Origin of the sequence: Rurimicrobium arvi, assembly GCF_039540495.1 — a bacterium.
Taxonomy (GTDB): domain Bacteria; phylum Bacteroidota; class Bacteroidia; order Chitinophagales; family Chitinophagaceae; genus Rurimicrobium; species Rurimicrobium arvi.
In genome coordinates this window covers 57672-173014 of the sequence record NZ_BAABEZ010000022.1, presented here as the reverse complement: position 1 = coordinate 173014, position 115343 = coordinate 57672, and the positions used below count along the sequence as shown (strand labels likewise).

The following is a 115343-nucleotide window of genomic DNA, read 5'->3' as shown; positions in this document are numbered from 1 at the left end:
GTGCAAATGTGGACTGGGTCCGCATCGGAATGGGTAGCGATAACCGCATCGGTAAGCGATTCCTGTTCCCCGGTGTAGGATATGGCGGAAGCTGTTTCCCTAAGGATGTGCAGGCGCTTGCGCACACAGCAGAAGAGTATGCCTATGATTTCAAAATACTGAAGTCGGTTATGAAGGTGAACGATATGCAGAAGCTGATCCTCGGAAAGAAGATCAAAGCGCATTTCGGCGACCTTAAGGGTAAGACATTTGCAATATGGGGACTCGCTTTCAAGCCGGAAACCGACGATATCCGCGAAGCGCCGTCCCTGTACCTGATCGAAACATTGCTTTCAGAAGGTGCCCGGGTAAAAGCATTCGATCCGGAAGCGATGGATAATGTGAGAGCAATCTTCGGAGACCGCGTGCAATTCGTAGATAATCAGTACGACGCACTGGATAATGCTGATGCGCTCGCTATCGTAACGGAATGGAGCGAATTCCGCAATCCCGATTTCGAAAAAATGAAAAGCAGCCTGAAACAGCCGTTGATTTTTGACGGCCGTAATGTGTATGCGCTTGAAAAAATGCAGGAACTTGGCTTTCATTATGAAAGCATGGGTCGTAAAACGATCGCTTAGTTGCTTCCCTCAATTTAAAACTGATTCAACATTTATATGTCAAAGAAAAGAGTATTGGTAACAGGAGCAGCAGGGTTTCTCGGCTCCCACCTCTGCGACCGCTTCCTGGCCGAAGGATATGAAGTTATTGGTATGGACAACCTGCTCACAGGTAATCTGCGCAATATCGAACACCTCTTTCCCGAAAAAGATTTCACCTTTTACAACCACGATGTAACCAAATTCGTGCACGTACCGGGTAAAATCGATTACATCATGCATTTCGCCTCTCCGGCCAGTCCGATCGACTACCTGAAAATGCCGATCCAGACACTGAAGGTGGGTGCTCTGGGTACGCATAATCTGCTGGGCCTTGCAAAAGCAAAAGGTGCACGAATCCTCGTAGCTTCCACATCAGAAGTGTATGGCGATCCGCTGGTGCACCCGCAGGTGGAAGAATACTGGGGCAATGTCAATCCGATCGGTCCGCGCGGTGTATACGACGAAGCAAAGCGCTTTATGGAAAGCATCACCATGGCCTACCATAAATTCCACGGCGTGGAAACACGCATTGTACGTATCTTTAATACATATGGTCCGCGTATGCGACTCGATGACGGTCGTGCGCTGCCTACATTCATGAATCAGGCTTTGCAGGGCAAAGACATCACCGTATTCGGAGACGGATCACAAACACGTTCTTTCTGCTATGTAAGCGATCTGGTCGACGGCATTTACCGCCTCCTGCACTCTGATTATGCTTACCCCGTAAACGTAGGCAACCCGCAGGAGATCACACTGAAAGAATTTGCCGAAGAAGTGCTGAAACTCACAGGCGCTTCGGTAAAAATAGTATACGAACCATTGCCACAGGACGATCCGAAACAACGCAAACCGGATATCACCAAAGCCCGCGAAATGCTGGGCTGGGAACCGAAAGTGGAACGTGAAGAAGGCCTTAAAGCCACCTGGGAATATTTCCGGAAAGTATTCTAAAATATTACAGTACCTGTTTTGAAAGCATCCGTTTCCGCGGATGCTTTTTTTATACCTGAAAATAAGCACTTATTTTTTCGACTAAAGTCTGTAAATGAAATAGTTTGGCTGACTTATTTAAAGCAGACATCAAAGCATGAGCCAGGATCTTAAGTCACTATTTCAATTCACCAGGCGGGAAAAGCGGGGACTTATTACCTTACTGAGTATAGTCACAATTTTACTGCTGTCGGGCAGATGGTACAACGCATTACATGAAGCCGGAGACCCGTTCCTGCTTTCAGGGGATCTCGCAAAAAAATGGAAAGCTTATAACCAGGACAATCAACAAAGCATTGTGCACCAAAGCTGGCACCCGGACGATGCAGCCCACCCCTTTCCGTTCGATCCGAACACGCTGGATAGTCCGGGCTTCATTAAGCTGGGACTGGATGCGGGAACTACCGGCCGGCTTATGAACTGGCGCCGCAAGGGCAAAGTCTTCTACAACGCGGAAGAGTTCGGACAATTGTATGGGCTCTCGCCAGATCTGTGGACACAATTACGCCCGTTTGTACGGGTTGCGGCAAAACGAAACAATGACCACTTCCGCTCATACGAACAGACGCCTTTACCGGCGGAACTGGATCTGAATACGGTCGATTCAGCCACGCTTGTCCGCATAGACGGCATCGGACCCTTCCTCGCTCATAAGATTATTGCCCAACGCACAGCTTTGGGCTCTTACCTTTCCAATCTGCAGCTTTCAGAGGTGCACCGTTTCCCGGATTCAGTGCTCCGGCAACTCAGGCGGCAGCTGGTTGTACGCAGCAATACGGTAAAAAAGATACGGCTGAACGATGCCGGCGAGGCTGAACTGGCCAGACATCCTTATATCGGCGCACAAATGGCGAAAAACATCATTTTGCTGCGCGGAGGATTAACTAAATATGAAAAAATAGAGCAGCTGCGGCAGGTGCCTTTGATGAATGAAGAAAAATATCGTAAAATTGCACCCTATTGCATAATTGAATAAGTCGCATGAACTTCTCTCCTACAGAAACACAGGCACAAATCGCGGATATGGTACGCGATTTTGCACAAAAACATATTAAACCCAAAATGATGGAATGGGATGAAACCCAGCACTTCCCGGTGGATGTGTTCCGCAAAATGGGTGAGCTCGGCCTCATGGGTGTATTGGTGCCTCAGGAATACGGAGGATCCGGACTCAGTTACTTTGAATACGTTACCGTAGTAAGCGAGATCGCTAAAGTCTGCAGTTCCATAGGCTTATCCACAGCAGCACATAATTCGCTCTGTACCGGGCATATCCTGTATTTCGGAAACGACGAGCAAAAGAAGAAATATCTGCCTAAACTGGCTTCCGGCGAATGGATCGGAGCATGGGGACTCACAGAAGCAAATACCGGAAGCGATTCAGGTAACATGCAATGTGTGGCCACACGCGACGGTGATGACTGGATCATTAACGGTACCAAGAACTGGATCACGCACGGTATCAGCGGTGAAGTGGCAGTAGTGCTCTGCCGCACGGGTGAACCGAGAGCGAAAAACAACAGTACTGCGTTCATCATCGAGCGTGGTACCCCCGGCTTTTCCGGCGGTAAAAAAGAAAACAAACTCGGCATGCGTGCCAGCGAAACCGCAGAACTGATCTTCGACAATTGCCGTATTTCCGATGCACAACGTCTGGGAAATGTGGGCGAAGGTTTTAAGCAGGCAATGAAGATCCTCGACGGTGGCCGTATCTCTATTGCAGCGCTGTCCCTCGGTATCGCGAAAGGCGCTTATGAAGCTGCCGTAAAATATGCTAAAGAACGCCATCAGTTCGATCAGCCGATCGCAAACTTCCAGGCGATCTCTTTCAAGCTGGCAGAAATGGCTACAAAGATAGAAGTAGCTGAGCAACTGATCCTGCAGGCTGCTGATCTGAAAAACAAACATCTGCCGATGACCAAAGAATCGGCTATGGCGAAATATTACGCTTCAGAAGTTTGTGTACAAGTCGCTACCGACGCCGTACAGATATTCGGAGGATACGGTTATACCAAAGACTTCCCGGTTGAGAAATTCTACCGCGATTCAAAATTGTGTACCATTGGTGAAGGAACATCTGAGATCCAGAAACTCGTGATCTCCCGCTCTATCCTTTCCTAGATTGTTTGGTATTTTTATAAAAGCGACTGTGGCAAACAGTCGCTTTTTTTTATTCCAGAAATGCATTGCGTTGTATTAGCGGGCAATCGATGACATAAAAAAGGACCGCCGCAGCAGTCCTTAAAATTGAAAAGTGTAAAAACCCCGGACTACCAGGTACTGGTTGCCGTCTTGGTATATTGGTCCCAGGGCGTGGTTTTATAATGATTCTCAGCGATGTATTTAAGGATCGGTTCGATCGCTTTCACATCCTGGTATCCCGGAATCAGTTGCGGATTCTGGAAGTTTTCCTCCATAATCACGGTGGTGGGATAAGACAACTGACCTCTCAGCAATTGTATGGCAAATTGGTTTGTCCTGCCTTCCAGCCCATACGCCGAACCCATAAAATGAACACTGTCTGTTTGTTCAGCGTTGAACTTAACAGCATAATAGTGCTCATTGATGTATTTGATCACATTGGGATTCGAAAAAGTTTTCTGATCCATTACCTTACACCATCCGCACCAGGGAGTGTACACATCGATATATACCTTGCGCGGGGCCACCTTCATTTTCTTCTGAACTTCATCCAGGCTGATCCAGTTGATCTCCTTATCAGAAACAGCACCGGCAGAGGCTGCCGCTGCATGCGTACCGGTTGAAGACTTAGCTCCGGATTGCTTGTGTTTCTGCGCCTGTGCAGAAAATGAAAACGCAGCAATGGCGAGGGTTATGCCAATAAGTTTTTTCATAAAAATCAATATTTCAGCAACGAATTTACAACTATTTACGTGTAGCTTTGTTGGCTGACGGTAAATAAAAAGTAAAAATGAAACTGGTCGTGGCGGTCTCCGGAGCAAGCGGATCTATCTATGCAAAAGTGCTGTTGGATAGTTTACAAAGGATACAAAAAGCAACGGATGAGATCTATGTTGTCTGGAGCGACAATGCTAAAGATGTATGGCTGCAGGAACTGGGCGATTCCACTCACCAGGATTATGCATTCCCGGTACGCGGGAAAAACGATTTTTATGCTCCGTTCGCGTCCGGCAGTGCAGGTTTTGATGCATTGATCATCTGTCCCTGCAGTATGGGCACCATGGCGCGTATTGCCACCGGCATCAGCAACGACCTGATCACAAGAACTGCAGACGTTATGCTCAAGGAAAGAAAAAAACTCGTTTGCGTGGTGCGTGAAACTCCATACAACCTGATCCAGTTGCGCAATATGACCACCCTCACTGAAGCCGGCGGTATTATCTGCCCGGCAAGCCCTTCCTTCTATTCCCGGCCGGAAACAATGGAACAGCTTGCAGCAACCGTTACAGACAGGGCTTTGCACCTCGCGGGTATACCCGTTCCCTCCTACCGTTGGGGAACCGAACCAAAAGCTTAATTCTACTAATCGCTACACAGGCATGAATCAACTTTTTCAAGACTTCTCCGAAAGCAATCTGAACGAATGGAAACAAAGACTCGCAAAAGATCTGAAAGGTATCAGTTTTGAAGACCTTTCGGCAACCGACCGTAACGGTATCACGATTGCTCCTTTTTACACGGCGGAGAATGGAACACAAAAAGACACGCGCTTCTTCGCGAGTGAATGGAATATCTGCAGCAGGATTATCGTAACCGACGCTACTCAGGCCAATAAAACGGCATTGAAAGAACTCGCGGGCGGGGCAAATGCTTTGTGTTTTGTTATCCGCGATCAGGTGGATTACACGCTTCTGCTGAAAGACATTGACTGGCAGATCATCCATATCCGGTTTGAATACACCGGCAATAATGAAGCCGGCGAAAATGAACTGAAACAACTGCCGTCCGCAGATCTGAGTCGTGCCACTTTCGTGTACGACCCGATAGGCAAAGGCATATCTACAGGAATCACTTCCGAACCAGACGGCGAACAGCTTGCAGCTATCGTAGCTCATACGGGCAGCATTACCGTATGTGGAACCGTGTACCAGAATGCCGGTCTGAACAGCAGTACCGAACTTTCATACCTGCTCGCACACGTGAACGAATACCTGAATCTGTTGCACCGGCACGATGCATTGAAGCATATAAAACAGGTGAACGTCAGCCTGGCCTGCGGCACCAATTTCTTCGAGGAAATTGCCAAAATGCGTGCACTGCGTTCCTTACTGGAAAGCCTCGCAGCGGAATACGGAATAGAGGCAGCGATATACCTGCATGCAGAAACCTCAGACATGTACCGTTCTCCGTTCGACGCATACAGCAATATGCTGCGCGACACGATAGCGGGCATGGCGGCTGTATTAGGTGGCTGCAGCGCGCTTAGCATACATGGCTTCGATCAGAACAGCGAAACACAATCCGCTGAGTTATCCGCAAGAATGAGCCGCAACCAGCAATTGATCTTTAAAGAAGAATCTTACCTGAATCAGGTGGCGGATATATCAGCCGGATCTTTTTACCTGGACGAACTCACAGAAATCCTTGCAGATAAAGCCTGGACATTATTTCACGATCAGGAGCAACAAGGCGGATTTTTAGCTGCGCTGAAAGACGGAAGTATTGCAGCAACGGTGCACACACAACAAAGCGGATTACTCAATGAGTATAAGGAAGGTCGCAGGGTATTGATCGGAGTGAACAAATACCCTAATCCCGACGACAAACCGCATCCTGTTCCTGCCACAGCAGGCAACGGTCTGTTCCCGCTTCTCAATATTCCGCAAGCATTGATGCAATCATGACACAATTGTTAACCACTGAGCGTATGCATTTGCGCGTTTTCGAAAAAGAAGCGTACTATGCACTTGTCAATAGCCACAGCGACGAAGAGCTGATGGTACTGCTTGGGTTTGACGAACCATCGCAGCTGGAACTGGAGAAAAGGAAAGTGCGCGAAGGGATGTGCACGTACCGGACATCTGTTAGCATCTTTCATATGCTGCATAAAGACTCAGGGGCCTTTATCGGCTCTATGGCGTTTCACAACTGGTATCCCGAACACCGCCGGGCGGAAATCGGTTATATAACACGCCCCGAATGGCGCAGGCAGGGACTGATGCGTGAGGCGCTGGCCACTACCATTCCTTACGGCTTCGAAGTATTGAATCTGAACCGTATGGAAGCAGTTATTGCACCCTACAATATCGCTTCGCAGGCACTTGTAAAAGCGTGGAATTTCCGCCAGGAAGGCCATATGAAAGAGCATTATATGGTGAACGGACAACTGGAAGACTCGCTGTTGTTCGCACTGACCCGCAGCGAATACGATCAATTATTATTAAACAAAGCACAATCTTGATCCAGGATGAATCACATCAGAAAAAACTTACCCGGAAAAAGAACGATAAAAGATAAGGCAGCACCTCAGTATACGGAGACGCATACCGCCACTGCTGAAGGCATCGGCATTAAGAAAGTTTATGCTTCCGGCGACCTGAAAGACAAAAAGCAATTGCATTTTGCAGCGGGCATCGCGCCGTTCCTCCGGGGTCCTTACTCCAGCATGTATGTACAGAAACCATGGACCATCCGTCAGTATGCGGGCTTCAGTACGGCAGAGGAAAGCAATGCGTTTTACCGCCGGAATCTGGCTGCAGGACAAAAAGGTCTCTCGGTGGCATTTGACCTGGCAACGCATCGCGGTTACGACAGTGATCACGAACGTGTGGTCGGAGACGTGGGGAAAGCAGGTGTGGCCATCGATTCGATACTGGACATGAAGATCCTGTTCGATCAGATACCGCTTGATGAGATGAGCGTTTCGATGACAATGAACGGAGCTGTATTGCCCGTGCTTGCATTTTACATTGTCGCGGCGGAAGAACAGGGTGTTGCAATGGAACAGCTCAGCGGTACCATTCAGAACGATATCCTCAAGGAATTTATGGTGCGCAACACCTATATCTATCCCCCGGAGCATTCCATGCGGATCATTGCGGACATATTCTCGTTCACGTCGAAGCACATGCCGAAGTTCAACTCCATCTCCATCAGCGGCTATCACATGCAGGAGGCCGGAGCCACTGCAGACATTGAACTGGCATATACGCTCGCTGATGGCGTGGAATATATACGTGCGGGTCTGAAAGCAGGCCTGTCCGTAGACGATTTTGCCCCGCGCCTTTCGTTTTTCTGGGCCATAGGCATGAACCATTTTATGGAAATCGCCAAGATGCGCGCAGGACGTATGCTCTGGGCAAAACTGGTAAAACAGTTCCAGCCGGCTAAAGAAAAAAGCATGGCGCTGCGCACACACTGCCAGACCAGCGGATGGAGCCTCACAGAACAGGACCCGTTCAATAATGTGGCGCGAACGGCAATAGAAGCACTTGCCGCCGCTATGGGACACACGCAGAGTCTGCACACGAACGCACTCGATGAAGCGATAGCGTTGCCTACAGATTTCAGCGCGCGCATTGCACGCAATACACAGATCATTCTCCAGCAGGAAACGGATATCTGCCGTACCGTGGACCCGTGGGGCGGATCTTACTATGTCGAGTACCTGACCGAACAGCTGGCACAAAAAGCGTGGACACTCCTGGAAGAAGTGGAATCGCTCGGCGGTATGGCCAAAGCAATTGAAACCGGTATCCCGAAAATGCGGATCGAAGAAGCGGCAGCCCGTAAGCAGGCGCGCATCGACGGCGGGAAAGATATCATTGTAGGTGTGAACGCCTACACAACAGACGAGCAATCGGATATTGAAATCCTCGACGTGGATAATGCCCGCGTACGGAAACAACAGATCGAACGGCTCGGACAATTACGCCGGGAGAGAGACAATGACAAAGTACAGGCCGCGCTGCAGGCACTTACGGAAGCAGCGCGTAACGGCACCGGTAACTTACTGGCATTGAGCATAGAGGCGGCACGACTGCGTGCCAGCCTCGGTGAAATATCTTATGCACTCGAACAGGTATTCGGTCGTTACCAGGCGCGTATCCGTTCCATCGCGGGTGTATACTCAAAAGAAATAGAAATGGATGAATATTTTGTTGAAGCGCGCAAGCTTGCAGATGAATTTGCGGAACTGGACGGGCGCCGGCCGCGCATCATGATTGCGAAAATGGGCCAGGACGGACACGATCGCGGTGCCAAGGTTATCGCCACCAGCTTTGCCGACCTCGGATTCGACGTGGATATCGGTCCGCTGTTCCAGACACCGGCGGAAGCTGCCAGGCAGGCCGTGGAGAATGATGTGCATATACTCGGCATTTCCAGCCTTGCCGCAGGCCACAAAACACTGGTACCCCAGGTAATTGAGGAACTGAAGCATTACGGTCGTGAAGACATCATGGTTGTGGCCGGCGGTGTGATACCGCGTCAGGATTACGACTTCCTGTTTGCGTCCGGTGTGTCCTTTGTATTCGGTCCCGGAACCATCGTAGCAAAAAGCGCGATCGAAATCCTTAAAAAGCTGAAAGCCCGATATTGCTGATACGGGACCGGGAGACCGGCTAAGCTATAAAAGCAGAAAAGCGCGTGCATCATAGTTGCACGCGCTTTTTATATATCGGGTAATTTTGTTGCCGCCTACATCGAAGCCAGGGTCACCTTAAAGGTCGACCCTACCCCGGGTTTGGATTGTACGTCGATCTGACCTTTCAGTTTCATCAGCGCACCTTTCATATTGAATAAGCCAAAACCAAAGCCCTGATTTTCCGTATCGGAACGGTAATGCAGATCGAAGATCTTTCCGAATACAGCTTCTTCCATTCCGATACCATTATCCTCGACAGTGATCGTTGCGAGTCCGCTTTTCACCTCGATAGCCAGCTTCACGCGCTTGTTCGCCTCGTCTTTGCGCTGGTATTTAAATGCGTTGGAGAGCAGGTTGTTGATGATGAGCTTTATCGACACCACATCACTTTTAAACGGCTCGGTTTGCACCACCTCTGTTTCATAAGCGATCTTATTGGCGCCTGCAAAAACGGAGTAAATATTTTTCGTTTCTTCGGCCAGCGTCTCAAAAGTGATATTCGAAACAGTCACCTGACCTTTGTGATGATTGTAGTATTCATGCATCGCAATGATATACTCATCCAGCTGCTTCAGTGACTTCCGCATGAGTCCCAGCAGATCGCGCACGTCTTCGATACGATCGGCCTGCTCCAGATAATCGATTGCGGTAAGAATACCCGCAATAGGACCACGGATATCGTGGCTTACACTATAGGCAAATTTATCCAGCTCTTTATACGCAGATTTCAGCTCCTGCATATTGATCTCCATCATGGAATAGGCATGATAGTATTTTACCGCCTCTTCAACAGTCTGATAGATTTCTTCTTCTTTCCAGGGCTTTTTGAGATAGCGGAATACCTGGCTCATATTGATCGCATTGACCACAGCCTCCATATCCGCAAAACCGGTAAGCAATACCCTTACCGGCAACGGGAACATGGTTTTGATCTGTTCCAGCAGCTCTACCCCCGTAATTCCGGGCATCTTCTGATCACAGAATATAACCTTCATATCCGGATTGTTCATCAGGATATTGATCGCCTCCGACACATCCGACGCTACAAACACGTTGTAATGCATGCGGAATGCTGCCTTAAAGCTGATCAGGTTATTCTGCTCGTCGTCTATATACAAAACTTTGATCTTCATAATTCATCAGTTTTCTTGACTTTTTATCTCATGAATAATTGGCAATTTAATCAAGAAAGACGTACCCTGCCCTAACTGAGACACTAAAGTTATTGTTCCGTTGTGTTTTTTTATTGTATTGTACACGATAGACATGCCCAGACCCGTTCCTTCTCCCACTTCCTTGGTTGTGAAGAATGGTTCGTAAATCTTTCTCTGCGTTTCTTCGGTCATACCGCTACCGTTGTCCATAAATTCGACCGTAATGTAGTCTGGAAATGCTCTTGTTTTAATCGTAATAAGCCCCGTGCTCTTATCTCCGTGATACTGTTTTACTGCATGAATGGCATTTGTAATGATATTCAGGAACACCTGATTCAGCTTCCCGGGATAACATTCTATCATCGGGAGGTCTTTAGCGAAATCTTTTTTCACTTCGATACGGCCATTCAGCTGATTATTTACGATAACCAGAGACGAATCGATTCCTTCATTGATATCTGCACGCTTCAGATCATTTTCATCCACCCGCGAGAATATCCGTAGTCCTTTCACGATCTCAGCGGTACGTGAGGAACCTTCATGAATACCGTTCAGCAGATGCGATATCTCGATCTTCAGGTAATCGTAATCCATATCCTCCTTAAACTCGTCGATCCTTCGCTTTTTCTCCTCCGCGCTCACGCTGTTGTCCATACAAAGCTGCTCCACAAAGTTGATCGTATCGAACACCATGTCCACATCGCGCTTCAGCGGACCTACATTGCTCGTTACAAAGTTGATCGGGTTATTGATCTCATGGGCGATACCGGCTGTGAGCTGACCAAGTGAGGCCATTTTCTCTGCTTCCACCAGTTGCGACTGGGCTTGTTTCAGGTTATCCAGGGTGTCTGCCAGGTCATTGTTGGTAGCTTTCAGTTCAAGCGTACGTTCGTTCACCTTTTCTTCGAGCACCACATTCTGCAGGCGCACAATGCGCTCGTTCTCCATAGAAGCCTCGAGTGCCTCCTGCTGCGATTGTTCCTTTTCGCGTTTCAGGATATTGATGCTGTTTGCAAGACCGAAAGACAGCAAAGCCATTTCCACCGCGCTGGCTCCCTGCATCACGTTGCTCGTCATCACGTTGTACGGAAGCATACCATAGTCCTTCAAAAGGAAGATGATAGAACCGACAAGCAATACCGACCAGGCTGCAAAGAAGTAGCGCGCCGACTCAAACCCTTTCACCATGAGCATAAACGAAATGCCCAGCACGATGAAAGAGAAGAGCGTGGTGCCCATCTGCATGATCTGGAAGCCCGTCTGCACGCGGCCGGCCAGTGTAGTTGCAATACCCAGGATAAAAAACACATTCAGCACCAACAATAGTTTTCCCGATTTGGGAGCATTCTTCTGAACATCCAGGAACCTTCGCGTAAATGCCAGCGCAGCCAGGCAACTCATACATGCAAAAAGAACAACACTTTTCAGCTGGAAAGAAGATGCCGACGGCCATAGGTATTTATAGGTGTATCCTTTAATGCCGATCTGGGTGAGCCCCGTAAACAGCACATACAACACATAATACAGGTAGCTTTTGTCTTTAACCGAGAAAAACAGGAACAGGTTGTAAAAGATCATGATAAGGATCACCCCCAGATAAGCTCCCAGCACCAGATCCTCCTGGCTCAGGTTCTGCCAGAGCGTTGTAGGTACATTGATGGATAATGGAACGATAATCTGTTCGGAGCTTTTAACACGCAGGTAATAAGTAAGTGTGCGCCCCTGCGGAATATCCAGAGTAAAGATGTAATTCGGATTTTTATAGCGTCTTGCATTGAACGGAAAAACTTCTCCCATGAACACGCTTTTATAACCAGTGTCCTGCGGTACAAATAATTCCACTTCGTCGAGAATCGGATAGGCGATATTCAGCAGAAAGCGCGTTTGTGAACTCCGATTGGTCACTTCAAACCGCATCCACACGGAGTACGGCGTTAGCCCGAAGTTCGGGATGTCTTTATCATTTCTGATAAACTCAGGGGAACGCAGTACGTCTTCTATCGATAATTCTCTTTCCGCATGCAGCACTCCGAGATTCTTCCCGATCACATACCGGTCGGTCTGATCCGTAAGAATGTTTTGGCCGAAAGAAGCAACAGAGCAAAAAAGAAAAGTAACAAGGAACGCTAATCTGAACACCGGCTATTTGATTGAAGAAACTACAAGTATATTAATGGAGCATGCAAAGTAGGCGTTTTCATCGGCCTTTTTTAATGTATCGACAAAAATAGCATGCTCGTTTTCAGCCAGATGACCTTTTTCGAGCATCTCTTTTAAAATCAGCTCGATCCACAGATAATCATTGGCTTCCTTCAGGGTTCTCAATGTAAACGGAAACACCTCGGTCTTAATATTTCGGAACTCCGAATGCACGAGGTAACCGGTAAGCTTACGCGCGGCGAAGCCATTGTTGATTTTAACTTTGGTAAGGTAGTGCAGCAGCTTTTCCTGTACCGCCACATCTCCCTGGTAAAATACAAGGCTTGCCCAATCTGTCTCCACGAACACGGCAGACTGCCCCGCTTTCAGTACTCTCCGCATTTCATCCACCACGCCCTGCGGGTCTTTGAGGTGCTGCACCAGTCGTTCTGCGCGTATGCCGTTGATGCTATCCGCCTCAAACGGAATCTGAGTGGCTTCCGAACATACAAACGTTACGTTCTGTCCATTAGCTGCAGCACGACCTTTATCCAGCAATGCATCATCATGGTCCACGCCCACTACCTGTACATTGTTTCCGAGCATGGCGGATAAGCCGATCACATCCAAACCAGTTCCGCAACCGAGGTCGATCACCGTTCCGTCTTTCACTTCAGCAAAGGGCTTGTAGGAATACTCTTTCAACCCTTTCAGAAAAGCTCCGGTATCTTCGAGGTATACGGCATTATAGTGTTTCTGAGACATAAAATTTTTTCTGCTAAAAAATATTCAGGTTTTTGTAATTCACATCGTTCTCAATCCGGGTTTTCTTAAGGTTAGTGATCACCTCGTTCAGATCCCAGGTATCGAGATTTTCTATCTGTAATGCGTAATCAATTTCAATTGTTTTTTTGCGCAGCTCTTCCTGACGGTACTGATTCAGATTTTTGCGCAGGGTCATGATCGCCTCGCGGTCCTCTTCACTCGCCTTGCTCAACTCGTTGATATCATCGAGCAGCATCGTCGTAGCTACCAGATCCAGTTTCGGGTAATAGAATGTACCATTGTTCCCGATCCTGAGATCGATACGGTATCCCACGCTTTCCGCCAGCTTTACCGTATAGGGCGCACACAGCGCAAATAGAGATGCCAATCCTATCTGGGAAGAAATTGCTACGGCCGCGCGGGTAAGGAATATGCTGCCGATTCCGTAACCGGCAATTTCCCTGGAGTTCCATAAACCGCATATTTCGCCGGTGCCGTATTGAGCGTAACGCCACACGAGGTCAAATACCCCGGCATCCATCATACCGGTTGCCTCCTCGATAGGCAGCGGCTGCGTACCGCCGGATACATGAATACGCGCACCGCCATAAACCTTTGAACGGTCCAGCGATTCCACGATCAGCACGAAGGCAGCGGGATTGCGCGTCCATTCGTCTTTTGAAGAGGTGACTTTTGTAACTCCGATGCTCGTAAGTACATGTTCATGTCCTTCGAGAAACAGCTTGCAAGAAGCCGGGTCGTCTATAGCCCGGAAAGCCCGCAGGCGCACAATAGGATTACCGGTATCTTGGTTAATGTCCATTGATTGTATAAAAACATTTAACGGCGTTGGTCAAAATTGTTTTGTCTGACACCATGATCTGTCCCTGCAAGTGTAGTAGTGATGTATAGAAAGGACAAGCTACAAAAAATTTTCAGTTATGCAACATGCCTGCGGTGAAATAATGGTGAATTCTCTTGTAATACCGCTAAAATTCAAAAAAGACTGTCCTTCCCTGAGGAAAGACAGTCTTTTTCCGAATACTCTTTTTGTAGCTACATTCTGGATTTCAGCGCAGCGATATCGTCAATACGTTTTTGTGCGATACGCATCGCAGCTGCCTGATTATGAATATTTTCTGCTTCAGCCAATGCGAAAATATCCAGCGTACGGTCGTAGATTTTTTCCACCGCACTGTTTACTTTTCCGATATTATAACCATCCAGTTCCGCACTTACGTTGATCACACCACCCGCATTGATCAGAAAGTCAGGAGCATATACAATTCCTTTCTTCACCAATGCCGGACCATGTACATTCTCGTCGGCGAGCTGGTTGTTTGCAGCTCCTGCAACGATCGCACACTTCATTGCAGCGATGCTCGCATCGTTCAGCGTGGCACCAAGCGCACAGGGTGCATAAATATCGATATCCAGGTCAAAAATGCCTGCATTATCAACGATTTCGATTGCAGGATACTTGTCTTTAGCGGATTTCAGCTTGTTCTGATCGATGTCGGAAACCATTACTTTCGCTCCCTCATTCACCAGGTGACCGATCAGGTACTGGCCCACATGACCGGCTCCCTGTACCAATACTTTCTTACCGCTCAGGCTGTCGTTGCCATATACCTTTTTGGCAGCAGCCTTCATACCCACATACACACCTTTCGCTGTGAATGGAGAAGGATCGCCGCTTCCGCCGGAGTATTCCGGAACACCGGTTACAGAACTGGTTTCCATGGCAATGTATTCCATGTCGGATGTATTTGTATTTACGTCCTCTGCAGTGATGTATTTACCGTTCAGGCTGTTTACGAAACGGCCGTAACGACGCCACAACGCTTCAGACTTCATAGACGGGTTCGCAATGATTACTGCTTTACCGCCTCCGATGTTCAAACCGCTGATCGCGTTCTTATAGGTCATTCCACGACTCAGGCGCAGTGCGTCGATGAGCGCGTCTTCATTACTTTCGTAACTCCAGAGACGCGTCCCCCCCAGCGCAGGTCCGAGGGTTGTGTTGTGAATGGCAATAATAGCATTCAGGCCGCTGCGTGCGTCGTGGCAAAACACCACCTGCTCGTGCCCCATTTGCTGCACCTTGTCGAAGATAGATTCCATAATAGGTTTTGTTTATTGAATAAAATCGGGTGCGAAAATACACTAATTAAGCAAATTGTACGCACTAGCGGATCGTGTATCCCTCAGGTATTGAAAACGGGTACTTTTGTTCGGCATCGATCACAATATTCGACAGGTTCATATCCACCAGTAATCCTTCACCTTTATTGATGATGTTGAACTTGCGGTCCTGTGCGATCCTGAGATTTCCGAACAGTCCGAAATTGTGCAATTGCTGTGTGAGCGAGCGGTTCAGCGAATCGTTGCTCACAAGCTGACTGCGTTGCACGGTGGAATCCGACTTCAGCACATCCAGTTGTTCAATGTAGGACAACTGCGTTTGGCGGAGCTCCCAGCGATCGCCGCTGTCTGCCACTGAATTAAGCTGCCCTTTGCTGAGCACAGGATTACCGAGCAGCATATTCTGTAAAGAATAGAAGTCCACACCTTCCGGCAGGATCGAGCTTGCCTTTGAGATAGGTCCGATATATGCGGTGTTTTCCAGGAACGAAACGGCTTTAAAGCTATCCGGTGTGATCACCGCACGCGCTACCTGGATCAACCCTCCCCCCGCAGATACGGATATCCAGATAATGCTGTCCTGCTTCATACGGATGTTTGCGACGAAATCGAGTGATTTATCCCCTCCTTCGTAGTGCATTTTTGCCTTTGCAGCAAAAGTCGTCACATTGACCCGGGGTGCCACCACAGGCTTCATAGAGTCCAGCAGGCGCACATTCACCATAGCCGAATCCGTCACTGCAGCCTGCTTGATACCGGCGGCAAGCGAATCGAGCCTGCGCGTTTCTACAGCCGCTTTTTCTTTCTGTTTTTTCCCTCTTTTGTGTCGTATCAATTTACACGAATCTGCCGTGAGCACAACCAATGCCAGGGCACACAACTTTACGATACTCTTAATCATTCGTCTTCCTGTTCTTTATTTTTTGTTGTAACTGAGTATTGGCAGGATCTTTCTCAGAAGCCTTCTGCCAGTTTTGAAGGGCTTTGTCGATTTGGTTCATTTTAAAGTAAGCATCTCCGAGATGCTCATACAAGGTGGCGTCTGCGTTTGCACCCTCCTTTTCCACCGCTTTACCGATCAGCTCCGCCGCCTTTTCATATTTCCCCTGCTGGTAAAAAATCCAGCCATACGTATCCAGGAATGTCGGTTCGTCCGGGCGCAGCAGCAGCGATTTTGCCGAAAAACGCTCCGCATCTTCCAGCCGCGTTTTCCGTACAGACAGGTAATACGCATAGTTGTTCAGCACGGTTGCATTGTCCGGCGTGAGCTCCAGCGCCTTATCAAAATTCTTGTCCGCATCTGCGTAAGCCTTGTCTGAATGGTACACATCTGCCAGCGATGCATACATCTCTGCAAGCAATACTTTATTGTCCTCCGGCTGAAAATCAATTGCAGTTGTAATAGCCTTCGCCGCCTTATCGTACGCTCCTTTATTGGAATAGCCGATACCATTCAGGTAATACACCACGGCCGATGCGGGAAATAAAGTAAGCGCCGCATTACTGTAACTGATCAGGGAATCGGCATCTTCCTTCCCGGTCATACCGAACATCACCTGCTGCCAGGTATTCAGATTGGTGGAGTCAAGGCGCAGCGACTGCTTATAGGATCCGAGCGCCTCACGATTCAATCCCTGCATGCTCAGCAAATCGCCCATCACGCCATGCAGCAATGCATTATTCGGATGCAGCGCGAGCACTTTCCGGACGATTTCCACAGAATGTTTCCGGAGACTCGTATCGCCCTCCACATCCTGCAGGTACGAAACAAGCAGCTTTGTCTGTGTCTCTTCATCCAGGTCTTTATTCACGATCGCACGATCCGCGTACTCCAGGTATTTAGGCGTGTTGTCTTTTCTTTTGTAGTAAGCGGCAAATCCGAGTTCCACCGTAATGTCTCCGGGAAACAGTCGTTCTGCTTCTTTCAGTGTTTGCAGCGACTCTTCATCGTGCTTATTGCTCAGGTACATTTCTGCGAGCAATGTGTAATATTTGGCATCGTGCGGATTGGCGCTGATCATCCGCCGGATCGTCTGCGCCGACTGCTCTACCTTATTTTCTTTCAGGTAAATCTGGTTGATCTGCATCAGCACGTCATCGTCGTAGCCCCGCTGGTCAAGCAGCAATTCCAGCTCATCAATAGCCTTTTTATACTGATTGGAACGCTCATAAAACAGCGACGCTTTCAGCAGATAATCTTCATTAGGTGAATATTGCCTTCCCAGTCGTGAAAAAACAGCAGCAGCTTCGGCAAACTTACGGCTGTCTGCCAGCAGATTGCCATACAGTTCTTTATACCACTTATTGGAAGAATCCAGTTCTATCGCATGCCGGATATTCTGAATACCCTTCTCCTTTTCATTATTTTTGGCATTGATGCGCGCCAGCTCATAATAGGTAGCAGCCTCCCTGGGTTCTGCTTCCGCAAAACGCAGAAATAAGGCCTCTGCCTCTTTCGTATTGCCGAGAATATTTTCTTTTACCGCATCGGAAAAAATACGCCCTGCATTTGCATGCGGACTCTGGGCCGTATCGAAGGGCGCTATCTCCGCCAGTTGTGCATAGCCGGTAAATGATACCCCTGAAAAACCAATAAGAAATGTAAGTACCCTTACCTTGCTGATCATATGTGCGTTGAAAAATCTCCGAGACTTAATTCATCGGACTTGTTGGTGTAAGATACACTTTTACCCAACATACTTTTCTCAATACAAGCATTTTTAACAACACTGTCGCACTGGATAATGCTGTTGCTGACGATCGACTTTTCAATAACGGTATTAGCTTCCACAGAGGCATAAGGACCTACCACAGAGTTAACGATCCGTACGTTCGGACCGATATAGCAAGGTTCGATGATACTGCTGTTCTCGATGCGGGCGCTGGCGTCGATGAGGTTCTCCTTATTGCGTTTGAGCTCCAGGATACGCTCATTGGTGTACAGCGTTGCATCCTTGTTGCCGCAATCCAGCCATTCGGAGACCTGGTCGGTATAGAACTTCATACCGTTTTGCAGCATATGCTCCATAGCATCGGTGATCTGGTATTCACCTTTCATTTTGATATCATTATCGATCAGACGTTGCAGCTCCTTACGCAGGTTTTCTCCGTCACGGAAATAATACACACCGATGATGGCGAGGTCTGAAACGAAACTCTGCGGCTTTTCCACGAAAGCTTCGATCTCACCGTTATCCTTCAGCTTCACAACACCGAATGCAGACGGGTCATCTACCTTTTGCGTCCAGATGATCGCATCACGGCTGGTATCGATGCTGAATGTGGCATCGAACAAAGTATCTGCAAAAGCAATGAATACGTTGCCTTTCAGTGATTCGGCAGCACACAGGATCGCGTGAGCCGTTCCGAGCGGGGTCTCCTGGTAGCAGATACGCCCTTTGGCGCCCAGCTTGCTGGCGGTATTTAACAGTTGCGCCTCTACCTCTTTACCGAAAGACGGTCCGATGATAAAAGCAATCTCTTCCACTTTTTCACTTCCGGTGGCCACGATGTCCTCCACGAGGCGCTGTACAATAGGTTTTCCGGCTACGGGAATCAAAGGCTTGGCTGTGGTAAGCGTATGCGGGCGCATGCGCTTGCCCATGCCGGCCATTGGTATAATTATGTTCATAAAGTCGTTTTAAAGGGTGGGCAAAGGTATTAAGCCAAATTCATTTTTTATCCTTTTACTTGCTTTATCTCTATTAACTTTGCGACCATGTCCAAAAAAGCAATGCTCATCATTATGGATGGCTGGGGTAAAGGTGCTGACCCTAAGGCAGATGCCATTCTCGACGCTCATCCGGAATTTGTCAACTCACTATATAATTTATACCCGAATAGCGAACTGATCACCTGTGGAGAAGCGGTAGGATTGCCCGACGGACAAATGGGCAACTCTGAAGTAGGTCACCTGAATCTGGGAGCTGGCCGCATTGTATATCAGGAGTTACAACGGGTAAATGTGGCGATCCGCAATGGCTTGCTGGAGCAAAATGCAACATTGCAGACCGCTTTTTCTATCGCAAAGGAAAATAAAAGCACCCTTCATTTCATCGGACTGGTAAGCGATGGCGGCGTGCACGCGCATATCCGCCATCTCGAAGCGCTTTGCGAATATGCGCAAAATGCCGGAGTTGCCGACTTCGCAGTTCATGCATTCACCGACGGAAGGGATTGCGATCCCAAAAGCGGACTGGGTTTCATTACGGAAATCCAATCCTGCCTTGCACGTACCGGTGGGAAACTCGCAAGTATCACCGGCCGCTATTATGCAATGGATCGCGATAAGCGCTGGGAACGGGTAAAAATGGCTTATGACGCACTCGTCAACGGCATCGGCGCATACAGCACCAATGCTGCAGCCTCAATTGCAGCGTCCTACGACAACGGCGTTACAGATGAGTTCATCCATCCGATCGTTATGACGGATGCATCGGGCAAACCGGTGGCCACCATCCGGAACGGAGACGTGGTTATCTGTTTCAACTTCCGTACCGATCGCTGCCGCGAGATCACCGAAGTGCTGACACAGGAGCATTTTCCCGACCACGGCATGCACAAACTGGATCTGCATTATGTAACGATGACCGAGTACGATAAAACATATAAGGACATACAGGTGATCTTTCACAACGACAACCTCGATAATACAATCGGACAGGTGCTTGCAGAGCAGGGTAAAAAACAGATAAGAATTGCCGAAACCGAGAAGTACCCGCACGTTACCTTCTTCTTCTCCGGTGGCCGTGAAGCCGTATTCGAAGGCGAGACGCGCATCATGCGGGATTCGCCGAAAGATGTACCCACTTACGATCTGAAACCGGAAATGAGCGCGTATGCATTGAAAGATGCGATCATTCCGGAACTCAATGCACAGAGCGCAGACTTTATCTGTATGAACTTTGCGAACGCAGACATGGTGGGCCATACCGGCGTATGGAGCGCGGTGGTAAAAGCTGTGAAAACGGTGGACGACTGTGTATCGCAGATCGTACCGTTGGCGCTGCAAAACGGCTATGCGGTATTCCTCACCGCCGACCATGGCAATTCTGACCATATGGTTAATGAAGACGGAAGCCCGAACACGCAGCATTCGCTCAATCCTGTTCCGCTTTTCCTGATCAGCAAAGACTATAAAGGAAAACTGCGCAGCGGAAAGCTCGGAGATATCGCTCCTACGATCCTGCACTATATGGGTCTGCCGATCCCGCACCAGATGACAGGCGAGATCCTGATCGACTGATATTGATTTACTGATTTCCGGCCGGGAAGATCTCCGCTATGAGCGCCTGATACTTCCCGGCTATTATTTTGCGGCGAAGACTCAGTTTAGGCGTTATTTCTCCGCCGTTCACCGTCCACGGATTCCCCAGGAGCCGGTAACGCTTAATCTGCTCGTGCGGCCCCAGGTGTGCATTCACCGCCTGTACATGTGCCGCGATCGTTTTTTTCACCAGCTCATTTTCCTCAAAGCCTTCCACGGGCCAGGGAATATTTTCTTTCACAAAAAGATCGCGGAAATAGTCTGCAGAGACGACAATGAGCGCCGAGGCAAACTTCTGCCCCTCCCCGATCACCATTACCTGCTCGATATATTTACTTTCTTTCAACCGGTTCTCTATCGCCACAGGAGCGATGTATTTCCCGGCGCTGTTCTTGAAAATCTCTTTTTTACGGTCGGTTATTTTGAGGAAACGCCCATCCACCAGGGTGCCCACATCTCCCGTATGCAGCCATCCTGCAGCGTCGATTGCTTCCCTTGTGGCAGCTTCATCTTTGTAATAGCCCAGCATCACACTCGGTCCGCGGAACAATATTTCCCCGTCCTCCGGGTCGATACGCACTTCCGAATTTTCCACCACGATCCCTACTGTTCCGAAGTGCCGGTCCTGCTGTTCCCAGCGGTTTACCGCAATCACCACGCAGGATTCGGTCATTCCATACCCCTGCAGCAGCGGAAGTCCGGCGCAGGTAAATATGCGTTCCAGCCTGGGGTTCAGCGCAGCACCTCCGCTCACGATGGCTTCCATCTTTCCGCCCACAGCCGCTCTCCACTTACGGAAAACAAGCCGGTCGGCAAGCTTACGCTGTATTTCATAGAGCGGTCCGTTTGCGCCATTCAGCTCATAACGGGCCGCAAGATCCAGGCTCCAGTCAAAGATCTTCTTCTTCAGTCCATGCAGTTGTTCGCCTGCATTCATGATCTTTTCAAGCACCCGCTCCAGCACCCGCGGTACGGCAACAAATATCTGCGGTTGGATTTCCTTAGCATTCTCACCGATTGTTTCCACAGATTCTGAATAAAAAATACGCACGCCGTGGAAGAGATATAGTGTGTTCAGGAAACGCTCGTAGATATGATTCAGGGGCAGGAAGCTCAGTGCACGCCAGCTGGTGCGGAACGGTGCAATATCCTTGCACGCTTCCAGGTTGCTTAAGATATTCCGGTGCGACAGCATCACTCCCTTAGGATTACCTGTGGTGCCGGAAGTGTACAGTAGCGTAAACATATCGTCCGGTAGTACCCCGTTTCTGAGCACCGCTATTTGGTCCGGATCATATGCGGCTTTACCCTGTTCCAGGAATGCAGCAAACGAAATGGTTCCCGGCACATCCGAAAAGCATACGATATCCCTGAGGTAGCGCAGGGAAGTCTGTACACTGCGCACTTTCTGCACCACCGACTGATCCGATGTAAACAGGATACGGATTTCGGAATGATTCAGGATGTAAACCAGATCGTCGGCCCCGATAGTAGGATAAATCGGTACGTTCGGCATACCCAGCTGCTGGCTTCCGTAGTCCACAAAATTCCATTCAGGAAGATTGGCCGACATAATTCCGACCTTGTCGCCCGTCCTGTATCCATTCGCGAGCAAGGCGGAGCTTACATACTGCACCTGCTGGTAAAAGGATTCGAGGCTCACCGGCACCCACTGCTTATTGCGTTTCGCGTTCAGAATGTCCTGCCCGGGGGCATATTCCTTTAAATGATCCAGTATGTCAAAAACGCGGGTAGGCACCATAAATATCCGGGAGTGTTATTCTTTCTGTTTTACAACGCGACGGCTGCCGATAAAGGTTCCGTCCAAACGGTAAAGATAAAAGAGATACACCCCATCAGCCAAAGATTTTATGTCTACGCGCGTGGCGCCGGCAGATTGCTGCAATAGTCTTCCCTGTATATCAAATACTTTGATTTGCACGGGCGCTGCGGCATTCACCGAAACCAAGCCGGTTGAAGGGTTCGGAAATAATTCGATGTCGGTATCGGCAATTGTGAATTCATCCACAAAAAGTCCGGTCTCCACCAATGAATCCGACACAGCCACACATCCGTTGGAATCCGTTACCTGCACGTAGTAGGTACCATTCATTTTCATTTCGTAAGAGGATCCGCCGCTGCCGACGGGTGTTCCGTTATTGTACCACTGGTAAGCGGCATAACCGTTTGCCACGCTGAGCATCACACCAAAGCGCGACAATACGGGTCGCGCCGGTTTTGTACCGATGATTGTCACACGCAAAGAATCGTATCGGCCACCGCCGCAGGAGGGCGCATACGGGCGCCAGGTTTGAGCCCGTACTGTATCGTGTATGAAGATCCTGTTCGCTTTTCCCTCACTGTCGTTGAATACGGTGCTCACGGGCCATTTCCAGAATTCATGACCTGCAGCCAATACACTTACATCCAGCCATTCGTCCTGGCAGGCATACAGCGTATCGCCGTCGTAATAAGACTTACCACGTACGCGCAGCGCCGGTTGGAATGCATGGCTCTGCACATACGGAAGCTCTGTTTTGTCGAACAGGTAGGCATAACTGATGTAGGCACTGTCGCCCGATTTGAGCGTACCGATATTGAAGACCAGGCCCATACCTACATCATAGAAAAGCGAATCACCCAGTGTATATTCGATCAGGGAAGTGTCGATGAGTTGGTTGTAGAAAGAATCGAGGCTCTGCACACCTACCAGCGAGGAACGTAAAAAATACGGCCTGGCCCGGCAATCGCGCGTGAACAAACCGAGGTAGCTGCGATAATCATGCCCCGTTGCCGAAACAAGCGCCAGGTGCTGCGGATCCGGAATATTGTGTTCCAGTTTCTGGATAGTGGCATAACCGCCGCCACCTACCTGCTCATATTCATTGTCGGGATCCACCGTACGTTGGTAGTACACCTTACGCAGGTCGGAAACTCCTTTATTGATCAGCTTTATATTGAAGGTTAAAAAAAGCCGGTTGGTGTCAAAGATCATTTCCTTTTCGATGTAGAGATCATTCATCCTACCCGACCAATGCACAATGATATCGGTACCGGACTGGCTGTAATCGCTGATGCTGCCGGTAAGGCCGAAACTCATATAGTTATCTCCCCGCGAACGCATCGCACGGCCCGTGAATCCGTTCACCTCCACATCCCATCCCTCATGCGGCACACCCGGCATGATATAATCGCCGATCCATTTAGGCTTGCCCACGCTCCAGCCATCCCTGGCGAAATCCACCACAAGACCGAGCTCCGCCGGACTTACACCGGCAACAAGACTGTGAAAATTAGAAGGTGCTGTAATACCCGAACCCAGCGTTCCGTTGGGCGCGATACCGCACTCCGCGTACTTCCCCTTCAGGAAAGCATTGCCGGACAATAGCTGCGCAGGCGCCCGCAAAAAGGTGCACAACAACAGCCAGGACAGCAGGACGGTTGTTTTCATTGATAGTTTGTTTAGTTGTAGAGGTACCACAATATATGATATTTTTCCGAAAATGTCCGGCCTGTGCCGGTAAACAACCTTGTTACTGGATTTTGCAATAACTTAGGCGGACTAAACCAAACATCCTTGAGCAACTTCGCACGCTTCAGACAACAATTGTTCCGCCCTACCGATGCGACCTCCGTTCAACTGTTCCTCCGGCTATTCGGTGTGGTCGTGATATTGCAGGCCATCAGTTTTACCAATGCCGGATATATAGCGCAGGGTATTCTCGCGCCGCGTTTCCTGTTTCAGTACGATTTCTTTTCTTTTATCCGGCCGCTTCCTGAAGATGCAATGAAATTCTTGCTGTTGCTGATGTCTGCGTCGGGACTGATGCTGGTATTGCAGAAAGGCGTCCGTGCAGCGCTGATCACCTTTACCCTGTCTTTCGGTTACTTTTTCCTGCTGGAAAAATCTTACTATAATAATCACTTTTACCTGTTCCTGCTGATTGCGTTCATATACCTGTTCTGCCGTCCGCGCAGGGACGCCAATGGCAAACAATACATTCCTTACTGGATGCTGCTGTTATTACAGGTGCAGATCGTGATCGTTTATTTCTACGGAGGCCTGGTAAAGCTGAACCCCGACTGGCTGATGCGGCAGCAGCCCATGCGCATTTTGCTGCAGGATTCCAGCCAGAACGCTTTGCTTCCGGACCTCAGCCGCAGTGACTTTGCTTTGTACCTGCTTACGTATGGCGGGTTGGCTTTCGACCTGCTCATCGGTTTTGCATTGTGGTCGAAAAAATACCGCAAGCCGGCAATGATCACGGCAATCGCTTTCAACTTCAGCAACCTTACAATTTTCAACTTCGGAGATAACGGAGACATCGGTGGTTTTCCGGTATTCATGATCTTTACCCTGATCCTTTTCCTGGACCCGGAATTTGTAGCGACAAAATGGAACGCGCTTACGGGGAACAAAAAGGCCACGGCACCGGCCATGCCCCCTTCTTTTGATACAGAGCGCCCGCTAACGCTTACTTTACTTGCGGTATATATGAGCTTTCAGCTGCTGTTTCCGCTGCGGCACCTGTTGTTCCCCGGCAACACCAACTGGACCACTTTTGCCTCCCGGTTTGCCTGGCGCATGAAATCCCATTCGAGTCAGGGTACTGTGCGTGTATTCGTACGCGGAAAAACCGGAGAGCCGTTACAGGAGATCAATATCGGAAACCTGATCAATTCCATGCAGCGTTTTTACATGACGGAAAACCCGGTGATGATGTGGCAGTTTGCGCAATATCTCGGGCGAGAACTGAACGACCGGGGTAATGCACATCCTGAGGTGTACGTACATTCCATGCTTTCTTTGAACGGACGCCCGGCGCAGCCTTTAGTGGATTCTACCGTAAATATGCTCTCGCTGGAACACAACCCGTTTGCCCCGGACAAATGGATATTGCCGCTGAAAGATTAAAGTGGTCGGGCTCTTTAACGGATTGAGATCGGAAAGATCCCATTAATATTCATACCGGACGCCCTCAAACGGGCGGCACATTCCAATCAAAACACAGGAATCAGCCCGGAACATCAGATAAGAGATATCTCCCGTTCCGGAAAACCTGCCGCTCTGCGCGGGAAACAATCCGGCGTTCCGGCAAGCCTGCCGCAGGGGTGCGGGAAGGTTTCCGGTGGTCCGGCAGAGTCGCCGCAGGGGTGCGGCAGGCATTTTAGTGTTCCGGCAAGCTTCCTGCAGGGCTGCGGCAAACAATCCGGTGCTTCAGCAAGCCTGCCGCAGGGGTACGGGAAGGTTTCCGGCGTTCCGGCAGGGTCGCCGCAAAAAAAAGCAGGAAACTCTTTCGGAGTTTCCTGCTGATCATTACAGAGGTATTTAAATCACTACCACACTTTAGCGCGAACGCTGTCGGCACGGTACATTTTATCGCCTGGCTTGATATTGAAAGCGGCATAGAACTCAGGCATATTGCTCAGAGGACCATTACAACGCCATTTTGCAGGTGAGTGCGGATCGGTTTTGATCATCAGAGCAGCCTGCTCATCGCGGGTTTCCGTACGCCAAACCTGTGCCCAGCTCAGGAAGAAACGCTGATCCGGTGTAAAACCTTCGATCTTTTCATTGCCTTTACCCTGAGCTGTTTTCTTGAACGCCTCGTAAGCGATCGCCAATCCGCCAAGGTCGGCCAGGTTCTCACCCAGCGTCAGCTGACCGTTTACATGAACGGAATCCAGTACTGTGTAAGCGTCGAACTGACGAACCACCACCGCTGTTTTCTCTTTGAATTTTTTCTCATCTTCCGGCAACCACCAGTTTTTCAGGTTCCCTTCGGCATCATACTGTGCACCCTGATCGTCAAATCCGTGTGTCATTTCATGTCCGATCACACCACCGATACCGCCATAGTTAACCGCATCGTCCGCTTCGTCTGAGAAGAAAGGATATTGAAGGATACCGGCAGGGAAAACGATTTCGTTGAAAGCAGGATTGTAATAGGCATTCACCGTAGGAGGTGTCATACCCCACTCGGTACGGTCTACCGGTTTGCCGAGTTTATTGATATTGTAGTTGTATTCGAACGTGGAAGAAGCGATCGCATTTTTCACGTAATCGTTCGGAACGATTTCCAGGGAAGAATAATCTTTCCATTTGTCAGGATAGCCGATTTTCTTCACAAACGTATTCAGTTTGCCCAGAGCCTTTTTCTTGGTCTCTTCGCTCATCCAGTCGAGACGCTGGATACGGTCGGCATAGGTTTGCTGCAGGTTGTTCACCAGGTCCAGCATACGTTTTTTCGCTTCAGGTTTGAATGTTTTGTCTACATACATTCTGCCCAGCATTTCACCTACCGCACCGTCAACAACGGTCAGTACGCGTTTCCAGCGTGGTTTTTGCTCTTTCTGACCACTTACCGCCATTCCGTAGAATTCGAAACGCGCTTTGTCGAAATTGCTGCTCAGGAAAGCGGCCATTCCATTAACAAGGTGGAATTTCAGGTACAATTTCCAGGTTTCCACCGGCGTCGCTTTCAGCTGTTTGCCTACTTCTGCAAAGAATGCAGGCTGGCCTACGATGAGGCTGTCCTGACCCTGCACTTTCAACTGGGCGAAAATATTTTTCCAGTCGAGGTTCGGCGTCATTTTAGAGAACGTAGCGAGGTCGTATTTGTGATACACTTTATATGGGTCACGCATGTCCACACGCTTCATGGATACTTTTGCCAGCTTCGTTTCGAAATCGTAAACAGCCTGCATGTTCTTCAAAGCGCTTGCTTCGTCGTTACCCAGCAGTCCGAACAGTTTCTTTACATAAGCTTTGTACGCATCGCGGATTGCCACCGTGCGCATATCGTTCTCGAAATAGTAATCGCGGTCAGGCATACCCAACCCGGCCTGGAACACCTGGCAGATTTCCTGTGTTACATTTTTATCGTCTGGAGCCACATAAAAAGCAAAAACAGAACCGATTCCTTCGGTATGCTGTTTCAGCAGCTCGGCCAGTACCTGCTCCTGGTTAGTGGCAGCATCGATACGATCCAGCCAGGGTTTCAACGGAGCAATACCTGCTTTATCGATACCTGCGGAATCCATACCCGACTGGAAAAAAGAACCGACCATCTGCTCGGCACTGCCTTTTGCAGCATCTTTCTTCCCGGCGGCCTCTTTCAGCAATCCGTGGAGGATGTCGTAGTTATTATTGATGAGGATATTGAAACTGCCCCAACGCGTTTCAGATGCCGGGATCGGGTTTTTCTTAAACCATGCACCGTTTGCATAATTATAGAAGTCTTCAGCCGGGTTGATGGTTGAATCCATATTCGCGGGATCCAAAGCCTTGAATTGGGACGCTTTGCCGGCACTACTTCCGGACTTCGAGTCGACGCAGGCCGCCATAGTGCACATACCAGCGATCGCCAGTAAGGATTGTTTTACGTTCATAACAATATAACTATATTTTAAGACACAAATGTAATTGGAAAACGAATAGGTGCAGCCCCCCGTTTCGGGGGATTTTTCCAATAAAAAACTCCGGTGCAGGACCGGAGTTGTTTGTTACTGTTTTTAAAAGCCTAGTGCTTCACAAAAGAACCGGAAGCATATTGATGCTGTCCGTCTTTAGATCCGACTACATAAATGTAGCTGCCTGCCGCATAACGCGACACAGATAGTGTTGCGGTCTCTTTGAAAGGAACGCGCGCCACTTCCTGGCCATTTACCGAGTATACGCTCACGGAAAGTTCTTCGCTCATATCAGCAGTAATGCGCAGTTCGTCCTGTACCGGATTCGGGAATACTTTGATTGCCGGGTTGTTGAAGATCGGTGTTTCGATACCTGCGGGATCAGATAATGTTACGTCATCGATCCACATAGTGGTGCCGGCAACCGGTTTGCTTTTGTTGGTCGGTACAAATGAAACGACAATGCGGTCGGGAACCGTGGTGGCGTCTTTATAGGTAATCGCCACATCCACTTTCGTAAAACCGGTATTGGAAGGTATGTCTACATAGCCTGAACCGATCGTGGAGTCTGCACCCCCGGCACCGATTCCGGATTTGATTGCGGAGAGGTTCATCCTCGCCACGTCTGACGATCCTGCAGACGTGAGCTTCACCCAGGCATGTCCAAAAAGAACACGGGAGGTAACGGGTGTTCCGCCGGGATATTTGAACTGGTATTTTCCGGCCATGATATCTGCCAGGTTGAACGTAATGTTGCTATTCGCCAGCACCGAAGGAAGCGTGTCCGTAGCATTCGTGATCAGCACCGCGGAAGAACTTCCCCCGTGATACACGGTTGTGGACTGGCTGCAGCGCGCAACAAAACTGGACGGAGCTCCTGTAAGCAAATAATATGCCTTAATGAGCGAGTCCGATGAAAACCAGTTTGCAGGACGGGCCAATGTGGTTCCGGAGGACGTATAGCTTACCCAGGATTCCATGTTCCCGTTAACTACCGTTTGTGCGGATACCGACCCGTACAGAGCGCATCCGGCGATAAGTGTAATGATTCTCTTCATTTGGAAATAATTAATCTGCAGCAAGAATACAGGATAGTTTTCATCTGTCAAAATAACTTTTTCGGCCTGCCGATTAACGTACAATATATCTATCTTTGGCTGAACCATTTACCTACTTGTTTTGGATTTTTTTCCTTTTTCCGCTCCGCTTACCATTCTTAACGCTGCAGCAGTGCAGGCGGCACCGAGTTCGTCTCAGATAACGATATTGCTGATCATCATCACGCTGCTGCTGTTACTGACCGCTATCTCCGCGGGAGCTGAAACTGCTTTCTTTTCACTGAAGGCAAAGGACATCAATGAACTGATGAGTAAGGATAACAGTGCGTCCAGGCAGGCTATCCGCTTACTGGATCAGCCGCAGCGGCTGCTCGCCACTATATTGGTCACCAACAATTTCCTGAACATCTCTATTGTCATCACCACCAATCTGCTGGTGAATAACCTGTTTCACGACCTGAGTCCGGTCTCCTTGTTCTTCGTGCAGGTGGTTGCCGTCACTTTCCTGCTGGTATTATTCGGCGAGGTACTGCCGAAAGTTTATGCCACACAAAACAATATGCAGATGGCCCTGTTTGCGGCACCGGTGCTCAGCATCCTGTCCCGCGTACTGAAACCGGTAAGCAGTGTCTTTGTGAACTCTTCGAAATATATTGAAACCCGCATCGGTACGCGCCGGTCCAATTACAGTCAGGAAGAATTTGAACAGGCTATTGAGCTGACGGTAGGTCCTTCGGCCACCACTGAAGAAGTAAATATTTTTAAAGGCATCCTGAAATTCGGGAATATTACCGCCAAGCAGATCATGCGCACACGTATGGATGTGAGCGGTATCCCGGAGCAATTCGACTTTAACGCGGTGAAGAAATACGCGATCGAAATGGGCTACAGCCGATTGCCCGTGTACCGCGAGAACCTCGACCAGATATCCGGGATGATCAACACAAAAGACTTTTTGCTGTTCGAGACAAATGCCGGCAGCGACTGGCATACCCTGATCCGCCCGGCGTATTTTATCCATGAAGGCAAACTGATAGAAGACCTGCTGAAAGAGTTTCAGCAAAAGCGCATCCACTTTGCGATTGTGGTGGACGAATTTGGCGGCACAAGCGGTATCGTGACGCTGGAAGATATTATGGAGGAGATCATCGGCGACATCAAAGATGAATTTGATGAAGAGGAACTCAATTACCGCAAACTCGACGATCACAATTTCATCTTTGACGGTAAAGCGTCTATCAATGATGTGGCCAGGTATGCGAATATACCCTTCGACGATTGGGAAGATATACGCGGCGACAGCGATTCATTGGCCGGACTCGTATTGGAGATCTCCGGGCGTTTCCCGAAAACCGGGGATGTGATACGTAAGAAAAACTACAGTTTTGCGATACTGGAAATGGACAAAATGCGCATCACCAAAATCAAGCTGACCATTCTTCCGGCGGAAGAACAGGCATCTTAAAGCAAATGGCAGTTATAGCGGAACCGCCTCCAGTTTGGCCATACGCTCTCTGATCGTATCCGGGAGATTGTCTACCGAGCTCATATAACGCTTCACTTCAGCAAGCGTCACCCTGAGTCCTGAATAAGGATGCGTCAGCAGGTTCGTCAGCGCACTATTGGATTGCCGGCAGGCGAGTTCGGCGGCGGCACGTTGTTCGCGCGCCCTCAGTAAACTTCCGTAGAAAGCCTGGAGCTCGCTCAGCGCAAGATCATTTTTGCCCTGGTAATTATGCTCGGATGATACCAGCTGGATCAGTGCCGCAAAGGCAACAGTCTTGTCTGAATAAACGGTCCGGTACACTTCATCCGGTAAAAGCTCCCCGGCGCTCGCTCCGTTCAGCGCATACTGATCGCGCAGGGAACGGATAATGCTTACCGCTCTGCGTCCCTGCTCCGGTACACTCCAGCAAGCCTCCAGTAAATTGCCTATCCGGGAGCCCATAATGCCCAGACGTTTTTCAAGCATGCGCAACTGATGGTCCGCCTCTTTCAGCGTGAGCGTATGCCGGGTGCAGGCGCCCCACAACTGCATCACTTCATCACGGAAATCCATAAGGCGGACAAGCGTGATCCGCTGGTCCATGAGCTGGCGCCCGTAGTGCCGGTATCCGAGACAAATGGAAACCAATGTTTTTAATACATTTATATTCTTCCGTAAAGCCTGCTCATTCATAATATCCAATGCTCTTCCAGTGAAAAAAAACACGCGTGGTGTTACAACCTGATGCAGGAAATTGCAAGAATGATGCCAGAAACACCATTTTTGAACATAAAAAAAATGAATTTCTTTCACTTAATATAAAACAAAGAAAAACACATATTCAATTTCTCTAACAAATTAATAATGCGGATACCTGCGCCCAAAGCCACGCTGCAAGCCTTCCTATACCGATGATCTGCTTCCGGCAATTGGAATACAGGCACCCGCTAAGCCAGAAAAGAGCTGTTATCCGGCGCAAAAGCGTTACTTTTGCCGCCAAATCAGGAATGTACAATGGCAGGATTTACTGTGGCAATCGTAGGACGCCCGAACGTGGGCAAATCGACGCTCTTCAACCGCTTGCTCGAACAAAGAAAAGCAATCGTTGATGACTTCAGCGGCGTAACCCGCGATCGCCAATATGGTGTGGCGGAATGGTGCGGCAAAACATTTAATGTGATCGATACGGGAGGATTCGTTTCCCGCAGCGAAGATGTTTTTGAAAAAGAAATACGCAAACAGGTGCTTATTGCATTGGATGAAGCCGATGTGATCCTGTTTGTATGCGATACCGCCACCGGCATCACCACACTGGATGATGAAATGGCTGACGTACTGCGCCGCAGTCCCAAGCCGGTATTACTGGTGGTAAACAAGGTGGATAATGCCGCCCGGCTGCTGGAAGCAAACGAATTCTATGCACTCGGTTTTGATAAGGTATTTTTCGTCTCTTCCATTTCCGGAAGCGGCACCGGTGAACTGCTCGACGAGGTAGTGGCCCAGATGCCCGAAGATGTGGAAATGGCGACTACCAACGTAAAACGTACGATCAAGAGAGAAAAGACCCGCAGCGACGAGGAACTGGAAAAAGAGTGGGAAGAGGACGAAGACGATCTGTACAACAGCGATTTCGACAATATCGATGAGGAAAATGAGGTGATCGAGCAGGACGAATTCGTTCCGAAGATCGCGATCATCGGTCAGCCGAACGCCGGCAAGTCTACCCTGCTGAACGCCTTTACCGGTCAGGAGCGGACAATCGTGAGCAATATCCCGGGAACCACGCGTGACAGCATTCACACCCATTACAAACTATTCGGCAAGGAGTTTATCCTGATCGACACAGCCGGTCTGCGCCGCAAAAAGAATGTGCACGAAGACCTCGAATTTTATTCGGTGATCCGTGCGATCCGTGCGATGGACGAAGCGGATGTCTGCCTGCTTGTAATAGATGCGTTGAATGGTATCACGATGCAGGACATCAATATCTTCAGCCTGGCCGCCCGTAAAGGAAAAGGTATTCTTATTCTCGTCAATAAATGGGATGCGTTCGAAAAAGAAACGAATACGGCCCGCGACTACGAGAAAAAGATCAAGGAAAAAATGGCCCCTTTCAACGATGTTCCCATCGTGTTTATCTCGGCCAAAGACAAGCTGCGTATTTTCCAGGCGATGGAAAAGACCATCGAAGTGCACGACAATATGAAACGTCGTATACAAACTTCAAAACTGAACGAGTACCTGCTTAAAGAAATACAGAAATTCCCGCCGCCCATGACGCGCGGTCATAACGTAAGCATCAAATTCGTAAGACAGCTTCCTACAAAGGCCCCGTCTTTCGCATGCTACGCCAATTATCCGGAAGCGCTGAGCAACGGATACCGCAACTTTATTGAGAACAAGATCCGCGAACAATATAATTTTTCGGGTGTGCCGCTGCGCATTTACTTCCGTAAAAAATAAGCTGTTGGTACTGATCATTTCAAAAAAAACGGAACCTGTGAAAAGCAAAACCCTGAAGAAGAATAAGGTGAACATCATCACCCTCGGATGTTCGAAAAACCTTGTAGACAGTGAGGTGCTGAGCGGTCAGCTTGCAGCAAACGATATTCCTGTTGTGCACGAAAGCAGCAAAAAAGACCACAATATCGTTGTGGTGAATACCTGCGGCTTTATCGACAAAGCAAAAGAAGAAAGTATCAACACGATCCTCGAACAGCTGGAACTTAAGGAAAGAGGCAAACTGGATAAAGTGTATGTTACGGGCTGTCTGTCCGAGCGTTACCGCGGTGATCTGGCAAAAGAGATCAATGATGTGGATGCGTGGTTCGGCACCATGGAATTGCCGCTGATCCTGAAAGAACTGCAGGCCGATTATAAGGCCGAATTGCTCGGAGAGCGCATGCTGGCAACTCCCAAACATTATGCATACCTGAAAATATCCGAAGGCTGCAACAGAACCTGTTCGTTCTGTGCAATACCGCTGATGCGCGGCGGACACGTAAGCAAGACAATCGAGGAAGTGGTGAATGAGGCGAAAGGCCTGGTGAAAATGGGCGTGAAAGAGATCATGCTGATTGCGCAGGAGCTTACTTATTACGGTCTCGATATTTACAAAAAGAGAGCCCTGGCCGACCTGCTCAAGCATCTGAGCGATGTGCCGGGTCTGCATTGGATACGCCTCCATTACGCCTACCCTTCCAAATTTCCGATGGAAGTACTGGACGTAATGCGCGAGCGCGAAAATATCTGCAACTATCTGGATATGCCGCTGCAGCATGTTACGGATCGTATGCTCAAAGCAATGAAGCGGCAGATGGACAAACAGGAAATGACGGATCTGCTGGACGCCGTACGCGATCGTCTGCCGGGCATCTGTCTCCGTACAACGCTTATTGCCGGATTCCCCGGGGAAACCAGGGATGATGTGGAGGAACTGAAGGCTTTCCTTGAGCAGCAGCGTTTCGACCGCGTGGGTGTATTCACCTATTCGCACGAAGAAAATACCAGCGCCCACGATCTCGAAGACAATGTACCCGCAGAGGAAAAAGAAGCGCGTGCACAGGAGATCATGGAACTGCAACAGGAAATCTCTTACGAAAAGAACCAGGAACGGATCGGTCAGACCCTGAAAGTACTGGTAGATAAAAAGGAAAGCGGTCGCTACCTCGGACGTACCGAATTCGACAGCGTGGATGTGGACAACGAAGTGATCATCAATACCGACCGGCCGCTGAAACCGGGAGAATTTGTACACGTAAAAATTGAAAAGGCTTACGACTTCGACCTGGAAGGAAGCCTGGTAACCGTATCCTAAAAGAAACAATTATGCATAAACAGGCGCTTATAACAGGACTCATATGTGCAGGGCTCGGCGTGGTGATCGGGGCATTTGCGGCTCACGGTCTGAAGCCGCGCATGGACCTCGTGCAACAGCAAACCTTTGAAACCGGCGTACGCTATCAGATGTATCATTCCTTTGCGCTGATAGCGCTGGCATTAATAGGTGCGCACTTCCCCGGTGAGAAGATCCATTGGGCTTTTATCTGTTTCACACTGGGCATCATTTGTTTCAGCGGCTCGCTGTATGCGTTGGCATTGCTGAAAATGAACGGGAAAGTGGGGCTTGGAGGAATCGGCATTATCACCCCGATAGGCGGACTGTTTTTTATCCTCGGATGGCTGTTCACACTCCTGTCTGTTCTGCAGCAAAAAAACGCTTAACGCATACTACCATTGTTTCGCATATTACCTTTTCTCACCCGTAACGGGGTTCACAAATTCCTGCAGCTGCTGTTGCTGATATGCCTTTCCGGCGTACAGAGAGGTCAGTTTGCGCTTCCGGCAGAGCTACGTGTTTGCGCACGGAATATCTATCGCCATAAGGGTGATCCGCGGCAAACGCTGCAACAAAAATATTTCCCGGCCACGACGGAAAACCTGTCAGCTGAAGAAGCGTCCGAGTTTGAGCCCGGAACTTCTTTTACCGGTCCGGGTACATCTGCGCAATCAGGAAAATATTCCGTCCCGCCACAGGCACTGATTTATGTTTCTTCATCCGGCAGCCTTACCACCAGGCGGTATCTGCTGTACGGACACCTGCTGATCTAGTTTACGATCCATAAGACTTTAAAGCTGTCGTGATCCGGGTACACCATCCGGCACACACGCACCTATCTGCTGAAACGGCAACGCCGTACAGTTTCTTTTGATCGTTTTCTTTTAAACTTAATTATGAAAAATACTTTTCTGCTGATCTGCCTGCTGGCAGGTACATTCAGCTTATCCGCACAGAATTTCAAAGACGGTAAATTATTCCTTAACGAGGACGGCAGCCGTTACCTCAAGATCACGCTCAATAACCAGATCTGGATGCGCTACAACCAGAACAACCCGGGAAGTACCGTAAATGGCGAACCAAGAAACAATACCGCCGACGTCGGTATCCGCCGTTCCCGTATGCAATTGTTCGGGCCTGTCGCGTACAGAAGCTTCTTTTATGTGCAGATCGGTATCAACAACTTCAATGCGCTGTCCGACCGTAAGGCGGGCTTCTTCCTGCACGATGCGGTGGTGGATTACGAGTTCATTCCGCGCGCGCTGTCGATCGGTGGCGGACTCGGCGGCTGGTCGGGTGTTTCACGCTTCGCATCTTCATCCACATCGAGTGTGATGGGGCTGGATCTGCCTTTATATCAGGAGGCAACAAACGATGTGACCGATCAGTTCCTGCGTAAGCTGGAAGTGTACGCAAAAGGAAAGATCGGACATCTGGACTACCGTATTATCGTAGCCGAACCGATGGCCATTCAGAAGTCGGCCAACTACATAGCCAATCCGGCTGCCTTCAATACGCTCACCACTGTTTCCAATTTTAATACAGCGGCTCCGCAGGCACAGGTACAGGGTTATTTCCAGTACCAGTTTTTCGACGAAGAATCCAACCAGACGCCATACACAACGGGAACTTATCTCGGTGCAAAAAAAGTGTTCAACATCGGAGCGGGATTTCTGAATCAGGAAAAAGCGATGCGGCGTCTGGCGGATAACGGAACGGACACGGTTGTTTCAGCGCTGAGATTGCTGGCAGTGGATGTGTTTTACGATGCTCCGCTGAATCAGACAAAAGGTACTGCACTGAGCGCCTATGCCTCTGTGTCCAGCTATGATTACGGTAAAAATTACGTGCGTAACGCGGCCCCGATGAACCCGGCAAACGGCTCTCAGTTACCCGGTGTGCTGAACGGCGGCGGAAACGGCGTTCCGCTGTTCGGAACCGGAACCAATTTCTATTTCCAGGGCGGATATAAATTCCGCAATAAACTACTCGGTAAAATGGGTACACTATTGCCCTATGTAAGCGTTCAGTATTCCAAGCTTGAAAAACTGGCCGATCCTGTGGCCTATTATGACTGCGGTGTAAACTGGCTGATCTCCGGCCATAACTCCAAAATCAGCCTGGCCTTACAAAGCCGCCCGGTATTTGAGGCAAACGGAGCGGGAGAATATGTGAAGACGGTCCGCAAAAACGATATCGTATTGCAATACCAGGTTGGATTCTAAAAGTCTGCACGGTAAACGGTCTTCCGTTTTTTCCCCCATCGGTATCCATGTGTCCAGTAGGCCAGCTTCTGGCTCAGGATACCGATGCCTGCGCCGATCAGCACATCGTTCAGATAATGCCGGTTGTTGGCAACACGCATGAGTCCCACGGATGATGCCAGCGAATAGGCTGCGTACGGCATCCAGGGAAAGCGATGTTTATATTCCTCACTGATAAAGGTGGCGGCGAGGAATGCCTGCGCTGTATGACTGGAAGGAAAGGAATGCCGGTCGCTGCCGTCCGGGCGCCATTCAAGCGTGGTGTATTTGAGTCCGTATACCGATACCAGGCACATCGCCTCCGCCTTTACCAGTATGGCCGACCGGTTCCAGAAATCAGTTTTGGCACGCACGCCCGCCCAGTCAAGAATATACACGAGTGCGATCGGTGACAGCGCCAGCGCATCATCGGCATGCGTATGAAACGAAGCAAAATGATCATTGCGCCAGTCGCGTACATTGTATTTGAAAGAGGGAGCAACCGCTGCCCCTGCACCCGTGAGGGCCAGCGGGGCAATAAGCTGCGTTGCGGAAAAGCGCAACACAGGAATTTCGTTCTGTTGAACGCTGTCCTGCGCAGCAGCGTTGCCCTGCAGCAAAAAAACAGTACACAGTAATAAAAAGTATTGCTGTAGCCGGAATGACAAGCGGTATTCGTTTAAGATATCAACTGAAGCGTGGCCAGCGTTCTCACGGCCTGTGCTATTCCCGTCGCATCGTAACCGCAGTCGCGATGGAGTTCTTCGGGCTTACCATGCTCCACAACCTTGTCGGGAATACCCAGCATACGCATTTGCGGATGATAGTTGTTTTCCGCCATAAACTCTGCTACCGCGCTGCCGAATCCGCCTTTTACGGTACCGTCTTCCACGGTGACGATGCATTTGAATTTGCGGGCAATCTCATGCAACAGCGCTTCATCCAGCGGTTTCACGAAACGCATATCGTAATGTGCGGGACGCAGGTCTTCGGTACTCAGCATGCGGCAGGCGCTCACTGCAAAATTGCCGACATGGCCGATGGTGAGGATCGCAATATCTTCACCGTCCTGGATCATTCTTCCTTTACCGATCTCCAGACGTTCCATAGGCACACGCCATTCGGGCATCACACCTTGTCCGCGCGGGTAGCGGATGGAAAATGGATGAATCGTTTCCGGTAATTGTGCGGTGTACATCATATGGCGCAGCTCAGCTTCGTTCATAGGAGCGCAGACAATCATATTCGGGATGCAGCGCATGTATGCCAGATCATAGGCGCCGTGATGCGTGGCACCGTCATCGCCTACCACTCCTCCCCTGTCGAGGCAGAAGATCACCGGCAGATCCTGGATCGCTACGTCATGGATCACCATGTCGTAGGCACGCTGCATAAATGAACTGTAAATGTTACAGAATACCTTCATTCCCTGTGTGGCCAGCCCTGCACTGAGTGTTACGGCATGCTGCTCGGCAATGCCCACGTCTATTGCACGATCAGGCATTTCCTCCATCATAAATTTCAGGGAGCAGCCGGAGGGCATGGCAGGTGTGATACCCATCACCAGCGGATTGGCTTCAGCCAGTTCTATAATCGTACGACCGAACACATCCTGGTATTTGGGAGGTTCCGGTACAGAAGATATTTTCTTGGCGATTTTTCCGGTCACTTTATCAAACAGACCGGGCGCATGCCACAGCGTCTGATCTTTCTCCGCCAGCTCATAGCCTTTTCCCTTTACGGTTTTGATATGCAGCAGCTTCGGACCGGGTATATCATTCAGGTCTTTTAAAGTCTCTACCAATTTGGTTACGTTATGACCGTCTATCGGACCGAAATAACGCAGGCCCAGCGCTTCAAACAGATTGCTTTGCTTGGATACCATACCTTTCAGGCTGGAACCGAGCTTGCCGGCCATTTCGCGCTGAAATTCAGGATAAGGCAGTTTACCCAGCAATTTCCATACATCGTCGCGCAGCTTATTGTAAGTATGAGAAGTGGTAATGTCCGTAAGGTATTCTTTCAGTGCACCCACATTCGGGTCGATCGACATGTTATTGTCGTTCAGGATAACCAGCACATTTGCGTTGCTGACTCCCGCATGGTTCATTGCCTCGAATGGCAGACCCGCGGTCATCGCACCGTCTCCGATGATCGCAACATGATGACGATGTGTTTCGCCTTTGTACTTGGAAGCGATCGCCATACCCAGCGCCGCAGAAATGGAAGTGGATGAGTGTCCTACACCAAATGCGTCATATTCGCTTTCATGAATATTCGGGAAACCGCTGATACCGCCGTACCGGCGATTGGTATGGAATACATCGCGTCTTCCGGTAAGAATTTTGTGTCCGTATGCCTGGTGGCCCACATCCCATACAAGCTTATCGTCGGGAGTGTTGAACACATAATGCAGCGCCACAGACAGCTCCACCACGCCCAGACTGGCACCGAAGTGACCGCCGTTCACGCTCACGCTGTCGATAATAAACTGACGCAGTTCATTACAAACCTGCTGCAGGTCAGACTTATTCAGTTTTTTCAGATCGTCAGGATTGTTGATCTGGCTCAAAAGAGGCCCGGCGCTTATCTTTTCCATGTAGGTACTCAACGATTTGTCAAAGCTAAAAAGAATAATGGGAAATTAACGGCAGAAATTCAATAAAATTTGCGCCAGTCAATACATTGGCCTTTTTTTATGATTTGTCTTCCGCAGCATCATCAAAAGAAACCGAGGTACGGTAAACCGTTCCTTTAAACAGCGCCACCAGCTGTCCCTGTTCGTTCTCGGTACGGATATCGTAGACGCCTACTTTGTTACCCAGGTGCTGCTCCTGTGCGGTCACACGCAGGCGCTCCCCTTCTTTTGCGGCTTTTGTAAAAGTGATAGATACATCCAGCGCAACTGCGATCCGTCCCTGGCTGTTGGATGCGAACGCGAACGCAGAATCGGAAGCGGAAAACAATACGCCGCCGTGCACCTGTCCGTGTCCGTTCAGCATATCCCGGCGCACGGTATATGCCAGCGTGCAGGAGCCTTTACCCACAGATGTGATCTCAAGTCCGAGCCACCGGGAGAAATAATCCTGTTCCAGCATACGGTCCACTATTGCATTCGGTTCCATCTCTCAAAAATACAATAAAAAAGAGTGCCGGATGACCGGCACTCCCTGATAAACAATTAACAACAGAGGTATTAAAATCTTTCCAGACCGCTGAAGAAGAAAGAACCTTCGATCAGTGCGTTCTCATCGCTGTCAGAACCGTGTACGGCGTTTTCACCGATAGACGTGGCGTATTTTTTACGGATAGTACCTTCGGCAGCTTCGGCAGGATTGGTGGCGCCGATCAGCGTACGGAAATCAGCTACAGCATTCTCTTTTTCGAGGATAGCTGCAACGATCGGACCGCTGCTCATAAACTCGGTAAGCTCTCCGTAGAAAGGACGTGCGCTGTGCACTTCATAGAACTTTCCGGCCTGCTCCAGGCTCAGTTTCGTGTATTTCATCGCAACAATACGGAAACCCGCGTTGTTGATCATTTGAAGAATGTTTCCGATGTTACCGTTTTTCACAGCATCGGGTTTGATCATTGTAAACGTAACGTTTGACATAGAAAAATTAATTGTATGAGGATTTTGCGCCGCAAAGATAGGAGTTCACCCGCACATTGCGACATTATTTTATCATTTTCAGGTGAAGCCTGTTGTTTTAACGAAATCTTTGTTATTAGATTTGCACCGCTAAAGAATTAAGAATTTCTATTGTGTTTACCTCCACCCTATTGAAACACTTATGCAAGTCTTTATTGCTTGTATCTGTATGGATGACCATGTGTACCGGCTCCGGCGCACAGTCCCGCGACTGCGGCATGCCGGATCTCGGTTCCGAATTTTATGCCCGGCTCCATGATTCGTTGCGCCGGACCGAAACACCCGAAGTATTCAGCAAGAAGGCAGAACAGAAAGCTTATGAAGCGCTGAAAGAACGCAACAAAAATTTCATTTCAGGGCTGTTCTACTCCGACCTGATCGTGTACGACCCGATTGTTACGCCTTACCTCGAGTCGCTGATGCAGCGGCTTATTGCCGGCAGCCCGCAATTATTCACGGTCCGTCCGCACCTGTTCCTTTCCCGCTCCAAAATACCGAATGCGTATACAACGGGCAGCGGCATAATCATTGTCAACGCCGCGTATATCTACCAGACAAAAACAGAAGCCGACCTGCTGTGCTGTATCGGTCATGAGCTCGGGCATTTCCTGTCCGATGACGTGGAACAGTCCAACCGCAGCTACATCACGCTGACCCAGTCCGAAGCATATAAAGATTCCATGAAAGATGCCCAGCGAGGCCGGTTCAACCGGTATTCCCGCCTGGAGCAGACCGTGAAGCAATATGCATCCGGCAGCAGCGGACACTCCCGCTACCGGGAATCTGAAGCGGATTCAATGGCAGTACTGCTGCTGCACAACGCACATATCCCGTTTGACCCGGGGTTCTTTCTGCGGCTCGACTCGATGACGGCGGTCAGAAAACTACCGTTCAGCCGCGACCTCGCAACAGCCTGCACCCAACTGGGTCTGGAAGGCGTGAACATACCGCCTGCGGAAGCTAACGGACGCATGAAATGGAAGAAAAGTGCAAAAGACTCTGCCGACGAGGAACTCCTCAAAACGCACCCGGATTGCGCAGAACGGTTTAAACGCACACAAAAGTTCGCGGATGCAAAACCAGACACAAAACCTATTCCCGATCCGGTAAAAGAGCAGGTATATTTTCACCTGGTGCATTATGCGGTAGCGAACAACAGTATCGGTGAAGCGCTGTACCTCTTGCTGCGCGACACGGATTTTTCCGCAGAAAAGCGACAGCTCTATACCGCCCTTGCTCTATCCCGGCTACAGCTGGCAGCACGCAGGATGGAACGTGCAAAAACGATCGGAACGGTGCCGGCAGACGATTGCAGCGAAGCGTTCAACGCCATGCAGGCAATGCTGATGCGGATCCCGGAGCAGAAAATGCAGACTCTGATCAGCAATACCCAGGCAAAAACAGTCCTGCCCGAAGCAGCACTCGCCATCCGCGCATCCGAAGCCAAAGTCGAAGCCGAAGGCAGTACCGGAACAGACAAATGGACCTTATTCGACACCAACCCCTGTCATTACCTTAACGAAATAGTATCACCCGCACGATGAAAAAACATCTTTACGCAATTATCATCCCAATTTTTTGCCTGACCGGTACCAGCACAAAAGCGCAATTCCTGTCATTTAAAAAGCCGGCAAACGCTCTGAGGAGCTATACGATCCGTACGGGCGAAGGTGACAAACTCCAGAATTTTGTGAATTTCACCGAACTTGAACGCACCGGCCAGGACTCCTTTTTTTATCGCCTTTCGGTGATGGATGAGCAATTATCGAAAGCAGGACACATCGATTTTTCAGATGCTTACCTGAAACCAATGGCTGCGGCAAGAGGTGCAGGTCTGCTTTGCATCGCCTACCTGCGTACGGAAAAGCCGCGCATCAAATTATTTCAGAAACCGCAGACTGAAGGTGAGCTATTCTTTCAGTTCATAGACTCGGCAGGTACGATCCGGTACACTTTTTCCCGGACGGTAGACCTGTTGGCAGATGCGGCAAATGTAGGCATCCGTAATCCTGCAGTTCTTCGCTATGTGGAGGGCGCCGGCTTCCTGTATGCTTATGGCGACGGCCGGCCCAGAGAGTCGACGATGAGACCCGGCAACTATAAAGATGATGGCCTGACCGATAAAATAGGATTGCTGGATACGCAGGGCCGCGAAATATGGCGCTCGCAAACAAGGGAACGGCTTTCTTACCAACTGCAGATACGCGCGAATCATGAGCATGTGTGGCTACTGCGTGAACGCAACAGATCTGTCGTTCCTGCAGAATTTGAAATGAATATATTCAACATGCATGACGGGAAGCTGCAGGCGGTTCAGGAATTACGTCACTACAAGAACGATCAGCTGAACAACCTGTTGTTCGACCTGGACCAACAGCAGCAACCGGTTATGGCGGGCATCACAAGCACCGATGAAAAAACAGCCAAGGCATTCGCAGAAGTCATCAGTCCGGGCAGAAGAGGTCTGACATTACAAATTACTTTCCGTGAACTGCTGCGCGACAAATACAAAGACATTTACATCGCCCGCTGGAAGGACACTGCGCTCAGCTGGCAGCTATTCCCGCTCAGCGATACATCCAAGCTGACGCGCGACCTTTCAATAGACATGATGAATAATGCATTCGTCCCCTGTTATAGCTTCCTGGATAGCCTTAACACTGTGCGCTTTCTTGGTCCGCTGTTCAATTCGGCCGGTTCCGGATTTGAAACACATACCATCGGGCAAATGCGACTCGACAATTCAGGTCAGCTCGTAATGGAGCAAACCTATAATACCGACACCGTCGAACGGATCTTCCAGAACACCCACATATTGCTCGTACCCCGACTGTATTCTTCTTATTTCAAAATCGGCGGCCGCAACTATATCGCAATCGGCGATGCTAAAAATATGCGTATTATCGATTACCGGACACAAAAAATAATCAAGCAGATCAGGCGGAAAACAGACGATGTCAACCGCACTTTCTTCTGCTCCCGCGACGGCCATATCTCGATCATGGAAACGGATGCGCTCGGCAATACCAATGTATTTATCGAACCGATAGATTAACGGCTTACCTGTAAACCCCAAACCTGTTCTATGAATAATACCGCACGATTATCGCAAAGACTTGAGGAAGTATTTCTTTCCGGCAAGTGGATCGCGAATACCAATTATACGCAGGAACTGCAGCAGACTTCCGTTCCGGAAGCGAATACCCGCATCGGCAACCTGAATACGATCGCGGTATTGTGCTACCACATCAATTACTACCTGGAGGGTTTGCTTAAAGTATTACAGGGCGGACCGCTGGAGATCAGCGACAGGTTCAGTTTCGACGCACCGGAGATCAGTACTGCGTCTGCATGGGAACAGCGCGTGCAGTCCCTGCGCACTAATGCATGGCAGTTTACGGAAGCAGTAAGCCAACTGAGCGACGCACAACTGGAAGCGCCTTTTGTGCAGGAACAATACGGAACCTGGCAGCGCAACATAGAAGCCGTGATCGAACACAGCTATTACCACCTGGGGCAGATCGTACTGATACGGAAAATGCTGTCCGGCAATACAGCGCAATAATTCAGGCGATCGGCGCGAGTTCCATAGCCGCCGCCAGTTCCTGAAGATCACTTACCACGGCATCGATCAGCGGAATACCCTGTTGCATGCGCTCCACGGACATCTTCGCTTCCGGCTCACCCGGAATGATCACCGCTTCCTGTCCCTCAGTGGTCTCCGCCTGCTTGAAGCGCCGCACCCACTGGTCCATATGTAGCTTAAAATCTGCTGCGGGCCGGAACGCATCGATGCGCATGGCACCGAAAAAATGCCCCAGTCCTTTTCCCGGCATGTCGTCGGCAACCGGCAGAAAGCTCACAAACGGAGGCACCCAGGGTCCGTAGCTGGCACCGCTCAGCACCGCGGAGAAAATATCCACCATCGCACCCAGCGCATAACCTTTATGGCTGCCCTGTTCGCGCGTGCCGCCAAGCGGCAACAGTGCTCCACCCTTTTTTACACCATGCTGATCGGTGGTGATATTACCCTGCTGATCCTGTATCCAACCCGCCGGTGCCGGTTCATTCTTACGTTGCAGTATTTCCAGCTTACCGTTCGCGGCGGTAGTGGTGGCCATATCCATCACAAAAGGGGCTTCTGCTCCGGCCGGTATCGCTACCGCAATCGGGTTCGTCCCCAGCAGTCGCTCTATAGAAAAGGTAGGTGCCACGAGCGGACTCGCATTGGTCATTGCAATACCGATCATATCCTCTTCCAGCGCCATCATCGCATGGCAGCCCGCAATACCGAAATGGTTGCTGTTCGACACCGCAACCCAGCCCGTACCCGCAATCCTGGCTTTTTCCATTGCTTTGCGCATAGCCGCAGGGGCCACCACGAGTCCCAGACCCGCGTCGCCATCCATCGTGGCCGTGGACGGACTTTCATGCACGATTTTAATGGCTGGTGCTGCATTTACACGGCCTCCCTTCCAGAGACGTACATAACCGGACAACCGCGCCACACCGTGGGAATCCACCCCCCTGAGGTCGGCAGACAGCAGTACGGCGGCCGCTTCGCGCGCCTGCGCTTCCGGACAACCCATTTTCAGAAACACCTGTTCTGCAAAAGCATGAAGGACTGCATACGGAAAAGTCTGGAAAGCCATAGTCGCGGAATTTGGTGCGCAAATTACAAAGCAATCGCGATTTATACCCGCACAGATCTGCCGACCGCAGCCACCATGCTTGTTTTACCGCTAAAAAAGTTATTTTTGCGCCTGTTATTTTTATTAGATCAACTTAAAATCTCAAGATTATCATTATGGATTTGTTTGCCAAGTTCGAGAATAAACTAGGACCTATCGGTGACTACGCGGAGCAAGCCCCCGGTTATTTTGCATTCCCCAAACTGGAAGGAGAGATCGGAAACCACATGTATTTCCGCGGTAAAGAGAAGATCGTATGGAGTCTGAACAACTATCTCGGACTCGCGAACCATCCTGAAGTCCGCAAAGTGGATACGGAAGCTGCTGCTGCCTATGGTATGGCTGCTCCGATGGGTGCGCGTATGATGAGCGGTAACTCCGATAATCATGAGCGTCTCGAAAAAGAACTGGCTGCATTTATCGGTAAAGAAGACGCGATGCTGTTCAACTTCGGATACCAGGGAATGGTATCTGCAATTGATGCATTGTGCAGCCGCCGCGATGTGATCGTTTACGATGCGGAATCGCATGCCTGTATCATCGACGGACTGCGCCTGCATCCGGGTCACCGCTATGTGTTCAAGCATAACGACGTGGCTGATTGCGAGAAACAATTGCAGCGTGCCGTGGAAATGGCGGAGAAAACCGGTGGCGGTATCCTGCTGATCACCGAAGGGGTATTCGGTATGAGCGGCAACCAGGGTAAGATCAAAGAGATCGCTGCCCTGAAATCCAAATACGAATTCCGCCTGTTTGTAGACGATGCGCACGGATTCGGAACAATCGGTTCCCGCGGAGCCGGTGTGGGTGATGCACAGGATTGTATTGACGAGATCGACATTTACTTCTCTACGTTTGCCAAATCTATGGCGAGCATCGGGGGCTTCCTCGCTGCCGACAAGAAAATACTGAAATTCCTGCGCTATAATATGCGCTCCCAGATCTATGCGAAATCCATGCCGATGCCGATCGTTGTGGGTAACCTGAAACGCCTGGAACTGCTGCGTTCCCGTCCGGAACTGCGCGAAAAACTGTGGCATAATGTAAACCGCCTGCAGCAGGGATTGCGCGACCGTGGTTTCGATATCGGAACGACGAACAGCCCCGTAACGCCTGTGATCATGAAAGGAGGTTTGTTCGATGCAACGCACCTGATCCTGGATATGCGTGAGAACTACAATATCTTCTGTTCTGTGGTGGTGTACCCGGTGATTCCGAAAGGTATGATCATCCTGCGCCTGATCCCAACGGCAGCGCACACCGACGAGGATATCGACAAAACACTGCAGGCGTTCAGCGAACTCCGCGATAAGATCGAACAAAAGGTCTATCCGCAGGAAATGCCGAATATCGAAAATCTGTAACAGAGAAAAAGCCATCCGAAAGGGTGGCTTTTTTGTAGATGAAAATGTTTGAGTGGACGCAGGACCTTAATTAGGAGCAATAAAAGAAATGAGTAGAAGATAATAAGCCGCTAAAAATTCAGCATATTAATAATTAATAAAGGGTGTAACTAAGCGGTATGAATTTTTATTGCTCTATCTAATTCTTCTAAAATTTCATTTTATTGATTAATTATATTTTGGCACAGAGTTTGCGGCAATACAAATGACACTTATTTAATTGGTGAAATTTATGAATGCCTATTACAATGTTAGTCCAGTTACTGGCAAATCGTCTGGAGTCAGAGGTTATGATTATGGTTATGATTATATGACTATTTATTTTACAAGTGGACGTATTTACACCTATACGTATGCATCTTGTGGAGAAACTCATATTGAGACTATGAAGATTCTTGCAGATAGGCAAAGCGGTTTGAATACATATGTAACAAAACACAAACCGACATTTGCTTCTAAAAGCTAAATCAAAAAATCCCAGCATTCACAATTCTGGGATTTTTAATTTTTTAATGAGACCATTTTTATATTAAAATAGATTTGGTGCATTTTGATTAGTTAGCACCAATTTTAATTATTACGTGCAACTTAGATGAATACATCTGCACTCCAATCCCCTTACCTTTACCCACATGAAACAACAGAATTACGCCAACCACCGTATGTATTACGCGCCGCACCATTTTGTGCTGCTGCCTTTACTGGGATTCCTGATGATATGGGGAGGGTGGAAATGGTATGAGACGGGCGAACTGGCCTGGGGACTATTCGGGATAGCCGTATTTTGTATCCTTTATCTCACACTGATGCTGCGCCAGCACTATGCGCTGGGCAACCAGAACCGTATCGTACGATTGGAATTCCGCCTGCGGTATTTTGAATTGACGGGCACATCCGCCAAGGCTGTAGAATCTCGTCTCAGTTTCGGACAAATAGCTGCACTGCGTTTCGCAAGCGACGAGGAATTCCTCCCGCTGTTGCAACAGGCTCTGGACCGTCAGCTGAACGCCGACGATATCAAGAAGCAGATCAGCAACTGGCAAGCCGACACGATGCGCATATAAGCGCTATTCGTAAGCTTTTACAATATTCTTCAGCTCGTTCAGTTTCATCAGTGCCTCCACGGGTGTGAGGGTATTGATGTCGGTCTGCGTGAGGATATGCTGTATGGAGCGCAGGTCTTCCGATAAACCGTCGAATATGTTCAGCTGGAAATGCTGGGCAGGCTTCATCTTCTTCACCTGTTCGAGCGCAGGCGATCCTCCCTGGTGCTTTTCTTCCAGTTGTGCCAGCACTTCCTCCGCGCGCTGGGTGAGCGCCGCAGGCATACCTGCCATTTTCGCTACCTGAATACCAAAGCTGTGACGGCTTCCGCCCGGTGCGAGTTTCCGCAGAAAAATCACCTGGTTGCCGGTTTCACGGTGCGTGATGTGGTAGTTTTTCACGCGCTGCAGCCGGTTCTCCAGCTCATTCAGTTCATGATAGTGGGTGGCAAACAGGGTCTTGGGCCGTTCTTTGCGTTCCTGCAGGTATTCCACAATAGACCAGGCTATCGAAATTCCGTCATAGGTACTTGTACCGCGCCCGATCTCGTCCAGCAGGATCAGGCTGCGTGCAGAAATATTGTTGATAATGCTCGCGGTCTCGTTCATTTCCACCATGAACGTACTCTCGCCGCCGCTGAGGTTGTCGGAAGCCCCTACCCTCGTAAAGATCTTATCCGTAAGCCCGATACGCGCGGCCGAAGCGGGCACATAGCTGCCCATATGCGCCATCAGCGTGACAATTGCGGTCTGCCGCAGCAATGCCGACTTACCGCTCATATTCGGTCCGGTAAGGATGATGATCTGCTGCGATTCGTTGTCCAGGAAAATATCGTTCGCGACATATTGCTCGCCCGGCGGCAGTCGCTGCTCAATCACGGGGTGCCTCGCATCTTTGATTTCCAGCACGGGCTCTTCGCAGATCTCCGGTCGATGGTAATTGTAGGTAACCGCATTGTGTGCAAAACACAACAGGCAATCCAGCTGCGCGGCAATCGATGCATTCAGCTGTATCGCATTGATCATCGGATCGATGGATTGCAGCAGCTGCTGGTATAATTCAAGTTCCAGCGCGAGGATCTTATCCTCAGCGCCCAGGATTTTTTCTTCGTATTCCTTCAGCTCGGGCGTGATATAGCGCTCGGCGTTCGTAAGCGTTTGTTTGCGGATCCAGTCGGCTGGCACCTTATCCTTGTGCACATGCGTTACTTCCAGGTAATAGCCAAACACGTTGTTGAAGGCCACTTTCAGCGAACTGATACCGGTTTTCTGCATTTCCTGCTGCTGTATGGCCAGCAGGTATTCCTTCCCGCTGCGGGATATTTTGCGCAGATCGTCGAGCACTTCGTGAACGCCGTCGCGGATCATGCCGCCCTTCGCCGCCACAGCCGGAGCTGCTTCGTCTATGGTCCGGAAAATGCGTTCCTGCAATTCGGTGCAGGGTGCTACCTGTTCGGCCAGCTGACGCAGTACCGTATTTTCCGATTGTAATGCACGTTCGCGTATGGCCTGCATATGCTGCAATCCTTTTCCGAGTTGCAGGATCTCGCGCGGACTCGCTTTTTTGAGCGGAACCCGGCTGATGAGCCGCTCCAGGTCGCCTACCTGCCGGATATCCCGGTTGATCTGGTCTGCAAAGTCCTGTTCGCGGATCAGGTAGGTCACGAGGTCCAGGCGCTGGTTGATCTTGTACAGGTCGAACAACGGCAGCATCATCCAGCGTTTCAGGAGACGGGCGCCCATAGGCGTCTGCGTATGGTCCATCGCTTTCAGCAGGCTCATGCTGTGCTCCTCGCCATTACCCAGCAGCTCCAGGTTGCGGATCGTGAACCGGTCCATCATCAGGTAATCGCCGGGAATGATCTTCTGGATACTGCTGATATGCTGCAGGTTCGAGTGTTCCGTATCCCGCAGGTAATGCAGCGCTGCGCCGCCTGCGATAATGGCCGCGCGCATATCTTCGATACCGAAGCCTTTGAGCGACTGTGTCTTGAAATGCTGCAGCAGACCATCGTATGCATAGGTATCCTGGAAAATCCAGTCGTCCAGAGCAAAAGTGTATGTCTTATTGTCTATGTGTTCGCGGAAATACTTCTGCCTTCCTTTGGCCAGGATGATCTCCGAAGGCTGGAAGCTTTGCAGCAGCTTATCCATATAAGCCTCATCCCCTTCCGCGCAGAAAAGTTCACCTGTGCTGATATCCAGGAAAGCCACGCCGGAAATCCCGTCCGTGAGGTATAAAGCCGCGAGAAAATTGTTGCTTTTGTTTTCAAGCAATTTGTCACCTGTCGCGAGACCCGGTGTAACAAGTTCAGTCACACCGCGTTTTACGATTCCCTTGGCCAGTTTCGGATCTTCGAGCTGGTCGCATACGGCCACGCGGTACCCGGCTTTCACCAGTTTGTGCAGGTAGGTTTCCAGCGAAAAATGCGGAAAGCCCGCCAGCTCGATGCTGCTCGCACTGCCATTCGCACGCTTGGTAAGCGTGATACCCAATACCCGCGCGGCAATCACCGCATCGGATGCAAACGTTTCATAAAAATCTCCTACCCGGAACAACAGCACAGCATCGGGATATCTGGATTTGATCTCCCGGTGCTGCTTCATCAAAGGGGTTTCCTGATCCTTTTTAGCCATACGGGTACAAACCTAAATAAAAAACACACCGTTACAGCGGTGTGTTTTCTACGTATGTTGATAAAATGTCGGCAGGACATCCGGAAACTTACTTCACGAAAAAGATCACGTTGGTTGCCCATTTGGTGGAATCCGGATCATCTGCCGGTCCGCTGATATATTCTTCGAGCACATTCACGATGTTCATCCCCCTCTTACCGGCATAGTCCTGGAGGATTCTGTGTGCGGAACCGAGGTTTGCATAACCGCCTTTATATAATAGCGAGATCACTGTAGAGGTGGGAACGGGCATCACCGTTATGTCTTTATCGGGAAGCGGGCCGGAGCCGGACAAAGCATAAGCAGGGCCTATCTCGTATTTCTGGGCGCTGTCTTCCCAACGATAATAGAATGTGGCGGGAGGGCCGACAATCCGCTCCGGAGCGGCCTCGCGGATCTTACGGAACACGGATTCGGAGAAATCTTTCATCTCAGCAAAAGATACGCTCTTCCGGATCGTTGCATAGTTGGTGGCAGGAAAGCTGCGTTCAACGATGTTTGATTCTGTCATTTCTATCTGCGGATGCGCTACCGTATATGCTTCCAGCAGTTCCAATCCCCGTTCCAGATCTTTCCCTACCGAATGGTCGAACATGAAATTCAGTGCATTGAAGGGGAATGTAGCGATCATCTCCATCTCCCAGGTAACCTTCACCTCACCGGTCTGCTGCGCTTCCACGCTGATAGACCCTGAGGAACGACCGTGCCAGGGTTTGATAAACTCCAGCTCGTACTTCATTTTTTCGATCGTCACCGCAATATTGGTCATTTTACCCGAGCCTGTTTCATCGCCTACCCAGGTATAACTGCTGCCGGGTTGTCCGTCCACACCCTCATACGTAAGCTTTACACCCGGCTCGATCTCTACCCAGGGACTCCAGTGGGGCCAGTTCTTAAAACGGACCACCTGGTCGAATACAACGGGCTGGGACGCCTTCCAGGTCCTGGTACGAACTATATGCGCCACTTTAGGTTGCGTGAACGCAAGAATAAAAAATACCAGGATCAGTAACCCGATGATAATTCCCAATATTTTAAAAAATCGCTTCATAAGGCAGCTCTGTTTCCTGACAAGATATAAACTTTTTAAAAAAAATAATTCATTTCTACCCTGCGGTAAAAATGAATTATCGGATTCCGGTCAGCAGATCGGACTAGTATTCGTCTTCGTTGAAGAAGAAGTCTTCCTGTGTAGGATAGTCAGGCCAGATATCTTCCACGCCTTCATACACTTCACCTTCATCATCCAGCTCCTGGAGATTTTCAACTACCTCCAGCGGAGCTCCCGAACGGATCGCATAGTCAATCAGTTCGTCTTTGGTCGCCGGCCATGGCGCATCTTCAAGGTGTGAAGCAAGTTCTAAGGTCCAAAACATATTAATTAAATTTAGCTGTATTAACGAGTTTCCGCAAATGTAAGTGTTCGCAATTAAAAACAAATTTTTTTTTGAAACCTTAAAAATATCAAAACATTCGCCCCTAAAAACAGCACTTTCATTGAAAAACTATTGCTTATTTTTGGTCGGTTGCGCAGCTATTGCGCCATAACGGGGAAAATGCAATATTTGCGTCCTTTCTCCGTTTTAACAGATTGTAACCATTAGCGCCTTAACCACTTGAAGATTCGTCGTTTTTTTCATTTCCTGTTCCTGTTACTACTTGCTGTATCCTTTGGTCCTGCTGTTTATGCACAACAGCCGGTGAAAGACAGTCTGCAAATGGCAAGGCAACGCAGTTCCGACAGTCTCAAGCAGGCTTTGAAACAGCGGGCGGACAGTATGGCGGCGATCCGTAAATACCGCGAAAGCAAACATTATCTCGATAGCGTTCAACGGGTTAAGCAGGCGCACCTGGATTCTGTCCGCGACGCGAGGAAAGAAGTGACCGATGCGCTGAATGCCCGCCGTAAGGAAAGTCTGGACAGTGCCATTGCGGCCCGAAAGCTGATCAGCGATGCCAATAAATCGCGTATGCAGCGCCGTACGGACAGCCTCTCTTCCATCCGCAAATACCGGGAAAGCAAACATTATAAGGACAGCGTCACCCGGCAGCGCAATGTGAAGCTGGACAGCATCCGCAGCTTCCGGCAACATATTATAGACTCGGCGAAGGATTCCAGGAAAAAGATCCTCGACAGCTCCGTTGCCGCCAGGAAAAAGATAACGGATTCTGCCAGGGCGATCATCAAACACAAAAGCGACAGCCTCGCCGTGATCCGTAAATACCGGGAAAGCAAACGCTACCGGGACAGTGTGCAGGTAACCCGCCAGTCGAGGCTGGACAGCATCAAAGCGGTACGTAAGATCTATTCGGACAATATCCTGTCGCAGCGCAAGAAAATGCTGGACAGCATGACGAAGGCCCGTAAGGAACGGCTCGACAGTGTGGCAAAGGTGCGTAAGTTCAAGGCCGACAGTCTGAAGGTGATAAGGGATGCAAGGGCGGATAGCCTCGCGAAGAAAAAAGAAGCGCGGGAAAAGCAGCTGAAAGCCGACCAGAAGAAGAAGGAAGATAAAATGAAGCTCGCGTTTGAGCTGAAGATCAAGAAGAAGCATGAAGCATGGAGCAATGAAAAAATGCTCAAAAAGAAATGGTCGCTGCTCCGGCGCACATTCCAGAACATGTTCACGCGGTACAATTATTACTATAATGCGCACCGCAAAATGGAGGAAGCGCGGCAGAATATGCTGCGGCGAAAGAAAGACGATTTCGAAAAGACCATCCCGCTGTTCCCGTTCGATCCGAACAAAGACTCCACGGTGTTTGCCTCCGATATGGATACCATTATCCGCAAAGCGTCGATCGGCATCCAGATACATGACCCGCGTACCAAATGGGCCGACGATCTGTACCTGCTGATGGGACAGGCCTATTATTATAAAGGCAATTACGATATGGCCGAAAAAGTGTTCAAGTATGTGATCGGTATGAAGAATACCAATATCTACAAGAACATGAAGAAAAAGCCGAAGACGGTGAAAAGCGACGGCTCCCCGCTCGAAAAAGAGAGGAAAGGCATTTTGAAATTCCTGAAGCATAAGCCGGTACATAACGACGCGGTGCTCTGGCTCACGCGTACCTATACCGACAGTAAACGCATATCGGAAGCGGAAGCCATCCTGGATCTGCTGGATGCGTCGACCACGCTCAGTGAGAAGATGAAAGGCAAGATTGCGCTGGAGCGCGCCAACCTGTTTATCCAGCAGGGTGCGACCCGTGCGGCCAGCGAGCAACTGAGCAAAGTGGCGAAGTCGAAAGCCATCGACAACATCACCCGCCAGCGTGCCAGCTTCCTGAACGGACAACTGCAGATGGATATGGGTATATATGACAGCGCAGCCAACAGTTTCAAAACCAATATTGCGCTGCACCCGGCCATCGATATGGACTTCTATGCCCGGAAATACATGGCCGCTTCGGTGGCCTCCGGCGGCGGAGATCAGACAAAAAGCATGATCGCGCTGAAGCGCCTGTTGAAAGATGGCAAATACGCTCCTTATTATGAGCAGGTGTACTTTATCCTCGGAAGGCTCGCGGCCAATTCCGGCAATGATGCGGAGGCGATCAGCAGTTTCACCAAAAGCCTGCAGCAGCCTAAAACCACCAAAAAGCAGAAAGCGATTACGTTTGCAGCCATTGGCAACATACAATACCGCAACGGGCAATATGCGCAGGCACAGCGCTCGTACGACAGTGCTTCTTATTTTTCCAAAGGCGCGGAAAACGATCCGGATGTCGTGTTGGCAATCCGTCGTGCAAAATCGCTCGATAAGATCAAAGATCCGAGCATTCAGCTGCATGCACAGGACAGTCTGCTGAAACTGTCCGCAATGAGCGAAAAAGAACAGAAAGCGGCGATCCGCAGGTACCTGAAATACCTGGAGAAACAAAAAGCAGACAGCGCAAATATGGCGGCAAACGCCGGCGCGGAATCTTCGCTCGCGGCCTCGGGCGCTGCTGGCAGCGGCAGCTCGGGCTGGTACTTTGCAAGCCCTGTGGCGGTGCAACAAGGCTACAACGACTTTAAACGGAAATGGGGTAGCCGCCCGCTGGCAGATAACTGGCGCCGCGGCTCGGCTCTTACGGGAATATCTTCGGGTTCCGGCAGCAGCGATACGACTGATGTTGAGGAGGAAACTTCGCCTGAACTCACTGAAGCTGCTTTATTTGCCGCGATACCCCGTAAAGAATCGGAGCTGGCAAATGTGCGTAAGAAGATCATCCTCTCCTACCTCACGCTTGCCGATGCCTACGTAAACGATGTGGAGGAATACAAAGAAGCATTGAATACGCTGGATACACTGGATGCACGCTATCCGAACCACGAATACCCCGACCAGGTGCTGAGCCTGCGCTACAAAGCGCAGCTGAGGCTGAACAACCTCGAGCAGGCAGAAAAGTACCGTTCCGAACTGATGGAGAAATACGCTGCATCTGAGTATGCTAAAGCGCTGGGCAACTCTGTAAACGACACTACCGATACCAAAGCCGTACAATCGGATGTGGCGACTTTCTATGAAGAAACTTACGACGCGGTAATGAACCGCGACTATACTTCCGTGATCACGCGCAGTGCCAAGGCGCAGCGCAATTTCGGCGATCCGGTATATACACGCAAATTCCGAATACTGGAAGCGCTGGCTTATGCCGGAGCGCAGCAATACACGGTGGCCGACAGCCTCATCACGAAATACATCAAAGAATACCCCGCCGACTCGCTACGGCCCTGGGCGGATGCGATCGTGAAAAACATCAAGGAGCAACGTGCAGCCGACACCACCGGAGATTCTGCCAAAGTGGTGATTCCGAAAGCGCTTGCCGATTCTGCGCTGGCCGCCGCAGCCAAACCTGTTGTGCCAGTGATACCGGATACGTACACGTATAAACCTAAAATGAAGCATTACTGCATCTTCCTGTTTGGCAAGCCGGACGCGAAGACTGCCGGTTTCCGCTCTGGCATTTCGGATTACAGCCGCATGAAAGAAGGCAAAGTGCTGGATGCCACGCAGCAGATGCTGAACGCAGACGAATGTATGGTGGTCTGTAAGGAATTCGACAATGCAAAAAGTGCACTCGCGTTCATGAATATGGCGAAGAAGGAACCGCTGCTGTTCCGGGAAATACCGGCAGGAAGCTACAAATCGTTCGTGATATCACAGGAAAATTTCCTGAAGCTGGTTGCGGACAAGTCAGCAGCGGCCTATCTGAAGTTTTACGGAAGCAAATATTAACAGAAAGGAGCCGGATGGCTCCTTTTTCATTTTTCCCCTGATCCTGAAGTTTGGGTAGGATCATAAGTCCTTCAATTCCGGAAACCAAAGTTCAGGCGTCACTTGCGCTCGGCTCATTTTTGGCAAGCTATTGACAGACAGGCTTCCAAAGTTCTTTTATATTAGCATAAAAAAAGGAAATGTCCGTCTCCCTTCGTCCCATGCAAGCCGCCGATGCCGAACGCATCGTTGCTATTTACAACCAATCCATTCGTACCAAGGGCCATACAGCCGATCTTGATGAACTCACGGTGGAGGACCGCAAAGAATGGTTTACCGAGCATGAAGATCCGCGGTATCCCGTATTTGTTGCGTGTGAAGGCAACGACATTATGGGATGGATCAGTGTGAGTCCGTACCGAAAAGGTCGTCGCGCCTTGGCGGAAGTAGCCGAAATAAGCCTGTATATTGATGCGGCTTACCGCGGGCGCGGAGTAGGTTCCGATATGATGCAGCACACTATCGCATTCTGTCGCAATGCGGGCTTTGAACACCTTATCGGCATTATCATCGCTTCGAACGACCGCAGTCAGGCGCTGTTTAAGAAATCCGGATTTGTACTCTGGGGCCGTATGCCCGGTATCGTCGCGATCGATGGAGAGCACTTCGACCATGTATATTACGGCAGGCATCTCTGAGCCCCGTTACTCCATAAATAAGGTCCCGGATTGCAGCATCCGGGATTTTTTTTGCGCGCACATTAAACCCGTTACACGTTACCGGGTCTATGAAGTAATACCGGCAGAAACAAACATTTTAAAAACCACAAAAATTTATTTGATATGAAAACGCGCATCTTATTTGCTTTTACAGCACTGTTTATGGGAATCGCCGGTATGGCCAACGCACAGGGTTATGGCCGCCACGGAAATGACGGTAACTACAACAACGGAGGTAATTACAACAACGGGAATTACAATGGAGGCCCCAACTGCAACAATGGGTACAACAACGGCGCCTATTACAACAATGGCAATTGTAACAACAATGGGTATTATAACAACGGAGGTTATTACGGCGGAGGCAACTATGGACGCCGCTATCGCCGCCACATGCCGCCACCTCCCCCACCCGTAAGCTATTGCGCTCCTCCGCCTGTAGTGGTGTACAACCGTCCGCGTCCTTACCGGGTAATGCCACCACGCGTTTACGTGCCACGCCCGAGAGTGAACATCAACATCGGCTTTTAGAATAGAACGGGTTAATTACAGACTCTATGCCCTGGCGGATACAGCCGGGGCATAGCTTTATACAGCTCTTTCGGCAAACTTTAGGAACAGAGATGCAAAGGAGCGCTTATATTTGTGGCTGACAGTGAAAAAGGTACTAAAAATACTCAGGAATATGGTGCTGACCTTGGTCGGCCTGGTGATCCTGCTATTGGCAGCGCTTAACTTTTCGTCTGTACAGACCTATCTGGCCCGGCGTGCGGCAAAAACACTTTCCGAAAAACTGCATACACGCGTCTCTGTAGATCATTTACGGATCGACCTCCTGAACCATGTGGTGCTGGAAGGCGTCTATATCGAAGACCAGCAAAAGGATACGCTTGCGCACATCGGCAAAGCGGAACTGCGTATCACCGACTGGTTTTTCCTCAAACGAAGTGTTCCCGTACTGCATTTCATTGGTCTGAGCAATACCTATGTGCACCTGTACCGCAGCGACAAATCCGATATCTGGAACTATGCTTTTATAGCGGATGCATTTTCCTCCAAAACACCGGAAAAGAAAAAAACAAACACACAGCAGGAGTTTCAGCTGGACCTGCAGAAGATACAGCTGGACAATGTGCGCTTCCATATGGATGATGCCTGGGGCGGCTACGATTACGACATAGACCTGATGGATTTTGCGGCCGGTGTGGAGGAGCTTGATTTCAACAAACGGAAAATCGATATCGGGTTTATCCGCCTGGGCAATTCCTCCGTACGTATCCGCGATTTTATCGGAGGAAAGCCACCGTCCAAAGTGAAGAAAGTTCCGGTGATCGATACTACTCCGTTCAACCCGGACAACTGGTCGGTAGCGGTGCACACGATTGATTTCGATAATGTTCATTTCCGTTTTGTCTCCAAAACGGGTAAGCCCTACCCGAATGAATTTGACCCGGAATATATTGAAGTAAAGAACATCGATACGAAGATCCGTGAACTGTATGTACGCGGCGACACACTGGTTGCATCCTGGGATCATTTCAGCGCGAGCGAACGCAGCGGGTTACGCATCAAAGAACTGGAGGCGGATGTGATTGTTTCCCCGGTTGCATCGATCTGTAAAAATCTCTACCTCGAAACCAATAACAGCAAGATCGGCAACTATTATGCGATGCTGTATGATCGCTTCCCCGATTTCGAGGACTACATTGCCAGAGTGAAAATGGTGGCGCACCTGAAAGATGCGCATGTGGATGCAAAAGATGTGGCCTACTTTGCACCGCAGCTGCGCGCATTGCCTTTCCTGAATATGGTACAATTGTCCGGCGACGGAAGCGGAACCGTAGATAAACTGACTCTGACCAACCTGAAAGCCAGCGACGGATTCAGCACGATAAAAGGCGACCTGAAGATCACAGGCCTTCCCGACATAGATAAGACGGTATTTGATTATACGGACGGTCAGATTTTTACCACCGGTGCATCCCTGCTGCGCTATGCTCCTGTATTGCGCGACAATCCGAACCTGAACCTGCGGGCACTCGACTATGTCTATTTCAAAGGGGATTTTAAGGGGCTGCTGAATGACTTTTCCACGCGTGCCTCGCTCACCACCAACCTTGGCATTGTGCAGTCGGATATCCGGATGAAAATGCCGGCGGGCGCCCAACCCACCTATTCCGGAAACATCAGCTCCCGTTCTTTTGATGCGGGCCGCCTGCTGAACCAGCCCACACTCGGCACCACCACTTTCAACGCACAACTGCAGGGGGCCAGCTTCGATCCCGACCGCTTCGAGATTAAAGCAACCACAGAATTCAGGGAGTTTACGTTCAACAACTACACCTACCGTAATATTGCCGCCGATGGTGTGTTCGACAAACAGAAATTCAATGGAAAGCTGCTGCTCAACGACTCAAACATTTCCCTCGGTTTCTACGGATCTATCGACCTGAGCCAACAGGTAATACATGTGAATGCGACGGCCAACCTGCTGCACAGCGACCTGAAAGCATTGCACTTCAGCGAGACACCGGCCAGCCTCACCGCCGACTTCGACCTGAACTGCTCCGGTAAAAATATCGATGACTTTATCGGTTCTGCGAAGCTGTATAATATCAACCTGGTACGGAAGAAGAAGCGGCTGGACCTGGACTCGATTAACATCGTTTCGTATTTCCAGGATCAGGAAAAGCATATTGATATTGAGAGTAACCTGCTGAGCGCAAAGGTCAGCGGTAATTTCCTGCTGAGCGAGATCGGCAATTCAACGCAGTATTTCCTGAGCCAGTACCTTCCGAACTATATCAGCAAAACGAAATCGGTAGCCGCTTCGCAGGATATCCATTTCGACATACGCACGCGTGAGATCAGCGACCTGCTGGTGGCCTTCAGCGAAAGCATGAGCGGATTCGACAGTTCGATGCTGCGCGGTAACCTGAACACCAGCAACCAGACACTCACGCTGGAGGCTGCCGTGCCTCAGGGTAAGATAGGCATGATCCAGCTGAACAATGCAACGCTCTCCGGAAAAGGTAATGCGAGCCAGCTGGACCTCAATGCGACGGTCGCTTCCTTTATCGTGGGTAAAAATCTCCTGAACACTTCGGTGAAGCTGGATGCTTCTGTCGGCGACAACAAACTGCGCTATGTGCTCGCGACGAAATCTGACGAGCAGATAGGTACGGCCACGCTCAGCGGTACCGCGCAGGCATCGGGTGATTCTCTGTATTTCTCGTTCCTGCCTTCGGAACTATACCTGAACAATGCGAAATGGGAAATAGCGGCAGGTAACCATATCGTATATGCTCCGCATTTCCTGTCGATCAACGAGTTGAGCCTGTATTCCGGCCTGCAGAAGATTTATATGAACAGCGAAAGTGCAAGCTTCGACCCTTCACTGAATATACATGCAGAGAATATTGACCTGGGCCAGATCGCCGCAATGACCAGCGTGGCTTCCTACCATCCGTACGGCAGGCTTACCGGCGACGTGAAACTGGAGCACCTGTTCGATAAGTCCAATGTAAAGACAGATGTGGTGATCAGCGACGCGAAGATCGGGCAGGATACTTTCGGAACGATCAAGCTCGGCGGTATCTACGAGTCGGACAAAAAGCTTTTTACGCTGAATAATACCACCGGAATATTCCATCCGCTGTTTTCGCTTACGGCAGAAGGTAGTCTTTCATTTGACCCTGACAACCAGGACCAGATCAACGGTAACATAGCGATCAACAATTTCCCGCTGCGCCTGCTGAATCCGTTCCTCACCGGCTATGTGAGTAAGATGGCAGGACTCGCCAACGGTCAGGTAAAAATCAACGGCGTGATGGACCGACCTAAAATGAAAGGTTCGCTCACGCTGAGCAATACACTGGCCCGGATCGATTATATCGGAACTTTATACAGCATCCCGAACGGTGTGATCGAAATCGATGACAAGAGCATCAACCTCGACAATGTGGAATTGCTGGATGTGTACAGTAATAAAGCGTATGCATCAGGCAGTGTGAAATTCAATGAGCTTGCAAACCCGGTTCTGAACCTGCGGCTAAGAACAGACCAGTTTGAGGTGGTGAATCTGAAGGCGTATGAAAACGACCTGTTCTACGGTCATGTAGTGGCAAAAACCACGTTCAGTGTAACAGGTCCGCTCAACGACATCCGTATGAGCATCAGCGCAACACCGACCCAGAAATCGAGTCTGTATATTCCTTACAACGCAGCAGGCGATATCAGCACCAGCTCCTATATCAGCTTTAAGAACTACGGCAACCAGACAGGTACACGCACAACTGCCAGAGCGAAAGACAGGCTCAGTCTGCGGATGTCGGCAGTGATGAACAACCTGATGGATGTAACGCTGGTGCTGGACCCCAAAACAGGTGATCAGATCAACGCAACCGGCAACGGGAACCTCACGCTGGATGTACCGGCGAACGACGACTATTCGATGTTCGGCACCTACAATATCGAATCCGGGAAATATACCTTCACTTTCCGGCAGGTGCTTATCAAAGATTTTATTATCAACTCCGGAAGCTCTATCGTATTTGCCGGAAACATTGCGAATACAAGGCTGAATATCGACGCGATCTACCCTACCCGTACGCGTCTGTACGATCTCCTGGATCAGAACGAAATCAACCAGATCAGCACTAATACCAAGGAACTGGAGGATGCACAGGCCTACCAGGCAGTAAACGTGCAGTTATATATGAAGGGAACTCTGGCTACTCCAGAACTGAATTACGAGATATTGCTGCCGGAAAAACGCTCGCTCGGAACGGTGGCCTATGCAAAACTCACACGTATCAATCAGAGCGATAAGTCCGCACTCACCAACCAGGTAAGTGCGCTGCTGTTCCTGAATTCCTTCATTCCTTCACAGGGTATCACGAGTACCATGGCCGTAAACGGCGCTAAAAACACGCTGGGCGAAACGCTGGCAGGACAAGCTTCGCCGGTGCTGACAGAAGCGCTGAACAAACTGATCGGAGATAAGAATATACAGGTACTGGTGCAGTACCGCAGCTACGGACAGGATCTGAATGCGCCAACCAACAGTACGGCGTCGCCGATATTGGGAAACCGCGATGAGATAAAAGTTGGGCTCGGTAAAAATTACTTCAACGACCGCCTGAAACTGCAGATCGGCAGCGCATACGATTGGGGAAGGCCCAGCTCCACGAACCAGAACGCTACCGCCAGTACTTTTAACCTTGCCGGTGACTTCCGTGCGCAGTATTTGCTTACGCCGGATGGTGGTATCAGTATCGTCGGATTCCGCTCCAGTAACTATGACCTGTACTACGGGAACATCTCCCGCCAGGGTGTGGGTATCTCGTTCAAGAAGAGTTTCAATAACCTGTATGAATTTTTCCATTCGCGCAGGCGCATACAGGCGGAGCGCGAAGCCAAACTCAAGGGCGGCGTGAAAGAATAATCTTACTGTTGTTGCAATTGCTGCTGTGCCTGCCATTCGGCAGCGCCAATGCGCAACCAGTCGCAGGTGATGCCATTCCACATGAACTGTTCCACAAAGCGTAATCCGCATTTTTCGAGTACCCTGCGGGAAGCTGCGTTCAATTCATTCGCCATACCGATGATCTCCTCCAGCTGCAGTTCGCTGAATCCGTATGCCAGTGCCGCAAGTGCAGATTCTGTTGCGTATCCTTTGCCCCAGAAACGCGGCAACAGCCGGTACCCCACATCATGGAAACGGGTACGGTTATTTTCCACGGTGGTAATGAATTTCAATCCGCTCCAGCCCGCAAATGAGCCGCTGCTCTTCTCTATTACGGCCCAGCGTCCGATGCCGTGCTGCGCGTATTGCTCCATGATGAAACTGATAGTCTGCTCTGCCTGCTCTCTGCTGCGGATCGGATTGTTACCCAGGTAGCGATGTACCAGCGGATCGGTATCCAGTTCAAAGATGCCATCGGCATCTTCGGGTCGCAGTTCCCTGAGCACAAGTGAAGGCGTTTCTATATGGAATTTCATATTTCAAAGATAATATTCCTGTTATACTTTATGTGGGTTTACGGTAATTATTGGAAAGAATAAAAGAAACTATTTTTTTACATGAAATAGTTTAGTAGCTTTATTTAAATAATAAACAGTATTTTACAGAATGCAATACAGACAAAATAAAAAAAAACATCTTTGTTAGCCTACAGGTGAGCAAAACATTTATGTTTGACGGTTGTTATGTTTTTTCAAAAGCTTGTAATATCATTGCAATTACCAATAAAACCATAAATAAAAATGAACTGCCCGAAATGCTCGAGCGGCCATAATACCCGTAACGGTATTGTAAATGGCCTGCAGCGTTTTAAGTGCAAATCCTGCGGTTATAATTTTACTGTAGAGAAAAAGTCGTCGCTGATTGACATCAATACGAAACGACTTGCCGTCATTCTGTACCTGGAAGGTTTAAGGGTGACGACTATTGCACAAATGCTACGTGTAAGCCACGTATCCGTGATCAACTGGATCAGGAAATATTGTAATCATGTAGATGAATTACGCGGTAAAGGCACGCCGTCTCTTCACGAGGAGGCCGGTGCCCTGCAGGAGTATACCCTGACTGCCCTGCCGGAAGTACTGCAAAAAGAATAAAAAAGCGGGGCATATACCCCGCTTTCATGTTTTGATATGTTATCCTTTACGAACCATCGTAAGGATGGTTGCAATACCTACCAGCGGTTCCTCCGATTCGTCGAAAATTTCCACCAGCCATTTCACGATGCCTTTAGGAATATCCTGTTCGTCACGCTGTTCCTGTTCGATTTTCTCTTTACAGGTAAAGCGAACATACACATCCGTACCCGGGTAAACGGGCTTAGTGAAGCGCAGTTCATCGATTCCGTAGTTCAGCAATACGGGATTCATTTCGTAGCTGTCCACGAACAGTCCGGCTGCCACACTCATGATAAAGTATCCGTGTGCCACCTGGTGCGTGAACATGGTGCCTGCGAAATCCGTATCCTTCATATGCGCATAGAAATGATCTCCGCTGAGGTCTGCGAAGCGATCGATATCTTCTGAAGTAATCGTTCTTTTTTCCGTGATCAGTTGATCGCCCACCTTCAATACTTCGAAAGTCTTGCGGAACGGGTGAATACCATCGTGGAATCCTTTTGCATTTTGCTGGTATTGCTCTGAGATAGCGGTAATCATGGTAGGAGAACCCTGAACGGCCACGCGCTGCATGTAATGTTTTACACCGCGCATACCACCCATTTCCTCGCCGCCTCCGGCACGACCAGGTCCGCCGTGTACCAGCAACGGCAACGGAGACCCATGCCCGGTGCTTTCTTTGGCGCACTCACTGTTCAGCACCAGCACGCGACCATGATACATACCGGCACCCAGCACGTAATCCTGTGCTACTTTGCCGCTGGCAGTGATAATGGAACTGCAGAGCGATCCCTTACCCATTTTGGACAACGCAATCGCCTCGTCCATATTTTTATACGGCATGATCGTGGATACCGGTCCGAAGGCCTCCACTTCATGCGTGGCCAGAGAGCCGAAAGGGTCTTCGTTACGCAGCAGCAGCGGACTCATAAAAGCTCCTTTCTGTGCATCCGCATCGATCAACTCCACGCTGTCGAGACTGCCATACACGATCTGGGACACGGCCAGCAGTTTCTGCACCTGCTCCATTACTTCCTGTTGCTGGTTTTTACCGGCGAGGGAACCCATGCGCACTTTTTCGTTCAGCGGGTTACCGATGGTTGTTTGCGCGAGCGCTTTCATCAGTGACTCCTGCATTGCGTCGATGCGGTTTTCAGGCACAAAAATGCGACGCACGGCGGTACATTTCTGACCGGCCTTCGTGGTCATTTCCTTACGCACTTCTTTCACGAATATGTCCCACTCCGGCATATCGGGGGTAACATCTTCGCCAAGCACCATACAGTTCAGGGAATCTGCCTCCAGGTTGAACGGCACGTTCTCCTCCAGGATACGCTTACCGGATTTAAGCATCAGGCCTGTGCTGGCAGAACCCGTGAAAGTGATTACGTCCTGTGAGTACACATGCTCCAGCATATCGCCGGCCGATCCGCAAAGCAATTGCAGCGCGCCGGCGGGAAGGATGCCGGAAGCGACAATCTCCCGTACCACGGCTTCTGTCAGGAATGAAGTAACGGTGGCGGGCTTCACCACTGCAGGCATACCCGCGAGCAGGTTCACGGCAATTTTCTCCAGCATGCCCCATACCGGGAAGTTAAATGCATTGATATGTACGGCAACGCCTTCTTTAGGCACCAGCAGGTGATGTCCCATAAAAGTACCGTTGCGACTGAGGTTGTGGCCTTCTCCATCCAGGCAGAATGGTGTATTGGGAAACTTACGGCGCAAAGACGCGTTTGCAAAAAGGTTACCGATACCGCCTTCGATATCCACCCAGCTGTCAGCCTTTGTGGCGCCGGTCTGATAGCTCAGCGCATAAAATTTATCCAGATGATTACGCAGGTGCATCGCCAGTGCTTTCAGCATCAGGCCGCGTTCCTGGAAGGTCATTTTACGCAGGGCAGGATTACCTACTTTGCGCGCATAATCCAGTACAGATGCATAGTCCAGCCCTTTCGTGCTCGCATAGGCCAGGGTATCTCCGTTCACGGCATTATACAATGCCTGTCCTTCACCGTCTCCGCTGATCCATTTACCTAAAACGTAATTCTCAAGTTTTGTTGCCATAATATGTTGTTCGTGATTTTGAATGATTAATGTGGCTGCAACGCCAGTACAGATCCGTTTGCTGCTACCGTGAGTTTGTGTGCTGCACCCAGCATCAGCGTTACATTTTCTTCCTGATGTCCGCAAGGAAAACCGAAAGCAACCGGATAATCATACTCGCGCACTTTATCCAGTATGATCTCTTCGATGCTTTGTCCGAACGGGCGATCGGTGTCCTGCATATCAGTAAAACTGCCCACCAGCAAGGCTTTGAGTCTGCTCAGCTGACCCGAACGTTTGAGGTTCAGCAGCATACGGTCTACCTGGTAATAATGTTCGCCGATATCTTCGATGAATAAAATCTTATCCTTTGCGTCGACCTGGGAAACAGAACCCGTAAGGTGCGCCAGCATAGCGAGGTTTCCACCCACTAAGACGCCTTCCGCTGTACCCGGTTTGTTTTCCGCAAACGCAGAAAAATCATATTGCAGGCTTTTCCCGCTAAGCGCATCCTGCAGACTGAGCAGGTAATCTTTTCGTTCTGTTTCCGGCCGGAAAGCACCGCACATAACACTGTGCAACGTGGGTATGCCAAAGCAGGCCTGGATATGGCTGTGCAATACCGTGATATCGCTGAATCCGCATATCCACTTGGGATGACGACTGAAATGCGTAAAATCAAGCGTGTCGATAATACGGCTTAAGCCATATCCCCCGCGCCCCATCAGTATCGCATCAATTGCCGGGTCATCGAGCATTTGCTGCAGGTCGCGCGCACGTGTGGCATCGTCGCCGGAAAAATAATGATATTCATTCCCTACGGTCTCGCCTGTCACCGTCTTAAATCCCCAGTCCGACAATACCTTCAAGGCATAGGAGACTCTGTCGGCAGACACATAACCGGAAGGACAGGTGATACCTATGGTGCTACCGGGTTTCAGAAAAGGAGGAACGATCATCTGGTGTTTGCTTTGTTTTATACAGCCGCGTAGTGCATTTCAACTTCCTGCAAAATACTGAAAAGTTCGGCCGCATCCATTGTATTGACCAGTCGGTTGCGATATTCTTTCACATGCGACAATCCGCGCAGGTAATTCGCATAGTGACGGCGCATTTCCAGTATACCCAGTTTCTCGCCTTTCCAGCGCATGGATCCCTGCAGGTGTTTGCGGCAGGCGTCCACACGCTCCTGTATGGTAGGTGGATCGAGCAGCTCACCGGTAGCGAGATAGTGTTTGATTTCGCGGAATATCCAGGGATAACCGATGGCGGCGCGGCCGACCATGATCCCGTCGACACCGTAACGTTCTTTGTATTCTTTTGCTTTCTGAGGACTATCGATATCACCGTTGCCGAAGATCGGGATCTTGATCCGGGGGTTATTCTTCACTTTTGCGATGAGGGTCCAGTCGGCTTCCCCTTTATACAATTGTGCACGCGTGCGACCGTGTATGCTGAGTGCTTGGATACCCACATCCTGCAGGCGTTCGGCGACTTCCTCAATATTTTTCGAACGTTCGTCCCAACCCAGGCGCGTCTTTACGGTCACCGGCAACGAAGTATTATCCACACAGGCTTTCGTAAGCCGCACCATCTGGTCCACATCTTTCAGCACCGCAGCTCCGGCTCCTTTACAAACCACTTTCTTTACCGGGCAACCGAAATTGATATCGAGCAGATCAGGTTGTGTGGCATCCACAATTTTTGCAGACAGCGCCATTGCCTCTTCATCTCCGCCGAAAATCTGGATGCCAACCGGGCGCTCATAATCGAAAATATCCAGTTTCTGACGGCTTTTGATCGCATCGCGGATCAATCCTTCCGTGGAAATAAATTCCGTATACATGAGATCAGCCCCGTACTCTTTGCACACCGCACGGAACGGAGGATCGCTCACGTCTTCCATGGGGGCCAGCAGCAAGGGGAAATCAGGCAATTCAATATTTCCGATCTTCACCATAATAAGGCCGCAAAGATACAGATACAGGGCCTGAAAACGAGACCGCAGACAGGATATATTCCGCGGAACCAGTACCTTAGCAGCTCATGACAACAGATCAGGAACAAACGATCATACGGCACTGTGCAGACTGGGTACAGTTCTCGGTGATCGGCTGCGGCTTTTGCCCTTTTGCATACAAAGTGGTGGCAGACAACAGTATCCGTTATAAAGTCATCGCCGGCAGGGAACTGCATCTGCATCCGCACATGGTGCTGGAAGAACTGAAAATGCTGGAGCTGCAGCCGGAAACGGCGACAACATTGCTGATTTTCCCGGATGCATACGAGCATTTCTCCGCTTACCTGCAACTGCTGAATCAATCGGAGAAATTATTGCGCAGGAAGGGATTTGAAGGGATTTTTCAACTGGCCAGCTTCCATCCCGAATATGTTTTCGGAGATGCGGACACAGACGATCCAGCCAATTATACCAATCGTTCTCCTTACCCGATCATCCATATTCTGAGAGAAGCGGGTATGCAGGAAGCACTGGAAGGTTTCCGCGAACCGGAGCGCATTCCCGAACGCAACATACGCTTTGCGCGCAGCAAAGGAGCAGATTATCTGAAGGCGTTGTTAGCCAAAGCAATGGGTAAGGGTCACTAAACCGTGTCCATGAAACTCTTCTCCACCCGGTTGAATATAAATGCACCAAATGCCATTACAACGACCGTAAAGACCGTCGTGTACAGCAAGGCTCCCCAGCTGAAGGTGCCTCCCCCCGAACCCAGGAACGCATAACGGAAGGTCTCTACCACCGGGGACATCGGATTGATCATTAATATCTTCCTTACCAGAGGACTGATGCCGGGCGCATTGATCGGATAAATGATCGGGGTGGCATACATGAGCAACTGAACTGCGAAAGTGAGCAGAAAAATAAGGTCCCGGTATTTGGTGGTGAGCGAACTGATGATCATTCCGAAGCCCAGTCCCAGTCCCCCCATCAGCAATATCAGCAGCGGAAGCAGCCCCAATGTCATATTCGGATGTATGGTATCTGTGGTAAAAAGATAATACGCCCAGAACATCAGGAACAGGAACAGCTGAATGCCCAGTTTTACGAGATTGCTCACGACAATGGATAAGGGCATGATCAGTCTCGGGAAATACACTTTACCGAAAACAGCAGCGTTGTCCTTAAATACAGTAGATGTTTTATTCAGACAATCAGCGAAATAATTCCACAGCGTGGTACCGGCCATATAAAACACCATTGCAGGTACGGTGCCCGTGGAGATACCTGCGATCTGATTGAATACAAAAACGAAGGTAACAGTCGTAAGCAGCGGTTGCAGGAAGAACCAGATAGGCCCCAGGATCGTTTGCTTGTACAGCGCCACAAAATCCCTGCGTACCAGCAGCATCAGCAGGTCGCGGTAACGCCATACTTCCCGTAATTTGAAGTCAAGGAGACCCGATTCCGGCTCAATGACCTCTGTCCAATGCTCTGTATGATGATGCGCCTGATTCATTCGGCCGCAAATATAGCCGAAAATACCCTTTATTGCAAAGTACGCTTATGGTGTGTAAAATGGTAATTGCCAATTAAAACCTACTTTTGGGCACCCAAAAAGAAATCAATAACTCATGAATCAGGCATATATAATTGACGGTATCCGCACACCGATCGGCAGTCTAAAAGGTTCCCTGGCCACTGTCCGCACAGATGATCTTGCAGCAATGGTATTGCGCGAGCTGATGAACCGCAACAGTCATGTAGACCCGGCGCTGATCGGCGATGTGATCCTCGGTTGCGCCAATCAGGCGGGAGAAGATAACCGCAATGTGGCACGCATGGCTTCGTTGCTGGCAGGGCTTCCCTACACCGTTCCGGGAGAGACTGTAAACAGACTTTGTGCTTCCGGTCTTTCGGCTTCCATGGCCGGCGCGCGTGCGATACAGACCGGCGACGCGGATTTGATGATCACCGGAGGCGTTGAGAATATGACGCGCGGTCCCTGGGTAATGTCTAAAACAAGTACTCCTTTCGGAAGCGATGCGCAATTGTTCGATTCCACATTCGGATGGCGTTTCGTTAATCCGCGTATGAAAGAACTATATGGTGTGGACGCGATGGGAGACACCGCCGAAAACCTTGCCGATCGCGATAGCGTGAGCCGTGAAGACCAGGATAAATTTGCACTGTGGTCGCAGCAGAAAGCAGCTTTTGCACAGAGTTCCGGACGTCTTGCGAAAGAAATAATGACAGTAATGATCCCGCAGCGCAAGGGTGAGCCCAAAGCATTCTCAACAGACGAATTTGCCAAACCGGCAACTACGCTGGAGGGACTGGCCGGACTGAGGCCCGCATTTAAAAAAGAGGGTTCGGTAACTGCGGGCAACGCATCCGGGCTCAACGACGGAGCCGCGGCATTGCTGCTCGCTTCGGAGCATGCGATCAAAGCACATAACCTTACACCCCGCGCACGCATCGTAAGCATGGGTGCTGCAGGAGTAGAACCAAGGATCATGGGTATAGGACCGGTACCGGCAACACAGATCGCGTTGAAAAAGGCCGGACTGACCATGAACGATATTGATATCATTGAACTGAACGAGGCATTTGCAGCGCAGAGCCTTGCCGTTACCCGTTCGCTCGGCATTGCCGACAACGACGCACGCATCAATGTGAATGGCGGTGCTATTGCGCTTGGTCACCCGCTGGGCATGAGCGGTGCGCGCATCCTGAACAGTGCGGCATTGGAACTGCAGGAGCAAAACAAACGGTATGCTTTGGTAACAATGTGTATCGGTGTGGGTCAGGGATATGCGGTAATTATAGAACGAGCTTAAAAATCGCAAGAAACGGATTGCCGGGGATCTGTGCAAATCGCAAATTTGCAGGAAAGCGCCGAAGTATGAACGATCATTCCGCAACAGAACATTACAAGCGTATCGCTGAAGCGATACGCTTTATGTTGTTACACCAGCAACAGCAGCCAGATCTGGCAGCAGTGGCCGCTGCCGCTCATTACAGCCCGTTTCATTTTCAGAAAGTCTTCAGCGAATATACCGGCGTAAGCCCGAAAAAGTTCCAGAGATACCTGTCGCTGAATCATGCAAAAAATTTGCTGGACCAGCAATCGTCGTTGGAAAATGCGGCCTGGGAAAGCGGCCTGTCGGGTACTTCGCGCCTGCACGACCTGTTTGTTTCGCTGGAAGCAATGACACCCGCGGAATACCGTAATAAAGGAGCGGATCTCCTGATAGACTACAGCTTCGGAACATCACTTTTCGGCAATGTGCTGGTAGCATCTACCGGCAAAGGCGTTTGTCACCTGGCTTTTGAAGATAACAACGAAAAAGCGCTGGCGGAATTGCATGCAAAATTTCCGGATGCCCGTTTCAACCATCAGCAGCAACCGATGCATACGCGTGCATTACATATATTGCAGCATCCCGCAGATAGTCCGGGAACTCCTCTGAAATTACATCTGAAAGGGACCCCATTTCAACTGAAAGTATGGGAGGCCCTGCTGAAAATCCCTCAGGGTCAGTTGTGCAGTTACCGCCACATTGCGGCATATACAGGGGACGCCCAGGCTTCCCGCGCTGCAGGAACAGCCATAGGTGCCAATCCTGTTGCGTTCCTGATCCCGTGTCATCGTGTGATCAGAGGATCCGGGGTATTGGGTGGCTATCGCTGGGGACTGGACCGCAAAGCGGCTATACTGGCCTGGGAAACGGCTCTATCAGGAGCAGGATCAGAAGACGAGTTGTAAACCGTCAAACGACAAGCGCATATTTTCAGGCAAGTGTGCGCTGATCTCTTCATGAAGTCCGAGCTGATGACTGATATGTGTGAAATAGGTGGTTGAAGGGGCAATATCCCGCGCCACGGCAATCGCCTCTTCCAGCGTAAAATGAGAAATATGCGCTTCATGGCGCAAGGCATTCAGCACTAGCGTGTGAGAACCGCGGGCCTTATCCATTTCTTCGGGTGCAATGAAGTTTGCGTCTGTGATATACGTAAAGTCGCCGATGCGGAATCCGAATACTTCCATCTTATAATGCAGCACACGTATCGGTTGTATACGCAGTCCGTTGATCTCGAAGGCCTCATTGCGCATTGTATGCAGGTTGATCTGAGGGACGCCGGGGTAATCTGCATTTTTAAAAATATACTGGAATTCGCGGTGTAACACTTCCTGTGTTTCCTCTGTGGCATACACATCCAGCGGTTGTTGCATGAAATAATTGTAAGCCCGTACATCGTCGAGTCCGGCAGTATGGTCTTTATGTCCGTGTGTAAACAGGATCGCATCCAGCTTCCGCACATCTGCACGCAGCATCTGGTACCGGAAATCCGGACCACTGTCGATAACAATGGTTGCTTCAGGGGTTTCGATCAGTACAGAACAACGCAGCCTTTTGTCGCGGGGGTCAGCAGAATGACAGACCGGGCAGGGGCAGGCAATTACGGGAACACCCTGTGAGGTACCTGTTCCCAGGAATGTAACACGCATACTCATTATTCAAAATCCATTTCAGCTTGTACGGCAACTGTTCCCGAAGATGCATTCCCCAATATCTGGCGATACAGCTTTTGCATCTCGGTGCTCAGTTCTTCTTCATTTACCTGTATGCTCGGTAATATTTCGCTCAGGGCAGTAATGCGCCCTTCGATATTCAGAAATTTATTGATCACCACCACCCTCTTTTGCTCGAGCACGCAGTAACCGGAATTGAAATTCCCTTTTTCGAAGCGTATGATATAGCGCGCTTCTTCAAAAAGTTGCTCCAGTTTTTTTAGCGTGTTTGGCGTAATTTTGAGACTCATTAGAGAGGTTACTTGTTCTGCGATGAATAAACGTAAAGGTAGAAAATCAGGCACAATTTTGTGTATTATCGTTTTGTGGAGTTGCATTTTTTCTTTCCGGGCCGGTGCCCAGAACCCGTCCAGTTATTATATTGAGGAACCGCCGCTGTTCCGTGGAGGGCTAGTAGCCGGTGCAAATTTCGGCCAGGTAGACGGAGACAAGTATGCGGGTTATTATAAAGTGGGTATCAACGCGGGAGTGACCTTATACACGCGCCTGAACAATCTGTTTTCACTGAGCATGGAATTGCTGTATGCGCAGAAAGGCGCAAAATCCAACTTTATCAAAGGGTCTTCCAGCAATATTTATAACATTATAGACCAGCGCATCTCGCTTCACTATGCAGAGGTACCTGTGATGCTGAACATTACGGATGTGCATAAGAACTATGTCGGAGCCGGACTCGCTTATGCGCGGCTCATCAGCGGTACGGAAACCATTGTTACCAGTCCGAACGCCAATTATAACGGAGACGACTACCCGTTCAAAAAATATGATGTAAGCTTCGTGGCGACCGGTAACCTGTGCCTGGTAAAAGGATTGTATGCCGGCTTACGGTTTCAGTATTCGCTGCTGCCCATCCGTACCAAAGTAGACTATGAGTTTGCGCGTGCAAAGCAATACAACAACGTTTGGGTACTGCGCGTTATGTATCTGTTCTAACCTTACTATTTCCATTCAGCAACCGTCGATCCGAACTTTATGAAACCAAGATTTTTTCTGCTATTGCTCACAGCAGCGTCACTGATGATCCAAAAGACTGCTTTCGCGCAGAATCCGTCCAACTATTACGTTGAAGAACCTAAAACGTTTGTAGGCGGATTGGTTGCCGGCGCAAATTTCACGCAGGTGGACGGAGACAGCTATAAGGGGTATCATCGTATCGGTCTCACCACGGGTGTGGTTGCCTACGTATATTTCCTGCCCAAAATTGCCGGAAGCATCGAACTGCTTTTTTCTCAGAAAGGTGCGAAATCCAATGGCGGGCAACTTTCCAACAACGGACAAACCCTGATCACCAAGCAGAATATTCTGCTGAACTACGCTGAGATACCGGTGCAGCTTAATTTTTTCGACAATAAAAAGAACCATGCGGGCGTGGGACTTTCCTATTCGCAGCTGATCAACAGCAAGGAGGAGATCGAAGGCACCAATAAAAGCCTTGTGTACAATCCGGATGATTACCCGTTCCGCAAAATGGATCTGAACTTTATCCTGAGCGGGGAAGGACATTTATATAAAGGGTTGTTTGCCGGAATACGTTTCCAATACTCACTGTTATCCATTCGCAGCAAAGTAGACCCTGAGTTTGGCAATCCGCAGCAATACAACAATGTTTTCAGCCTGCGGCTGATGTATATATTTTATTAATCCCGGCTTCCCGTTTTTCAGGCGGGCGCCCCCCGAATTCCTATATTTGCGTTTAGCATGTCAGATCAATACATAGTTTCCGCCAGAAAATACCGCCCTCAGACCTTTGATACGGTCGTGGGGCAGGAACACATCACCACAACCCTGAAGAATGCTTTAAAAACGCAGCACCTGGCACATGCGTTCCTGTTCTGCGGTCCCAGAGGAGTGGGAAAAACAACCTGTGCACGTATCCTGGCGAAAACGGTCAATTGCGAAACACCTACCCCGGACATGGAAGCATGCGGACAATGTTCCAGCTGTAAAGCGTTTGAGAGCAACAGCTCCTTCAGCGTGTTTGAGCTGGATGCTGCATCCAACAACTCTGTGGAAGACATACGCGAACTGACAGACCAGGTACGTTTCGCACCGACGCACGGCAAATACAAAGTGTATATCATAGACGAGGTACACATGCTGAGTACCGCGGCTTTTAACGCGTTTCTGAAAACCCTTGAAGAACCGCCTTCGTATGCAATCTTCATTCTCGCAACAACGGAAAAGCATAAGATACTGCCCACCATTCTGAGCCGCTGCCAGATATTCGATTTTAAACGCATCACTACCAACGATACAGTCGGTCATCTGCAACGCATAGCGGAGAAAGAACATATCCATGCGGAGGAAGCGGCTTTGCATCTCATCGCACAAAAGAGCGAAGGGTGTATGCGGGACGCCTTGTCTATCCTCGATACGATCACCAGCTTCACGAATGGCAATCTCGGCTACCAGGCTACACTCAGCTTACTGAACCAACTGGATGCCGAATTCTATTTCGCACTCACTGATAATATTCTTGCCGGCGACATCGCCTCTACCCTGCTTACCCTCGAAAGCGCTATGGACCGAGGTTTTGAGGGCGACATCCTGCTTTCGGGGCTCTCGGAGCACCTGCGCAACCTGCTGCTGTGTAAAGATGCACGCATGGCCAAACTGCTGGACGTACCGGCCAATCAGAAACCGGTCTATCACGAGAAAGCGAATCAGGCTCCCCCATCATTCATACTGTCTGCACTCAACGTACTGAATGAAAGCGAGATCCATTACAAAAACGCCAATAATAAAAAACTGCATACGGAATTATGCCTGATCAGGCTCTGCTATATTCAGCAGCAGCTGCAGGTAACCGCCGTTGCGGATGAAAAAAAAAATGAATTTCCGGTAGCAAAAGCAAGCCAGGCAACAGTACCTGATGCACTGTCGTCCAACCCGATAGCAAATCCATTACCGACCCAGGCACCTCCTCGCGAAGAACAGCTGCAGGTGCAGCCGGTATCTTTGCCCGAACCGGCTATGCCGCAGGCGACTACCGGAGCGCCACGAACGGCAACAACTCAGGCTTCCGCCGGTCAGGGACAGGCAGCACCTTCTTTCAGGCCATCCCCGTTTTCCGGGATGCAGTCCACAGGCGCTGCTGCCCGCAGGGTTACGCGCAATATGCTGCAGCAGACAGAAACCGGCGGTGCACAGCAGGTACAGGTAATGCCGGTGGAATCGGTAACGCTTGAACTGATCGAGCGTATATTGTTTGATTACAAGGAAACACTGATAGAACAGAAAAAGACGATCCTGTACACCAGCTACAACACATTGAAAATGGAAATGCCGGAACCCGGCACTTTGCATCTGATCTCGCCCAACAGCATCGCAGACAGCAATATACAGGCGGAAAAAGGAACGATACAGGACCTGATCAAAAAAGAGACCGGGCTCACAATCCGCATTACGAATGCATATGAAGAAACGGACGAAGGACCCAAAGAAACGGCTCTTTCCAAAACAGACATATTTGATGAAATGGCCGCCAAAAATCCGACCTTGCAATACCTGAAAGAGACACTCCGTTTAAGCATAGAATATTAGACATGAGCAGCCATACCTCGCAAAAACTCATCATACTCGCGGCTCCTTCCGGCTCGGGCAAAACCACACTTACCAACCGGCTGATGCAGACTTTTCCGCAACTGGCCTTTTCTGTATCCGCATGCACCAGACCACCGCGTGCAGGAGAAGTAGACGGTAAAGATTATCATTTCATCAGCCTTGAGGCATTCCGGGAAGGAATAGCGAACGACGATTTCGTTGAGTGGGAAATGGTCTACCAGGGTAAATATTACGGAACGCGCAAATCTGAATTGCAGCGTCTCTGGGATCTCGGGAAAATACCCATTCTTGATATAGACGTTAAAGGGGCCGTAAACGTCATGCGGCAGTTCCCGGAAAATGCGCTGACCGTTTTTATCCAGGCACCCTCTATTGACGCATTACGTGAACGCCTGCAGAACCGCGGAACAGAAACGGAAGAAAGTCTTGCCGAGCGCGTAAACAAAGCAGAAGAGGAACTTGATTATGCCTCGCACTTCCAGCATACCATAGTAAACGACCATCTTGAAGAAGCAGCTGCAAAACTGATCGGTATCGTGCGCGATTTTTTACAAGAAAATTAGCACGCCGATCGCTTATTTTTACGTCCATAATTTCAAGCCGTATGAACGAACGCATCCACGAACTGCTCCAAAAAATCAATGCGCTGACTCAGCATGCAACGGTTTCACTACTGGAGAAAGATTTGCTGCTCCAGTATACCCGGGAACTGTACGAACAGTTTGCAGCATTAGAGACAACTGCTGAACAAACAGCAGATGCGGCGTTCGTAAAGGATGCTCCTGCGGGCAATGTCGCTCCGGAGGAACACTCCCAACAGGAACCTGAAGCTGACGAGCATCAAGGGCAGGATGCTATACCGGATGAGGCTCCTGATGAACCGGAAGCAGCAACAGAATCTCCGGAAGAGCAAGCAGAACCGCAGGCACAGCAAACGGGAAACCCGGATGAAATTTCTGACGAACAGATTCCTGTACCTGAAACCGTAATTCCCGAACAGGAAATACCGCCGGTACCTGCGGAACAAACGGCTTCTGTTGCCGTGGAAAATACTACGGCAAAATCAGAAAACGACGATGCTCTGACGCAGGATGAATTAACCTTTACGAGCAATGAACAACCCTTCCGGGAACCCGACACTTTTGAGCTGGAACCCGAACTCCAGGCGGAACGACCACTCCTCTCCGGAAGACTCGGCGATTTCAAACTGTGGAACCGCGATATCCGCTCTTACATCGGCATCAACGACAAGTATAACTTTATCTCCGAATTATTTGGCAACAATTCCGAAGCATACGAAGAGATCCTGAATGAACTGAACCGCTGCGGCAGCTTTCAGGACGGCATCAGTTTCCTGAACAATTCCGGAGTAACAACACTTTACCGCTGGAAAGAAGATGGGTTCAGCGAGCAGATTTTCTATAATGTCTTAAGCCAGTTTTTCTCGGCAAGGTAATCCAGTATCCTGCGTGTGGCGCCGGCTCTGGATGCCACGTAGTTACCGGCTGCAGACGCCTTAAACTGGTATTGTGCAGGATTTTCCAGCATAGAACTGAGAAACAGCATCAGCTCCTTTTTATTGGAACAGGCGGTAGCTCCGCCAGACTGTATCAGCTCCTGGGCCTCCAGATAGTCGGTGTATTGGGGACCAAATGCACAGGGAATACCATATACGGCAGGCTCCAGCACGTTGTGCACGCCGGTAGCGCTTAATCCGCCGCCGATCCAGGCTATGGACGCATAACGATATAATTTCAGCAGAATACCAATCGTATCCACGACCAATACCCTTTCTGTGAAAGCGGCACCATCTTCCCATTCCGACCAGCGCTTGATCTTGCCGTTAAAGGTTTTGGCCACTTTCTCTATACGCTGCTGGTCTACCTCATGCGGTACGATCACCAGTTTCCAATTGTCCGGGAGCACGGGCAGCACTTCAGCAAGCAACGCTTCGTCCGGTGCCCAGGTACTGCCGGCTATCAGCAGTTTATGGTTCTGACAAAGACGTTCCACCTCCGGCAATGAACTCATTTTATGTTTTACAAACAGCACGCGGTCGAAGCGTGTATCCCCGGCTACGGTCACCTGATTGATACCGATGCCCTGAAGCAACTGCTGTGATAATTCGTCCTGCACAAAAATATGCGTGAACATCCGAAGCATATCGCGGCGCAGTCCTCCGTAAAACTTAAAGAAGTTCTGGTGCTCGCGGAATATCGCGCTGATGAGAATGGCGGGTATCTGCCTGCGTTGAAGCGTGGAAAGATAATAATACCAGAGATCGTATTTCACGAATACCGCAAGTGAAGGCTGCACGTCCAGCACAAATTGTTCGGCATGTTCGCGCTTATCGAGTGGCAGGTAGAAAACATAGTCGGCTCCCTTATATTTTTTGCGCACCTGGTAGCCGGAAGGCGAAAAAAAAGTGAGGACCAGCGCATAGCCGGGATATTCACTGCGCAGTAATTCGATGAGATTGCGCCCTTGCTCAAATTCTCCGAGCGAAGCACAATGCACCCATATACGCGGTCGGCTTTCTCCGGCCATCACCGCTTTGATGCGCAACAGCAAACCCTTGCGGCCTTCCAGGAAGAGCTTTGCTTTGGGTTTGAAAGGTGCCGCACAGCGCAGCATCCATTCATACATTGTGATCAGGAAACGGTAGCAGTACAACATGACTATTCGAAGTAGTAATCTTCGGATTTTCGTTTAAAGATCGGTAAAATCCAGCCACCGCGCACACCAAACATTATGTCCACTCGCTTATCCGTTCCCGGACGGCGCACATCGTACAGGAAATCGCGTCTGCCCTGTGTGAACCCTGCAACCACATCGAGTCCGAGGTGGAAGTTCACGAGACCCGTATTGGACAGGAACACATAACCGACATACTGCTCCACATAAATTCCGTTCGTGAGCCGGTCGTACCCTTTGCGGTAATCCCCCTGTAAAGCCACGATCGATTCACTTTTGTCTTTGATCAGTATGCGGTGCTGCATAAAGCCTGCGCCGGTCATCACAAGAATACCCGCATCCTGCAATTTGGGAGTGAGCCGGAAAATATAACCGGCTTCGGCACCCAACATAAAACCACGTTTGAATTTCTGCACATACAGCCGTTGTCCGTCCTGATTGATAAATGTACTGTCGGGACCGATCACACCCGAAAAAAGAGAGTCTTCACGTATAGAGGACCCATTCAGGAAATCGAGCTTCATACCGAACACCCAATTGCTTTTCGTTTTATAGTGACACGATAACCCTACGCGGTACCCCGGCCCGAAGCGCTTGGCCATATCTGCACCAGGCATATCAAAACTGCCGTTAACGCCAACCAGAAAACCTTTTCGTGCGGGAAGATTTTCATTTTCGAACAAACCTTTCTGTGCGTGGACAGCAAAGCTGCATAAACACAAAGCAACAATCTGAACCGAACGTAATAACTCTCTCATCGTGAAACTTAAAGACCCTGCAAGATACGGCACTTATTTTATTAGTTGATGCATGAACTGTAGGACTTTGGGACGAAATGATTACCTTTGCTCCAATTTTCGATAAACCACAAGAACGCAAATACAACTTATGGCAATTGTAGACTTAGTAATGCCCAAAATGGGAGAAAGTATTACCGAAGCAACCATTTTGAAATGGCATAAGAAATCAGGAGATTCCGTGAAAATGGATGAGACTGTTCTCGAGATTGCAACTGATAAAGTAGATAGTGAGGTACCCTCTACCGGAGCAGGTACCATTACAGAGATATTGTTCAAGGAAAATGATGTGGTAGCGGTAGGAACCGTTATTGCACGCATCAGCACCGAAGCGGGCGCAGCTGTTGCCACACCGGCAGCTCCGGCTCCACAGGCAGCACCTGTAGCTGCCGCACCCGTTGCCGGCGCCCCTGCTGCCCACGCAGCACCGGCTGCTAACGGCGTTGCCGGAGCCAACAAATTTTATTCACCGCTTGTGTTGAACATCGCGGCACAGGAAGGTATCTCCATGGCAGAAATGGAACGTATACCCGGTACAGGCAACGAAGGCCGTGTAACCAAAAAAGATATTCTCAACTACGTAGCCAACCGTGGTAATGCTGCGCCACAGGCTGCCCCCGCAGCTCAGCCGGCACCTGCTGCAAGCGCTCCGGCAACGGAAGCCCCTAAAGCAGCGCCTGCACCGATCAGCGGCAATGTGGAGATCATTGAAATGGACCGTATGCGCAAGCTCATTGCAGATCACATGGTCCGTTCAAAAGCTACTTCTCCGCATGTAACGAGCTTCACGGAAGCGGATGTAACCAACCTGGTTCGCTGGAGAGAGAAAAATAAAAACGCATTTGAAAAGCAATACGGAGAAAAAATCACGTTCACACCGATCTTTATCGAAGCTATCGTTAAATGCATCAGTAAATACCCGATGATCAACAGCAGCGTAGACGGCGACCGCATTATCGTGAAAAAAGATATCAATATCGGTATGGCGGCAGCCCTGCCGAGCGGCAACCTGATCGTTCCTGTGATTAAAAACGCAGATTCTAAAAACCTGATCGGTCTTACGAAAGATGTGAATGCACTGGCAAAAGCTGCACGCAACAACAAGCTGAAAGCCGATGATACCCAGGGCGGAACATTCACGCTTACGAACGTAGGCACATTCGGAAGCCTGATGGGAACACCGATCATCAATCAGCCGCAGGTGGCTATTATGGCGGTGGGCAGCATTAAGAAACGCCCGATGGTAATTGAAACTGCTGAAGGAGATGTGATCGCTATCCGTCACATGATGTACCTGTCTCTGAGCTACGATCACCGCATTGTTGACGGTTCATTGGGAGCCAGCTTCCTTACTGCTGTTGCAAATGAACTCGAAGCATTTGATCCTAACCGCAGTATTTAACAGGAAGATATATTACTCGGATTTTCTAAGTATTTTAATTAATATTTAAAAAAAAGTTTCTACTGCCTGTTGCTTTTTACTTTTTTTAATTATCTTGTCGCGGTATTGTTAATCGTCTATACATAAAAAATTAAATATCATGAGAAAAGCCGACATTATAACAAACATTGCAGACAAAACCGGCATCCCGAAAGTTGACATTCTTGTTACGCTTGAAACCTTTTTCAAAGAGGTGAAACAAACTGTTTTTGAAGGCGAAACCGTTAGTATCCGGGGCTTCGGCAGTTTCACCACTAAAAAGCGTGCTGCCAAAAAAGGTAGAAACATCAAGAAAAACGAAGTAGTGCACATCCCTGAGCATTATATTCCGACGTTCAAACCGGCAAAAGAATTTATGATTGCATTGAAATCTGTGAAAGTAAAAGAAGGTCCGACTACTTAATTATTAAGTTAACCGGCACCCTTATTTCTTTACTTTCAGATTTTTCTGCATCGATAACAACCCTATATCGTCTGCGCACTGCTTAAGAGACAAAGTATCCAGGCCGTTATAGTATCCGCGTACAAATCGTTCTTTATCCACTAATACAAAAGTGGATGTATGGTCAAACTGTTCAGCTCCGGCTGGCTGTTTGACCATTAATTTTAATTCATTGTTCAGGAAATTATAGATCGTATCCGCATTTCCCGTAAGGAACCACCAATGATCTGAATTCGCCTTAAAACGCTCTGCATAAGCCCTTAAAGCGCCTGCAGAATCCCTTTCAGGATCGATGCTCACAGATATCAGCTGCACCGTGGAATCGTTGCGTTTGAACGCCTTCTGCAGGATCGCCATATTGCCCGTGAGTTTGGGGCATACACTGCCGCATTGGGCAAAAAACACCTCGATCACCAGTATCTTATCGCGCAGGTCGCTGTTCAGCCTTATATGGTCGCCAAACTGATTGATAAAGCCGACATCCGCCACCCTGTGGTAAACGGTATCCGAGGGGCCGTTTACCGACTCTGCATTGTAATAACGGGGCATGGCCAGCTTATCCTTGCCGAGCATTTTGGCAATGATATAAAAAGAGAACGGCAGCAAAACTGCCACCGTTAATCCCAGAAAAAACTTCTTATTATTGTTCTTGTTCATTACTTAGCGTGATGATAATCGAAACGTGCAGGGTTTTCATTATTCATTGTTTTCCAGTGACCACCGTCGTACAGGAATGCGATGATGAACCAGATAAACAGCACCAGCGGCATCAGTACGATATTGCGGAACCATTTTACTTCATCGCCAAGGTGCATGAACACGCTTACGATATAAGCAGATTTCAGCACGGTGAGGATCAGGAATATTGAATTGATGATCACTTTTGAAAGGTGCGCCGAGAGGTACAAACCACCGAGTACCTCTACTACCGTGATAACAGACAGGATAAATGTTATTTTCCAGATTTTCTTTACCTGCGCTTTACTTTCATCCGATTTTACATCGTGATGATGGGCAAGCACTCCGGAATACAATTTGGACTGATCGCCCTCGTACAGATGCTGGATGTTATTATCGTTATGAGCTCCGTGAGACATGGATTGAATATTTTATGGTTAGTTGTGAAATTTATTTTCGGATCGACGATTAGAGGAGGTAGAAACAGGTAAATACGAATACCCAGACCAGATCCACAAAGTGCCAGTACAGACCTACTTTCTCCACCATTTCATAATGGCCTCTTTTGGCATAAGTACCGTTTACGGTGTTGATCAGGATCAGGATATTGAAGATAACCCCTGAAGTAACGTGCGCACCATGGAAACCGGTAATGGTAAAGAAGAAGTTGAAGAAGTTGTTGGTAGACTGTGATAACTGAGCTGCAGTAGCGGACTCGAGCACAGCCGGTTTGAAGAAGTGATGATACACATCTTTAGAAGCGGTCAGATCCTGGAAAGAACCCCACCAGGCACCCTGGTGATTCAAGTGGGTCCACTCCCATGCCTGACAGCTCAGGAACGCAATACCACCGATGATGGTCCACAGCAACCATTTTACCACACCCTGACGATCGTTGCAATGACCTGCATGTACCGCAAGTACCATCGTAACGGAAGACAAGATCAGGATAAACGTCATCAGACTCACGAACATCAGCGGCAGGTTTGCCTCACCCATGAACGGAAACGAATGAAATACGTGGTTAGGATCCGGCCAGATGGCAGAAGCGAAACGCGTGGTACCGTAAGAGATCAGAAATGCACTGAATGTGAAGGCATCTGACAACAGGAATACCCACATCATGATTTTTCCGTAACTCACATTGAACGGGGAACGTCCGCCACCGAACGCTTTAGGAGTTGCTGCTGTAGTTGAATGCGACATAATTTGTTAAGAAAATAAGAATTTAATTGGCTAGGTTTGCGCGCAAAAATAAAACGCTTTTTTCAGTCATCCAAATGTCTTTTTTTGTTATTGGTTTACCAAAAAAAAGATAAAAAGATAGAGCCAGAGCAGGTCTACAAAGTGCCAGTAATTGGCAGCAATCGACATTCCCGTCGCACTGTACTCTTTGACATTTTTACGGAAAGACCGCAGCCATACCACCAGCAATGCGACGATACCGCCTGCGATATGCGCCAGGTGCAATCCCCATATAATAAACAGGAATGATTCACTCGGATTCCCGTCGAGCCGTACCGGCTTCGGAGCATGGTACAATTCGCTGAAACCGATATACTGCAGCAGTCCGAAGCACAGACCCAGAACAAGGCTCAGTACAACAAACGCGCGGAATACCGGGATGCGCCGTGCCTTTAACGCGCGCAAAGCCAGGTGAACCGTTACGCTGCTCAACACGATCACAACCGTTGAAAACCAAAAGATATGCGGCAGTTCGTACGAACGCCAGTTGGGTTGTCCGCGGCGGACAATATACGCGCTTGTAAGGCCGGCAAACATCATTGCAATACTCGCCATAGCCACATACAGCGCAAACATTTGCGGATGAATTCTCTTCCTCGTTGCGGTGCTCATTTCTTCAGTCAGGATATTTAAAGTTTGGTAAAATATAACGCAAGCAATACCAACGGCAGGTAGACAAACGATGCGTACATCACCTGTTTGGCAGACTTAAAATCATTTTTGCGGTAGAAGTTGACAGATGCCGCAAAGTACAGCACTCCTCCGGCCATCGCGATCCACATACCCCAGTTCGAGCACATATGCATCAGTCGCGGAAATAAGGCCAGCGGAATCAGCACTATACTGTAGAACATGCATTGCAAACCGGTAAAGCGGGAACTCCGTTCCTGTGAAGGCAGCATACTGATGCCGGCTTTCAGGTATTCGTCGTACCCTACCCAGCCGATAGCCCAGTAATGCGGGAACTGCCAGAAAAACTGGAACAGGAACAGCAACCAGCCGCCCATCGCTGCGGGCCCCCAGACCTGACCCGTTGCAGCAACCCATCCCAAAAGAGGAGGCAGCGCACCCGGTATCGCACCGATCAGCACGGCAATAGGATGCACGCGTTTCATGGGGGTATAGGCAAATGCGTATAACAATAAGGAAATAAAACTCAGGATGCCGGTAAGCAGGTTGAAATAAAAACCCAGCAAGGAGGCGCCGCCAAAACCGGCAATGGCAGCGATGATCCACGCTTCCGTACGGCTCATACGTCCGTCGGGAATCGGGCGCAGCATCGTACGCCGCATCAGTTTATCACCTTCGTGCTCCAGTATCTGGTTGAGGGTATTCGCCCCGCCTGTAACAAGCAACCCGCCCAGGTACAGCACCAGCACGGGCATCAGCTCAAAAGAAACTTCCGGCGCCATCAGGTATCCGATAACACTCGAAAAAACCACCATCATCGAGAGATTGGGCTTCAGCAATTGCGCATAGTCGCGAACCTTGGAAGGAACCGCAGACGACGGGCTTTTCGCATTCAGAGTCTCTTGTTGCAAGGTAATCGTGATTTGTTAAAATAGTCTGCAAAATTAACGTGATATTCGGAATGATGGAGGTCTTTTTTTAATCGACATATGTTGCAGCGCGCCCGGCTCAAACCACAACTGTTGAATCAGCAAAAAAAATCCCGACCAAAGAAAAAACTATGGGAGCTCCTGAGAAAAGGATTTAATTTTGCGGGCAAATCATTAATACATGCACACTTTAGTTGGAAAAAAAGCTCCGATTTTTTCGGAAGAGGCCGTAGTGAACGGTTCTGAATTTGTAGAAGGCTTTTCGCTGGAACAATTTATCGGGAAGAAAAACGTGGTATTCTTCTTTTACCCCCTCGATTTCACGTTTGTTTGTCCTACAGAACTGGTAGCTTTCCAGGATAAGCTGGCGGAATTTGAATCCCGCGATACTGCCGTAGTTGCGTGTTCCACCGATTCTAAATTTTCCCATTGGGCATGGTTGAATACTGAGCGCAACAAAGGTGGAATCAAAGGTGTTACCTACCCCATCGTTGCCGATTATTCAAAGCTGATTTCAATCAATTACGGAGTATTAGCCGGAAAGTACACTGCCGATGGGGATAATATCTCCTTCGAAGGCAATCCTGTGGCATTCCGTGGTCTGTTCCTGATCGACAAGCAAGGCGTGATCCGTCACCAGGTGATCAATGATCTGCCGCTCGGACGCAGTGTGGACGAAGCTTTACGCATGGTAGATGCGCTGAACTTCCACGAAGAGAACGGAGAAGTTTGTCCTGCAAACTGGGATAAAACAAAAGAAGGTCTGAAAACAACTGCTGAAGATATCGCCGCTTACCTGGGTGCGCATACCAACTAAGTGTTGAACTGACGATATAGTAAGAAACCCGCAGTCGTGGACTGCGGGTTTCTTTTTTATAATGCAGCAGACCCCTGTTATGCCGCGAAATACGCTTCCAGACATTCGTCTTCTGCAGTGCGCATTTCAGCTTTTTCCGCCGGTTTTTTATCACCAAACCCACACAGGTGCAGCATCCCGTGAAAAATGACCCGGTGAAGTTCATTTTCGTAAGATACGGAAAAGCGTTGTGCATTCTCTGCCACACGCTCCACGCTGATATATATTTCGCCGACAACCTCGCTTTCGCTTTCGCTCATATCGAATGTAATAATGTCGGTGTAAGTGTCATGGTCGAGGTATTCCCTGTTTATCTTCAGTAATGCCTCGTCGGAGCAGAAGATGTACGACAAGCGTACCTTCCGGATACCTTCGAGATAATGCTGTACGCGTCCGTTCAGCCAACCGGCCAGCCGGCGTTTATTTTTCAGCCCGGATTGTATTTCCTGTTCGTAAAAGTGTGCGCTCATATAATTTGCTTATTCGCTTACCAAAACCCATATTTTCTCCGCATCTTCTTTGCGGATACTGAGATGATATCCGGCAATACGCAAAGCAAGGGGATCACCCAGCGGGGCTATCATTTCGACCCAAACCGGCTCTCCCGGTAAACAGCCCATTTCCATAAGCGTAAGGCGGAAAGCCGATTCTTCATGTTCCTGGATCATAGCTTTACTTCCTTTCGGTAAAGCCGACAACCTGACTCTTTTCTCTGACACGAGTGTGTATGCTTTAAATACGCTAAAACTCTATTGCAACATTTTTAGGCTCGGTGAAAAAGCGCAACGCTTCCCAGCCGCCCTCGCGGCCTACACCTGAGTTTTTAAACCCGCCGAACGGCGTACGCAAGTCGCGCAGCAGCCAGCAGTTGACCCATATGATGCCGCTGTTTACCTGCGCTGCAACCCGGTTTGCACGTGATACGTCACGCGTCCATATAGTTGCAGCCAAGCCGTAATCGCTTGCGTTTGCAAGCTGCAGGGCCTCTTCTTCCGTTTTAAACGATTGCAGGGTCACCACCGGACCGAATATTTCCTCCATATTGGTACGGCATTCCGCTCCCAGCCCTTCAATGACCGTGGGTTCAATGAACAGTCCATTTGCACAACGGCCTTCCGGATGGACGGCATTGCCACCTGCCAGTATACGACCTCCTTCCTGCTTTGCAAGTTCGATGCACGACATCACTTTATCAAAATGCAATTGGCTTACCACTGCACCCTGTTTGCTTTCCTTATCCAGCGGATCTCCTACAGTGAGCCCTTTTACCCGCTCCAGGAATTCTGCTTTAAAACGCTCGTAGACGGACTCCTCAATCAGTATCCTGCTGCCGCAGAGACAGATCTGCCCCTGGTTGGCGAAAGAAGACTGTAAGGTGGTGCGCATCATCTTTTCCCAATCGCAATCGGCAAAAATGATATTCGGATTTTTACCGCCAAGTTCCAGTGATATTTTCTTGAACATAGGAGCCGCCACCGCAGCAATGTCTTTACCCGCCCTTGTACTTCCGGTGAAAGAAACAGCTTTGATACCGGGGTGCTTTACAATTTCACTGCCACAGGAAGGACCTGTTCCGTGAACAATATTCAGCACGCCATCCGGCATACCGGCTTCCTTACAGATGCGGCTCAGCAGGTAGGCTGTCATAGGCGTCACCTCACTCGGCTTGGCTACAACACAGTTGCCTGCAGCAAGTGCAGGAGCGATTTTCCAGGAAAACAGGTATAAAGGCAGGTTCCACGGAGAAATACATCCTACCACGCCCACAGGCTTACGTAAGGTGTAGTTGATTGCACGGTTCTCCATGCTGTGGCTCTCACTGGCAAAATGCATGATCGCCGTTGCGAAAAAACGGAAGTTTTCAGAGGCCCGCGGAATATCAACGCGCGTACTCAACGAAAGCGGCTTACCATTATCATTCGTTTCCGCCAGCGCGAGCACCTCAATATGCTCTTCAATGAGCTCGGCAATACGGTTCAATATGCGGAAACGGTATTCATTCGAAGCATTGCTCCAGGCCGGGAGAGCCTGACTGGCGGCCCGGACAGCTGCATCCACGTCACCGGCATTACTGTCCGGAATGTATGCATACACCTCGCCGGTAGCCGGATTAATATTGTCCAGGTACTGACCATTCTCCGGCGCTACAAACTGGCCGCCAATATAATTCTGTATGTGTTTGGGAACTTCAAGTTGCATCATCAACAATTTAAAAGCAAAGAAGAGCAAATCCGCATGCGAATTTGCTCTTCCCTATTTACAGCACGTTATTAGCGTGCAATACTTACGGAACGTAATTCGCGGATTACGGTTACTTTGATCTGGCCCGGGAATTGCATTTCTTTCTGGATTTTGTCCGCAATCTCGAAGCTAAGGCGATCGCTGTCCGCATCGGTAACTTTATCAGCTTCCACGATCACGCGCAGCTCGCGGCCTGCCTGGATCGCATAGGCTTTCTCTACGCCATTGTATGCAGTAGCAAGGTTCTCCAGGTCTTTGATACGCTGCAGATAGCTTTGCATCATTTCACGACGCGCTCCGGGACGTGCTCCGCTGATCGCGTCACATGCCTGTACGATCGGAGAAATGATATAGGTCATTTCCATTTCATCATGGTGCGCGCCGATCGCATTCACCACGGCTTCATGCTCACCGCATTTTTCTGCAAGGCGCGCGCCCAGCAATGCATGGCTCAGTTCTGTTTCCTCGTCCGGCACTTTTCCGATATCATGCAGCAAACCTGCGCGTTTGGCAAGTTTCACGACTTTCTGACCCAGCCCCAGTTCCGCAGCCATAATACCACAAAGGTTTGCAGTCTCCTTGGAGTGCATCAGCAGGTTCTGACCGTATGAAGAGCGGAAACGCATTTTTCCGACCATACGTACGAGGTCTTTATGCAGACCGTGTATGCCCAATTCAATGATCGTACGCTCCCCGATCTCCATGATCTGCTCTTCCAGCTGGCGTTTGGTCTTTTCCACCACTTCCTCAATACGGGCAGGGTGAATACGTCCGTCCTGCACCAGACGCTGCAGGGAAAGACGTGCAATTTCACGGCGCAGCGGATCGAAACAGCTCAGCACAATCGCTTCCGGAGTATCATCGATAATCAGATCCACACCTGTAGCCGCTTCAAGCGCACGGATATTACGTCCTTCACGACCGATGATCTGACCTTTTATCTCATCACTTTCGAGGTTAAATACCGTGATAGCGTTTTCAATTGTCTGCTCGGCAGCTGTACGCTGTATCGTCTGGATAATAATCTTTTTAGCTTCTTTGGATGCATTGATCTTAGCTTCTTCCATGATCTCTTTCACATGGCTGATTGCCTTGGTACGCGCTTCCTGCTTCACCATTTCCACCAGTTCGGCTTTCGCATCCTCAGCGCTGAGGTTAGCCACTTTTTCGAGACGTTTGATATGCTCTTCCTGGTGCTTTTCGAGTTCGCTGCGCTTCAGATTCACCACTTCCAGTTGCTTGTTAAGCGTTTCCCGGAGATGGTCTATTTCCTGAGATTGTTTCTGAACATTGGCCAGCTTGTCATTTACACTCTGCTGTTGTTGCTTGATGCGGCCTTCCTGCTCAATATTCTTCTGATTACGTTGTAAGGTTTCTTTTTCGTGTTCGGATTTGAGTTTTAAAAATTGCTCTTTGGCTTCCAGTATTTTCTTTTCTTTAGTGGTTTCGGCAAGTGTAATTGCATCATCTATAATCTTCTTCGCTTGTTGTTCTGCTTCTTCGATGGCGATCCTTGTATTCTTCGCAAATATGCTCTTTCCGATGAATATGCCGATTACGATGGCCGCGACCGCGACCCCCGCAACGATAAGTGTTTCCTGCATTTGTTAAAAAAATAAAATTTAAATATATAATGAGTAATCTACGCCGGATTTCTCTCTGCGTATTAACGCGCTAAGGTAGAAAAAAGAATCGAAAAGGCAATGATGTTATAATAAGATTGATATTTGCGAATGGCTTGCGAGAGCTTATATTTACACTTTCATCTTTTTGCCGCGAATGATTCATAATCAGAAAGTTCTGTCCGTAAGTGATTTTAGCGTAAGCTTCCCTGCACAGCAATTGCAGGCCGTTTCCGGCATCAGCTTCGGACTGTTTTGCGGACGCACATTGGCTGTAGTGGGCGAAAGTGGTTCCGGCAAATCCCTTACCGCATTGGCGCTGATGGGCTTACTACCGAACAAAAGCGTCGCCGGGGGGACGCGTATGTTAAAAAACGGCGACTCAGAGCTCGCACTGGATCAGCTGGACGAACACACCTGGAGGAAACTCCGCGGCAAGCGTATCGGGATGATTTTTCAGGAACCGATGACCGCACTGAATCCGGTTCAGCGTGTGGGCAAACAAATTGCGGAAACCGTACGATTGCACCAGCGCCTGAGCCGGAAGGCGGCACGCGAAAAAGTGATCGACTGGCTGGGAAAAGTAAAACTGCCGGACCCGGAACGGCTTTTCTACCGTTACCCGCACGAACTTTCCGGAGGACAGAAGCAAAGAGTGATGATTGCTATGGCAATGATCAACGGACCCGATATCCTCATTGCAGATGAACCCACTACTGCGCTGGACGCCTCCGTTCAGGGAGATATCATCCTGCTGATGCGCCAGCTACAGCAGGATTACGGAACAGCCATTTTTTTTATTACGCATGATCTCGCCCTCGCCGGCAATATTGCAGATGACATAATGGTGCTCCGGCGCGGACGATGTGTGGAATACGGACCCAGAGATATCGTACTGACCCATCCTGCACACCCCTACACGCAGGCTTTGCTGAAATGCAGACCTGATGCCGGCAATAAATCACTCCGGTTACCCACCGTTGCCGACTTTGAATCCGGAATAAGTTATGTGGCTCAACCGGCGCCGATCTCAGTGCCCGACTATACATCTCCCCTGCTGGAAATACAGGATCTGCGGGTTGTCTTCCATAAACGAAACGGACTCTTTGGTAAAAACCTGGTCACGGAGGCGGTGAAGGGCGTAAGCCTGAAGTTGTATCGCGGCGAAACCCTGGGCCTGGTTGGTGAAAGCGGTTGCGGGAAAAGCACTTTGGGCAAGGCGATCTTACAATTACTACCGGTATCCGGCGGAAGCATCCGTTTTGCAGGCCAACAACAGTCGGGTAAAGAAGACCGTTCTTTCCGCAGAGCGGTGCAACTGGTGTTCCAGGACCCATATGCCTCCCTGGATCCGTTGTTCCGCGTTCGCGACATTATTACTGAACCGCTGCGCATCCATCATTTGCTCAGTGAACCGGCAAAACAACAGAAGGCCCTTCAGCTTATGGAACAGGTGGGACTGCCTGCGGAGGCGCTGGACAAATACCCGCATGAATTTTCAGGGGGACAAAGACAGCGGATCTCCATTGCCCGTGCGCTTGCACTGGAGCCGGAAATACTGATCTGCGACGAGAGCGTGTCCGCTCTGGATATCAGTATACAGGCTCAGGTGCTGAATCTGCTGAAAGACCTGCAGCAAAGGCTAGGCCTGTCTTACCTGTTTATCTCGCATGATCTGTCCGTTGTGCATTATATCTCCGACAGGATACTGGTGATGGAAAAAGGACGCATTGTGGAAGAGGGCTCTGCTGATCAGGTACTGCGACATCCCTCACACCCTTACACGCAAAAACTTGTGGCTTCAATGCCGGAAGCGCTTTCCGGGATCTAGCGGACCGCGCGGGACTGCACCATCCGGTACACCCGGAAGAACATCACGATATTGATAATGCATACCACAGAAAGGATATAGCCTACCGTATCAAAATGCATGAGCGGACTCTTAGGGGTTGCCTGTGTTACGATCTTTCCCGCAATGGCCGCCGCAACGCCGCCGGCCATTTGTTGCAGCGAAGTATTGATCGCCATAAATGCACCCCGGTCGGGCATTGCCGGCAGAGAGCTGTTCAATGCGACCGCAGGCACCACACGGCCCATCACACCCATCATCATCAGCGTATTTATGGTGGCCACAAGCCATAATGCGCTGGGAGGAAGATTCGTATAAATAATCGCAAATATGATCAGCCAGACAGATGCCACACTGAAAATATATGCTTTGTTCATTTTGTCGGAAAGCCGTCCCATGACCGGCATAATGATCAGGGCCGAGATGCCTGAGATCATGAATAATGTAGGCATCTGCTCCTTGGTGAGCCCCAGGTTATTGATTGCATAAGCCGTACCGAAAGGCATCATCATAAATCCACCCAACGACATCAGCGCCGTTGCCAGGAAACCGATACGGTACTCGCGGTTGCGGAAGGTATGCCAGAGATGCTCCAGTGGCTTACGTGTATCCATTGAAGGGGCCATCAGATGCGCATTTACCGGGCGCAGACGCAGGAGCATCACCAGCCACACAACAGCGGAAAAAGCAACGATAATGAAGAATGGCGCTTCCCAACCCAGGCGGTTTGCAAAATACAGCGAAATAGGAATACCCAGCACCTGGCTGGCGCCAAAGCCCATCTGCACAAATCCCATCACCCTGCCCCGTTGCTGCGGCAGGAAAAGATCGGTTACGATAGCCATGGAAATAGAGCCGATCACGCCGCCAAAAATGCCGGTAACAATCCGGGCTATAATCAATGCTTCATAACTGCCGGCCAGCGCACAGCTCAATGTTCCGGCAATAAAGCCGATGTAAAAAAACAACAGTAATTTCTTACGGTCGAAGCGATCCGCGAAACCGGCAGTAAGAATTCCCGAAATACCCGCGCTGAACGCATACGCAGACACAACGTACCCGAACTGATCGGTACTGAGACGCATCGTCTTTATGAGCAGGTCTCCCAAGGGGGACATGACCATAAAATCCAGCACAACGCTGAACTGGGTAAGGGCAATCAGGGCAATAACAAGGATCTGGTAAGGGCTGAACTTTATAGGGGCCTGGGTTTGTTCCATCGGGCAAAAATACGCTTACCGGAACACAATTCTTTTACATATAAAACAGATCGGTGAAAAATCGGCCGAATACCGGAGGCAGGAAACACACAACAAATAATTATCTTTGATATAGACCACTCCGGAAAACCCTTATGAAACCACTGATACTTATCTCTTCATTATTGCTGTCGCTTTCTTTCTTCGCTTCGGCGCAAACGACGCAATTCGCCCCGGTGGGAGCTGTCTGGTACCATAATGCCGGTAATGGCGTATTCCGGACAACTTCAGTAAAAGATACAGTGATAGGATCGGTAAACTGCCGCCGGCTGGAACAGAAAGCCATGACTGATACAGCACTTGCGAAACTCGGCTTCGGTATTTACGATCAGAAACCTTTGTTTGTGTACAATAATGAGGATACAGTCTTTATCTACAATGATTTTCTGGGCAGTTTCACACCACTGTATGTATTCAACGTTCATCCGGGCGATACTGTCCGGTTTCCCGCCATACAGTTATACTCTTATTGCGGAAATGATGCGCAGGCTGCGGCAGCCGATTTCAGCTTCGTGATCGACTCGGTTCAATATGTCGATTACGGATCGGGGCCATTGAAAACTATATCGAGTCACTCTTTTAAAAGCACTGGTGGCGGGGCTTCATATAGCCTGGGATGGCACAATTACGCAGATTCGGTGAATGTGTATGCAGCAACAATCGGAAGCGTAAAAACAGGGCTCATGCCGTTTTGTACCGGTTGCGGATATGTCACCGACGGCAAATGCGATATCATGGGAGGTCTGCGCTGTTATATCTACAATGCGGCTCATGCGTCTGTGAACCTTGTGGGGGAGACATGCGACAAGGGGATTCCACCAACATCCGTTTCAGAATATACTGCAGCGGAAAACAGCCTTTGCATCCACCCCAATCCCGCAGGCGAACAAGTCACTCTCGGCAGACTTCCGCAGGGAAAACATACGTTAATGGTATACAATGCACTTGGACAACTGTGTTATTTGTCGGACCGCGACGAAGGGGGAGCTGCAGCGATAGATATACAAAACTGGCCGTCAGGGACGTATTTTGTGATCGTCTCCAACGGCCAGTCCGAATGCCTTAAAGGCAGATTTATGAAATTATAAAGCGCTTATCGCAAAGCCATCTGGAAATCTCCGATCATCTTGCGCATATTGATCAGTCCGTACCGCATACGGCCAAGCGCTGTGTTAATGCTTACGTTAGTAATGCTTGCAATCTCTTTGAACGACATTTCTCCATAGATGCGCATTACAATCACTTCCCGCTGTTCTTCCGGCAGGCGTTCGAGTAGCTGGGTAAGACCTCTTTCCGTCTGGCGGGTCTCGATATCCGGTGTACGGCTCTCCGGTCCGGCGAGGAATTCCAGCAGGTCATCACCGTTGGCCATTACGATCGGCAGGCGGCGTTTGGTTCGGCGGAAATGATCCATACACAGGTTGTGCGCGATACGGCTGGCCCAGGGGAGAAATTTACCCTGCTCAGCGTACTGTCCTTCCCGCATTTTGCGGACCATTTTCAGAAAAGCGTCCTGAAACAGATCTTCAGCCAGATACTTATCTTTTACCAGCATATAAATGCCGGTATAAATTTTGTCCTTATAACGGATAACGAGTTGTTCCAGTGCGGACTCATTGCCGTTAACGAACGCCTGCACCAATTGTGCATCTGTCGCTGATTGTGGGAGCATAGCCATATACTTCTAGTGTTGGGTTTGATGAAAACGGAAACACATCATGCGCGTCCGGAATTTTCTAACACAAAGGTTGAAGTAGAAGTATCGCTATAGAGATTGAATTTTGAGTTCGATTCAAAGATAAATACAAAAAACAATACAAACCATCACGCTTTTTCACTTTTTTTTAAAAAAAACGCAAGTCATTCGTATTCAGGTAGAAAAATCCGTTATTTGTAGGCAGGATGAGTCGCATCATTATCCATACACCGTTCAACATCGAACTGGAATTCCAATCGGCAAACGTCTGGAGGCGTGTACTGGCGGTGTTTACAGACATCTCGCTGATCCTATGCTATCTCTTTCTGGCTGATACCCTGGTAATGGAAGGCATGGCTTTACGGGAACAGGCATCTGTATTCGGTCGTACAATCGGTATGGCAATCGTACCGTATCTCTACTTCCCCCTTACCGAAATATTGCTGCACGGACAAACGCCGGGAAAAAAACTGTTTTCTCTTAAAGTGATCGACCTGCAGGGAAATGAGCCTTCCATGAGTCAGACAGCTGTACGCTGGCTGCTCGGGTTTGGTAACTATTCGGTATTCCTGATGTCCTATCTGCGCTGGTCGGAGGGCGATTTCCTGTTCAACTTATTCATCACCTTTGTTGCGATCTGCATCTGCTATCTGCCTGATTTTATCTGTTCGCTGATGACTAACAAAGCACAGCGCATAGCGGATATTGCCGCAGGAACCGTTGTAATCGATACGCGCAGACGTTCGGATTTTTCCGAGACGATTTACCTGCATGTGCCGGAAACGGAACAGACAGTCCGCTATCCGCAGGTAATGCGTCTGAGCGACCGGGACATTAACGGCATCAGGAATCTGCTTGCTAAAAAAGCTGCATCCAAAACGGAACTGGAATACCGTGCACGTATTGTGCAGCGTATTTGCGAGGTGCTGGAGATCGGAGATCCGGAGGAATCTGACGAAGACCTGCTGCAGCAGCTGTTACAGGATTATAACCTCATGACCCGGAATCAGCAACAGTGATAGCCGTTAGCCCAGTTCCTGCTGCAGGGCATTCAGCACCAGGTAAACGGCAGGACAAAATGTTGCGTTTTTCAGGGTAAGCGGAATACGCTTCAGCAATACATCTTCATCCGTATAAGGGAACCGCCTGCAGTCCGAAGGCCGATCTTCATACACCGAGCAAAAGTTATCTTCACCGAGGAACGGACAGGGAGCAGATTTGACCACGTAGTCGTTTTCTTCATCCAGGCGCAGGTAACGTTGCGTAAAATCGCCTTCCTTCATGCGTAAAGCTTTAGCCAGACGCTTAATATCGGGTTGTTTGAAACGGGGGGAATAGTTTTTACAGCAATGTGCACAACTGAGACAGTCCACCTTTTCGAAAGCAGCTTCGTGAAGATGCGGGAGACGTTTCAGAATAGCATTTTTATTACCCTTTTCGAGCAAACGGCGGAATGCTTTCTGCTGCTCTGCGCTTTGCTGCTGCCAGTTAGGGGAAAGATCAAAAGACATAACAATCGGAGGTGGAGAACGGATATAAAAAGAAAAGCCGATCTGAGAACAGATCAGCCCCTATAAACCCTATCACCATGAAAACTTCTTTATGATGGAAACAACTTTCGTTGTTTTTCATTTCTATTACAAAGTTATTCCCGTTTTTGATTTATCCAAATTTTTACAAACTTTTTTATAAAAATTTTTAGATGCCCATTTTCTCAATAATACGCTCAAGATCTGCATCGCTGTAGAACTCTATCGTAACACTCCCCTTTCCGTTCTTCTTACGATCCATCTTCACTTTTGTGGAGAAATGAGATGTCATGCTGTCTTCAAGGCGCTTATAGGCCGGAGGCAGTTTTGCATCTGCTTTATCTGCTTTTTCGGGATGTTTATCTTTTGCCGCCTGAAGATCTTTTACAAGTTGTTCCGTCTGGCGCACCGACAGTCCTTTCGACTGTACTTCGCGGAATACGTATAGCTGCTGATCGATCAGTTCCAATCCGATAATGGATCGCGCATGCCCCATGCTCAGGCTTCCGTCGCGCACTGCTTTCTGGATATCCGGAGGCAACTTCAGCATACGCAGGTAGTTGGTAACCGTACTGCGCTCTTTTTTCATACGCTCCGCCACCTGTTCCTGGGTGAGGTTACATTCTTCCATCAGCATTTTGTAGCTGAGGGCAATCTCTATTGCATTCAGGTTTTCACGCTGCAGATTTTCAAGCAGTGCGAGTTCCAGCAATTCCTGGTCGTCACTTGCGGTGCGCACATAAGCCGGAATATCTTTCAGACCGGCCATTTTGGATGCGCGCCAGCGGCGTTCTCCGGAGATGAGCTGGTATTGGTTCGCGTTCAGTTTTACGACAGTGACAGGCTGAATGATATCGTGCAAGGTAATGCTCTCGGAAAGTTCTTTCAGCGCCTGCTCATCGAAATCGCGGCGGGGCTGCTTCGGGTTTACCGAAATGGCATCTACCGGTATACGGACAATTGTTCCCGCTGCGGGTGCAGCAGCAGCAGGTGTACCCGCAGGCTTTGCCACCGGCGTGTTCATTTCTTCGTCAATGGTATTAAGCAAAGCACGGATACCTTTCCCGAGCGCCTGTTTTTTGGAATTTGAATTATTGGTTGCTGCCATCCTCGTTGCTTTCTAATACTTTATCTTGGTTTTTAATTTTCGTCATATCATTCTTCTGCAAAATTTCTTTCGCCAGATTCAGATAATTGGTCGCACCGGTACTGTCGGCATCGTACATGAGCACGGGCCGGCCGAAGCTGGGTGCTTCCCCGAGTTTTGTATTGCGGTGAATAATCGTATTGAATACCAGTTTATCAAAATGGTTTTTGATTTCCTCCACTACCTGGTTACTCAGGCGCAGGCGTCCGTCGTACATCGTCATCAGAATGCCTTCGATCGCGAGTTTCGTATTAAGACGTGTCTGCACAATCTTGATCGTATTCAGCAGTTTGCCGAGGCCTTCCAGCGCGAAATATTCACACTGAACGGGGATGAGCACAGAATCCGAAGCGGAAAGCGCGTTTACGGTGATCAGACCCAGGGACGGCGAACAATCGATAATGACAAAGTCGAAACGGTCGCCCATATCTTCTATAGACTTACGCAGAATATGCTCACGGTTGGGCTGATTGATCAGTTCGATCTCCGCACCTACAAGGTCCAGATGAGAAGGCACCAGGAACAGGTTTGGTGTTTCGGTTTCCAGCAACACCTGTTCCATGGGCGTTTCGTTCACGAGACAATCATACAGACTCAGTTGTATGTTCTTCAGATCGAAGCCATTACCCGTTGTGCTGTTGGCCTGCGGATCTGCATCGATCAGCAGGGTGCGGTACTCTAAAATCGCCAGACTGGCTGCCAGATTGATAGCCGTTGTTGTCTTCCCTACGCCACCCTTCTGGTTGGCAACTGAAATAATCTTTGTCATAATACTCGTTTCGGCTGATCTAATAACTATATATCCAGACTTTCGCCTATTCCCGGCAAAAGTAACTCTTTATTCGCCAATGTAAACCGGGATTTTGCATCCTCCCTGTCGATACTGATCACCGGAAATGAATCATAATGCACACCTATAATCTTATCACAATGAATCATTTCCGCACAGCGAAGCGCTTCTTCAGCGTTCATTGTGTAGTTGCCGCCGATCGGTAATACCGCAAAATCAGGTTTTGCATAAAACGGGATCAACTGCATTTCCATGGTGAGACTTGTATCGCCGGAATAGTAGAAATTCTTTTCTGCGCTGCGCACCACAAATCCGCCCGGATTACCACCATAAGATCCGTCGGGCAGGCCGCTGCTATGTGCCGCAGGCACCATTGTTACCGTTCCGAAATCAAACGTGTAGGATCCGAAATTCATCTCATGAATCCTGGTTACGCCCTGCTTTTTCAGCCAGGCCGCCACTTCAGGAGCGCAAATAACGGTAGCGCCGGTATGTTCCGCGATCGCGGCTGCATCTGCAATATGGTCTCCGTGTCCGTGTGAAATCAGTATGTAATCGGCACCGATAGTCTTAATATCAATATCCTTCGCCAGTGGATTAGGTGTCACAAACGGATCAAAAAGCAATTTTGTTCCGCCCACCACCACCGAAAAAGTGGCGTGTCCCCAGTAAGTAAACTTCATACGCTGCGTAGTTTTTATTTGTTTCAAAGATAGTGCCTGAGCATTCATTCTGACGCATCGCGATACGCCTGTTCCTGAAAAATTACGCTATTTTTTTCCACAGGACAAATGACGGAAACCGTAAAGCGAAAAGCCCCGTCATTGCTGACAGGGCTTTGATGTATTTGGAAAAACCTATTCGCTAACGACCTCAAAAACGGCATCGGCGATCTGCTCTGCATTCGGCTTGGAGAAATAATCCCCGTCGGTTGCATAAGCAGGACGATGTGCTTTCGCGGAAAGCGTGCGCGGAGTGGCGTCAAGATAGCGGTAACCACCCTGGATTTCGATCACCTGCTGGTACATGTAGGCAGTAGCTCCTCCCGGCACGTCTTCATCGATGAAGATCACACGGCTAGTCTTTTTGAGCGACTCGAGGATAACCTGATTCAGATCGAAAGGCAATAGGGTGCGTACATCCACCACCTCGCAGGAAATACCTGCCGGGGCAAGATAATTGTCGATAGCTTCCTGTATCACACGCAGCGTGGAACCATAAGAAACAATCGTAATATCGCTTCCTTCCGCAATCACTTCAGGAATCCCGAGCGGTACCGTGAACTCACTCAGGTTGGAAGGCACTCTTTCTTTCAGGCGATAGCCATTCAGACATTCGATTACAATTGCAGGCTCATCACTTTGCAACAGCGTATTATACATACCGGCAGCCTGCACCATATCGCGCGGCACACACAGGTACATGCCACGGATGCTGTTCAGGATCATACCCATGGGCGAGCCGCTGTGCCAGATACCTTCCAGCCGGTGACCGCGGGTACGGATAATGAGCGGGCATTTTTGTCCTCCGGCAGTACGATACTGCAGTGTAGCCACATCGTCGCTCAGCGGCTGCAAGCCATACAGCAGGTAATCCAGGTACTGGATCTCTGCGATCGGACGAAGTCCGCGCAATGCCATACCAAGTCCCTGACCTACAATAGTAGCCTCACGGATACCGGTATCGGAAATACGCAGTTCGCCGTATTTTTCCTGCAAACCGGCAAATCCCTGGTTTACATCGCCGATCTTTCCCACATCTTCTCCGAATGCGAATACTGCAGGATTAGCTGCAAACAGCTGATCGAAATATTGGTTCAGTATCTCATAGCCATTCAGCGTTGCCTCGGTGAATACAGGCTTCACTTCCTGTACTTTGAGCGCATTGTAGGCAGATTCAGATTGCTGGAATGCACTGAACTTATGGTTATTTTCTTCCTGCAGTGCAGTATAAAAATTGCGCAACGCGCGCGTAGCCTCATTATTTGTATCACGGCACAATGCGATCACGCGGTAGAGTGTCTGCATCACGTCCTTGCGGATCGGTTCTTTGATAGCCGTAAGCTTCTGTACCATTGCTGCTATGTCCTGACCGGAAGGGTGACCCTGCATCACGATCTGATTGCACAGTGTCGCGGCCTGTTGCACCTGCGCGCGGATAGGAGTAATGAATTTTTCCCATGCGCGTTGCTTCGCTTCTCTCGCCTCCTGTTTAGCACCCTCTTCCAGTTGCGTGAGTGTATCTTCATCCGCAATCTCATTACTCACGATAAATTCACGCATCTTCACGATACAGTCCATTTCCTTTTCAAACTGCAGGCGATCTTTGCTTTTATAGCGTTCGTGCGAGCCGGAGGTGGAGTGTCCCTGTGGTTGCGTTACTTCCTGTATATGGAAGATAGTCGGCACATGTGTTTCACGGATGCGCGCAATTCCTTTCTGAATGCGCGACATGAGGTCTGCATAATCCCAGCCTTTGATGGTTTCAATATGTACGCCTCCCGTTTCTTCATCCCACTGCATGCCGGACAGCGCCTGAGAGATCGAGTTTTTTGTGGTTTGATAACGGCGTGGTACGGAGATACCGTAGCCATCGTCCCAGACGAATACTGCCAGCGGCACGCGCAATACGCCAGCGGCATTGATCGTTTCCCAGAACAATCCTTCGGAAGTGGAGGCATCGCCGATCGTACAGAAGATCACCTCATCGCCGTTCCTGGTAAACTTTTCGAAACCGTTTTTGAGTTCCGGAACATTGCGGTACAACTTCGAGGCGTACGCCATACCCAATGCGCGGACCATTTGTCCTGCCGTTGGGGAAATGTCGCTTGAAGACTGCGGAGCTTTAGTCAGGTCTTTCCAGTCGCCGTTTTCGTCGATCCAGCGCGTACCATAGTGTCCGTTCATCATGCGGCCGCCGGTGGAGGGTTCTTCCTGCACATCGGGATTTGCATACAACTGTGAAAAGAACTTTTCGATATCGCTCATCCCTGTGGCGAACATCAGCGTCTGATCGCGGTAGTAACCCGAGCGGATATCACCCGGCTGCATATATTTCGCAGCGGCAATCTGAGCCAGTTCCTTACCGTCTCCGAAGATCCCGAATTTGGCCTTACCTGTCAGTACCTCTTTACGGCCTATCAGGCTGGCTTCGCGGCTTGCGACCGCCATGCGGTAGTCGGCAAGCACTTCACGTTTGAGATCTTCAAAAGAAATTTTCTGATGATTAGTCGCAGCAGCTTCTTTCAACATGATGTTCAGTTTCGTTTGGGGCAAAGATAATAGATATTCGCCTCCCGTAAAAACGGGAGGTTTTTTCACTAAAGTCCTTATTTAGAACGCAGTTTCACAACCGGAACGATCATTTCCTCCAGGGAAATTCCGCCATGCTGAAAGGTGTTGCGGTAATAATTTACGTAATGATTATAGTTATTGGGATAGCAGAGAAACACATCTTCCTTCGCAAAAATGAAGGTAGAGCTTACATTCGGACGTGGTAATCCGGCGAGTTTGGGATCGCGGAATGCCAGTACATCGCGGTCTTCATATTGCAGGTTGCGTCCATGCTTGTAGCGCAGGTTGGTGGTGGTAGCCCTGTCCCCTATCACCTTGCTTGGTGTACGTACTTTCTGTGTTCCGTGATCTGTGGTGATCAGCAATTGGATGTCTTTATCGGCGATCTTCCTCAGTGCGCCAAACAAGGGGGAATGCTCAAACCAGCTTAGCGTGAGCGAACGGTAAGAAGCCTCGTCCCCGGCAAGCTCTTTCAGCACTTCCATTTCCGTACGGGCATGTGAAAGCATATCCACGAAGTTGTACACGATCACCGTAAGGTCATTGCGCAGGTAATTGTGAATATTGTCTTCCAGCGCCTTCGCGTGCTCATTGTTCGTGATCTTCACATATTGCATTTTCAGACTATCCAGGCGCAGGCGTTTCAGCTGTGCTTCAAGGAATACGTCTTCATACAGGTTTTTACCGCCTTCGTCTTCATCATTCTTCCACTCATTCGGGAATTGCTTTTCTATATCCACCGGCAAGAGGCCTGCAAATAAAGCATTGCGGCAATACTGTGTTGCGGTGGGCAGTATGCTGTAAAACGTATCCTCTTCCTCCAGCTGGAAATACTGTGACAGCAAAGGCTGTATCGCTTTCCACTGATCGTAACGGAAATTATCGATCACAACCAGGAATGTAGGCGTACCTGCTTTGAGCGAAGGGGCCACTTTTTCTTTGAATACTTTGTGTGACAACAGCGGCGCTTCAGACTTACCGCTGATCCAGTCGGCATAGTTCTTAGACACATATTTAAAGAACTCTGTATTGGCTTCCGACTTCTGTGACTGCAGCACTTCCATCATTTCGGTGCTGCCGCTTTTGGTCATCTCCAGTTCCCAGAACACAAGCTTCCTGTAAAGTTCACGCCATTCCTCGTGGTTCGGGCGATCGTTCAAAGCCATGAACAGGTTGCGGAATTCCTGCTGATAGTTGGAGGTGGTTTTTTCCGATACCAGTCGTTTCCCTTCCATTATTTTCTTCAGCGACAGCAGCACCTGGTTGGGGTTCACGGGCTTGATGAGGTAATCGGATATCTGCGCACCGATGGCCTCTTCCATGATGTTTTCCGCCTCATTTTTCGTCACCATCACCACGGGCAGCAACGGCCATTCGGCTTTTATTTTCTGCAGCACTTCCAGACCCGTCATACCGGGCATGCTCTCATCCAGCAGCACCACGTCGAAATGCTTTTTCGGTATGAGTTCGAGCGCATCGTAACCATTGGATACTGCTTCAACCATGTATCCTTTATTTTTTAAAAATAATATCTGCGATTTCAATGATTCGATCTCATCGTCTACCCAAAGTATTTCTCCGTTAATTGTATTCATAGGTGTCTGTTTTGTGTTTGGCTAAAGTAGTGCCGCTATTTTAATAGTTCATTTGTTTAACGCAAATTTGGGATGCTGCGTATCTGCAGCGATATAATCCATCCATAGTTAGCAATAATTCCGACTATATAGATACAGGCAGTCGAATAAAAATTATTTTTGTTGCATCTCTCTAAAACAAACCTCATGTATCGACCCATACTCCGTGCGCTTGCACTGACAACCCTGCCCTTACTGGCTGCCGGCCAGCAACTTTCCGGCTTCCGCACCGACAACTACGCGGGCGTGAATGCCGCTTTTTTCAACCCGGCCAGCCTCTCTTCGAGTCCTTACAAAGTAGATGTGGGCATTGCGGGTATGGACGGAAATATTTCCAACAAGACTGCGCCGCTTGGTTTCGGCAACAGTTATAACCTTGACGACAGTGCTGATGTGGACAAAATAGCGGGAATCAGCAAACCGAATTCCCTGGTGGGGCAGGCGAGCCTGTATCTTCCTTCTGTATCCCTGAAAATCAATGACCGTTTCTCCATTGCCCTGTTGAGCCGCATGCGCGCTATTCCGCAGGTAATCAACCTGGACGGGAAACTGATCCGCTCTATCAATGGCAGTGTGGGTGAAAGCGGTGTGACCATATCGCTTGACGGCAATTCAAATATGCAGATCGCAACAAACGTGTTTATGGATATAGGTGTGGCCGGTTCCTATGTATTATATAACGAAGACGGACATTACTTTTCCGCGGGTGCCACACTTAAGTATATCGGAGGTGTAAGCAATCTGTACATGCAACTGAACAATATCAAAGGCAGCGTTGCGATAGACAGCAATGGAAATTCTTATGTTTCGCAGGCAAGCGGATCGGCGGCTATCGGTATGGGTGGAGTGGATCTTTCTGCAGACAACGCAGGCTTCGGCATCAAAGCTTCGGGGCTGGGCGCAGATCTGGGTATATCTTACGAATACCGCGATGCCGATATGGACGAAGAATCGGACATCCCCTACCTGTTTAAAGCAGGAGTGGCACTGACGGACATCGGCAGTATCAAGTACAAGGCCCAGACCGATTACACACATGCCTACACGATCAATATTCCTGCGGGCAGCAATTTCCCGCTGAGCACATTTGACGGTGTTGCGGTTAAAGACATTCCGGCAAAAATGGACCAGTACCCCGCATACTTTCAGAAAACTTCAGGCTTAAACAACAGTACGTACCGGGTGGCGATGCCGCACGCGCTGCAATTGTCCGGCGATTATCGCGCTGTACGCCATTTTTATATTGCGTTCAATGCGCAGATGGCCCTGAACAACAAGTCGCAACCATACAATCCGCAATTGCCCAGCTATTACTGGATCACACCACGTTTTGAGACTCGCCATTTTGCTGCATACATGCCTATTTGCGTAAGTACGCTCAGCGGGTTCAATATGGGACTGGGTTTCCGTGCCGGACCGGTGTATGCAGGATCCAACAGCCTCATGCGTATGATAGCCGGCAACTCGCGCCAGCTGGATTTTTACCTCGGATTCCGTTTTGGCTTCCGGTATCACCAGAGCGAAGAGTAGCGTGACATCCGGTCTGCAAAAAGCTTCCTATCATGAAAAAATCCAGCCCATAAGGGCTGGATTTTTTACAAAAAAGATTAGGATGGAAGAAAATCAGGCAGCTCTGTCTTCACTGCCGATAGCGTTACGGGTGGCGGCACCTGTTTGTATGTAGTTGTCGAAAACGGAGACAAATTCAATATTATTGCCAAACTCCTTTACAAGGCGACGACATTCGTCCCCGGGACCTTCGAATCCATCAGGGCAATACACGGCCACAGCGATTACGGTCTCACCGCCGGAGGCCAGAAAATTCCCCAATGCAGCACTGAGTGCACTGCGGTGTGCGGAGCCTGTTGATTGCTCATACCACGCTCCCTGATAGATGGTCCCGTTGCGCGCCATTACGGCGGCTCCTACTGATTGGGGTAAATTGGATTTGTGAGAGGCATCTTTTGCTTTATCGGCAAGCTTTTTCCTCAAATCGTCAGAAATGGTAATAATTGCGCTCATGATATATCTTTTTTATTGGTTTAGAGATAATTAGCCTTACAATATTAACCAAAAAACGCTTCCAAAAATCGCTATTTCTTGTAAAATGCCGCTTTTTTCATGCGAACGGAAGCTTTTGCAGGTTAAACGGTAAACCCGCGTAACGGAATATAGCAACGCGTCCGTATGCCGCCGGAAATCAACGCTTAACCCCAAAAGATGAATACTGTGTTACCGTAACATTATTTTTGCGCGCAAACACTCATTAAACCGTATGAATTCACAGAAGTCCCTTTGGGGCGCATTGCTTTGCGCGGTGTCTTTCTCCGCTTGTCAGAAAGGCAGCGACAACAGAAGTCTGATCCAGGGAAATGGCGACCGATTTACGCAGACAGAAATCACCGATCAGAAAGTAGTGCTGAATCCCGGAGGCTACGCCCCGCTCAGTTGCAGTATAGATCTGAAAACGAACAAACTGACACGTGCAACAATCAGGGTGGCGGGCAAACATGGCAGCAATTCCGATGTGGTGAAAGTGTTTGATGAGCTTGATTCCGTTCATCACCTGAATGTGCTCGGTCTGTATGCGGCGTATCAGAATACGGTGGAGCTGGATCTCTACGACATCGATAATCACTTATTGGGGAAAAGCGCCGTATGGGTACAGACAGAAGCGGCTCCCACAGTATTGCCGGAGATCACGATCAATAAATCTTCCGCTGCCCAGCGCCCGGGCATGAACCTTGTAAGCTATTGGGGAAAGAATGAAACCCGCAACGGGCAGGTACCGTTCATATTCGATGAATACGGAGACCTGCGCTGGTACCTGGACTTCAATTCGCATCCTGTGCTGAAGAACCTGGTATACGATGATGGTATGGAACGACTACGCAACGGTAACTGGTATTTCGGCGACATCAGTTCCGGTCAGATCTATGAAGTGGATATGATGGGAAACATCCTTAATACCTGGCCGCTGCAGGCGAATGGCTATACGTTCCATCATCAGGTCTACGAAAAACCCAATGGTAATTTTCTAGTGACTGTGACCAAAAACGGACTGGCTACTGTGGAAGATCATATTATTGAGATCGAGCGAAACACGAAAGCCATCGTCAATGTATGGGATCTGCGCCGGTCGCTGCAGCCCTCGCGCAGTACACTTACAGCGGATATATCCGACTGGATACATGTGAATGCGGTATGGTACGACGAAACGGATAACACCATACTGGTTTCCGGTCGTACGCAGGGTGTGGTAAAACTGGACCAGGGCAACCATGTAGTATGGATACTCGGACCGCACAGAGGCTGGGGAATTGCCGGCGACGGAACCGATCTGAGTACAAAATTGCTGACGCCGCTGGATGCTGCGGGTAATAAAATCACCGATACCTCGGTGCTGAACGGATGGACAAACGATGCCGGCTTTGAATGGAACTGGTACCAGCATGCGATCAAGAAAAACCAGGCAGGCCACTACACGATGTTCGACAACGGGGACAACCGCAACTTCAGCGGATTCGGTACTTACAGCCGGGCACTGGAGTTTGCGATCGACCCGGTAAACCGGACTGTAAAGCAGGTATGGAGTTATGGAAAGAGCCGCGGAGCAGAAACTTTTTCGCGGATCGTTTCGGATGTAGACTTTTACCCGGATGTGAACCATGTGATCTTCTCTCCCGGCGCCTCCGTGGGTGTGGTCGGTTATTATGGCAAGATTGTGGAACTGGATTATAACAGCCAGGCAGTGTTGTTTGAGGCGACCCTACGGCTGGCGGGCAATCTCACTATTATTACGCATCACCGTACGGAACGCCTTTCTTTGTATCCGTGACGTCCGTTAATCCCTCAGAAGTGTGGAATAAAACCAAAACAGTGACAAGCCCGCACCGGATGGTGCGGGCTTTGCTTTGAAAAATAAGTACATATTTGTCTAATTCGCTGTAGCACTTATCAAGTCGCATCTTACAGAAGCGACATCGCTATTCTTATCCACCTTCCACTTGAATTCTACAGAGGATCCGGGTGAAATTATTTCATAAATGGTATGGTCTTCGCTGCCTATTTCGGTATTTGTCTTACTGAAATACGTAACGCGTATTGTGACATCTTTGTAACTCGCAACCGTGGCTCTGCTTGATATATTTCCCTTTATCCTGATCTTATCACCCCAGAAGTTTTCGTTGCTCTCTGTGTTTACAGATAAGAAGTCAGTCGGCGTGGCCCGTTCAATCTCCTCAACAGAAAGTACCTTTTCCTGATAACTAGATGTCGCACCGTGAGCCGATTCATTCTGACGAACGATGTAGTAATAACCGGCACCACCGGCCACAAAAGCGATCAGTAACCCAAACAATATACGCATACCGATCGCCCTGTCCTTTTTTGCATAAGGATCGGCATTTCGCTTATCAGAATTTATAGCGGTGTTGACGATCGGAGGCGGAGATGCGACAGGAAACGGAGGCGGTGTGTTTACAAACAAATCCTTAAGCTCGTCTACATAACCTGCATTTGTCCAATCCGGCAATCCATCGAACCATACAGGCGTATCCCGGCTAATTTCTTTTTCCTTTAATTCTTCAAGTGAAAACGGCCCTTGCTGTGAGCCGGATTCGTGCAGATAGTATTTTTTCATTCATGTAAAATTTGCGTGGAAAGTACGCATTTGATTTAAATAACGTATTGTTTTCAGAAATGAAAATAAACTAAAAAATAAAACTACATTTTTATATTTAATCTGTATTTTTCCGCTTAACTAATAATCATCTTTCAAAAACAGCATATTTTATGGGATTAATTAATAACTCAATAAACGAGCAGGTACAGTGCCCTCGCTGCGGCTCTACACAAATTTATGTAGACAAGAAAGGATATAATGGAGGTAAGGCTTGTTGTGGCGCACTGTTAGCAGGTCCATTAGGGCTGCTTTGCGGAACTCATAAAGCCAATGATGTGCAGCTTACCTGTCTCAAATGCAAGAAAACCTGGTGAGACTTTCAGAATACAGATTCGGATGTCATGGAATTCCGGCCAGATGTTTTAAGATACGTGGTAACCCTATGCCGTTCTGCGCGAGGTGCCTGGGCTGCAGTATTGGGCACATGATAAGTCTTGTCTGTTATATTTTCTTTGCTTTACCGGGAATGATATTATGCCTGATTGCCCTCGCTCTGATGTACAGCGACTGGATATTCCAAAACAGGTTGCGCTTATATCATAATAACATTTTGCGCTTTGCAACAGGCATCTGTGGAGGGTTGGCGGCAGGAGCTCTGCTATGGAAAGGATTTGATTATGTGTTCGTATTGCTATTGAATTGAGCAGTCTGATAGCCAAGGTGCATCCACTCCTCCATTGTAATACGGAACACCATCCGCTGCTGACCTTTAAATACAGTTATGGACGGATCGATCTGCATACCGTTGCGGATTGCGACTTTTTGGGACGCGATGTTTCCGGGATGAATGATGGATACCAGCGAGGCAACTCCGTTCCTAAAACCGTAATCGCGGAATAATTGCGCCGCTTCCGTTGCGTAACCCTTTCCCCAGTGTCTGCGCAGCAGGTGGTACCCTATTTCCACTTCCGGCACCCCGTTCAGCTCCTGTACCATCAATCCGCACATACCCACCAGTTCGCGGCCCTCCTTACATAACAGCGCCTGCAGGCCCATGCGCCCGTCGCTGTAACGCAGCATCGTATGATGCAGCACATGCCGGGTCATTTCGGCAGCGGTCATTCCGGGAATAGCAGTATAAGCCGTCGCCTGCGGGTCGGCATAATATTCCAGCCAGGCTGTTGTATCGGCCATAGTCACAAAGCGCGTGACAAGTCGCGCACTCTCCAGTCCGTCGGTGTACTGCATAGTAAAGGTGAAGCAAGTAAAGATACGTTTTCAAATGTGGGTTTATTATCAGGCATCTGACAACCGGAAAGTGTTTGCAAAAAAATCCCGTCCTGCTGTTATACAGAACGGGACAAAATTCAGAGCGAAAATCAGGGCTACTCTCCGTCCAGTACCAAACGGGATATCATCATATTGAATTTACCGCCCTCCAACATCACCGCCGGCTCCATACCCCTTTGCATCGGGGTTCTGCAGGTTCCGGTGATCACATACACATCATTGTAGTTGCCTACCACCATTTGTCTTTTGAGGTAAGTAATATTGCTTATTTCCACATAGTTCTCGAAAGTAGTGTCGGACGTATCATAGTAGGTGCTGGAAGTATCATCCGTATCATAACTCAGAGATGCAAGCACAGAATCGCGTGAATCATACGGATCATTGAAGCGCAGGCGCTTTCCCTTGAGGCCCATCAAATCGGCGTGGGTGGCGGAATGGGTATACACGAAAGACAATCTGATACCGGGGAACAAAGCGTTCACAGGTGTCTGCCAACCGCCAACGTCGCCAAACAGAGAAGCATACTGCGGTTCCGGATTGGCAAACTTAGTGTATTTACCGTCCAGCGTAAACTCGAAATAATAGGGACTTTCGGTCGCAGGGGGCGTAGGTGTGCTGGTTTTTTTGTCATCTTTCTTGCAGGAGACCAAACCGGCCGAGAACAGGCCGATCAAAGCGGCTGCGCATAGTAGTTTTTTCATAGAGTGGATTTTGAATGCGCAAGATATTGCGGTTCAGCAACAATTGCAATAGTTTAGTGTGTATTTTGCAAGCAGACTCTTTAAAAACTGGAACATGTCCGGATTTAAAATAAGCACTTCCGATAAACGGGAAATACACTTCGACCTATACCTCGATGCGGCTCCGGCAACATGCAAGGCATTCCTGGGCATTCTTCCGTTTACAAGAATTTTTTATCATGCCCGGATATCCGGCGAGGAAATATGGATAGACGATGTGCCACCGCTGCATATCATTCAGGAAAATGCATCTGTATTTACCGAACCCGGCGAAGTAGTGTTTGGTCCTGCTGCGCCGGCACGCTGTAAAACAGCGAATTGCTTCGGCATTTATTACGGAACTGGAAAGGGCCTGGATGCCTGCAATATTTTCGCGCGCGTACGCGAAAGCGACCGGATATTGCTAAGGCAACTGGGGGAAGCGATCTGGAAGCATGGCGCACAGGAACTTACCCTATCGGCAACCTGACTGCCGTTCAAACAAAAAGGCCTGCATTGCTGCAAGCCCTTTGCTCTCCTATTGCTAAGCAATAAGAACTGTTCCGCTATTTTACGGGCGACTGTTTATCGCGTGTGTAATCTGCCAGATTTTCATCCGGTGTAAGATTACCTACAGCCACCTGAATTTTGTTGTCCCATCCGGAGATCACCATGTCATCTCCGTTCATCAGTGCGGTGTAACCGTCTTTGGCCACATCTGCCGGATCGGCAAGCTTGCTCATATCCTGTGTGATCTTAGACGACATCATATGTGCCTTATTGAAGAAGTCTGTACGGGTGGCACCGGGCAGCAATGCCGTTACCGTAATACCGTGCTCTTTCACTTCACTGCGCAGTGCTTCCGTAAAGGAATGCACAAAAGCTTTGGTAGCATGGTAAACCGCCTGCCATGGCCCCGGCGCTTTTGCCGCTACAGACGACAGGTTGAGTATCTTTCCGTTTCCTTTACGAATGAAGTCCTGAATGAAATAATAAGTAAGACTCACCAGCGAACTGTTGTTGAGTTGCATGATCGACAAAAGGCGGGCGAGATCCGACTCTGCAAACAGTCCGTACTGACCCTGACCTGCATTATTTACGAGCACATCGATATCTATACCTTTCCCTTTCACAGCCTGGTAAAGCGACTCAGCAGCCTTCGGGTCGAAAAGGTCGCAGGGAATGGTGATCACATCGCGCGCACCTTCCTGCTCCAGCAATGCTTTGGTGCGGGTAAGTTCTGCCTCGCTTCTTGCTGCGATCAGCACCCGGTAATTGTCTTTTGCAAACAGGCGCGCGAGCCCCAGTCCTATTCCGCAAGTGCCGCCTGTGATCAATACTGATTTGTTTTCCATAATTGTCGTTTTAAAAATATTCCAGAACCTCTCTCGTTACCGGTACGGTAATTATGTTTCAAAATTGCGGCACGGGACGGTTGCCGGCATTGCAGCATTTGCTTCGAAATTTTATACGATTAGCGTTATGCCGGACCTATAATTATGTAAACTAAACTGTGCAATACTGTAACACTGAGCAAACCGCTTGTATGGTCCTTTGCTGTGTTATTGGAAAACCACAAAAAACTGTTACATATGCCTACTGCTAAAACTGCAAAACCCGCTAAAAAAAACACAACCCGCAATGCATCAGCTGCAAATGCCAATATGGATGCCGCTTTGATGAAATTTTTCACGGATGAGCTTAAGGACATTTACTGGGCAGAAAAGCACCTGGTAAAGACCCTGCCCAAAATGAGAAAAGCAGCAAGTTCCGAAACGCTTGCCGATGCTATAGCAAATCACCTTGAGGAAACGAAAGGTCATGTGGCAAGATTGGAAAAGGCGTTTGAACTGCTGGGGAAAAAGCCTCAGGCAAAAAAATGTGATGCCATGGAAGGGATCGCCAAAGAAGGCCAGAGCATCATTGAAGAAACTGAAGATGGCAGCGCAACGCGCGATGTAGGTATCATACTTGCGTCCCAGAAAGTAGAGCATTATGAGATCGCAACGTATGGCGGACTGTCGCAACTGGCCAGAACGCTCGGTCTGGACAAAGTTGCCGCACTGCTGGAGCAAACGCTCGAAGAAGAAAAAAATGCAGACGAAACATTATCCGAAATAGCGGAAAACGATATCAATTATGAAGCTGCCGGCGAGGAAGCTGAATAAGCAGCCTTTGCAGCGTTATCTGATCCATTCTCTTTTGTAAAACCAACCTATATGGCGTCAAAGAAACCAACACAACGTGCTGTTCCGGATACGAAGGATACAGAAAATATAAAAACGGAGCAATTGAAGCCCCATACCGCAAACGCGGATAATGAACTGATGACCACCGACCAGGGTGTCCGGATCAATGACGATCAGAATACGCTGAAAGCGGGTGACCGTGGTCCTTCCCTGATGGAGGATTTTATCTTCCGCGAGAAGATGACGCACTTTGATCATGAGCGTATTCCCGAACGCATTGTACATGCACGCGGTACAGCCGCCCATGGTGTGTTCCGCGTATATGAATCGCAATCGGCGCTGACAAAAGCTGCTTTTCTGAATGATGCGAAAGCCGAAACACCCGTGTTTGTAAGGTTTTCGACCGTGGCGGGTTCACGCGGATCTACCGACCTGGCACGTGATGTGCGTGGATTTGCGGTGAAGTTTTACACTCAGGAAGGGAATTTTGATCTGGTGGGTAACAATATGCCGGTTTTCTTTATTCAGGACGCGATGAAGTTTCCCGATCTGATCCACGCGGCCAAACCGGAACCGGATAATGAGATACCGCAAGCCGCTACTGCTCACGATACTTTCTGGGACTTCATTTCGCTGATGCCAGAGAGCACACATATGATCATGTGGGCGATGAGCGACCGAGCGATTCCGCGCAGCCTGCGTATGATGGAGGGATTTGGGGTGCATACATTCCGGCTGGTGAATGAAGCCGGTCTGTCTCATTTCGTAAAATTCCACTGGAAGCCCGTGCTCGGTGTACATTCCGTATGCTGGGACGAAGCGCAGAAGATTTCCGGAAAAGACCCGGATTTTCACCGCCGCGACCTTTGGGATGCGATTGAGAGCGGTAACTATCCCGAATGGGAGCTGGGCATTCAGGTGATCCCCGAAGCCGACGAACATAAATTCGATTTCGACCTGCTGGACCCGACCAAAATCGTTCCGGAAGAACTGGTGCCTGTGCAACTCATCGGCCGGCTTACCCTCAACCGTAACCCGGACAACTTCTTTGCCGAAACAGAACAGGTGGCCTTTCATGTAGGCAACATCGTTCCGGGCATCGACTTCACGAACGACCCGCTGATGCAGGGAAGACTGTTTTCGTATACCGATACACAACTGATCCGCCTGGGCGGACCCAACTTCCACGAAATACCCATCAACCGCCCTGTTGTTCCGGTACATAATAACCAACGTGACGGATTTATGCGCCAGACCATAAACAAAGGAAAAGTCAGTTACAGCCCGAATTCGCTGGGCGGTGGCTGTCCCTATCAGGCAGGAAGAATGGATGCAGGATTTACTTCCTACCCGGAGCGTATAGACGCAGAGAAAGTGAGAAGACGCAGCCCCAGCTTTTTCGATCATTTCAGCCAGGCACGTCTGTTTTTCAACAGCCAGTCCGAAGCCGAAAAAAACCACATCATCGATGCGTTGAGCTTTGAGCTCGGAAAAGTACAGACGATTGCAATCCGTGAACGCATGCTGTATACCTTATCCCAGGTGGATAAAGGCCTTGCGGCTGAGGTGGCTTATGCACTGGGACTGAAGATTCCGTCTGAAGTACATCCTCCGTTGAATCAGAGCATTCCCGCGGATGGCAAACCGGAAGTGTACCAACCTACGGAAAAGCAGATCAAACTGCAGCGCTCGGAAGCGTTGAGCATGGCCAATACCGTCAAAAACACAATCCGCACGCGTAAGATCGCTATCCTTGCGGCAGATGGTGTGGACGAGGCTTCCGTAAATACGGTGAGTCAGCTGCTGAAAGATGAAGGTGCGATTGTGGAGATTATCGCCCCGCGGTTGGGTACGCTGCAATCAGAAAATGATGAAGTCATAGAGGTGCACCAGAGTTTCCTTACCGCTTCCTCGGTGTTTTACGATGCCGTGTATGTACCGGGCGGAACGAACAGTGTGGCTACGCTCGAAGCCGATCCGGATGCGATCCATTTTCTGAATGAGGCGTTCCGCCACTGTAAAGCAATAGCAGCCGATGACGATGCGACGCAGGTACTGGAAGCTACTTACTTTTCAAGAAAACTGCCAAAAGACGGAACCGAGTCTGTAATGGACGAGGGGATCATTATAGATGCGGATGCGAACGTGGTAGGCCGGGAATTTGTCCGGGCCATTGCGCAGCACCGGTTTTGGGACAGAGAGCAGGTGCGTAAAGTCCCTGCATAATTCCTGAAAATATTCCGGTATAATAATATCTCGTGTTTCACAATCAACACCCTTATACCGGAAATTAAAGGGGTAAGATGATGAGGTCCTGCCGATTCATCTGCCCCTTTTGCTTTTGCATACACTCCTTTCTTATATTTGCTGTGTGAAATGGATCTGCACCTTATTGGCTCTGCTTGTACTGACCTTGTCGGTACAGCCGGTGTGTGCGGCAGTTTCCCCGGGCGATAATTGTTGCGCGGTTTATGGCAATGGTGATGCAGGATGTGATGCCCAGGAAGACGCTGCAGAGCATAAGACATCCGATTGCAACAGCGGCTGCAACCCTTTCCAGATATGCGCCTGCTGCGCGTTATCCATTGTCGCTCCACCCCACCCTTTTACGATTACTCCTTCTTTTATAAGCGTGCCTTCACCCGACTGGTCACTGTTGTATGTACGGCTGGGCGATGCACCTGCTTACGGCTTCTGGCAGCCTCCGCGTATAGCCTGATTTTTTTATTGCCGCGCGGTATAGCCTGTCTGTATCTGCGCTATCTTTTTTATTTACCGGTTATTGCCTGCGTCGTTTTACAATGGCGCTGTAACAGGTATTATACCGGAACCTATCCAAACAATAAAGACAATGAACAAATCAAGCATTTTCCCAATAGCTCTCTTTTTTATTTCCCTGTTCTCCATTGCCGCCAGAGCGCAACAGACGGACAGCCTCAGAACAGCGATCATCACAGTGGCCAACCTGCATTGCAACAATGATATGCCCACCATCAAAAAGCAATTGCTGAACCAGGATGGCATAGACGAAGTGAGCTTTACTGAAATACACGGAGACAGATCGGCTTTTACGATTTTCTATCATACGGCTGCCACAAGCGAGCAGCAGATAAAGGCGGCAATAGAAGCGACTCCCGGCTGCGACGATCCTGCTTCCCGCCCGTATAAAGTGAAACAGGCAAAACCCTCTAAAAAGTAAGCGTAATGATCAGAGCAATAGCAGGCATTGCGCTGCTGTTGATCCCCGATACGCTGTACGCACAAACCATCAGTGGCAAACTATTCGGTGCTACCGAAACAGGCATGGAGATACTGCCCGGCGGCACCCTGCAACTGACAGGCAACGGAGCAACAGTCCGCGCCAATGAGAACGGCGTGTTCGTGCTTAATGCCGACAGCGTCAGCGACAAAAGGATCATAGCAAGCGAACCCGGATATATTACAGATACCATCGATCCGGGTCGGAGGACCTACCTGTCCATAACACTGCGCAGGAATGCCCACATACTGAAAGGGGTGACGGTGAAAGACAGCCGGGCGGCATACCTCGCAAACACAGCGGTAAAAACCGAGGTGATCACGCAGCGGGAATTATCCAAAGCCGCCTGCTGCGATCTTGCAGGATGTTTCGGTACGCAGGCTTCGGTGCAGCCTCAGACAACCAATGTGGTGACCAATGCACAGGAGCTGCGTATATTGGGGCTTTCGGGGGTGTACAACCAGGTATTGTTCGACGGGTTACCAATGATTCAGGGGCTCAACTACACCTACGGAATCAGCACTTATCCGGGTACGGTAGTAGACAATATTTACGTATCGAAAGGAACGACTTCCGTACTGCAAGGCTACGAAAGCATCTCAGGGCAGATCAATCTTGAGAGCAAACAGCCGGATAAAGCGGAACAGCTTTACCTGAATGCGTATGCCAACAGTTTCGGAGAAGCACATTTCAACGCAAACGTTGCCGGCTCTGTCGGCAAAAAGAAACGCTGGCATTCTTTACTGGCATTGCACTCGGTACAACCGGCAGCGAAGGTGGACGGCAATCATGACGGATTTCTGGATCTGCCGCAGCTCAAACGCTATATGGCTTACAACAAATGGCGGTATGGCAACGACAGGGAACATGGTCTGTACATACAGACCGGATTACGCATCGTGCAGGAATCGCGTACAGGCGGACAAACGGGTTTTGATGCGGTCCGGGATTTGGGCAGCAATACCGTGTATGGCCAATCCGTGCATTATACACAGCCGGAGGTGTATCTCAAAACCGGATACCGTTTTTCCACACGCCATGCAATAGCGTTTGCCGCCGCCGCTTATTTCCAGGACCAGCATTCCTGGTTCGGAACAACGAAGTACGATGCCCGGCAACGGTCTGCCTACCTGAACCTGCAGCATGAGTGGCAATGGCACCGACGGCATTCGCTCAAGTATGGGGTGAGCTATCGTTACCAGCGGCTGGAGGAACAGATCGGCTTTTCGGACAATTCGCTCGGAAGAAGCTTCGCCGGACATTACCGGACACCGCTGTCGGTTCCGGGGGCATTTGCAGAGCATACTTTCCGCTGGCGCGACGAGCAGATTGTACTCATTACGGGTGCGCGTATTGACAGGCACCAGGTGTGGGGAACGTATTTCACTCCCAGGGCAATGCTTAAATATGCCTGGAACAATCACCATACCTTCCGCGCATCGGCCGGCAGCGGCTGGAGACAGGTGAACCTGTTCAGCGAACAGATAAACCTGCTGGTGGGTTCGCGCGATGTAATATTTACGGAAGCGTTGAAGCCCGAACAGGCAGTGAACTGGGGAGTGAGTCATACATACCGCTTCGA

General features: G+C 49.4%; 102 protein-coding genes (2 of these 102 cut by a window edge). 49 read left to right on the top strand and 53 right to left on the bottom strand.

Annotated features, from left to right (window positions below; all coding sequences use genetic code 11):
- The 4 genes from ABD846_RS07445 to ABD846_RS07430 form a co-directional block, all read left to right on the top strand.
- On the top strand, positions 1–620 hold the final stretch of the coding sequence (locus ABD846_RS07445; protein ID WP_344824658.1) for a UDP-glucose dehydrogenase family protein. The gene continues 691 nt to the left of window position 1, outside the view; only the last 620 of its 1311 coding nucleotides appear in the window; its start codon lies off the left edge, out of view; it ends in the stop codon at positions 618–620.
- A 36-nt stretch (positions 621–656) separates the two neighbouring features.
- Complete coding sequence (locus tag ABD846_RS07440) at positions 657–1595, top strand: UDP-glucuronic acid decarboxylase family protein (protein WP_344824655.1); 939 nt, start codon at positions 657–659, stop codon at positions 1593–1595.
- A gap of 136 nt (positions 1596–1731) precedes the next feature.
- Positions 1732–2610, top strand: a complete 879-nt coding sequence (locus ABD846_RS07435; RefSeq protein ID WP_344824652.1) for a ComEA family DNA-binding protein — start codon at positions 1732–1734, stop codon at positions 2608–2610.
- 5 nt (positions 2611–2615) lie between these two features.
- Positions 2616–3755: an acyl-CoA dehydrogenase family protein gene (locus tag ABD846_RS07430; protein WP_344824649.1), complete on the top strand. Its 1140-nt coding sequence runs from the start codon at positions 2616–2618 to the stop codon at positions 3753–3755.
- 149 nt (positions 3756–3904) lie between these two features.
- Here the strand turns inward: ABD846_RS07430 and ABD846_RS07425 are convergent, their stop codons facing one another.
- Positions 3905–4489 carry a thioredoxin family protein gene (locus tag ABD846_RS07425; RefSeq protein WP_344824646.1) on the bottom strand — a complete coding sequence of 195 codons (585 nt, stop codon included), beginning with the start codon at positions 4487–4489 and terminating at the stop codon, positions 3905–3907.
- A 77-nt stretch (positions 4490–4566) separates the two neighbouring features.
- Here ABD846_RS07425 and ABD846_RS07420 point away from each other — a divergent pair, with 77 nt between their 5' ends.
- The 4 genes from ABD846_RS07420 to scpA are packed head-to-tail and all read left to right on the top strand — an operon-like array spanning position 4567 to position 9159.
- The gene (locus ABD846_RS07420; protein WP_344824643.1) at positions 4567–5133 is read left to right on the top strand and encodes a UbiX family flavin prenyltransferase; all 567 of its coding nucleotides are present in this window, start codon (positions 4567–4569) and stop codon (positions 5131–5133) included.
- 22 nt (positions 5134–5155) lie between these two features.
- Positions 5156–6460 carry a methylmalonyl-CoA mutase family protein gene (locus ABD846_RS07415; RefSeq protein WP_344824640.1) on the top strand — a complete coding sequence of 435 codons (1305 nt, stop codon included), beginning with the start codon at positions 5156–5158 and terminating at the stop codon, positions 6458–6460.
- Positions 6457–7017, top strand: a complete 561-nt coding sequence (locus ABD846_RS07410; protein ID WP_344824637.1) for a GNAT family N-acetyltransferase — start codon at positions 6457–6459, stop codon at positions 7015–7017. The genes ABD846_RS07415 and ABD846_RS07410 overlap by 4 nt, the downstream gene beginning before the upstream one ends.
- Positions 7018–7023: 6 nt before the next feature.
- Positions 7024–9159 (top strand): methylmalonyl-CoA mutase, encoded by a 2136-nt coding sequence (scpA, locus tag ABD846_RS07405; protein WP_344824634.1) that lies wholly within the window; start codon positions 7024–7026, stop codon positions 9157–9159.
- A gap of 95 nt (positions 9160–9254) precedes the next feature.
- On the opposite strand, the gene ABD846_RS07400 is transcribed toward scpA, so the two are convergent.
- From ABD846_RS07400 to ABD846_RS07365, 8 genes are all read right to left on the bottom strand, one after another.
- Entirely contained in the window at positions 9255–10334 is a 1080-nt protein-coding gene (locus ABD846_RS07400) for a hybrid sensor histidine kinase/response regulator (RefSeq protein ID WP_344824632.1), read from the bottom strand.
- A gap of 6 nt (positions 10335–10340) precedes the next feature.
- Positions 10341–12494: a sensor histidine kinase gene (locus tag ABD846_RS07395; protein ID WP_344824629.1), complete on the bottom strand. Its 2154-nt coding sequence runs from the start codon at positions 12492–12494 to the stop codon at positions 10341–10343.
- Positions 12495–12497: 3 nt separating this feature from the next.
- Complete coding sequence (locus tag ABD846_RS07390) at positions 12498–13259, bottom strand: methyltransferase domain-containing protein (protein WP_344824625.1); 762 nt, start codon at positions 13257–13259, stop codon at positions 12498–12500.
- A gap of 13 nt (positions 13260–13272) precedes the next feature.
- Positions 13273–14082: a hypothetical protein gene (locus tag ABD846_RS07385; RefSeq protein WP_344824622.1), complete on the bottom strand. Its 810-nt coding sequence runs from the start codon at positions 14080–14082 to the stop codon at positions 13273–13275.
- Positions 14083–14315: 233 nt separating this feature from the next.
- Entirely contained in the window at positions 14316–15383 is a 1068-nt protein-coding gene (locus ABD846_RS07380; protein ID WP_344824619.1) for a Glu/Leu/Phe/Val dehydrogenase dimerization domain-containing protein, read from the bottom strand.
- A gap of 64 nt (positions 15384–15447) precedes the next feature.
- A complete protein-coding gene (lolB1, locus tag ABD846_RS07375) occupies positions 15448–16305 on the bottom strand; it encodes a lipoprotein insertase outer membrane protein LolB1 (RefSeq protein ID WP_344824615.1) in 858 nt (285 codons plus the stop codon).
- On the bottom strand, positions 16298–18031 hold the full coding sequence (locus ABD846_RS07370) for a tetratricopeptide repeat protein (protein ID WP_344824612.1): 1734 nt from the start codon (positions 18029–18031) through the stop codon (positions 16298–16300). The genes lolB1 and ABD846_RS07370 overlap by 8 nt, the downstream gene beginning before the upstream one ends.
- Positions 18028–19035, bottom strand: coding sequence for a sugar phosphate nucleotidyltransferase (locus tag ABD846_RS07365; RefSeq protein ID WP_344824609.1), 1008 nt, complete (start codon positions 19033–19035; stop codon positions 18028–18030). Before ABD846_RS07365 ends, ABD846_RS07370 begins: the two co-directional genes overlap by 4 nt.
- Before the next feature lie 87 nt (positions 19036–19122).
- On the opposite strand from ABD846_RS07365, the gene gpmI reads away from it, so the two are divergent.
- Entirely contained in the window at positions 19123–20649 is a 1527-nt protein-coding gene (gene gpmI, locus ABD846_RS07360) for a 2,3-bisphosphoglycerate-independent phosphoglycerate mutase (protein WP_344824606.1), read from the top strand.
- Positions 20650–20656: 7 nt separating this feature from the next.
- On the opposite strand, the gene ABD846_RS07355 is transcribed toward gpmI, so the two are convergent.
- The gene (locus ABD846_RS07355) at positions 20657–22432 is read right to left on the bottom strand and encodes an AMP-dependent synthetase/ligase (protein ID WP_344824604.1); all 1776 of its coding nucleotides are present in this window, start codon (positions 22430–22432) and stop codon (positions 20657–20659) included.
- A gap of 15 nt (positions 22433–22447) precedes the next feature.
- Positions 22448–24121: a T9SS type A sorting domain-containing protein gene (locus tag ABD846_RS07350; protein WP_344824601.1), complete on the bottom strand. Its 1674-nt coding sequence runs from the start codon at positions 24119–24121 to the stop codon at positions 22448–22450.
- A gap of 126 nt (positions 24122–24247) precedes the next feature.
- Here ABD846_RS07350 and ABD846_RS07345 point away from each other — a divergent pair, with 126 nt between their 5' ends.
- Entirely contained in the window at positions 24248–25585 is a 1338-nt protein-coding gene (locus tag ABD846_RS07345) for an HTTM domain-containing protein (protein WP_344824599.1), read from the top strand.
- A gap of 422 nt (positions 25586–26007) precedes the next feature.
- On the opposite strand, the gene ABD846_RS07340 is transcribed toward ABD846_RS07345, so the two are convergent.
- Both ABD846_RS07340 and ABD846_RS07335 read right to left on the bottom strand, forming a co-directional pair.
- Positions 26008–28062 carry a M13 family metallopeptidase gene (locus ABD846_RS07340; protein ID WP_344824596.1) on the bottom strand — a complete coding sequence of 685 codons (2055 nt, stop codon included), beginning with the start codon at positions 28060–28062 and terminating at the stop codon, positions 26008–26010.
- Between the two features lie 131 nt (positions 28063–28193).
- Entirely contained in the window at positions 28194–29141 is a 948-nt protein-coding gene (locus ABD846_RS07335; RefSeq protein ID WP_344824593.1) for a T9SS type A sorting domain-containing protein, read from the bottom strand.
- 121 nt (positions 29142–29262) lie between these two features.
- On the opposite strand from ABD846_RS07335, the gene gldE reads away from it, so the two are divergent.
- Positions 29263–30606, top strand: a complete 1344-nt coding sequence (gene gldE / locus ABD846_RS07330; RefSeq protein ID WP_344824591.1) for a gliding motility-associated protein GldE — start codon at positions 29263–29265, stop codon at positions 30604–30606.
- Between the two features lie 12 nt (positions 30607–30618).
- Here gldE and ABD846_RS07325 read toward each other — a convergent pair whose 3' ends face one another.
- Positions 30619–31353, bottom strand: coding sequence for a hypothetical protein (locus tag ABD846_RS07325; protein WP_344824588.1), 735 nt, complete (start codon positions 31351–31353; stop codon positions 30619–30621).
- 288 nt (positions 31354–31641) lie between these two features.
- Here ABD846_RS07325 and der point away from each other — a divergent pair, with 288 nt between their 5' ends.
- The 5 genes from der to ABD846_RS07300 all read left to right on the top strand — a co-directional run bounded on the left by der (position 31642) and on the right by ABD846_RS07300 (position 36690).
- Positions 31642–33090, top strand: coding sequence for a ribosome biogenesis GTPase Der (der, locus tag ABD846_RS07320; RefSeq protein WP_344824585.1), 1449 nt, complete (start codon positions 31642–31644; stop codon positions 33088–33090).
- Between the two features lie 37 nt (positions 33091–33127).
- Entirely contained in the window at positions 33128–34444 is a 1317-nt protein-coding gene (gene rimO / locus ABD846_RS07315; RefSeq protein WP_344824582.1) for a 30S ribosomal protein S12 methylthiotransferase RimO, read from the top strand.
- 11 nt (positions 34445–34455) lie between these two features.
- Complete coding sequence (locus ABD846_RS07310) at positions 34456–34851, top strand: DUF423 domain-containing protein (RefSeq protein ID WP_344824579.1); 396 nt, start codon at positions 34456–34458, stop codon at positions 34849–34851.
- Positions 34852–34863: 12 nt separating this feature from the next.
- Positions 34864–35238 carry a hypothetical protein gene (locus tag ABD846_RS07305; RefSeq protein ID WP_344824576.1) on the top strand — a complete coding sequence of 125 codons (375 nt, stop codon included), beginning with the start codon at positions 34864–34866 and terminating at the stop codon, positions 35236–35238.
- 123 nt (positions 35239–35361) lie between these two features.
- A complete protein-coding gene (locus ABD846_RS07300) occupies positions 35362–36690 on the top strand; it encodes a hypothetical protein (protein ID WP_344824572.1) in 1329 nt (442 codons plus the stop codon).
- Here the strand turns inward: ABD846_RS07300 and ABD846_RS07295 are convergent.
- The 4 genes from ABD846_RS07295 to ABD846_RS07280 form a co-directional block, all read right to left on the bottom strand.
- Positions 36687–37376, bottom strand: a complete 690-nt coding sequence (locus ABD846_RS07295) for a phosphatase PAP2 family protein (protein ID WP_344824570.1) — start codon at positions 37374–37376, stop codon at positions 36687–36689. The two genes, ABD846_RS07300 and ABD846_RS07295, sit on opposite strands and share 4 nt — an antisense overlap.
- Positions 37377–37387: 11 nt before the next feature.
- A complete protein-coding gene (gene dxs, locus ABD846_RS07290; RefSeq protein WP_344824568.1) occupies positions 37388–39307 on the bottom strand; it encodes a 1-deoxy-D-xylulose-5-phosphate synthase in 1920 nt (639 codons plus the stop codon).
- Positions 39308–39404: 97 nt separating this feature from the next.
- The gene (paaI, locus tag ABD846_RS07285; RefSeq protein ID WP_344824566.1) at positions 39405–39833 is read right to left on the bottom strand and encodes a hydroxyphenylacetyl-CoA thioesterase PaaI; all 429 of its coding nucleotides are present in this window, start codon (positions 39831–39833) and stop codon (positions 39405–39407) included.
- 71 nt (positions 39834–39904) lie between these two features.
- Positions 39905–40321 (bottom strand): nucleoside-diphosphate kinase, encoded by a 417-nt coding sequence (locus ABD846_RS07280; RefSeq protein WP_344824564.1) that lies wholly within the window; start codon positions 40319–40321, stop codon positions 39905–39907.
- A gap of 170 nt (positions 40322–40491) precedes the next feature.
- Here ABD846_RS07280 and ABD846_RS07275 point away from each other — a divergent pair, with 170 nt between their 5' ends.
- Genes ABD846_RS07275 through ABD846_RS07265 form a run of 3 tightly spaced genes read left to right on the top strand, consistent with a single transcriptional unit; the run spans position 40492 to position 43925 of the window.
- Positions 40492–41904: a M48 family metalloprotease gene (locus ABD846_RS07275; protein WP_344824562.1), complete on the top strand. Its 1413-nt coding sequence runs from the start codon at positions 40492–40494 to the stop codon at positions 41902–41904.
- Positions 41901–43415, top strand: coding sequence for a hypothetical protein (locus tag ABD846_RS07270; protein WP_344824560.1), 1515 nt, complete (start codon positions 41901–41903; stop codon positions 43413–43415). The genes ABD846_RS07275 and ABD846_RS07270 overlap by 4 nt, the downstream gene beginning before the upstream one ends.
- A gap of 30 nt (positions 43416–43445) precedes the next feature.
- Positions 43446–43925: a DinB family protein gene (locus ABD846_RS07265; protein ID WP_344824557.1), complete on the top strand. Its 480-nt coding sequence runs from the start codon at positions 43446–43448 to the stop codon at positions 43923–43925.
- Position 43926: 1 nt separating this feature from the next.
- Here the strand turns inward: ABD846_RS07265 and ABD846_RS07260 are convergent, their stop codons facing one another.
- Positions 43927–45012, bottom strand: a complete 1086-nt coding sequence (locus tag ABD846_RS07260; protein ID WP_344824554.1) for an Ldh family oxidoreductase — start codon at positions 45010–45012, stop codon at positions 43927–43929.
- A gap of 155 nt (positions 45013–45167) precedes the next feature.
- Between ABD846_RS07260 and ABD846_RS07255 the strand changes: the two genes are divergently transcribed.
- Together ABD846_RS07255 and ABD846_RS07250 are read left to right on the top strand one after the other, a co-directional pair.
- A complete protein-coding gene (locus ABD846_RS07255; RefSeq protein WP_344824551.1) occupies positions 45168–46415 on the top strand; it encodes an aminotransferase class I/II-fold pyridoxal phosphate-dependent enzyme in 1248 nt (415 codons plus the stop codon).
- 671 nt (positions 46416–47086) lie between these two features.
- Positions 47087–47518, top strand: a complete 432-nt coding sequence (locus ABD846_RS07250; protein WP_344824548.1) for a DUF6526 family protein — start codon at positions 47087–47089, stop codon at positions 47516–47518.
- 3 nt (positions 47519–47521) lie between these two features.
- Here the strand turns inward: ABD846_RS07250 and mutS are convergent, their stop codons facing one another.
- From mutS to ABD846_RS07235, 3 genes are all read right to left on the bottom strand, one after another.
- Positions 47522–50134: a DNA mismatch repair protein MutS gene (mutS, locus tag ABD846_RS07245; protein ID WP_344824545.1), complete on the bottom strand. Its 2613-nt coding sequence runs from the start codon at positions 50132–50134 to the stop codon at positions 47522–47524.
- Positions 50135–50222: 88 nt separating this feature from the next.
- A complete protein-coding gene (locus ABD846_RS07240; protein ID WP_344824542.1) occupies positions 50223–51224 on the bottom strand; it encodes an SRPBCC family protein in 1002 nt (333 codons plus the stop codon).
- Positions 51225–51327: 103 nt separating this feature from the next.
- Positions 51328–51549: a DUF2795 domain-containing protein gene (locus ABD846_RS07235; protein ID WP_344824539.1), complete on the bottom strand. Its 222-nt coding sequence runs from the start codon at positions 51547–51549 to the stop codon at positions 51328–51330.
- A 240-nt stretch (positions 51550–51789) separates the two neighbouring features.
- Between ABD846_RS07235 and porW the strand changes: the two genes are divergently transcribed.
- From porW to ABD846_RS07215, 4 genes are all read left to right on the top strand, one after another.
- Positions 51790–55404: a type IX secretion system periplasmic lipoprotein PorW/SprE gene (porW, locus tag ABD846_RS07230; protein WP_344824537.1), complete on the top strand. Its 3615-nt coding sequence runs from the start codon at positions 51790–51792 to the stop codon at positions 55402–55404.
- A gap of 179 nt (positions 55405–55583) precedes the next feature.
- Complete coding sequence (locus tag ABD846_RS07225) at positions 55584–56081, top strand: GNAT family N-acetyltransferase (protein WP_344824535.1); 498 nt, start codon at positions 55584–55586, stop codon at positions 56079–56081.
- A gap of 144 nt (positions 56082–56225) precedes the next feature.
- A complete protein-coding gene (locus ABD846_RS07220) occupies positions 56226–56633 on the top strand; it encodes a hypothetical protein (RefSeq protein ID WP_344824532.1) in 408 nt (135 codons plus the stop codon).
- A 124-nt stretch (positions 56634–56757) separates the two neighbouring features.
- On the top strand, positions 56758–61548 hold the full coding sequence (locus tag ABD846_RS07215) for a translocation/assembly module TamB domain-containing protein (protein WP_344824529.1): 4791 nt from the start codon (positions 56758–56760) through the stop codon (positions 61546–61548).
- Between the two features lie 2 nt (positions 61549–61550).
- On the opposite strand, the gene ABD846_RS07210 is transcribed toward ABD846_RS07215, so the two are convergent.
- Complete coding sequence (locus ABD846_RS07210) at positions 61551–62105, bottom strand: GNAT family N-acetyltransferase (RefSeq protein ID WP_344824526.1); 555 nt, start codon at positions 62103–62105, stop codon at positions 61551–61553.
- A 264-nt stretch (positions 62106–62369) separates the two neighbouring features.
- On the opposite strand from ABD846_RS07210, the gene ABD846_RS07205 reads away from it, so the two are divergent.
- Positions 62370–62723, top strand: coding sequence for an IS1/IS1595 family N-terminal zinc-binding domain-containing protein (locus tag ABD846_RS07205; protein ID WP_344824523.1), 354 nt, complete (start codon positions 62370–62372; stop codon positions 62721–62723).
- Between the two features lie 39 nt (positions 62724–62762).
- Here the strand turns inward: ABD846_RS07205 and paaZ are convergent, their stop codons facing one another.
- From paaZ to dusB, 3 genes are read right to left on the bottom strand one after another with little or no spacing between them, the layout of a single operon-like run.
- Positions 62763–64811: a phenylacetic acid degradation bifunctional protein PaaZ gene (paaZ, locus tag ABD846_RS07200; protein ID WP_344824520.1), complete on the bottom strand. Its 2049-nt coding sequence runs from the start codon at positions 64809–64811 to the stop codon at positions 62763–62765.
- A gap of 26 nt (positions 64812–64837) precedes the next feature.
- The gene (locus tag ABD846_RS07195) at positions 64838–65749 is read right to left on the bottom strand and encodes a S66 peptidase family protein (RefSeq protein ID WP_344824517.1); all 912 of its coding nucleotides are present in this window, start codon (positions 65747–65749) and stop codon (positions 64838–64840) included.
- Between the two features lie 17 nt (positions 65750–65766).
- Positions 65767–66750 carry a tRNA dihydrouridine synthase DusB gene (gene dusB / locus ABD846_RS07190; RefSeq protein WP_344824514.1) on the bottom strand — a complete coding sequence of 328 codons (984 nt, stop codon included), beginning with the start codon at positions 66748–66750 and terminating at the stop codon, positions 65767–65769.
- Positions 66751–66836: 86 nt separating this feature from the next.
- Between dusB and ABD846_RS07185 the strand changes: the two genes are divergently transcribed.
- Positions 66837–67397 (top strand): DUF1415 domain-containing protein, encoded by a 561-nt coding sequence (locus tag ABD846_RS07185; protein ID WP_344824512.1) that lies wholly within the window; start codon positions 66837–66839, stop codon positions 67395–67397.
- Here ABD846_RS07185 and ABD846_RS07180 read toward each other — a convergent pair.
- Positions 67394–68266: an ABC transporter permease gene (locus tag ABD846_RS07180; protein WP_344824509.1), complete on the bottom strand. Its 873-nt coding sequence runs from the start codon at positions 68264–68266 to the stop codon at positions 67394–67396. The genes ABD846_RS07185 and ABD846_RS07180 overlap by 4 nt on opposite strands.
- A gap of 115 nt (positions 68267–68381) precedes the next feature.
- Between ABD846_RS07180 and pcaF the strand changes: the two genes are divergently transcribed.
- Together pcaF and ABD846_RS07170 are read left to right on the top strand one after the other, a co-directional pair.
- Positions 68382–69587, top strand: coding sequence for a 3-oxoadipyl-CoA thiolase (gene pcaF, locus ABD846_RS07175; protein WP_344824506.1), 1206 nt, complete (start codon positions 68382–68384; stop codon positions 69585–69587).
- Between the two features lie 65 nt (positions 69588–69652).
- Positions 69653–70516 (top strand): methylated-DNA--[protein]-cysteine S-methyltransferase, encoded by an 864-nt coding sequence (locus ABD846_RS07170; protein ID WP_344824503.1) that lies wholly within the window; start codon positions 69653–69655, stop codon positions 70514–70516.
- On the opposite strand, the gene ABD846_RS07165 is transcribed toward ABD846_RS07170, so the two are convergent.
- The gene (locus ABD846_RS07165) at positions 70499–71260 is read right to left on the bottom strand and encodes an MBL fold metallo-hydrolase (protein ID WP_344824501.1); all 762 of its coding nucleotides are present in this window, start codon (positions 71258–71260) and stop codon (positions 70499–70501) included. The two genes, ABD846_RS07170 and ABD846_RS07165, sit on opposite strands and share 18 nt — an antisense overlap.
- 5 nt (positions 71261–71265) lie before the next feature.
- Positions 71266–71574 carry a hypothetical protein gene (locus tag ABD846_RS07160; protein WP_344824498.1) on the bottom strand — a complete coding sequence of 103 codons (309 nt, stop codon included), beginning with the start codon at positions 71572–71574 and terminating at the stop codon, positions 71266–71268.
- Positions 71575–71596: 22 nt separating this feature from the next.
- Between ABD846_RS07160 and ABD846_RS07155 the strand changes: the two genes are divergently transcribed.
- Genes ABD846_RS07155 through ABD846_RS07135 form a run of 5 tightly spaced genes read left to right on the top strand, consistent with a single transcriptional unit; the run spans position 71597 to position 76364 of the window.
- A complete protein-coding gene (locus ABD846_RS07155) occupies positions 71597–72277 on the top strand; it encodes an outer membrane beta-barrel protein (protein ID WP_344824495.1) in 681 nt (226 codons plus the stop codon).
- Between the two features lie 39 nt (positions 72278–72316).
- Positions 72317–72985, top strand: coding sequence for an outer membrane beta-barrel protein (locus ABD846_RS07150; protein ID WP_344824492.1), 669 nt, complete (start codon positions 72317–72319; stop codon positions 72983–72985).
- A gap of 57 nt (positions 72986–73042) precedes the next feature.
- Positions 73043–74887: a DNA polymerase III subunit gamma/tau gene (locus ABD846_RS07145; RefSeq protein WP_344824489.1), complete on the top strand. Its 1845-nt coding sequence runs from the start codon at positions 73043–73045 to the stop codon at positions 74885–74887.
- Between the two features lie 2 nt (positions 74888–74889).
- Complete coding sequence (gene gmk, locus ABD846_RS07140; RefSeq protein ID WP_344824486.1) at positions 74890–75471, top strand: guanylate kinase; 582 nt, start codon at positions 74890–74892, stop codon at positions 75469–75471.
- 41 nt (positions 75472–75512) lie between these two features.
- Positions 75513–76364, top strand: coding sequence for a prolipoprotein diacylglyceryl transferase (locus ABD846_RS07135; protein ID WP_344824484.1), 852 nt, complete (start codon positions 75513–75515; stop codon positions 76362–76364).
- On the opposite strand, the gene ABD846_RS07130 is transcribed toward ABD846_RS07135, so the two are convergent.
- Positions 76328–77584 carry a 3-deoxy-D-manno-octulosonic acid transferase gene (locus ABD846_RS07130; RefSeq protein WP_344824481.1) on the bottom strand — a complete coding sequence of 419 codons (1257 nt, stop codon included), beginning with the start codon at positions 77582–77584 and terminating at the stop codon, positions 76328–76330. The two genes, ABD846_RS07135 and ABD846_RS07130, sit on opposite strands and share 37 nt — an antisense overlap.
- Before the next feature lie 2 nt (positions 77585–77586).
- Complete coding sequence (locus tag ABD846_RS07125) at positions 77587–78360, bottom strand: hypothetical protein (RefSeq protein ID WP_344824478.1); 774 nt, start codon at positions 78358–78360, stop codon at positions 77587–77589.
- A 130-nt stretch (positions 78361–78490) separates the two neighbouring features.
- Between ABD846_RS07125 and ABD846_RS07120 the strand changes: the two genes are divergently transcribed.
- Entirely contained in the window at positions 78491–79801 is a 1311-nt protein-coding gene (locus tag ABD846_RS07120) for a dihydrolipoamide acetyltransferase family protein (RefSeq protein ID WP_344824476.1), read from the top strand.
- 139 nt (positions 79802–79940) lie between these two features.
- Positions 79941–80243: an HU family DNA-binding protein gene (locus tag ABD846_RS07115; protein WP_344824474.1), complete on the top strand. Its 303-nt coding sequence runs from the start codon at positions 79941–79943 to the stop codon at positions 80241–80243.
- A 21-nt stretch (positions 80244–80264) separates the two neighbouring features.
- On the opposite strand, the gene ABD846_RS07110 is transcribed toward ABD846_RS07115, so the two are convergent.
- From ABD846_RS07110 to cyoE, 5 genes are all read right to left on the bottom strand, one after another.
- Positions 80265–80939 carry an SCO family protein gene (locus ABD846_RS07110; RefSeq protein WP_344824472.1) on the bottom strand — a complete coding sequence of 225 codons (675 nt, stop codon included), beginning with the start codon at positions 80937–80939 and terminating at the stop codon, positions 80265–80267.
- Positions 80939–81379: a cytochrome C oxidase subunit IV family protein gene (locus ABD846_RS07105; protein WP_344824469.1), complete on the bottom strand. Its 441-nt coding sequence runs from the start codon at positions 81377–81379 to the stop codon at positions 80939–80941. Before ABD846_RS07105 ends, ABD846_RS07110 begins: the two co-directional genes overlap by 1 nt.
- A gap of 49 nt (positions 81380–81428) precedes the next feature.
- Positions 81429–82166, bottom strand: a complete 738-nt coding sequence (locus ABD846_RS07100) for a cytochrome c oxidase subunit 3 (RefSeq protein WP_344824466.1) — start codon at positions 82164–82166, stop codon at positions 81429–81431.
- Positions 82167–82253: 87 nt separating this feature from the next.
- Complete coding sequence (locus tag ABD846_RS07095; protein WP_344824464.1) at positions 82254–82817, bottom strand: cytochrome c oxidase subunit 3; 564 nt, start codon at positions 82815–82817, stop codon at positions 82254–82256.
- Between the two features lie 17 nt (positions 82818–82834).
- Positions 82835–83746 carry a heme o synthase gene (gene cyoE, locus ABD846_RS07090; RefSeq protein ID WP_344824461.1) on the bottom strand — a complete coding sequence of 304 codons (912 nt, stop codon included), beginning with the start codon at positions 83744–83746 and terminating at the stop codon, positions 82835–82837.
- A gap of 199 nt (positions 83747–83945) precedes the next feature.
- Here cyoE and ABD846_RS07085 point away from each other — a divergent pair, with 199 nt between their 5' ends.
- Positions 83946–84581 (top strand): peroxiredoxin, encoded by a 636-nt coding sequence (locus ABD846_RS07085; RefSeq protein ID WP_344824457.1) that lies wholly within the window; start codon positions 83946–83948, stop codon positions 84579–84581.
- Between the two features lie 77 nt (positions 84582–84658).
- On the opposite strand, the gene ybeY is transcribed toward ABD846_RS07085, so the two are convergent.
- The 4 genes from ybeY to rny all read right to left on the bottom strand — a co-directional run bounded on the left by ybeY (position 84659) and on the right by rny (position 88465).
- On the bottom strand, positions 84659–85090 hold the full coding sequence (gene ybeY / locus ABD846_RS07080; protein WP_344824454.1) for an rRNA maturation RNase YbeY: 432 nt from the start codon (positions 85088–85090) through the stop codon (positions 84659–84661).
- A gap of 9 nt (positions 85091–85099) precedes the next feature.
- Positions 85100–85339: a FeoA family protein gene (locus ABD846_RS07075; protein WP_344824451.1), complete on the bottom strand. Its 240-nt coding sequence runs from the start codon at positions 85337–85339 to the stop codon at positions 85100–85102.
- 22 nt (positions 85340–85361) lie between these two features.
- On the bottom strand, positions 85362–86822 hold the full coding sequence (locus ABD846_RS07070) for an aldehyde dehydrogenase (RefSeq protein WP_344824448.1): 1461 nt from the start codon (positions 86820–86822) through the stop codon (positions 85362–85364).
- Between the two features lie 68 nt (positions 86823–86890).
- On the bottom strand, positions 86891–88465 hold the full coding sequence (gene rny / locus ABD846_RS07065; protein ID WP_344824445.1) for a ribonuclease Y: 1575 nt from the start codon (positions 88463–88465) through the stop codon (positions 86891–86893).
- A gap of 175 nt (positions 88466–88640) precedes the next feature.
- Here rny and ABD846_RS07060 point away from each other — a divergent pair, with 175 nt between their 5' ends.
- Complete coding sequence (locus ABD846_RS07060; RefSeq protein ID WP_344824442.1) at positions 88641–90314, top strand: ABC transporter ATP-binding protein; 1674 nt, start codon at positions 88641–88643, stop codon at positions 90312–90314.
- Here ABD846_RS07060 and ABD846_RS07055 read toward each other — a convergent pair.
- Complete coding sequence (locus tag ABD846_RS07055; RefSeq protein ID WP_344824439.1) at positions 90311–91552, bottom strand: MFS transporter; 1242 nt, start codon at positions 91550–91552, stop codon at positions 90311–90313. The genes ABD846_RS07060 and ABD846_RS07055 overlap by 4 nt on opposite strands.
- A 134-nt stretch (positions 91553–91686) precedes the next feature.
- Here ABD846_RS07055 and ABD846_RS07050 point away from each other — a divergent pair, with 134 nt between their 5' ends.
- Positions 91687–92679: a T9SS type A sorting domain-containing protein gene (locus ABD846_RS07050; protein WP_344824436.1), complete on the top strand. Its 993-nt coding sequence runs from the start codon at positions 91687–91689 to the stop codon at positions 92677–92679.
- Between the two features lie 5 nt (positions 92680–92684).
- Here ABD846_RS07050 and ABD846_RS07045 read toward each other — a convergent pair whose 3' ends face one another.
- Positions 92685–93269, bottom strand: coding sequence for an RNA polymerase sigma factor (locus tag ABD846_RS07045; RefSeq protein ID WP_344824434.1), 585 nt, complete (start codon positions 93267–93269; stop codon positions 92685–92687).
- Between the two features lie 224 nt (positions 93270–93493).
- Between ABD846_RS07045 and ABD846_RS07040 the strand changes: the two genes are divergently transcribed.
- The gene (locus ABD846_RS07040; RefSeq protein ID WP_344824431.1) at positions 93494–94306 is read left to right on the top strand and encodes an RDD family protein; all 813 of its coding nucleotides are present in this window, start codon (positions 93494–93496) and stop codon (positions 94304–94306) included.
- A gap of 6 nt (positions 94307–94312) precedes the next feature.
- On the opposite strand, the gene ABD846_RS07035 is transcribed toward ABD846_RS07040, so the two are convergent.
- From ABD846_RS07035 to porX, 6 genes are all read right to left on the bottom strand, one after another.
- On the bottom strand, positions 94313–94798 hold the full coding sequence (locus ABD846_RS07035; protein ID WP_344824428.1) for a YkgJ family cysteine cluster protein: 486 nt from the start codon (positions 94796–94798) through the stop codon (positions 94313–94315).
- A 187-nt stretch (positions 94799–94985) separates the two neighbouring features.
- The gene (locus ABD846_RS07030) at positions 94986–95924 is read right to left on the bottom strand and encodes a ParB/RepB/Spo0J family partition protein (protein WP_344824425.1); all 939 of its coding nucleotides are present in this window, start codon (positions 95922–95924) and stop codon (positions 94986–94988) included.
- Complete coding sequence (locus ABD846_RS07025) at positions 95908–96732, bottom strand: ParA family protein (RefSeq protein WP_344824422.1); 825 nt, start codon at positions 96730–96732, stop codon at positions 95908–95910. Before ABD846_RS07025 ends, ABD846_RS07030 begins: the two co-directional genes overlap by 17 nt.
- A gap of 26 nt (positions 96733–96758) precedes the next feature.
- Positions 96759–97436 carry a metal-dependent hydrolase gene (locus ABD846_RS07020; protein ID WP_344824420.1) on the bottom strand — a complete coding sequence of 226 codons (678 nt, stop codon included), beginning with the start codon at positions 97434–97436 and terminating at the stop codon, positions 96759–96761.
- Positions 97437–97610: 174 nt separating this feature from the next.
- Positions 97611–100028, bottom strand: a complete 2418-nt coding sequence (locus ABD846_RS07015; RefSeq protein WP_344824417.1) for an alpha-ketoacid dehydrogenase subunit alpha/beta — start codon at positions 100026–100028, stop codon at positions 97611–97613.
- 53 nt (positions 100029–100081) lie between these two features.
- Positions 100082–101641 carry a T9SS response regulator signal transducer PorX gene (porX, locus tag ABD846_RS07010; RefSeq protein WP_344824414.1) on the bottom strand — a complete coding sequence of 520 codons (1560 nt, stop codon included), beginning with the start codon at positions 101639–101641 and terminating at the stop codon, positions 100082–100084.
- Between the two features lie 186 nt (positions 101642–101827).
- Between porX and ABD846_RS07005 the strand changes: the two genes are divergently transcribed.
- Complete coding sequence (locus tag ABD846_RS07005) at positions 101828–103210, top strand: DUF5723 family protein (protein WP_344824411.1); 1383 nt, start codon at positions 101828–101830, stop codon at positions 103208–103210.
- 93 nt (positions 103211–103303) lie between these two features.
- On the opposite strand, the gene ABD846_RS07000 is transcribed toward ABD846_RS07005, so the two are convergent.
- Positions 103304–103702 (bottom strand): cytidine deaminase, encoded by a 399-nt coding sequence (locus ABD846_RS07000; protein ID WP_344824408.1) that lies wholly within the window; start codon positions 103700–103702, stop codon positions 103304–103306.
- Positions 103703–103955: 253 nt separating this feature from the next.
- Between ABD846_RS07000 and ABD846_RS06995 the strand changes: the two genes are divergently transcribed.
- Positions 103956–105518, top strand: a complete 1563-nt coding sequence (locus ABD846_RS06995) for an aryl-sulfate sulfotransferase (protein WP_344824405.1) — start codon at positions 103956–103958, stop codon at positions 105516–105518.
- A 99-nt stretch (positions 105519–105617) separates the two neighbouring features.
- Here ABD846_RS06995 and ABD846_RS06990 read toward each other — a convergent pair whose 3' ends face one another.
- Positions 105618–106322, bottom strand: coding sequence for a DUF4339 domain-containing protein (locus ABD846_RS06990; RefSeq protein WP_344824402.1), 705 nt, complete (start codon positions 106320–106322; stop codon positions 105618–105620).
- Positions 106323–106659: 337 nt separating this feature from the next.
- Here ABD846_RS06990 and ABD846_RS14755 point away from each other — a divergent pair, with 337 nt between their 5' ends.
- Entirely contained in the window at positions 106660–107007 is a 348-nt protein-coding gene (locus ABD846_RS14755; RefSeq protein WP_425568023.1) for a DUF2085 domain-containing protein, read from the top strand.
- Here the strand turns inward: ABD846_RS14755 and ABD846_RS06985 are convergent.
- Positions 106980–107552, bottom strand: coding sequence for a GNAT family N-acetyltransferase (locus ABD846_RS06985; RefSeq protein WP_344824399.1), 573 nt, complete (start codon positions 107550–107552; stop codon positions 106980–106982). The two genes, ABD846_RS14755 and ABD846_RS06985, sit on opposite strands and share 28 nt — an antisense overlap.
- A 137-nt stretch (positions 107553–107689) precedes the next feature.
- Positions 107690–108295, bottom strand: coding sequence for a hypothetical protein (locus ABD846_RS06980; protein WP_344824396.1), 606 nt, complete (start codon positions 108293–108295; stop codon positions 107690–107692).
- A 94-nt stretch (positions 108296–108389) separates the two neighbouring features.
- Here ABD846_RS06980 and ABD846_RS06975 point away from each other — a divergent pair, with 94 nt between their 5' ends.
- The gene (locus ABD846_RS06975; RefSeq protein ID WP_344824393.1) at positions 108390–108803 is read left to right on the top strand and encodes a DUF3830 family protein; all 414 of its coding nucleotides are present in this window, start codon (positions 108390–108392) and stop codon (positions 108801–108803) included.
- A gap of 76 nt (positions 108804–108879) precedes the next feature.
- On the opposite strand, the gene ABD846_RS06970 is transcribed toward ABD846_RS06975, so the two are convergent.
- On the bottom strand, positions 108880–109668 hold the full coding sequence (locus ABD846_RS06970) for an SDR family NAD(P)-dependent oxidoreductase (RefSeq protein WP_344824390.1): 789 nt from the start codon (positions 109666–109668) through the stop codon (positions 108880–108882).
- A gap of 237 nt (positions 109669–109905) precedes the next feature.
- On the opposite strand from ABD846_RS06970, the gene ABD846_RS06965 reads away from it, so the two are divergent.
- The 5 genes from ABD846_RS06965 to ABD846_RS06945 form a co-directional block, all read left to right on the top strand.
- Complete coding sequence (locus tag ABD846_RS06965) at positions 109906–110481, top strand: YciE/YciF ferroxidase family protein (RefSeq protein WP_344824387.1); 576 nt, start codon at positions 109906–109908, stop codon at positions 110479–110481.
- 51 nt (positions 110482–110532) lie between these two features.
- Positions 110533–112728 (top strand): catalase, encoded by a 2196-nt coding sequence (locus ABD846_RS06960; RefSeq protein ID WP_344824384.1) that lies wholly within the window; start codon positions 110533–110535, stop codon positions 112726–112728.
- 145 nt (positions 112729–112873) lie between these two features.
- Entirely contained in the window at positions 112874–113221 is a 348-nt protein-coding gene (locus tag ABD846_RS06955) for a hypothetical protein (protein ID WP_344824381.1), read from the top strand.
- 132 nt (positions 113222–113353) lie between these two features.
- Complete coding sequence (locus ABD846_RS06950) at positions 113354–113701, top strand: heavy-metal-associated domain-containing protein (RefSeq protein ID WP_344824378.1); 348 nt, start codon at positions 113354–113356, stop codon at positions 113699–113701.
- Between the two features lie 5 nt (positions 113702–113706).
- A protein-coding gene (locus ABD846_RS06945; protein ID WP_344824375.1) for a TonB-dependent receptor crosses the window boundary here: on the top strand, positions 113707–115343 show its 5' portion. Its footprint extends 610 nt past the window's final position; only the first 1637 of its 2247 coding nucleotides appear in the window; the start codon lies at positions 113707–113709; its stop codon lies beyond the right edge, outside the window.

Excerpts from the sequence above, each read along its gene's own strand:
- ABD846_RS07005 (WP_344824411.1), top strand. The coding sequence starts at position 101,828 with ATGTATCGACCCATACTCCGTGCGCTTGCACTGACAACCCTGCCCTTA.
- ABD846_RS07135 (WP_344824484.1), top strand. The coding sequence starts at position 75,513 with ATGAACGAACGCATCCACGAACTGCTCCAAAAAATCAATGCGCTGACT.
- ABD846_RS07205 (WP_344824523.1), top strand. The coding sequence starts at position 62,370 with ATGAACTGCCCGAAATGCTCGAGCGGCCATAATACCCGTAACGGTATT.
- rny (WP_344824445.1), bottom strand. The coding sequence starts at position 88,465 with ATGCAGGAAACACTTATCGTTGCGGGGGTCGCGGTCGCGGCCATCGTA.
- ABD846_RS07100 (WP_344824466.1), bottom strand. The coding sequence starts at position 82,166 with ATGTCGCATTCAACTACAGCAGCAACTCCTAAAGCGTTCGGTGGCGGA.
- ABD846_RS07340 (WP_344824596.1), bottom strand. The coding sequence starts at position 28,062 with ATGAACGTAAAACAATCCTTACTGGCGATCGCTGGTATGTGCACTATG.
- ABD846_RS06995 (WP_344824405.1), top strand. The coding sequence starts at position 103,956 with ATGAATTCACAGAAGTCCCTTTGGGGCGCATTGCTTTGCGCGGTGTCT.
- gpmI (WP_344824606.1), top strand. The coding sequence starts at position 19,123 with ATGTCCAAAAAAGCAATGCTCATCATTATGGATGGCTGGGGTAAAGGT.
- ABD846_RS07400 (WP_344824632.1), bottom strand. The coding sequence starts at position 10,334 with ATGAAGATCAAAGTTTTGTATATAGACGACGAGCAGAATAACCTGATC.
- ABD846_RS07180 (WP_344824509.1), bottom strand. The coding sequence starts at position 68,266 with ATGAATCAGGCGCATCATCATACAGAGCATTGGACAGAGGTCATTGAG.
- ABD846_RS07185 (WP_344824512.1), top strand. The coding sequence starts at position 66,837 with ATGACAACAGATCAGGAACAAACGATCATACGGCACTGTGCAGACTGG.
- ABD846_RS07000 (WP_344824408.1), bottom strand. The coding sequence starts at position 103,702 with ATGAGCGCAATTATTACCATTTCTGACGATTTGAGGAAAAAGCTTGCC.
- ABD846_RS07240 (WP_344824542.1), bottom strand. The coding sequence starts at position 51,224 with ATGAAGCGATTTTTTAAAATATTGGGAATTATCATCGGGTTACTGATC.
- ABD846_RS14755 (WP_425568023.1), top strand. The coding sequence starts at position 106,660 with ATGCAAGAAAACCTGGTGAGACTTTCAGAATACAGATTCGGATGTCAT.
- ABD846_RS07235 (WP_344824539.1), bottom strand. The coding sequence starts at position 51,549 with ATGTTTTGGACCTTAGAACTTGCTTCACACCTTGAAGATGCGCCATGG.
- porX (WP_344824414.1), bottom strand. The coding sequence starts at position 101,641 with ATGAATACAATTAACGGAGAAATACTTTGGGTAGACGATGAGATCGAA.
- ABD846_RS07255 (WP_344824551.1), top strand. The coding sequence starts at position 45,168 with ATGGATTTGTTTGCCAAGTTCGAGAATAAACTAGGACCTATCGGTGAC.
- ABD846_RS06980 (WP_344824396.1), bottom strand. The coding sequence starts at position 108,295 with ATGAAAAAACTACTATGCGCAGCCGCTTTGATCGGCCTGTTCTCGGCC.
- lolB1 (WP_344824615.1), bottom strand. The coding sequence starts at position 16,305 with ATGATTAAGAGTATCGTAAAGTTGTGTGCCCTGGCATTGGTTGTGCTC.
- ABD846_RS07420 (WP_344824643.1), top strand. The coding sequence starts at position 4,567 with ATGAAACTGGTCGTGGCGGTCTCCGGAGCAAGCGGATCTATCTATGCA.
- ABD846_RS06990 (WP_344824402.1), bottom strand. The coding sequence starts at position 106,322 with ATGAAAAAATACTATCTGCACGAATCCGGCTCACAGCAAGGGCCGTTT.
- ABD846_RS07265 (WP_344824557.1), top strand. The coding sequence starts at position 43,446 with ATGAATAATACCGCACGATTATCGCAAAGACTTGAGGAAGTATTTCTT.
- ABD846_RS07310 (WP_344824579.1), top strand. The coding sequence starts at position 34,456 with ATGCATAAACAGGCGCTTATAACAGGACTCATATGTGCAGGGCTCGGC.
- ABD846_RS07425 (WP_344824646.1), bottom strand. The coding sequence starts at position 4,489 with ATGAAAAAACTTATTGGCATAACCCTCGCCATTGCTGCGTTTTCATTT.
- ABD846_RS07020 (WP_344824420.1), bottom strand. The coding sequence starts at position 97,436 with ATGAAGTTTACTTACTGGGGACACGCCACTTTTTCGGTGGTGGTGGGC.
- ABD846_RS07060 (WP_344824442.1), top strand. The coding sequence starts at position 88,641 with ATGATTCATAATCAGAAAGTTCTGTCCGTAAGTGATTTTAGCGTAAGC.
- ABD846_RS07365 (WP_344824609.1), bottom strand. The coding sequence starts at position 19,035 with ATGAACATAATTATACCAATGGCCGGCATGGGCAAGCGCATGCGCCCG.
- ABD846_RS06970 (WP_344824390.1), bottom strand. The coding sequence starts at position 109,668 with ATGGAAAACAAATCAGTATTGATCACAGGCGGCACTTGCGGAATAGGA.
- ABD846_RS07385 (WP_344824622.1), bottom strand. The coding sequence starts at position 14,082 with ATGGACATTAACCAAGATACCGGTAATCCTATTGTGCGCCTGCGGGCT.
- scpA (WP_344824634.1), top strand. The coding sequence starts at position 7,024 with ATGAATCACATCAGAAAAAACTTACCCGGAAAAAGAACGATAAAAGAT.
- mutS (WP_344824545.1), bottom strand. The coding sequence starts at position 50,134 with ATGGCTAAAAAGGATCAGGAAACCCCTTTGATGAAGCAGCACCGGGAG.
- ABD846_RS07095 (WP_344824464.1), bottom strand. The coding sequence starts at position 82,817 with ATGAGCACCGCAACGAGGAAGAGAATTCATCCGCAAATGTTTGCGCTG.
- ABD846_RS07355 (WP_344824604.1), bottom strand. The coding sequence starts at position 22,432 with ATGGTGCCTACCCGCGTTTTTGACATACTGGATCATTTAAAGGAATAT.
- pcaF (WP_344824506.1), top strand. The coding sequence starts at position 68,382 with ATGAATCAGGCATATATAATTGACGGTATCCGCACACCGATCGGCAGT.
- ABD846_RS07250 (WP_344824548.1), top strand. The coding sequence starts at position 47,087 with ATGAAACAACAGAATTACGCCAACCACCGTATGTATTACGCGCCGCAC.
- der (WP_344824585.1), top strand. The coding sequence starts at position 31,642 with ATGGCAGGATTTACTGTGGCAATCGTAGGACGCCCGAACGTGGGCAAA.
- ABD846_RS07025 (WP_344824422.1), bottom strand. The coding sequence starts at position 96,732 with ATGACAAAGATTATTTCAGTTGCCAACCAGAAGGGTGGCGTAGGGAAG.
- ABD846_RS07130 (WP_344824481.1), bottom strand. The coding sequence starts at position 77,584 with ATGTTGTACTGCTACCGTTTCCTGATCACAATGTATGAATGGATGCTG.
- ABD846_RS07120 (WP_344824476.1), top strand. The coding sequence starts at position 78,491 with ATGGCAATTGTAGACTTAGTAATGCCCAAAATGGGAGAAAGTATTACC.
- ABD846_RS07210 (WP_344824526.1), bottom strand. The coding sequence starts at position 62,105 with ATGAAATTCCATATAGAAACGCCTTCACTTGTGCTCAGGGAACTGCGA.
- ABD846_RS07415 (WP_344824640.1), top strand. The coding sequence starts at position 5,156 with ATGAATCAACTTTTTCAAGACTTCTCCGAAAGCAATCTGAACGAATGG.
- ABD846_RS07110 (WP_344824472.1), bottom strand. The coding sequence starts at position 80,939 with ATGAACAAGAACAATAATAAGAAGTTTTTTCTGGGATTAACGGTGGCA.
- ABD846_RS06985 (WP_344824399.1), bottom strand. The coding sequence starts at position 107,552 with ATGCAGTACACCGACGGACTGGAGAGTGCGCGACTTGTCACGCGCTTT.
- ABD846_RS07145 (WP_344824489.1), top strand. The coding sequence starts at position 73,043 with ATGTCAGATCAATACATAGTTTCCGCCAGAAAATACCGCCCTCAGACC.
- ABD846_RS06960 (WP_344824384.1), top strand. The coding sequence starts at position 110,533 with ATGGCGTCAAAGAAACCAACACAACGTGCTGTTCCGGATACGAAGGAT.
- dxs (WP_344824568.1), bottom strand. The coding sequence starts at position 39,307 with ATGGAAAAGATAAGCGCCGGGCCTCTTTTGAGCCAGATCAACAATCCT.
- ABD846_RS07300 (WP_344824572.1), top strand. The coding sequence starts at position 35,362 with ATGAAAAATACTTTTCTGCTGATCTGCCTGCTGGCAGGTACATTCAGC.
- ABD846_RS07370 (WP_344824612.1), bottom strand. The coding sequence starts at position 18,031 with ATGATCAGCAAGGTAAGGGTACTTACATTTCTTATTGGTTTTTCAGGG.
- ABD846_RS07220 (WP_344824532.1), top strand. The coding sequence starts at position 56,226 with ATGAAAACGCGCATCTTATTTGCTTTTACAGCACTGTTTATGGGAATC.
- ABD846_RS07155 (WP_344824495.1), top strand. The coding sequence starts at position 71,597 with ATGAATAAACGTAAAGGTAGAAAATCAGGCACAATTTTGTGTATTATC.
- ABD846_RS07030 (WP_344824425.1), bottom strand. The coding sequence starts at position 95,924 with ATGGCAGCAACCAATAATTCAAATTCCAAAAAACAGGCGCTCGGGAAA.
- ABD846_RS07390 (WP_344824625.1), bottom strand. The coding sequence starts at position 13,259 with ATGTCTCAGAAACACTATAATGCCGTATACCTCGAAGATACCGGAGCT.
- ABD846_RS07045 (WP_344824434.1), bottom strand. The coding sequence starts at position 93,269 with ATGGCTATGCTCCCACAATCAGCGACAGATGCACAATTGGTGCAGGCG.
- ABD846_RS07170 (WP_344824503.1), top strand. The coding sequence starts at position 69,653 with ATGAACGATCATTCCGCAACAGAACATTACAAGCGTATCGCTGAAGCG.
- ABD846_RS07280 (WP_344824564.1), bottom strand. The coding sequence starts at position 40,321 with ATGTCAAACGTTACGTTTACAATGATCAAACCCGATGCTGTGAAAAAC.
- ABD846_RS07105 (WP_344824469.1), bottom strand. The coding sequence starts at position 81,379 with ATGTCTCACGGAGCTCATAACGATAATAACATCCAGCATCTGTACGAG.
- ABD846_RS06950 (WP_344824378.1), top strand. The coding sequence starts at position 113,354 with ATGAACAAATCAAGCATTTTCCCAATAGCTCTCTTTTTTATTTCCCTG.
- ABD846_RS07040 (WP_344824431.1), top strand. The coding sequence starts at position 93,494 with ATGAGTCGCATCATTATCCATACACCGTTCAACATCGAACTGGAATTC.
- ABD846_RS07430 (WP_344824649.1), top strand. The coding sequence starts at position 2,616 with ATGAACTTCTCTCCTACAGAAACACAGGCACAAATCGCGGATATGGTA.
- ABD846_RS07225 (WP_344824535.1), top strand. The coding sequence starts at position 55,584 with ATGTCCGTCTCCCTTCGTCCCATGCAAGCCGCCGATGCCGAACGCATC.
- ABD846_RS07410 (WP_344824637.1), top strand. The coding sequence starts at position 6,457 with ATGACACAATTGTTAACCACTGAGCGTATGCATTTGCGCGTTTTCGAA.
- ABD846_RS07270 (WP_344824560.1), top strand. The coding sequence starts at position 41,901 with ATGAAAAAACATCTTTACGCAATTATCATCCCAATTTTTTGCCTGACC.
- ABD846_RS06965 (WP_344824387.1), top strand. The coding sequence starts at position 109,906 with ATGCCTACTGCTAAAACTGCAAAACCCGCTAAAAAAAACACAACCCGC.
- ABD846_RS07350 (WP_344824601.1), bottom strand. The coding sequence starts at position 24,121 with ATGAAAACAACCGTCCTGCTGTCCTGGCTGTTGTTGTGCACCTTTTTG.
- ABD846_RS07335 (WP_344824593.1), bottom strand. The coding sequence starts at position 29,141 with ATGAAGAGAATCATTACACTTATCGCCGGATGCGCTCTGTACGGGTCG.
- ABD846_RS07440 (WP_344824655.1), top strand. The coding sequence starts at position 657 with ATGTCAAAGAAAAGAGTATTGGTAACAGGAGCAGCAGGGTTTCTCGGC.
- ABD846_RS07435 (WP_344824652.1), top strand. The coding sequence starts at position 1,732 with ATGAGCCAGGATCTTAAGTCACTATTTCAATTCACCAGGCGGGAAAAG.
- ABD846_RS07055 (WP_344824439.1), bottom strand. The coding sequence starts at position 91,552 with ATGGAACAAACCCAGGCCCCTATAAAGTTCAGCCCTTACCAGATCCTT.
- ABD846_RS07125 (WP_344824478.1), bottom strand. The coding sequence starts at position 78,360 with ATGAGAGAGTTATTACGTTCGGTTCAGATTGTTGCTTTGTGTTTATGC.
- ABD846_RS07035 (WP_344824428.1), bottom strand. The coding sequence starts at position 94,798 with ATGTCTTTTGATCTTTCCCCTAACTGGCAGCAGCAAAGCGCAGAGCAG.
- paaZ (WP_344824520.1), bottom strand. The coding sequence starts at position 64,811 with ATGGCAACAAAACTTGAGAATTACGTTTTAGGTAAATGGATCAGCGGA.
- ABD846_RS07115 (WP_344824474.1), top strand. The coding sequence starts at position 79,941 with ATGAGAAAAGCCGACATTATAACAAACATTGCAGACAAAACCGGCATC.
- gmk (WP_344824486.1), top strand. The coding sequence starts at position 74,890 with ATGAGCAGCCATACCTCGCAAAAACTCATCATACTCGCGGCTCCTTCC.
- ybeY (WP_344824454.1), bottom strand. The coding sequence starts at position 85,090 with ATGAGCGCACACTTTTACGAACAGGAAATACAATCCGGGCTGAAAAAT.
- ABD846_RS07160 (WP_344824498.1), bottom strand. The coding sequence starts at position 71,574 with ATGAGTCTCAAAATTACGCCAAACACGCTAAAAAAACTGGAGCAACTT.
- ABD846_RS06975 (WP_344824393.1), top strand. The coding sequence starts at position 108,390 with ATGTCCGGATTTAAAATAAGCACTTCCGATAAACGGGAAATACACTTC.
- ABD846_RS07085 (WP_344824457.1), top strand. The coding sequence starts at position 83,946 with ATGCACACTTTAGTTGGAAAAAAAGCTCCGATTTTTTCGGAAGAGGCC.
- ABD846_RS07070 (WP_344824448.1), bottom strand. The coding sequence starts at position 86,822 with ATGATGCAACTTGAAGTTCCCAAACACATACAGAATTATATTGGCGGC.
- paaI (WP_344824566.1), bottom strand. The coding sequence starts at position 39,833 with ATGGAACCGAATGCAATAGTGGACCGTATGCTGGAACAGGATTATTTC.
- ABD846_RS07165 (WP_344824501.1), bottom strand. The coding sequence starts at position 71,260 with ATGCGTGTTACATTCCTGGGAACAGGTACCTCACAGGGTGTTCCCGTA.
- ABD846_RS07380 (WP_344824619.1), bottom strand. The coding sequence starts at position 15,383 with ATGGAATCTATCTTCGACAAGGTGCAGCAAATGGGGCACGAGCAGGTG.
- ABD846_RS07260 (WP_344824554.1), bottom strand. The coding sequence starts at position 45,012 with ATGGCTTTCCAGACTTTTCCGTATGCAGTCCTTCATGCTTTTGCAGAA.
- ABD846_RS07195 (WP_344824517.1), bottom strand. The coding sequence starts at position 65,749 with ATGATCGTTCCTCCTTTTCTGAAACCCGGTAGCACCATAGGTATCACC.
- ABD846_RS07050 (WP_344824436.1), top strand. The coding sequence starts at position 91,687 with ATGAAACCACTGATACTTATCTCTTCATTATTGCTGTCGCTTTCTTTC.
- ABD846_RS07150 (WP_344824492.1), top strand. The coding sequence starts at position 72,317 with ATGAAACCAAGATTTTTTCTGCTATTGCTCACAGCAGCGTCACTGATG.
- dusB (WP_344824514.1), bottom strand. The coding sequence starts at position 66,750 with ATGGTGAAGATCGGAAATATTGAATTGCCTGATTTCCCCTTGCTGCTG.